Below are 109859 nucleotides of genomic sequence, written 5' to 3'. Positions count from 1 at the left end.
CCAACGGCACGAACTTCGCGCACATCGCCAACCCCGGGTACGACCAGGCGGCGCAGCGGGCGGCTTCGAAGCCCGGCGAAGCGAGCTGCCCGGACTGGAACGCGGCGGAGACCGCACTGGTCAAGCGAGTCGACGCGGTGCCCTACTTCGACTCCGTCGTGCCGGTCTACGCCAGCGGCGCGAAGTTCACGCTCAACCAGGGCAACATGGATCCGACCTCGATCCGGATGTACGCGAAATGACCACGGCGACGGCGACCGCCGGCCTGCGGGGCACCCCGTGGCCGGCGTTCGCCGCACGGCGGCTGGCGCGGTTCGCCGTCTCGCTGTGGGCGCTGCTCACCGCGGCGTTCCTGATGATCCACCTGGTCCCCGGCGACCCGGTGCGGGCCGCGCTCGGGATGACCGCGCCCGCCGACCTGGTGGCCGCCAAGCGGGCGGAGCTCGGCCTCGACGACCCGTTGTGGCTGCAGTACGGGCACTACCTGCGCGGCCTGGTCTCCGGTGACTTCGGGACGTCGATGGTGAGCGGGCAGCCGGTGGCGCAGGTGATCGGCGACCGGCTGCCGGCGACGCTGCAGCTGGCGGTGCTGGCCTTCGCCGTGGTGGTCGTCGTCGCGGTCCCGGCCGGCGTCTGCTTCGCGGTGCTGACCCGCGGCGGGCGGCGCCGGGGCGCGGAGCTCGGGTTCACGTCGGTGAGCGTGCTCCTCGCCGCCGTCCCGGAGTTCCTGATCGCGGTCGGGCTGGTTGCGTTGCTCGCCGTCGGCCTCGGCTGGTTCCCGGTGGCGGGCGGTGACGACGCGAGCGCGTACGTGCTGCCGGTGGCGGCGCTGGCGGTCGGGCCGGCGGCGGTGCTCGCCCGGATCATCCGGGTCGAGCTGCTTTCCGTGCTGGGCGCCGACTTCGTCCGCACCGCGCGGGCGAAGCGGCTGCCCGCGCGGCTCGTGTACGTCCGGCACGCGCTGCCGAACGCGCTGACCGCGTCGCTCACCCTGGGCGGGCTGATGCTCACCACGATGGTGGCGGGCACCGTGCTGGTGGAGAACGTGTTCGCCTGGCCCGGCCTCGGTTCGACGATCGTGCAGTCGATCCTGGAGAAGGACTACCCGCTGGTGCAGGGGATCGTGCTCGTCTACGGCGTCGGCGTACTGCTGGTGAACCTGCTGGTCGACGTCGTGCTCGGGCTGCTCGACCCCCGCTCGACGATTCGGGAGAGCTGACATGGCACGACGACGCGGTTCGGTCTGGGTGGCGGCCGTGCGCTCGCCGGTGGGCGCGTGCTCCGCGGTCCTGCTCGCGGGGGTCGTCGCGCTGGCGGTGCTCGCGCCGCTCCTGTGGGGCGACGCGGCCGCGGCGATCGACACCGACGCGATCGGCCAGGGCCCGTCCGGGGCGCACCCGTTCGGCACCGACTCCCTGGGCCGCGACCTCTTCTTCCGGACGCTGGTGGCGACCCGGCTCTCGATCGGCCTCGCCGTGCTCGCCACCGCGATCGGCGTCGCGGCCGGGGTGGTGCTCGGGACGCTGCCGTCGGTGCTGCCGCGGTGGGCGGCCCGGCTGCTCAAGGCCGTCGTCGACATCGCGGTGGCGTTCCCCGGGCTGCTGCTGGCCCTGTTCCTCGCGGTGATCTTCGGGGTGGGCACGCACGGCGCGGTGCTGGCGATCGCGTTCGCGATGGCGCCGGCGTTCGCCCGGCTCGTCCAGACGCTGTCCGCGTCGGTGGCCGGGCGCGACTTCGTCGCCGCCGCCCGGGTTTCCGGCGTCGGCCGGGTCCGGCTGCTGGCCCGGCACGTGCTGCCGAACATCGGCGAGCCGCTCGTCGTCAACGCGACGATCGGTGCGGGCTCGGCACTGCTCGCCTTCGCCGGGCTGTCCTTCCTCGGGATCGGCGTGCAGGCGCCGGACTACGACTGGGGGCGGCTGCTGCGCGAAGGCCTCGACGGCATCTACGTGAACCCGGTGGCGGCACTCGCGCCCGCCGCGGCCGTGGTGCTCGCCGGGCTGGCGTTCAACCTGGTGGGGGAGACGGTGGCCGCGGTGGTCGGCGTCCGCACCCGGGCGACGCGCCGGTCGGCGGCGCCGCCCCCGGCCGCGCGCCCCGCGGCGGCAGAGCTCCCTGCCGGGGACGCGGTGCTCGTCGTCGAGAACCTCCGGGTGGCCTTCCCCGGACCGGCCGGGTGGACCGTGCCGGTGCGCGGCGTGAGCTTCAGCGTCCGCGCGGGCGAAGCGATCGGCGTGGTCGGCGAGTCCGGCTCCGGCAAGAGCCTGACCGCGCTGGCGGTGTCGCGGCTGATCGAGGCGCCCGGCGTGGTCACCGCCGACCGGCTGGACTTCGCCGGCGAGCCGCTGGCGAGCGCGTCCGACCGGGCGCTCGGGACGTCGCTGGCCATGGTGTTCCAGGACCCGATGACGTCGTTCAACCCGGCGCGGCGCGTCGGCCGTCAGCTGGCGGAGGTGTCCGAACAGCACCACGGCCTGTCGCGGCGCCAGGCGTTCGCCCGCGCGGTCGACCGGCTGGCCGCCGTGCGCGTCCCGGCCCCGCTGCGGCGCGCCCGGCAGTACCCGCACGAGTTCTCCGGCGGCATGCGGCAGCGGGCCATGATCGGCATGGGCCTGATGGGCGAGCCGAAGCTCGTCATCGCCGACGAGCCGACGACCGCGCTCGACGTCACCGTGCAGCGGCGGGTGCTGCGGTTGCTGGCCCGCACGCGCGAAGCCGAGGGCGCCGCGATCCTGCTCATCAGCCACGACATCGCCGTCGTTTCCCAGACGTGCGAACGGATGCTGGTGATGTACGCCGGCCGCGTCGTCGAGGACCTCCCGACCGGGACTCCCGCACAGCACCCGTACACGCGTGCGCTGCTGGCCACGACGGTGGACCTCGAGACCGACCGCGACGAGCCCCTGGCGGTGATCCCCGGCCGCCCGCCGGAGCCCGGCCAGGTGCCGGCCGGCTGCGCGTTCGCGGCGCGCTGCCCGCTGGCGTCCGAGCGCTGCCACGCCGAGGACCCGGTGCTGGCGCAGGCCGCGCCCGGGCACCGGGTCGCGTGCTGGCACCCGCAGGTGAGCGTCCTTTCCGGACCGTCGCACGAGGAGGGAGCGGCATGAGTGAGCCCGCGAACGAACCATTCACCACCGCGCGTACCGCTCAGGTCGCGCCGAGCGTCCGCGAGGCGCGCGCATGAGCGCGCTGGAGTTCGACGCGGTGAGCGTCCGCTACGGCAGGCTGACCGCCGTCGACGGGGTGAGCCTGACCGTCCCTTCCGGACAGGTCGTCGGCCTGGTCGGCGAGTCCGGCTCGGGCAAGTCCACCCTCGCCAGGGCCGCGGTCGGGCTGGCGCCCGTCGGCTCGGGCCGGGTGCTGCTCGACGGCGCCGACGTGCGGAGCCTGCCCCGGCGCCGCCCGCTGCAGATGGTGTTCCAGGACCCGTATTCGTCGCTGGACCCGCGGATGGCGATCGGCGAGTCGATCACCGAGGCCATGCCGCGGGGGACGTCCCGCGGTGCCCGGCGCGCCGAGGTGGCCCGGCTGCTCGACCTGGTCAACCTCGACCCGGAGCGCGCCGCGATGCTGCCCGGGCAGCTTTCCGGCGGGCAACGCCAGCGCGTCGCCCTCGCCCGCGCGCTCGCCGGGCAGCCGAAGGTGCTGATCGCCGACGAGATCACCTCGGCGCTCGACGTCTCGGTGCAGGGCGCGGTGCTCAACCTCGTCCGCGACGTCCAGCGGCGGCTGGCGCTGTCGATGCTGTTCATCTCGCACAACCTCGCCGTGGTGCGCTACGTCAGCGACATCGTCGCGGTGATGTACCTCGGCCGGATCGTCGAAGCCGGGCCCGCCGAGCAGGTGCTCACGGATCCGCGGCACCCGTACACGCGGGACCTGCTGTCCGCCGCGCCGTCGGCGCACCGCGGCCTGCTCGACGACACCGGCGACGACCCCCTCGCGGACACCGAACCCGCCGACCCGCACCACCCGCCGGCCGGCTGCCGCTACCACCCGCGCTGCCCCGTCGGCCCGCTCGTGCACACCGACCGCACGCTCTGCACCACCGCCGACCCGGCCGACGGCGCCGCCGCCCGGCCGCACCGGGCGGCCTGCCACTTCGCCGCGTGAGACCGTTATCCCACAAGGAGATCCGCATGACCCGACGCCTCGGCCTCGACGACCTGTACGCCTTCGAATTCCCGGACCAGCCGGCGCTCTCGCCCGACGGCACCCGGATCGCGTACGTGCTGCGCACCGCCGACCGGGACCAGGACGAGGACACCCGTTCGCTCTGGCAGGTCGCCACCGCAGGCGGCGAAGCGCGCCGGCTGACGCGCGGCAAGGCCGACGTCGCCCCGGCGTGGTCGCCGGACGGCACGCGGATCGCGTTCCTGCGTGCCCAGGACGGCCCGGCGCAGCTGTGGCTCCTGCCCGCCGACGGAGGCGAGCCCGAGCAGGTCACCACCCTGCCGCTCGGCGCGGGCACGCCGGTCTGGCGCCCGGACGGTGCCGAGATCGCCTTCAGCGCGCCGGTCGACCTGAACGCCGAAGAAGGCGAAGACGACGGCGCGAAGAGCCGCCGGGCGCACGAGCCGGTGGTCGCCGACCGGCTCGACTTCAAGGCCGACGGCGCCGGCCTGCTGCGCACCCTGCGCAAGCACGTCCACGTCCTCGACGTCGCCACCGGCGAGGTCCGGCGGGTGACGTCGGGGGACTGGCACGCGGGTGACCCCGCCTGGTCGCCGGACGGCGGGCGGCTGGCCTTCCCCGCGTCGCGGGACGCCGACGCCGACCTGACCTTCCGGTCGGCCGCCTACGTCCTCGAGCCCGGCGACCGGACGGCGGAGCCTCGGCAGGTGGGCTCCGGGGACGGCTTCTGCGGCGCGGTGACCTGGACCGCCGACGGGGACGCGCTGCTCGTCGTCGGCCGCCGCGACACCTCGCCGGGGCACGCCGGGCTGCTGCGGGTCCCGCTGGACGGCGGCGAAACCGTCGACCTGGCCGCCCCGCTCGACCGCGCCGTGATGCCGGGCGGCCCGGGCTACCCCGGTGCCCTGCCGCGGCCGGCCGGCTCCACGGTCCTGTTCTGCGTCCGCGACCGCGGCTACACGCACCTCTACGCCGTCGACGTCGCGGGTGGCGAGCCGCGGCGGGTGCTCGGCGAGGCGGGCAGCGCCGTGTCGGGCCTGAGCGTCGCCGGCGACACGGCGGCGGTCGTGCTCGCCACCACGACGTCCTACGGCGAGATCGCGACGGTCGGCGTCGACGGGGGAGCGGCGGAGGTGCGCACGGCGCACAGCCCGGCCGATCTCGACCTCTTCGCCCACGAGGAGCGGGAGTTCACGATCTCCGACGGCACGGTCGTGCACGGCTGGCTGCTGCGCGACCCCGCCCGGACCGGCCCGCTGCCGCTGCTGCTGGACATCCACGGCGGCCCGCACAACGCGTGGAACGCCACCGCCGACGCCGCGCACCTCTACCACCAGCAGCTCGCCGCGCGGGGCTGGGCGGTGCTGCTGCTCAACCCGCGCGGCAGCGACGGCTACGGCGAGGCGTTCTACACGGCCGCGGTCGGCGCCTGGGGCCTGGCCGACGCCAAGGACTTCCTCGAGCCGCTGGACGCGCTCGTCGCCGAGGGCGTGGCCGACGCGCGCCGCCTCGCCGTCTCCGGCTACAGCTACGGCGGCTACATGACGTGCTACCTGACCAGCCGCGACGACCGGTTCGCCGCGGCCGTCGCGGGCGGGGTCGTCAGCGACGCGGTCAGCATGGCCGGCACCTCCGACAGCGCGCACTACCTCGGCGTCGCCGAACTCGGGTGCGTCCCGGCGGAGAACCGGGCGCACTACACGGCGCTTTCCCCGCTGGCGCAGGTGGAAAAGGTGCGCACGCCGACCCTGGTCGTGCACGCCGAGAACGACGACCGGTGCCCGATCGGCCAGGCCGAGCAGTGGTTCACCGCGCTGCGCGAACAGGGCGTGCCGACCCGGCTGGTGCGCTACCCGGGCGCGTCGCACGTGTTCATCCTCGACGGGCGCCCGTCGCACCGCGTGGACTTCAACCGCCGGGTCGTCGACTGGGTCGAGCAGTACGCGGGGGAGCCGGGCCGGGCGAAGCGGGTCCCGCTCGACGTCGCGCACTGGCGGCGCCGCCTGGCCGAACTGGCGCGCAAGCACCGCGTCCCCGGGGCGGCGCTGGGCATCGCGCGCGGCGACGACCAGGTGCTCACCAGCTTCGGCGTGCTCAACAAGACGACCGGCGTCGAGGTCACCGACGACTCGGTGTTCCAGATCGGCTCGATCACCAAGGTGTGGACGGCCACCGTCGCGATGCAGCTCGTCGACGAAGGCCTGCTGCGGCTGGACGCGCCGATCGCCGACGTGCTGCCCGAGCTGAAGCTGGCCGACGCCGACGTCACGAAGCAGGTGACGCTGCGGCACCTGCTGACCCACACCAGCGGCATCGACGGCGACGTCTTCACCGACACCGGCCGCGGCGACGACTGCGTCGAGAAGTACGTCGGGCTGCTCGACCAGGCCGCGCAGACCCATCCCCTCGGCGCGACCCTGTCGTACTGCAACTCGGGGTTCGTCCTCACCGGCCGCGTCATCGAGAAGCTGACCGGCAAGACGTGGGACGCGGCCCTGCGCGAGCGGCTGTTCACGCCGCTGGGCCTGACCCGCACCGGCACCCTGCCGGAGGAGGCGCTGCTGCACCGCGCCGCGGTCGGCCACGTGGCGCCCGGCGACGGCGAGCCGCAGCCGGCGCCCGTGTGGGGGCTGCCGCGCTCGGCGGGCCCGGCCGGGCTGATCACGGCGTCGACGGCGGACGTGCTGGCCTTCGCCCGCCTGCACCTGACCGGCGGCCTCGGCCCGGACGGCTCCCGGCTGCTCTCGGCCGAGTCGGCCGCGGCGATGACCGAAGCGCAGGCCGAGATGCCGGACAAGGACACCCTCGGCGACTCGTGGGGCCTCGGCTGGATCCGCTTCGCCTGGGACGGCCACCGCCTGATCGGCCACGACGGCAACACGATCGGGCAGTCGGCGTTCCTGCGGATCCTGCCGGAGCAGGACCTGGCCGTCACGCTGCTCACCAACGGCGGCAGCGCGCACGACCTGTACGAGGAGCTCTACTCGGAGATCTTCGCGGAGCTGGCGGGCGTCGCGATGCCGAGCCCGCTCGAGCCGCCGGTGCCCGCGCCCGCCGTCGACGCCACGGAGTTCCTCGGCGTCTACGAGCGGGAGTCCGTGCGGATCGAGGTCCTCGAGCGCGACGAAAAGCTGTGGCTGCGCACGACGGTCACCGGCGCGCTCGCCGAGCTCATGCCGGAGACCACGACCGAAGACGAGCTGGTGCCGATCGGCCCGAACCACTTCGCGCACAGCCCGGCGGGCATGCGCGGCTGGGTTTCGGTGACGTTCTACACGCTGCCGACGGGGGAGCGGTACCTGCACAGCGGCGTGCGGGCGACCCCGAAGGTCAAGGAGTGACGACGATCCGCTGAGCGCCGGTGTCCTTCCAGGCCCGCTGGACGTCCTGGAGGGACACCGTGCGCGCGTCGACGCCCAGGCGCGGTGGACCGGAACCTGCTGGGCCGCATGCTGTCATGACGCCCGTCACGTCGGGAACATCGGCGGGCGTGGAGCGTTGTAAGGGGTGTCGGTACGGAGGAGTCCCCGGGCCTCACCCCTTGCCTTCACGGAGTGCCAGTCCGGCTGGAGCCGTGTAGCGCCACTCGCCGCGAGGCGACCCCCGTACCGGCCCCAAAACTCCCGTTTCCGCTCGCAGGTCTCCCCCCAGCCTTCGCTGAGCGGAAGCGGGACTTCATCCGTCCTCAGTGGACCGCCGGCGGCGGATCAGCCAGGTGCACGCGAAGGCGACGACCCCGACGCACCCGGCCACCACGAACGCGGCCCGCAGCCCGGAAGCGTCCGGGCTCTCCGCGGTGGCGTCGGCACTCCCGAGCGTCGCCACGCTGACGAACACCGCCGTCCCGAGCGCCCCGGCCACCTGCTGCAGCGTCGACAGGATCGCGCTGCCGTGCGAGTACAGGTGGTCCGGCAACACCCCCAGCGACTCGGTGAACAACGGCGTCATCATCAGCCCGAGCCCGGCCATCAGCAGCACGTGGATCCCGATCACCGCGATCAGCGGCGACGCCGGGCCCAGCGTCGTGAACAGCCACAGCGACACCGCCATCGCCGCCGCACCCGGGATGACCAGCGGGCGCGCCCCGACCTTGTCGAACAGGGCACCCACCGGACGGCCCAGCAGGCCCAGCACCAGCCCGCCCGGCAGCACCGCCAGGCCGCTGACGAACGTGCTCGTGTGCAGCACCGTCTGCAGGTACAGCGGCAGCAGGATCGCCGCCGCGCCGATCAGGCACACGAACAGCAACGCCGTCAGCACCAGCGCCACCACGAAGCTCCGGTGCGTGAACGGCCGCAGGTCCAGCAGCGCCCGGTCGCGGCGCTGCAGCCGCAGCTGCCGCCACGTGAACACCACCAGCGCCACGACCCCGGCCACGATCGGCACCCACGGCGGCAGCGGGGGCCGGACGCCACCCTGCTCACCCGACGTCGACAGGCCGTACAGCACACCGCCGAACCCGATCGCCGACAACACCACCGAAGGCACGTCCAGCGGCACCCGCCGCTGCTCGCTCGCCAACCGCAGCCGCAGCGCACCGGTCACCAAAGCCGCCACCGACAACGGCAACACGATCCAGAACATCCAGCGCCAGCCCAGCGACGACAACACCGCGCCACCGATCGTCGGCCCGATCGCCGGCGCCACCGCGATCACGATCGTGATCGTCCCCATCGTCGCGCCCCGCCGCTCCGGCGGCACCAGCCGCATCACCGACGTCATCAGCAACGGCAGCATCACCGCCGTGCCGCACGCCTGCACCACCCGCCCCACCATCAACATCCCGAACCCCGGCGCGAGCGCGCACAACAACGTGCCGAGGCTGAACGCCGACAACGACACCAGGAACACCTGCCGCGGCGTGAACCGCTCCAGCAAGAACCCGGTCGTGGGAATCACGACGGCCATCGTCAGCAGGAACCCGCTGGTCAGCCACTGCACCGTCGTCGTCGGCACCTTCAGGTCGACGGTCAGGTCACGCAACGCGACACTCAGGATCGTCTCGTTGAGGATCATCACGAACGCGGACAGCACGAGGACCCCGATGAGGAGCCCCGGGCGCGCCGGAGCGCGGTCCAGGTCGGCGGGCGGGGTGGACACGGTGTCGGTCATCGAGGCGAGAGCTCTCCTGGTCGGGCGGCACAAGCCCGGCAACGGGCGTGCTGTCTCCCTGCAGTCTGCCCGTTTCGGCGCCTTCGTGTCACGGCGGTTTCCCCCGTGCCGCCGGTCACCAGGGACCCCCTGCCGACCCACCGAAGACGTCCGATATGCTTCTGCGAGTACGGAGTTCCGCAGCGCGCGATTAGCTCAGCGGGAGAGCGCTTCCCTGACACGGAAGAGGTCACTGGTTCAATCCCAGTATCGCGCACCACGAGTCCACCCCCGGATTTCGTGGAAGTTCGTACGAAGGGCGATTAGCTCAGGGGGAGAGCGCTTCGTTCACACCGAAGAGGTCACTGGTTCGATCCCAGTATCGCCCACTCGATCGCGGGAGAGCCTTGCTTGCGGAAAGCGCAAGCAAGGCTCTCTTCGTCGTGTCCTGTGGGGGCCGAGCCCCCACGCCCCCGCCGGGGGCGAGCCCCCGGACCCCGCGTGGGGTCGCCTTCCCCTTTCGGGTGGCCGTTTGTCCTTTGTGGACTTTTTTACAGCAGTCGGCGTTGTAGGGGGTCGGCTAGGATGGTTTCCACCAGTTCTTGCAGCTCTTCGGGGTCCGGGAGGGTGTGCTTTTCGCGGCCTGCGAAGAGCAGGTGGCTTGCTCCGATCAGGGACAAGGCCAGGGCGTCCACCGTTGCGTCCGCTGCGATACGGCCCTGGGCTCGTTCCGCGGCCAGGTAGGACGACAGCATCTCGCGCGCCTCTGCCAGGAACGGGAGGCCGTCACCTGGACGGCGCAGGCGGCTGCGGAGTTCGTCGCGGAAGAACACCAAGCTCGTCAACGCTATCGAGACCGGGTCGAACAGCTCCGTCAGCGCGTCCACCAGGTTGGCCGCCACCGTGCGGGTGCCCGCCGAGGCCACCAGGATCGCCGACTGGTCCGACAACCGGCTGATCCGGTCCCGGACCAGCTCGGCCAGGAAAGCGTCGAAGTCCGCGAAGTGGCGGTGCAGCACGCCCTTCGCCACGTCGGCCTCCGCCGTCACCGCACGGCTCGTCAGGCCGTTCGGGCCCTCGCGCAGCAGGACGCGTTCGGCCGCGTGGAACAGCTGCTGGCGCACGTCGCGCAAGTGGACCCCGGTCGGCATGGCCCCATTCTCCGTTACGCCCGCGGCGAACGCCCACGCGGTTGTCCTAGTGGGCGCGTGCCCATTAAAGTGGGCGAATGCCCACTCAACCTCATGAGGCCCGGCATTTCGCCGAGTCGTTCGGGAAGGACGCCGCGCGCTACGACCGGGCCCGGCCCGAGTATCCCGCCGAGCTGGTCGCCCGCGTCGTCGCCGCGAGTCCCGGTCCGGACTTCCTCGACGTCGGTTGCGGCACCGGGATCGAGGCCCGGCAGTTCCGGGCCGCCGGCCGGCGGGTGCTCGGCGTCGACCCCGATCCGCGGATGGCCGCCTTCGCCCGCGGTACCGGCATCGACGTCGAGGTCGCGAAGTTCGAGGACTGGGACCCCGCCGCGCGAACGTTCGACGCGGTCGTCGCCGGGCAGGCCTGGCACTGGGTCGATCCCGTCGCCGGCGCGGCCAAGGCGGCCGACGTCCTGCGTCCTGGCGGGCTGCTCGCCCTCTTCGCGCACGTATTCCAGCCGCCGGCCCCGGTGGCCGACGCCCTCGCGCGGGGCATCCGGCGGGTGCTGCCCGATTCCCCGTTCGCGGGGGAGTCGAGGACCGCCGCCGAGCTCTACGAAGTCATGTTCGCCCGCTTCGCCGACGGGATCCGGGATTCGGGCCGGTTCGGTGCGCCCGAGCGGTGGTCGTTCGCGTGGGAGCGGGTCTACACCCGCGACGAATGGCTGGACCTCCTGCCCACGACCGGCGGCCTGACCCGGCTCGCGCCGGACGCGCTGGCGGACGTGCTCGCCGGCGTCGGGACGGCCGTCGACGCGCTCGGCGGCGGCTTCACCCTGGCGTACACGACCCTCGCGGTGGTCGCCGGGAAGTCTTGACAAAAAAAGTTGTCGGTGAGACCTTGGTGGCAAGCAAGCCAGACCGAACAGGTGTCGGTCCGAACCCGGGAGTCACCGATGTCTTTCCAGGCCTACCTCGACAACGCCGAGAAGCAGACCGGCATCACCCCGCGCGGCTTCCTCGACCTCGCGCAGGAGAAGAAGCTCACGAAGCACGGCGAGATCGTCGCGTGGCTGAAGACCGAGCACGCTCTCGGGCACGGCCACGCGACGGCGATCGCGCGGCTCGTCACCAAGGGGCCCGAGTTCGTCGCCGCCCACCACACCGACGGCATGCTTCACCTCGACGGCATGGCCTCCCGGACCTGATCGGGCCGGCGCCCGGCGGCCGGGCCCGGCCGCCGGGGTAGGAACGCGGCGACGGCCAGCGCGATGAGCGCCGCGGCCGAGCCCATGCCCAGCACGAGCCGGAAGCCGTTCCGCGACGGCAGCTCCACCGGTCCGAAGTGGATGGTCAGCCGGGCGAGGACCAGCCCGGCCGTGGCGCTCGAGACCGACGTGCCGATCGAGCGCATGAGCGTGTTGAGGCTGTTCGCGGCGGCCGTCTCCGACACCGGCACGGCGCCCATCACCAGCGACGGCATCGCGCCGTAGGCGAGGCCGATGCCGCCGCCGATGACGCTCGAAACCAGCACCAGCTGCCAGGTCGCGCTCATCAGCACGATGCCGAGCGCGTACCCGGCGGCGACGACCACCGCGCCGAGCATCAATGTCGTCTTCGGGCCGCGCGTGGCCGTGATGCGCGCGGACACCGGCGCCAGCGCCATCATGACGAGCCCGGACGGGGCCATCACCAGGCCCACCACCAGCATCGACCTGCCCAGGCCGTAGCCGGTGGCGGCCGGCAGCTGCAGCAGCTGCGGCAGCACCAGGGACATCGCGAACATCGCGAAGCCGAAGACCGCCGACGCGATGTTCGTCAGCAGCACCTGGCGCCGCGCGCTCGTCCGCAGGTCGACCAGCGGCCGCGGGGTGCGCAGTTCCCACCGGCCCCACAGCAGCAGGACCACCACGGCGGCGGCGAACAGGCCGAGCGTGGCCGCGCTGCCCCAGCCCCAGTCGGCGCCCTTCGAAATGGCCAGCAGCAGGCAGACGAGGGCGATCGAGAGCCCGGCCGCGCCGAGGATGTCGAACCGCCCGCCGGTGCGCACCGGCGACTCCGGCACGAGCGCGACGACGAGCCCCGTGACGACCACGCCGAGCCCGGCCGCGGTCCAGAAAAGCACGTGCCAGTCGGCGTTTTCGGCCAGCAGGGCCGCCGCGGGCAGGCCCAGCGCGCCGCCGACGCCGAGCGACGCGCTCATCAGGGCCGTCGCCGAGCCGAGCCGTTCGGCGGGCAGCTCGTCGCGCATGATGCTGATCCCGAGCGGGATGACGCCGGCGGCCAGGCCCTGCAGCGTCCGGCCGGCGACCATCGGCACGAGGCTGTCGGACAGCGCGCCGATCGCCGAGCCCACGACGAGCGCGCCGAGGCCGGCGAGCAGCATCCGCCGCTTGCCGTACATGTCGCCGAGCCGGCCCATGGTCGGCGTCGCCACCGCGCCCGCGAGCAGCGTGGCCGTGATGGCCCAGGTGGCGTCGGCCGCGGAGGCGTGCAGCAGTCCGGGCAGGGCGGGGATCAGCGGGATGACCAGCGTCTGCATCAGCGAGACGGTGATGCCCGCGAAGGCGAGGACCGCGACGACGAGGTTCGCGCGGGGCGACGTCGTTCCGGCGGGCGTGGCGGGGTCGAGCACGGGCGGTCCTCCGGACGTCAGTATTAAATCAGTCGCTTGACTTAGCCTAGCAGTCTTCGGTTGACTGATCACGAACTGACGGCCACCGCGGAGGACCGATGACGAGCACCGCCGAGATCCCCGAGTTCCCGATGACGCGCGCGGCCGGCTGCCCGTTCGACCCGCCGCCCGCGGCACGCGCGATGCAGGGGGAGGCGCCGCTCGCACGGGTGCGGTTGTGGGACGGCAGCACGCCGTGGCTGGTCACGCGCTACGCCGAGCAGCGGGCGCTGCTGGCCGATCCGCGCGTCAGCGCCGACGTCACCCGGCCCGGCTACCCGAGCCCGGCGCCCCTGCCCAAGGGAGGCACCGGGATCAGCTTCATCCTGATGGACAACCCGGAGCACGCGCGGCTGCGCAAGATGGTGACCGCGCCGTTCACGATCCGCCGGGTCGCGGCGATGCGCCCGGCCGTGCAGAAGATCGTCGACGACCTCCTCGACGAGCTGCTGGCCGGCCCGAAGCCGGTCGACCTCGTCGAGGCGTTCGCGCTCCCGGTGCCGTCACTGGTGATCTGCGAGCTGCTCGGTGTCCCCTACGCCGACCACGGCTTCTTCCAGGAGAACAGCAAGCTCATCATCCGCCGCGACGCGCGGCCCGAGGAGCGGGCGGCCGGACACCGGGCGCTCGTCGGCTACCTCGACCGCCTGATGGGGGAGAAGCTCGAGCGGCCGGCCGGCGACCTGCTCTCCGGCCTCGCGACCCGGGTGCACGCGGGGGAGCTGTCCCGGACCGAGGCGGCCCAGATGGGCGTCCTGCTGCTCATCGCGGGCCACGAGACGACGGCGAACATGATCGCGCTCGGCACCCTGGCCTTGCTGGAGCACCCGGACCAGCTGGCCCTGCTGCGGGAGAGCGACGACCCGGCGCTGGTCGCGTCCGCCGTCGAAGAACTGTTGCGGTACCTCAACATCACGCACAACGGCCGCCGCCGCGTCGCGCTGGAGGACATCGAGGTGGGCGGTGAAACGATCCGCGCGGGCGAGGGCGTGATCCTCGCCAACGACGTCGGCAACCGCGACCCGGAGGTGTTCCCCGACGGCGACCGGCTCGACCTCACCCGCGACGCGCACCGGCACGTCGCCTTCGGCTTCGGCGTCCACCAGTGCCTCGGCCAGCCGCTGGCGCGGCTCGAGCTGCAGGTCGTCTACAGCACGCTGTACCGGCGCATCCCGACACTCGCGCTGGCGACCGACGTCGAGAAGATCCCGTTCAAGCACGACGGTTCGGTGTACGGCGTTTACGAACTGCCGGTCACCTGGTGAAGCGCGTCAGACGCTCCGCAGCACCGAAACGACCACGCCCAGGATCGCCGCCCGGTCGCCGTCGATGACGGCGTAGGCCGGGTTGCGCGGCTCGAGGTACACGTGGCCGTCGCGGCGGCGGTACACCTTGACCGTCGCCTCCTCGTCGATCATCGCCGCGACGATCTGGCCCGAGTGGGCCTCCGTCTGCTGCTTGACCACGACGATGTCGCCGTCGCAGATCGCGGCGTCGATCATCGAGTCGCCGCGGACCCGCAGCCCGAAGACGTTACCGCGGCCGGTGAGGTCGCGCGGCAGCTTGAGGACGTCGTCGACGTGCTCCACGGCCGAGATCGGCGTGCCGGCGGCGATGTCGCCGACGACCGGAACCGGGACGGAGTCGCCGTCCTCGCGGGCTTCGCCGCCCTGCAGGAACGCGCGCACGTCCATCGGGCGCGAGACGCCCGTGCCGCGCCGCAGGTACCCCTTGTCCTCCAGGCTCGCGAGGTGCTTGGAGACCGACGACGTCGACTGCAGGCCGACGGCCTCGCCGATCTCCCGGGTGCTGGGGGAGTAGCCGTGCCGGACCACCCAGTCGCGGATCACCACCAGGATCTTCTGCTGCCGCTCCGGCAGGAGGGAGGGATCGAGGTGCTCGAAGGTGTCGTCGTAGGTGGTCACCGGCGGAATCCTAGAGGGAGCCGCTCGGCGCGCCGCCACCCGGTCTTTCGGGTGAATCCCGCTGAGCGGAACACCGCCGGGTAGTTGGCGTCTTACCAACATCACCCGGGACTTCGCGATCTATTGACTCGCTGTCCGATTCGTCTTATGGTCTAGACCACAATTTCCTTCGCTCGAACGACTTCCCGCGACGCGGCGGGCTCGCCTGCCGCGGCTTCGCCGTACCCGGTGGCGGGAAGCGAGCCTGTCCCCGAAGGAGCTTTCGATGAACCGAAAACTGGTCGCGGTCGCGGCGGGTGCCCTCCTGGCCCCGGTCCTGGTGGTGGTGAACCCCGCCGGTATCGCGAGCGCGCACGGCTACGTCAACTCCCCGGCGAGCCGGCAGGCGCAATGCGCCCAGGGCACGGTGTCCTGCGGTGACATCAAGTACGAGCCCCAGAGCGTCGAGGGGCCGAAGGGCCTGAAGTCCTGCGACGGCGGCAATTCCCAGTTCGCCGAGCTCAACGACAACGGCAAGGGCTGGCAGGCCGGCGCGGTCGGCACGTCGGCGACGTTCACGTGGACCTTCACGGCCCGCCACCGCACGACCAACTACGAGTACTGGATCGGCGGCGACAAGGTCGCGGACATCAGCGGCAACAACGAGCAGCCGCCGGAAACCCTTTCGCACCAGGTGGACCTGTCCGGCCACACGGGACGCCAGACGGTACTGGCGATCTGGAACATCGCGGACACCGGCAACGCGTTCTACTCCTGCATCGACGTCCAGGTGGGCTGAGCCCCGTCCGCCCGGGAGCGCGCGGCTCCCGGGCGGACGGATCACGGACCGCAGCCGTCAGTCGCTCCGGGACCACACGCGACAGCTCACGGCGCCGACCGGTACGGCGCTCCGCCCGGACTCGGCGGCTGCCCTGCGCGGCACGGGCGAGACGGTGCACTGGCCCACGGCCCAGGAGGCGGGCCAGCCGGATCGGTGAGGGCGTCCGTCACCGGCTCCCCTCGGCGGCGCCCCCGAACATCGCCTGTTCGGTCATCGGCGAGACGTTCGCGAGCAGCTCGCGGATCCGGTTGGCCAAGTGCGCGTCGTAAGCCATGACCGAGCGCCCTCCCGTCCTTGAGCTGGATATCGCCAGGCTCGCCGAACCCCGGCGTTGCTCATCCCAGCCAGGTGCGCAGCATGGCGCCGGACAGCGGGGTGTAGTTCGGCAACGGGATCGGTGTGCCACCGGTGCCCGCGACGAGGAAGAGGGCCGTGGTGGTGTCGCGTTCTGCGGTGAAGGCAACTGTGCCGCCGTCGGGTGAGACGGCAGCGCTGGTGGGAATGTAGTCGGTCTCAGGGGTCAAGCCGCGGACGTCACCGGTCTTACGGCTCACCGAATAGAGGCGGTTGTCGGGCGAGCGAACGATCGCCGAACCGTCGGGGGCGACGCCGAGCACCGGCCCCGCCGGCACGTCGTGCCCGAACGTACTGCGGTTGGACTTCGAGAGAGTCACAGTGATCGTGCCGTCCGATTCACACACCTGGCCGCGAGTGACGGTGTCCGCCGCGCACGCCGGCCCGGCGTATCCGTCGTAGTCGACTGCGGCGGGATCGGTCCCGCCGGGGACCGGGTCACCTGTCGCGGCCCAAACCAATGCGGTGTTGTCGATGACGACCGCGAGCTGGTCGCCGATGAACAGAGCTCCCGTGTAAAGCCGGCGCTTCGAGTAGCTGTCTTGCGGCGGAGTGACCCGGTGGAATTCGCCGTCGAAAGTAATGTAGCCGGCTTCGTAGGACATCGCCGTGGCCTGGTAGGGCAGCGGGTCGCCGAGAGAGGCGATCTTGCTGTACGTGGGATCGAAGGACGCCTTGTCGAGATCCGTGATCGGCCGGCCGGAACCGGGGTACTCCCGGGCGGCGGCGACGCTTCCCCGCGGTGTGACGAACTGGAGTTGGGCATGGTTCGCCAGAACGAGTGCGGGACCGCGTGGCAGATCACCATCGGTGGACGTCGTCGCAGGTGCTCCCGGGTCGCCAGGCGATGCACTGGGTACCGATTGGGTGGTGCTGCTCGAGATCGGGCCGTTGCCGGAGCACGCGGCCGCCGCAGCGGCAACGAGCACGCAGGCAAGAATGCGAATTCCACGCAGGAGTGGCGAATGGCGAGACACGGTGCTGAGTCGGTCGGCCTCGGCCTCGTGTTACGAGGAAATCGAAGAGGGCGCCGCGGGTCAGGGGCAGACCTGCCGTGCCGGGATCGGAGCGGGCAGGCCGGCCTGTTCCTCGGGCGTGAAGTCGCGGTGGCCGATGATGCGGCACAGATCGCGGGTCCACGCGGCAGGGTCCAGCGCCAGTGCCCCGCCCAGCCCGTCCGAGCCGGCGTAGAGCACCGTCCGGCCGTCCTTCGCGACGTTGATGAACGTGTACTGGGTCTGCTGGCCGTCCGGGTGCCCGAACTCGTAGGAGTCCACCGGGGCTTGCTTCCCCACCTGATAGACGCGCACGGAGTTGTTGGCCGCGATCAGGTAGTGGCCGTCGCCGTCGAGGAAGCCGGCCGACCACCTCGCACTGCTGATGTCGGACAGGCTGGGCAACGGTCCGAGTTCCCGGACCGGCGGGTCGCGCTGCCACAGCTCGACGACGGAGCCTTGGCGCATCAGCGCGAAGTACCGGCCGCTGGGATCGAACTGCAGCCCGAGTGCGTCGTCGGTGACTTCGGTGGTGGCGGTTGTCTGCCCGGTGGTGAGGTCGACGGCGCGGACGACCGGATCGCCGTAGACGATCACCTGCACGTGGTTCGGCTCGGGGTAGGGCCCCACCGCCATCGTCGGGGTGCCGGCGTCGCCGTCGGGGTGCACGGTGCCGGTGTCGAACCGCGCGAGCTGACGTCCCGTCCGCGCGTCCCACTGCTGCACCTGCCGGCCCGAAACGGTGACCAGGTTCCCGGTCCAGTCGAAGAAGTAGCTGAAGTTGTTGTCCGGCTGCTGGTGTCCGGTGCGCAGGTAGTCGCCGGGCTTCATCGGTGGGCGGCTCGGTGGCTCGGCGGTGGTGATCCGGGTGGTCTGCCGCAGGGTGGCGGTTTCGTGCACCGACACAACGTTCGCGGTTTCCCGGTCCACGACCAGGCTGCCGTCGCGGTTGAGGTAGAGCTCGTTCTTCGGCTTGTCCTCCTGAGCGGGCGGGGCAGGGGCCTCGGCCAGCACCCGGTCGCTGTCCACACCGGACGGCCGTAGTTGCAGGGAACCGTCTTTCAGCAGGCTGACCGTCTTGCTGCCGTCGTCGGTGAGCACCTGGTCGGCGACGTCGAGGGTCCGTGAGCCGGGTGGGAGTTCGGTGTAGGTGATCTCCGAAGAGCCGTAAGTGGCGAGCAGCAGCTTCCCGTCGGCCGAGATCAGGTCCGGCGCGTACTCGCTCGCGCTGGGTGCTTCGTTGCCGGAGGAGACCTCGGTCCCGAGGTCCAGGTCCACGACCCGAACGGAGTCTTCGCTCACGACGACCCGGCGTCCGGTCACGTCCACGGCGTTGTGCGAGCACAAGAAGGACGTCGGTGAACTGTACGGCCGCCCCTCCGCGACCCCGTCCGAGACCCGCACCCGAGACAAGACCGAGCCGCCGCCACCCTCCGGGGTGCGGCACGCCACGACAGCCGTGCGATCACCCGAGACCACGAAGTACTGGTCCTTCTGCGGCGCCAGCACCGTCCGGGACCGTCCGGTGGCCATGTCCACGGCGGTGAGCCCGGACGGGTGGTCGGGATCGTCCAGGCCGTAGGTGTAAACCAGCAACGTCCGGTTGTCCTGGCTGATCCACAGCCCGTTGCTCGCGTCCGGCGGCGCGGGGACCGAGCCGGCGACGGTCGCGGTGTCCAGGTCCCACCAGACCAGGCGGTCGCCGGCCGGGACGGCCATCAGTTTGCCGTCCGGCGACATCGCCGCCGAGTTCCCCGGGCCGTTGTAGTAGGTGGTCAGCCCGGACACCTTGGGCAGGGTGTGCACCGGACCGGCCGGCAGGAGGGCGTCGGCATCCACCTCGAACCAGCCGGCGGTCCCGTCGTCGCCGACGAACCCCGCACGCTTGCCGTCCGGGGAGACCATCGTGTACAGCACGTGCCCGGCCTGTACCGGCACGCCGCGAGTCTTGCCGGTGGTGGCGTGGACGAAGAGCGTCAGCCGCCCCAGGTCGGTGCTGGCGAGCACCACATCACCGTTCCGGCTCGCGTGGAACCCGGCGATCGTCCCGAGGAGCCCGGACAGGACCCGTTCGGAGTTCGAGTGCGCCAGGTACTGCCGCAACAGCTGGTTGCGCGCTTCCTGGGTGGGCGACGTCTGGTAAGCCGCGAGCGCGGTCATCACCGAGAGCGCCGGGTTCCGGGCCGAGAGGTCCTGCGAATGCTGGGCCAAGGCTCGCGAATTGGCGAGTGCCTCGCGTTCGCCGCTTTGCGCTTGCGCGTAGATGAACAGCGACACGAACGTCAACGCGGCCACGACGACGACGGCCAGCCCGGCCTTGAGGGCCCGCCGGCGGCGGGTCTGGACGCGTCGATGAACGCGGCCGCGGTCCAGGTAGTCGCGTTCGGCGGCGGTGAGCTCGGTGGCGTGCCCGGGTAGCCATTGCCCCGCGACGGTCAGGGAAGTGGTGCTGGGCAACAGATCGCGAGGTTGTCCGCGACGCTGCCAGCGGTCCGTGTCGTGCCGCAGGGACTCCCGCCAGTCCAGAAAGGACCGATCGGCGGCGATCCGCCGGGCGAGCCTCGCCCATCCGGTGAGCAGCGCTTCGTGGGCGAGCTCGACGGTTTCGGGGCCTTCGCCGCCTTGCAGGACCAGCAGCCGGGTGGCGGCCAGCTGCTGGGCGATGTGCCATTCCGGTTCGCCGAGTTCCGCGCGTGACGCGATCCGCCGGACGGGTGCGGTGCTCCCGAGCGGGATCCGCACGAGCTGGGTGAGCAGGCGCTCGGCCGCCGGTTCGTCCGGCGCCGGAACGTTTTCGGCCCAGGCGCGCTCGGCGTATTCGCCCAGCGCGCCGGCGACGCCGCCGATCAGTTCGTAGGCGCCGTGCGTCAGCACGCCTTTGTCCTGCCGCTCCCACAGCAGGTCCAGGGTGAAACCGAGCAGGGGCAACGCACCGGGCTCGGAGCCGGTGTCGGCCAGGATGCGTTCGGCCAAGTGCGGCTCGTAGTGCACGCCCGGAACCTCGCCGACGGGCTTGGCGATGATCTCGCGCAGCTGCTCCGGCCGCATCGGCTCCACCGCGCAGACCCGCTTGCTCACGACCGGTCCGAGCAGGGGGTGCGCGAGGACCGGTTCGAGGAAGTCGGCCCGCAGCGTGCACAGGACCCGGACCGTGGCCGGGATGCGGTCGTCGAACAGCACCGCCGCCAGGGCTTCGAGCTGCCCGGCGGGAGGTCGAGCAGTTCCTCGGCCTGGTCGACCACGACGAGCAGCCGGTCACCGCGCTGCCGGTCGAGGATGCGCGGCACGATCCCGTGCAGTCCCTGCTCGGCCAGCACGTCGGCGAGCTCGGGCGTCTCGGACAGCCGCCGGGTTTCGGACAGGTCCGGCTCCAGCAACGGCAGCAACGCGGCCGCCAGCGCGTGCAGCGGACTGGCGTGGTGGCCGGGCCGCAGCACGACCGGGCAGTCGCCGTCCGCCCGGCGCAGCGGGCCGACCCCGGCCATGGCCAGCGACGACTTGCCGCAGCCGGAGGGCCCGACGAGGGTGGTCCAGCGCTCGCCGGCCACGATTCGCGCAACGTGCTCGCTCTCGGCCCGCCGGCCGTGGAAGAGGGCCGCGTCGGTCTCCTGGAAGGGCCGCAACCCGCGGAACGGCGAGGGCGGCAGCACGAGTTCGCGCAGGCCCGGCCAGGCCGCCAACAGGGCGGCGGCGGGGATCAGGTAGCAGGCGGGCGGGTGCCCGGATTCGGCCACGGCCACCATGCCGATGACCCCGGCCAGCTCGTCGTCCCACACCGGCCCGCCGCTGAAGCCGGGGGAGACCCGGTAGCCGTCCCCGGCCAGGTCGACCTGCATCCAGCCGTGGGCTTGGCGGTGCCGCAGCGTGCCGCTGTGCCACACGCCGCCGGGGCGCCCGTCCGGCAGGCCGTAGGCCCGGGCCGGGTGTCCCCACACCTCGTCCGCCTCGACCAGCCGGACCGGCCGGGCGTCGCGCATCGGCGCGTCGAGGCGCAGCACGGCCACGTCCCCGACGCCCGACGGCTGCTCAGGGATCCAGTGCGCGACGCTCGCCGCGGCCCCGGCGTCCGGCCGCTCCGGGCCGAGCAGTGGCAGATCCACCCGGAGCGTGGCTCCGGACGGCGGCGGGGCGTCGTCCCCGGTCCCGAGCGCGGCGGTGACGACGTGCGCGCAGGTGAGCGCGAGGGTGTCGGTGACCAGGAAGCCCAAGCCGACGGGGTGCCCCGAAGAGGTGAAGATCCGCAGTACGGCGGCGTCCAGCGAGCCGGGCCCGGTGCTCTCGGCGGGCGGCGGCGCCGTCATGACGCCGGGTCGCCGGCTTGCGGGCCCTCCTCGTCTTCCGCCGACGTCTTCCAGGTGAGCTTGACCTTGAAGTTGGCCTGGGCCGAGGCGCTGGAAATGATGACATCGGCCTTGGTGGACAGGGACAGCCCGAACTCGACCGCGATTTCGTCGGGTGCGTGGACCATGCCGCGGAACCCGGTGACGAAGTCCTCCGCGACCGGCCGGACCTTGGCCACCATTTCGCTCAATGACCGGGCGCCCCGGGCGACGATCTCCCCCGGCCGGGCGGCCTTGACCAGCCCTTCCTCGACCTGGTCGATCTCGACCCCCACCGTCTGCCGCCCCGCCGAACCGCCGACCGGCAGTTCCACCAGATAGGTCACGCGTTCCCCTCCGCCCCTCCCCGGCACGATCCGCCGGGCGAATTCCATTCTGTCGGTACGGGGATCACCGCACCCGGTCACCGGGCGATGCCACCAGAATGGAGCAATCGTATTCGGCGACAACCGTTTTACGGCCGGCTGAAGAACGCCAGGCCGAGCACATCGTGCCCGGGAACGGCGATGCGGACCGGGCCGCCGATGCGGGGCTCGCCGAGGACGCGCAGGCGGCTGGTCTGCTCGATGTGGTGGGTGAGTGCTTCGTCGGTGGCGGTCAGCTTGAACGCGAGTTCGGCGCCGTCCGGGGTGCGCGCCAGGCGCCATGGCTTGCTCGCCGCAGGGGCGACGACTTCGAGTTCCGTCCAGCGGCCGGGGAGCGGGGGACGGAACCGTGCCGCGTCGATCATCGCCGCGACGACGCCGTACCCGGAGAACAACGCCATGGCGATGAACGGGGTCCGCCAAGGACCCAGCGGCAGCAGGGCGATACCCGCCATCGTGAGGGCGAGGACGGCGGCGTAGAGCGCGGTTTGCCGGGAGCGCCGCACGCGGCGCCCGCTCGCCGCGACCAGGACCGGGTCCTGGTCCGGCGGGAGGACCGGCGCTCCCGGGTCCTCGGGCAGTGGCTCGGGCGGCCGCCACCGGTAGTGGCCGCGTCGCCGGATTTCCGACAGCCCGAAGGAAAGCCCGGCCGCGCACACGAACCAGCCGTAGGCCGCGACGGTGTGATCACTGGCGAGCCCGAGGGCCGCGGCGACGCCCACGCCGCCCAGCACCCCCAGGACGTTCTTGACCCGCATTTCCCGTCCCCCCGAACCGAGCCCAGCGCGGTGTGAATCTCCTGTGGTGGAGATGACAACGGCCGACGATACTCGGAGCGGGAACCGAGGAGCGCCATGGATCTGTCCACTCTCGCACTGGTCGTCGCCGCGGGGCTCGCGGGGCCGCTGCTCGCGGCGCCCCGGCGGACGCGGCTTCCCGTCGTGGTGGGCGAACTCCTGGCCGGCGTCGCCATCGGCCGCACCGGGGCGGGCTGGGTGCACGCGGACGAACCGATCCTGTCCTTCCTGGCCGCGGCCGGGTTCGCGCTGGTGATGCTGGAGGCCGGCAGCCACGTTCCGCTGCGCGACGCGGCATTGCGCGTGGCCCTGCGGCGCGGGGCACTGCTCGCGGCGGTCGTGGGCGTGCTCGCGGTGCCCGCCGGGCTCGGCGTGGCCGCGCTGACCGGGACCGGGCACGGGCTGCTCTACGCGGTGCTCCTGGCGTCCAGTTCCGCGGCCCTGATCATGCCGGTGCTCCACGAGGCCGGGCTCGACGGCCTGGCCGTGACCGCGACGATCGTGCAGGTCGCCATCGCGGACACGGTGTGCATCGTCGCCCTGCCGCTGGCGGAGGACCCGGGCCGGGCGGGCCGGGCCGCGCTCGGCGCGCTCGTGGTGATCGCGGCGGGCGCCTTGTGGTTCGCCGCACTGCGATGGCTGCACGCCCGCGGGCTCGTCACCCGTGCGCACGAGATCAGCAAGAGCCGGCACTTCGGCCTGGAGCTGCGGATCGCCCTGATCGTGGTGTTCGGCCTGGCCGGGCTCGCGCAGCTGGTCGGGGTCTCGGTGATGCTCGCCGGGTTCGCCGCCGGTCTCGCGCTGGCCGCGGTCGGCGAGCCGCGGCGGCTGGCCCGTCAGCTGTTCGCGGTCACGGACGGGTTCCTCGGGCCGGTGTTCTTCGTGTGGCTGGGCGCCTCGCTCGACCTGCGTGCGCTGGGCACCCAGCCACGGCTGATCGTGCTGGCCGGTCTTCTCGCGGCGGGGACCGTCCTGGTGCACGCGGCGACCCGGCTGCTGGGCCAGCCCCTCGCCCTGGCCCTGCTGGCCGGCGCCCAGCTCGGCGTCCCGGTCGCGGCCGTGACCATCGGGACCCGCGAGGGCCTGATGTCCGCCGGGGAAGGCGGTGCGATCCTCGCCGCCGCTGTCATCAGCGTCGCGGTGACCGCCGTCGCCGCCGCGCGCGCACCCGCACATTCACCCGAGGAGGCGGAATGAAGGAACACTGGAAGGACGAACCCGACGAGCACGACTACCCGGCGGCGTACGACTACCTCACCCTCGTCACCGACGAGGCCGCGGCCGGCCGGCTCGTCGACGCGCTCAAAGCGGCCACGCTGACCCACCGCAAGGCGAAGGACATCCTGCGTGCCAGCGGGCTGGCGTTGCTGCCGGCCGACAACCCGCACGTCGCGAAGGACCTCGGCAAGGTGAAGGACGGCCGGGCGCTGTCGCCGGTCCTGCTGGTGCGTGGGGACACCCACCAGGGCCTGATCGTCGCCGACGGCTACCACCGGGTGTGCGCCTCGTACCACCTCGACGAAAACGCCGACATCCCCTGCAAGCTCGTCTGACCCGCGGCCGTCACTTGAACAGGCTGACCGCCCGCGACACGACCACGGCGAGGGTCACCAGCGAGACCGCGGACTGGCTCAGCATCAGCATCTTCGCCCACCGCGACATCGGCATCACGTCGGTCGGGCTGAACGCGGTCGCGTTGGTGAAGGACACGTAGAAGTAGTCGACGAAATGCGGTTCCCAGTCGGGGTGCCCGGCCGGGTCCTCCATCTGCGGGAACCGGAAGTCGGGCCGCGGGCGCTCGCCGCGGGCCCGGGCCACCGGGCCGCCGCGGTCCCATTCCCAGTACCACAAGGCGAAGGCGATGACGTTCGTCAGCCAGATCGCGCCGCCGCTGCCCAGCAGCGGCGCCGGTTCCTCGCCCGCGCGTGCGGAGAGGAGGTCCAGCACCAGCAAGGCGGCCGACCAGCCGTTGGCCAGGCTGATCAGCGCGATCAACGCCACCGACAGCGGACGCAGCCACGGGTGCCCGCGCGTGATCCGCACCGGGTTCACCGCGATGAGCACCGCGACCAGGGCGACCTCCAGCACCGGCAGCAGCCAGTGCGGCCGGAACGCGAGCCGGTCGGGCAGCACCAGCTGGAGGGTCACCGCCAGCGCGATCGCCAGGGTGACCGCCCACCGCTGCTCGCCGCGGGTGACGCGCAGCCAGGCCGGCGCTTGCTTGGCGGTGTCCACGACGGTGTGCGCCGCGTCGGAGACCGGGTGCGCGCCGTGGCAGAGCAGTTCCTCGAGGTGGGTCAGCTCGGTGCGGATCGACCGCAGCCGCCGCAGGTGGTCGGGCGCCGGGGGATCTGCGGGTGCCCGGTCCATCGGAGTCCTCTCGCCGTGGTGCATCGGCCCGAATCTACTGAGCGGGCCCCTGTGGGGACGCTGAGAACGCGGTATCGCCCAGTCCCAGTGCGCGCGCGGCGAGCTGTTTTGCCTGGTCGGCGGCATGGGGGACCGTCCGGAGGGCGAGGGTGACCGTGACGCCTTCGAGCAGGATGACGAGCTCGTCGGCGACGCGCCCGGGTTCGGGCAGGTTCGCGTCGACGGCGAGCGAGGTCAGGTAGCCGCGGACCCAGTGCTTGTCCTCGGCGATGACCGTCCGGGCGGGGTGCGCGGGGTCGGCGAGTTCGGCGTGCGCGTTGACGAACGCGCAGCCGCGCGGCGAGTTGTGGCGCATCCACGCGGCGAGCGCGTCGAAGACCAGCAGCACCTTTTCCGCCGGCGTCGTGCCGTGTTCCTCGACGTAGTGGCGAAGCCAGTCACGCCAGCGCAGGTCGCGGTCGCGGAGGTAGGCGACGATCAGTGCGTCCTTGGAACCGAACCGGTCGTAGAGGGTCTTCTTGGTCACACCGGCGGCTTCGGCGACCGTGTCGACGCCGATCGCGTTGATGCCCCGCTCGTAGAACAGCTCGCCGGCCGTGGCGAGGACGCGTTTCGCCGCCGGGGTCAGCTCGCCCTCGGGGGTGCGTGGCCGTGGCATCCGTGACTCCTTCCGCAGGCGGCGTTTGACAGCGCCTTCGTGCGGTAACTATACCGGTATGTATACCCTACGTGAGGCGGTGGAGATGACGAAGCAGCAGCCAGGGGTGCCGGACCGCATGACGGCCGTCGTCCTGGCCCGGCACGGCGGGCCCGAAGCGCTGGAGGTCGTCACCGACTTCCCGGTCCCCGCGCCCGGCGACGGCGACGTGCTGGTCGCGGTCGCGGCGGCCGGCATGAACAACACCGACGTGTGGAGCCGCGAGGGCAGCTACGGCACCGCGGGCGATCCCGGTGCGGTGGGCGGCTGGCGCGGCGTGCCGCTGACGTTCCCGCGGATCCAGGGCGGCGACATCGCGGGCACGATCGTCGCGGTCGGCCGCGACGTCGACGAAACCCGCCTGGGCCAGCGAGTCCTCGTCGACAGCGCGCTTTACGACGGCGAGGGCCCGGGTGCGAACGCGATCGGGCTGCTGGGCAGTGAACGCGACGGCGGGTTCGCCCGGTTCGCCGTCGTCGAGGCCCGGCGCGCGCACGATGTGACGGCGAGCCCGTTGTCCGACCTCGAGCTCGCGGTCCTGCCGATCGCCTACGGGACCGCCGTGGGCATGCTGGAGCGTGCCGGGCTCGTGGCCGGAGAACGGATCCTGGTCACGGGCGCGTCCGGAGGCGTCGGGCTCGCCCTGGTGCAGCTCGCGGCCGCCCGCGGGTGTTCCGTCGTGGCGGTGTCCACTGAGGACAAACGGGATCGGCTGCTCGCCGCGGGCGCGTCGCAGGTGCTGCCGCGCGGAACCGTGCCGTCCCGGGAGCTCGGCGAACCGGTCGACGTCGTGGCGGACGTGGTCGGCGGCAGCGGGTTTCCCGGCCTGGTCGACGCGCTGGCGGAGGGCGGCCGGCTGGTGACCGCCGGTGCCATCGCCGGGCCGGAGGTCGAGCTCGACATCCGCCGCCTGTACCTGCACAGCCGGCGGCTCATCGGCTCGGCCATGTGGACGCCCGCCCAGTTCGAGCAGCTGGTGACGCACGCGCGCCGGGGCGACTTCAAGCCCGTCATCGCCCGGAGGTTCGCGCTCGAGGACATCGCCGCCGCTCAGCGGGAGTTCGAGCAGAAGACGTTCGTCGGGAAGTTCGTGCTGGGCTAAGCCGCGTTGTACCGGCGCACCGCGGGCGTCTCGTCGACGGTGACGCGGCCGAGGTGGGCCAGGACGTCGAGGTGGGCCTCGATCTCCATGACCGCGGACAGCTGGTGTTCGAGCTGGAGCGCGTCGAGCTGCCGGCGGTGGCGGGTCCACGGCAGCTGGCGCGCGACCTCGTAGGCCGTGGCGGCGCCGGTCGCCAGCAGCTCGTTGACTTCGTCGAGCCGCTCGCGGTGGTGGTCGAGCAGCTCCCGCACGCGGGCGTGGGTGCTCGGGCCGACCGCGCCGTGCGCCGGCAGCAGCACCGAGTCGGGGCGGCCGAGCAGGAGCTTCAGGGACGAAATGAACGAGCGCAACGGCGTCGCCTCGGGCGCGACTTCGAAGCCCAGCGAAGGGGTGATCCGCGGCAGCACGTGGTCGCCCGCGAAGAGCACGCCTGCCGTCGAGTGCGCGTAGACGACGTGCCCGCGGGTGTGGCCCGGGGTCGAAACCACCTCGAGTTCGCCCTCGTGCAGCGGGACGCGGTCGCCGTCGCGGAGCCAGCCGTCGGGTGGCCCGTAGGGCGTCTCGGCGCCGGAGGTGTCGATCGCGAGCACCCGTTCGGCCAGCTCGCCGGCCCCGCAGCGGGCCAGGAGCTCCGGGTGGTTGGGGAACGGGTTGGTGGTGTCGAAGCCCTCGATGCTGAGCCGCTCGTGCTCGCCGATCAGCAGCCGGGCGCCCAGCGGCTCGCGCCACGCGAAGGCCTGGGTGTAGTGGTCCCAGTGGTGGTGCGTGGCGAGGCAGGTCCGCACGTCGCCGAGCCGGTGCCCCAGCGCGGTCAGGGCCGCCACGACGGCGCTCTCGGTGGCCGGGCTCGCCCAGCCCGGGTCGATGAGCACCAGGCCGTCGGGGCCCTCGAGCACGTAGGCGTTCACCGTGGACAGGCCCGCGATCGGCAGCGGCAGGGGGATGCGGTGGACACCGGGCGCCACGGGGTGTGCTCCCGGCGTGGTCCAGTCGTCCGGCTGGTCGGTCGCGAGTTCGGGCATGCGCCTGTCCTGGTCGGTTGCAAAGCGTACGCAACGACTTTAGCGACCGGGTGGCCGGCCGGACCGCGCCGGTGAGATATCTCGCGGACGGGTCAGAGCAGGTCGAGACCGCGGAGCACGAAGAACGCCGCGGTCCCGAGCACGAGCACGGCGACGATGACCAGCGTGACGACGGCCGGCGTCCGCGACGGCATCGGCTGCGGGTGCGACAGGCCCGAGGTCTGGCCCGCGTCCGGCGGCGTGTCGCCGGGCGGAACCGAGCCGCCGGGTTCGAGGCCGGGGGCGTCCTCGGGCTCCGGACCGGGCGCGGTGGAACGCCTGGTCGTGTCGGCGGGTTCGGTGCGGATCGGCTCGTTGTCCATGGTCGGCGGGTACCCCCGCGGCCGCGGTCAACCGCTGATCGGCGGGTGAACGCGGTGTGGTGGGATCGGGGACGTGAGCCGGGCCGTCGAGGAGATGAACCGCCGCATGCTGCGTGCCCGCGACACCATGGACCGGGACTACGCGAAGCCGTTGGACGTGCCCGCGCTGGCCCGGATCGCGCACGTCTCGCCGGTGCACTTCATCCGGACCTTCCGTGCCACCTTCGGCGAGACGCCGCACCGGTACCTGCAGCGCCGGCGGGTGGAGCGGGCCATGTTCCTGCTGCGCTCGGGCGACCGGAGCGTCACCGAGATCTGCCTCGAGGTCGGTTTCGGCAGCCTCGGGACCTTCAGCCGGACGTTCCGGGAGATCGTCGGCGAACCTCCGACGGCCTACCGGCGCCACGGGCCGGTCGCGGACGTGCCGACCTGCTTCGCCATGGCGTGGCTGCGGCCGCGGAGCTGACGGGACGATCATTTCGGATAAGCACCCCGGTGCCTGCCTGAACTACCGTCGCCCCATGCTCAACGCCATCACGATTTCCCAGATCTTCGTGCTCGACCAGGACGAGGCGCTCGACTTCTACGTCGGCAAGCTCGGCCTCGAGGTCAACACCGACGCCGACCTCGGCTTCATGCGGTGGCTGACGATCAACGTGCCCGGCCACCCGGACCGCGAGATCCTGCTGGAGAAGCCCGGCCCGCCCCGGATGGACGAGGCGACGGCGGACCAGGTCCGCGACCTCCTGACCAAGGGCGCCATGGGCGGGTCGCTGTTCTTCAGCAGCGACGACTGCCGCAAGACCTACGAGACGCTGCTGGCCAAGGGCGTGGAGTTCACCGACGAGCCGACGGAGCGCCCGTACGGGATCGACTGCGGCCTTCGCGACCCCTTCGGCAACAGCATCCGGTTCAGCCAGCCGCTGTCCGGTTCCTGAGGCGGCGCGCCGGGCGTCACCGGTTCGGGCGGCACACCGGACCCATACCGAGCCGCTCCAGGACCGAACGTGGGGTATGGCCGCAACCACCGTGACGCCCGACCGCCCCGCCCCGCCGAAGCGGCTGCGGTTCTTCGCCGCCGCCTTCACCGGCGTCCTGGCCCTGGCCGCCGCGCTGGCCGCCGGGCACCTGGTCGCCGGGTTCATCGGCATCAACGCTTCGCCCTACCTCGCGGTCGGCAACGGCGCGATCGACCTCACCCCGGTCGAGCTGAAGGACTTCGCCGTCCGCACGTTCGGCACCCACGACAAGCTGGTGCTGCTGGGCAGCATGGCCGTGGTCATGGTGGGGGTCGCCGCGCTGGCGGGTGTCCTGTCGCGACGGTCGCCGGTGCCCGGCACGGTGCTCATCGCTGTGTTCGGGCTGGTCGGTGCGTTCGCGGTGGACCAGCGCCCGGACTTGACGGCGGTCGCGCTGCTGGCCCCGCTCGCCAGCCTGGTCGTCGGCCTCGCCGTGTTCCTGCTCCTGCACCGGATCGCGCCGCGCGTGTGGCGAGAGCCCGATTCAGCGAAGACCGGCACGTCCCGGCGGACGTTCCTGCTCGGCGGGGCCGGGGTAGTGGTGGGGGCCGGTGCGGCCGGCCTCGGTGGGCAGTTGATCAGCGCCACCCGCGACGCGACGGCGTCGCGCGAAGCGGTCGGCAAGCTCGTCCCGGCCCGGACCGCGCCCACGATCCCGGCCGACGCCGACTTCGCGAAGCTCGGCACCCCGCCGTTCCTGACGCCGAACGACAAGTTCTACCGCGTCGACACCGCGTTGTCGGTGCCACAGGTGCGCACCGAGGACTGGAGCCTGCGGCTGCACGGCATGGTCGACCGCGAAATCCGCTTCGGCTACCAGGACATCCGCAACCGGCCGCTGGTCGAGCGCACGGTGACGATGACGTGCGTGTCCAATGAGGTCGGTGGCGATTATGTGTCGACGTCGAACTTCGTCGGGGTCGACCTGGCCGACCTGCTCGCCGAGGCGGGGGTGAAACCCGGTGCCGAGCAGTTGTTCTGCACCAGCGTCGACGGGTGGACCTCGGGTACCCCGGTCGCGGCGGCGCAGGACCGCGCCCGTGGGGCGATGCTGGCGATCGGGATGAACGGCGAGCCGTTGCCCCTGGAGCACGGGTTTCCGGCGCGGCTGGTCACGCCGGGGTTGTACGGGTACGTGTCGGCGACGAAGTGGGTCGTGGACATCGAAGTGACGACGTGGGCGGCGCGGCAGGCCTACTGGCTCAAGCGCAGCTGGGCTCGCGAGGCGCCGATCAAGACCGAGTCGCGCATCGACTCCCACCGCGGGTTCGCGAACGTCCGAACGGGAAAGGTCCGGGTCGCGGGGGTCGCGTGGGCCCAGCACACCGGGATCGAGAAGGTGGAGGTCCGCGTCGACCAAGGGCCGTGGCAGGAGACCACGCTGTCACACGAGGTCAACCTCGACACCTGGCGGATGTGGTGGACCGAGATCGACCTGCCCGCCGGGGTGCACCAGGTGTTCTGCCGCGCCACCGACAAGTCCGGCTACACGCAGACCGACCAGCGCGCGGGCACCGTCCCCGACGGCGCGACCGGCTGGCACAACGTCACCTTCACCGCAGCGTGAAAGCGATCAGCCGGCGTGCGCCGAGTCCCCGGTCCACGCCGCGGCCACGTCGAGGCCGGCGGCGAAGGTGACGATCGCGTCGAGGACTGTCACCACCTCCTTGCGCGGCTCGGAGCGGGTGGTCCGGTGGCGGGCGACGAGGGTGCGGGTCCCGAGCCCGGGCAGGGACACCGCCTTCACCCCGTCCGGCACGGCTTCCCGCACCGCGAGCGCGGGCACGAGCGCGATGCCCAGGCCGCCCGCGACCATCGACAGCGCCACGTTGTAGTCGTAGTAGCTGTGCCCGGGCGCGGGTGCCGCCGGGAGCCCGCGGCGGGTGCGCTCGGTGGCCGCGTGCGCCGCCGTTTCGGAGTCGACGCCGAGCCAGGTGAGGTGCTCGAGGTCGGCCGTGCTCACCGGGTCGGCCGTGCCGGTGGGAAGGATCACCAGCCACGGCTCTTCGAGCACGGGGACGTCCCGGGTGCCCCGCGTCGGCTTCCCTTGGCCCGCCGGGCTTTCGTCTTCGAGGATGAGCAGGTCGACCGCGCCCGAGCGCAGGGACTGCAGCGCCTTCCGGGTCTCCATCTCGCGGATCACCACTTCCAGGGCGGGGAACTCCTCGCGCAGCCGGTGCAGGAGCGGGATCAGCAGGGTGCGGATGACGGACTGGAAGGCCGCGATGACGACGGTGCCGGTCACGTCTTCACGAAGCGCGGCAAGGGCTTTGCGTGCGTCGATCAGCTCGGCCTCGATGTGTTCGGCGGCCTCGGCCAGCACCCGCCCGGCGGGGGTCAGGACGGCACCGGTGGGCTGCCGGTCCAGCACCGCGACACCGATCGACTCTTCGAGGCGGGCGATCTGCTGGGACACCGCCGAGGGCGTCAGGTGCAGGAGATCGCCGGCGGCGAGCACGCCCCCGGCACGGTGCACGGCCAGCAGGACGGCGAGCCGGCGCGGATCGATCTGCATTCAGCAGAGCTTAACCCCCTGAGCAGAGAACTTCGATTGCGCTGCACCCCGCCCGCCGGTCACGATGGCGGCATGGAGGAAATGTTGTCCCTGGCCGCCACCGCGGCCGGGTGGGCGGGAGCCCTCGGTACGGCGGCCGCGTACGGCCTGGTTTCCCGTCGCGTGGTCGAACCGGATTCGGCCACGTTCCAGTCGCTCAACCTGTCGGGCGCCGCACTGCTGGGAGTTTCGGCCGCCGCCAACGGCGCGTGGCCCGCGGTCGCGGCCAACTTCGTGTGGGTCCTGATCAGCGTCCAGGCGATGATCAGCGCCCGCGGCGTCGTGGGCGCGGTCCGCGCCCGCCTGCGCCGAAGCCGCGACCCGGTGGCCGGCCGGCGTTCAACGGTGCTCGTATCGCCGGAGGCCTGCCCGTGACCTCGCCGAAGCCGCCGTCGAACGCGTAGGTCGGAAACCGTCCGGACCGGACCATCAGATCCGGCCGCCTTCCGTCCCGGCCTTTCATCGTTTATCGTCGATGGACGATGAAGGGAGTACCCGTGCTGGACCGGGAGACCGCGAAGACCTATGCCGGGTGGTTCCGGGTGCTCGCCGACCCGACGCGCGTGCAGATCCTCAACCTGCTCGCCGAGACCGGCGACCCGATGACGGTGGGGAAGATCGTCGAGCAGGTCAGCGTGGGGCAGTCGACCGTCTCCGCGCACCTCAAGGTCCTCGCCGCCGCCGGGTTCGTGCTGGTCGAGCCCAGGGGGACCGCTCGGCTCTACCGGGTCAACGAAGCGTGCGTGTCGTGCTTCCCGAGCGCCGCGGACGTCGTCATGGGCCGCGGTCTGCCGGACGCCTCCCGTCGACGTCGTCACCGCCATGACTGACACCCTCGCCCACGCCGCCAAGCCGGTCGAGGTCGTGACCATGACGGCCGGGCACGCCGGCCCAGTGCTGGCGATCTACCAGGCCGGGCTGGACACCGGCCAGGCGAGCTTCGAGCTCACCGCGCCCCCGTGGGAGACCTGGGACGCCGCGCACCTTCCGGAACATCGCCTGGTCGCGCTCGACCCGGCGGGGCGGGTCGTCGGCTGGGTCGCGGTCTCGGCGGTGTCCTCGCGGTGCGTGTACGCCGGGGTCGTCGAGCACAGCGTCTACGTCGATCCGCGGGCGCAGGGCCGCGGTGTCGGGCAGGCGCTGCTGGCCGCACTGGTCGCCTCGACCGAGAACGCGGGCATCTGGTCGATCCAGAGCGGCGTGTTCCCCGAGAACACCGCCAGCCGGGAGCTGCACGGCCGAGCCGGGTTCCGGGAGATCGGCGTCCGCGAACGCGTCGGCCGGCACCACGGCGTGTGGCGTGACGTCGTCATGATCGAACGCCGCAGCGCCCGCGTCGGCACCTAGGAATGCGCGCTCAGGAGCAGCAGCCCTCCGGCTTCGCCGTCACGCCGGTCTCGGCGTCCGGCGTGCAGCACGTCGCCGGGGCGACCAGCGCGGCGCTGTCGGTGCCGAACGTCGTCGAGTCGCCCTTCACCGTGTAGACCTCCCACGGCTCCTTGCCCGGCCCGTGCACCCACACCTTGTCCTGCACCGCGTAGCAGCAGGTGGTGTCGTCCTCGGTGAGCGTCTCGAGGCCTTCGCCGGTCAGCCGCTGGGTCGCGGCGTTGACCTGGTCGGTCGACTCGACCTCGACGCCGAGGTGGTCCAGCACCGTCTCCTGGCCCGGCTCGCCCTCCAACAGCACCAGCTTCAGCGCCGGTTCCTCGATCGCGAAGTTCGCGTAGCCCGGCCGGAGCTTCGCCGGCTCGGTCCCGAAAAGCTTCGAGTAGAAGTCGATCGATCCGGCCAGGTCTCCGACCCGCAGAGCCAGCTGTACCCGTGACATCCCTGCTACCTCCCTGCATAGATGTTTGTCTAAGCAGCATTGCCCACTGAATAGAAGCCTGTCAATATAGAGGTGTGTCGAAGGAACTGCCGCTTCTCGCGATGGACGCCTGCTGCGCGCCCCTGGCCCGGGAGCCGCTGACGCAGGACCAGGCGGTCGAGCTGTCACACCTGTTCAAGGCGATGGCCGACCCGGTCCGGCTGCGGCTGCTCTCGCTGATCGCGTCCCACGCCGGGGGCGAGGCGTGCGTGTGCGACCTGACGGATGCCTTCGACCTGACCGGCCCGACCATTTCTCATCACTTGAAGGTGTTGCGCGAGTCCGGGTTGATCACCGGCGACCGGCGCGGCACCTGGATCTACTACCGCGTGCACCCGGAGGTGCTGGCGCGGCTGTCGGCGGTGCTGACGACCACGAGCGAAGCGGTCACCGGTCGTGCTCAGCCGGTCTCCGTCGCCGGCCCGGGAGGCCTCAGGTAGTGGTCGGCTGGTGCGCCGCCGCGTAGTGCGCGGTGGCGATCGCGCCGGTGACGGCCAGGACGAACCCCGCGACCGCCGCGGCGGTGAAGCCGGCCCGGACGTGGTCGTCCAGCACCACCACGCCGATGAGCGAGGACACCGCCGTGTTGGTGGTGAACATGATGGCGGTGACCGCGGTGGCACGGCCGCGTTGCAGGGCCATCGCGAACGCGATCGCGGCGACCAGGCCGTTGGCGATCATCGCCCAGATCGCCGGCTCCAGGACGAGGCGCCAGACCGGACCGGACGCGTCGAGCGTGCGGGCGGAGACTCCGACGGCGCTGAACCCCAGCCCGGCGCAGAACCCCAGCACGATCGGCGACCATCGGCTGGTGCGGCGCTGAACGGCAAACGCGACGGCCGCGATCACGACCGCCACGCCGACCAGCAGCAGCTTCCAGCCGGTCGGCAGCGGCTGCGCCGGCCCCGGATCGGCGGACAGCCCGAGCAGGACCAGGCCGGTGGCGCCGACACCCAGAGCGGCCCACCCGGCACCGGCCAGCCGGACGCCGAGGATGGCGGAGATCGTCGCGGTGACGCCGACGCTGAAGGCGAGCACCGACTGGACGAGGAACAGCGGCAGGCGGTGCAGCGCGGCGGCGGCGAAGACGAACCCGAGCAGATCCACCCCGACGCCGAGGAAGTAGAGCGGCTGCCGCCGCAGCGCGACGAGGTCCTGGGGCGAGCCGCCGTAGGCACCGGCCCGGCGAACTCCGGCGGACTCGAGGATGGAGCCGCTGCCGGAGGCGACGGCAGCCAGCACGGCGAGGACGTATCCGAGGATCACGGCCTGAGTCTGTCAGCTCGCCTTCGGGACCCCACACGTCGGCGGCCACTTCGGGCCGCCCGAACAGGCCCGCGCCCCCGGCCGCTTCTGCCACCCCGCCGGAACCTGGGGTTTTCCGGCGGGGCGGCCGGGTAACCGGACAGCTCACGGACGAGGAGCGGCGCATGGCGACCACCGGAACCGCGGGCCTGTCCCGCACCATCGACCTGCGGGTCGACGGCACGGCGTACCGGCCTGACGTGGACCCGAGGCGGACCCTGCTGGACCTGCTCCGCGAACAGCTCGGGGTGACCAGCCCCAAGAAGGGCTGCGACCACGGGCAGTGCGGCGCCTGCACGGTGCTGCTCGACGGCCGCCGGGTGCTCGCCTGCCTGACCCTGGCGCTGACCTGCGACGGCGCCGACGTGACCACCGCGGCGGGCCTGTCCGGGGACGACGGCGTGCAGCAGGCGTTCGTCGACCACGACGGGTTCCAGTGCGGCTACTGCACGCCCGGCCAGGTCTGCTCCGCCGTGGGGCTGCTCGCCGAATTCGACGCCGGCGCGCCCAGCCACGTCACGCCGTCCGTTTCGGACACTCCGCAGTGGACCGATGAGGAGATCGCCGAGCGGATGAGCGGGAACCTCTGCCGCTGCGGCGCCTACGTCGGCATCGTCGCGGCGATCCGGCAGGCGGGGGAGAACCGGTGAAACCCTTCACGCTCGCCCGGCCGGGATCCGCGGCCGACGCCGTCCGGGCCGTCGCGGCCGACCCGTCGGCGACGTACCTGGCGGGCGGTACCAACCTGGTCGACCACCTCAAGCTCGGGATCACCGCGCCGGGCCTGCTCGTCGACGTCTCGAAGCTGACGTCGTCCGGCATCCGCGAGGACGACCGCGGCGGGCTCGTCGTCGGCGCGGGCGTCCGCAACAGCGACCTGGCCGCCGACCGGCGAGTGCGGGAGCGCTACCCCGTGCTGGCCGAAGCGCTCCTGTCGGGAGCGTCCGGGCAGCTGCGGAACATGGCGACCACCGGCGGGAACCCGTTGCAGCGCACCCGGTGCGTCTACTTCCAGGACGTCAGCACGCCGTGCAACAAGCGATCGCCGGGATCCGGCTGCTCGGCGCTGGGCGGCTACACCCGTTACCACGCGATCCTCGGTGCCTCCGGGCACTGCGTCGCCACCCACCCGTCGGACATGGCGGTGGCCTTGGCCGCACTCGACGCCGAGGTCCGCGTCCTCGACCCGGACGGGGAACGCGTCGTCGCCTTCACCGAGCTGCACCGCCTGCCGGGTGAGCACCCGGAGCGGGACACCGTGCTCGGCCACGGGGACCTGATCACGGAGATCACCCTGCCCGCGACGGCGTGCGCCCGGCGCTCGGCCTACCGCAAGGTCCGCGATCGCGCTTCCTACGCCTTCGCACTGATCTCCGTCGCGGCCGGGGTGTCCCTTGTGGACGGTGTGCTCGAGGACGTGCGGGTAGCGCTCGGCGGTGTCGCGCACAAGCCGTGGCGCGCGTACCGCGCCGAAGAGGTGCTGCGCGGCGAACGCCCGTCCCGGGAGGCGTTCCTGGCGGCGGCCGACGCGGAGCTCGCCGACGCCCGCCCGATCGACGGCGCCGATGGGGGGAACGCGTTCAAGGTTTCGCTCGCCATGCGAACGCTCGCCGCGGTGTTGCGCGATCTGACCACCGAGGAGGCGGACCGGTGACCGGGTTGCTCGAACCTTCGGCGATCGGCCAGGACCACGTGCGCCGGGACGCCGGCGCCAAGGTCACCGGCACCGCGCCCTACGCCTTCGAAGTGGACGTCGACCGGCCGGTCCACTGCCACCTGGTCCAGTCGACCATCGCCCTCGGGCGCTGCACCCGGGTCGGCACCGTCGAAGCCGAATCGCTCGACGGCGTCCTGCGGGTGGTGACGCCGTTCACCGCCGAGCGGCTCGCCGACACCGACGACGCCGAGCTGGCCGTGCTGCAGGACTGCGAAATCCCGTTCCGGGGCCGCGTGATCGGGCTCGTCGTCGCCGAAACCTCCGAAACCGCCCGGCACGCCGCCGACCTGGTCGAGGTCGAGTACGACACCGAGACCGCCGATGTCACGCTGTCCGCCGACCGCGACGACCTGTACAAACCGGACACGGTCAACCCGTCGTTCCCGACCGACAGCTCCGAAGGCGACGCGGACGCCGCCTTCCGCGACGCCGACGTCACCGTGGACCGGACGTACACCACGGCGATGTACCACAACAACCCGCTCGAACCGCACTCCACGACGGCGCTCTGGGACGGCGGAACGCTGACGCTGTGGGATTCCACGCAGGGCGTGCACCCCGCGCGCAAGAGCGTCGCGAAGGTGTTCGGGCTTCCGCTCGACCGGGTGCGGGTGATCAGCCCGTACGTCGGCGGCGGGTTCGGGTCCAAGGGCACCGTCCACGCCAACGTCGTGCTCGCGGCCTTGGCGGCGCGGGCGGTACCGGGCCGGCCGGTGCGGCTCGCCCTGACCCGGCAGCAGATGTTCGGCCTGGCCGGGTACCGCACGCCGACGATCCAGCGGATGCGGCTCGGCGCCGGCCGGGACGGGCGGCTGCGGTCGCTGCGGCTCGACGTCGTCGAGCAGACGTCGCGGATCAAGGAGTTCGCCGAGCAGACCGCGATGCCGGCGCGGATGATGTACGCCGCGCCCAACCGGAGCACCACGCACCGGCTCGCCGCGCTCAACGTGCCGGTGCCGTCGTGGATGCGGGCACCGGGGGAGTGCCCGGGCATGTTCGGCCCCGAGGTCGCGATGGACGAGCTCGCCACCGAACTCGGCCTCGACCCGATCGAGCTGCGCGTGCGCAACGAACCCGAGCGGGACCCCGACTCCGGAAACCCGTTCTCCAGCCGGGGCCTCGTCGAATGCCTGCGCACCGGCGCCGCGAACTTCGGCTGGGCGGAGCGCGACCCGCGTCCCGGGAGCCGCCGCGACGGGGCGTGGCTCGTCGGCACCGGCGTCGCCGCCTCGGTCTACCCGGCGAACCGGATGCCGGGCTCGACCGCGACCGTCCGGTTCGAGGAGGGTCACCACGTCGTCGAGATCGGCGCGGCCGACCTCGGCACCGGCACGTGGACGGTGCTGCCGCAGATCGCCGCCGACGCCCTCGGCGTGCCGGCCGCGCAGGTCGAAGTCCGGATCGGCGACACCGACCTGCCGCCCGCCACGGTCGCCGGCGGGTCCAGCGGGGTGGCGTCCTGGGGTTCGGCCGTGGTCGAGGCGGCCCGGGTGTTCCGCGAGAAGTACGGCCCGGACCCCGAAGACGGCGACGAAGCCCAAGGCGACACGCCGGAAAACCCGGCCGAGGAGCACTACGCGATGTACGCGTTCGGGGCCCAGTTCGCCGAGGCGCGCGTCAACGCCGACACCGGCGAGATCCGCGTCGCGCGGCTGCACGGCACGTTCGCGGCGGGCCGCATCGTCAACCCGCGCACGGCCCGGTCGCAGTTCCTGGGCGGCATGACGATGGGCCTGTCCATGGCCCTGCACGAAACCAGCGTCGTCGACCCGCGCTTCGGGCACGTCGTCAACCACGACTTCGCCGAGTACCACATCGCGGCCAACGCGGACGTCGCCGACCTCCGCGCGGACTGGCTCGACGAGCACGACCCGCACCTGAACCCGATGGGCACGAAGGGCGTCGGAGAGATCGGCATCGTCGGGACCGCGGCCGCGGTGGCCAACGCGGTGTTCCACGCGACCGGCGTCCGGGTGCGCGACCTGCCGATCACCTTGGACAAACTGCTGCCGGGCCTGCCCTGACGGACAAGACCGTTCGGACCAGCAGCCCCGGGCTTCGTCGGAGGCCGGCGCGGCTCCGCCCGGGCGCCTCGAGCGCGTCAGCGCAGCAAGTAGTGCAGGGCTCGTTCCGCGCGGTCGGGGTCCGGTGGCTCGCCCGTGATGGCGTCGGTGTAGACGAACGATTCGCCGACCCGGACGCACAGGTAGGCGAGGTCGTGCAGGCCGAGTTCCCCGGCGGTCAGCGCGCCTGCCTCGTGTTCGCGGGTCAGCAGTTCCTCGACCAGCGCGACGAGCCGAGGCTGGAAGGTCTGCTCGCCGCGGGTCAGCACGCGCAGCGCGGTTTCGGTTTCGGACGTGAGGAAGTGGCGCATCCCGGCGTGGGCCAGGGTTTGCCGGACGAACACGGACATCGTGTTCGCGATCCGCGTGCCGCCGGTTCCCTCCGCCGCGGCGTACGCCTCCCGGATGGTCCGTTCCCCGAGGCGCCAGATCACCTCGGCGAGCACGGCGTCCCGGTCGCCGAGCCACCGGTAGATCGTCACCCGGTTCACGTTGAGCGCCGCGGCGAGGTCGTTGACCTCGACCCGTTGCCGCGCGGTGAACATGCGCCGGGCCAGCTGGAGCGCGGCTTCGCGGTCGGGCTTCTTCCGGGTGCCGGGAGCGGTCATCGAGGGCAGCTCGCGGTGACGTAGCAGGCCAGGGGAGGTTCGGCGGGAACGCGGTGCGCCGCGACCGTCAGCTGGGCCGCGACCTGCACGGTCAACGTGGCGAACTCGAGCGGGCCGGCCACCGGGTCCGCCCCGGGCATCAGGAGCCGGCCGCAGGGCTTCGTGCCGACGCGGGCGGGATCGGCGGGCCCGGGGTGGGTCAGCGCGTCCACGGCGAGGGCCGAGGTGACCGGGTCCAGCGTGCCGATCAGCAGGTGCTCGGGCACGGCGAGCGGGCAGACGTCCTGCACGGCCACGTTCGTGATGGCGCCACCGCCGCCGTGCACCGACGAGGTGCCGTGGTCGTCGAGGTTGGGCTGCACGAACTCGTCGGTGCGGGAGTAGATCTCGGTGTAGCTGATGCCGGGAAAGGTTTCCTGGCCGGAGTTGAGGGCCTTCACGAAGTCCGAGTTCGCGCGTTGCTGCCACAGCGAGGCCGCGCAGTCCGGGACGCACAGCGCCGGCACGAGCACCGACCCGTGGTTGGTGCCCGCCATCCCGATCACGTCGTCCACCATGTCCCGGGTGTCCGGCCAGAACCGCAGCGACCAGCGCATGATCATGCCGCCCTGGCTGTGGCCCATGACCGCGATCCGGCGCCCGGCGAGCCGGTGCATCTCGCGGATGCCGTAGGTGACGTACTGCGCGCGGACCTGCATGTCGCCCATGTTGTAGCGGTCGGTCGCCGAATCCGAGGCGCAGTACGGAATCCCGAGTTTCCGGAAGAGCGGCTCGTAGGTGAAGCCGAAGTTCTGGTCGCTGTCGACGGTGGTGGCCGGAGTCAGCAGAACCGGCTCCCGGGTGGCGTCGCGGAGGTCCCCGGTGCACCGGAGGCTGTTCGCGAGATCGGCGGCGGAAACCGTGAGCGCCGGTCCCGGCTGGTCGACGGGCGCGTAGCCGGGCGTGCCCGCCACGGCGGCGTCAGCCGAACCGAGCACGCTGACCGCGGAGAGGAAGACCGTGGCGGTAAAGGCAAACAGGCGGCGTCGCCGTGGTGCGCGCATGCGGTTCCTCTCGACCGGCGCCGCCTCGTCGCGACGCTGAATGCAACTAGAACACGAAATGTTGCATCGGCGCAAACCCTGGCGGTCGGCGTGGAGCGGGAGAGGACTCGACGACGCGGGGGGAGTGGCACGCCCGGAGCGTTGGCGCACGAGAGCCCGGCCCCTCTGACGACTGAAGCCCGGCCCCTCCGAGGAGGGGCCGGGCTTCAGTCTTGCGTGCGCGATACTGGGATTGAACCAGTGACCTCTTCCGTGTCAGGGAAGCGCTCTCCCGCTGAGCTAATCGCGCGAGGTGGAGACGGGATTCGAACCCGTGTACACGGCTTTGCAGGCCGTTGCCTCGCCTCTCGGCCACTCCACCGTGCCAGGCTCGAGAGCCTACCGAGCGGATGACGGGATTCGAACCCGCGACCCTCACCTTGGCAAGGTGATGCGCTACCAGCTGCGCTACATCCGCATTCCGCGGTTCCGGGTGTCGGTGACCCCGTCGCCGTGGTGTGGGAAAACCATATCGGACCCCGAAAACGGCGGCGACACCGGGGTGTCACTCCGCCGTTGCAAGCCCGTCATCAGGCCAGATCGTGGGGGATGAGGTGGGTGAGCGCGTCGTCGACGTCGACCCACAGGTGCTCGTTGCCCGGCAGCACGACGTCGTAGGTCCGGTCGAGGAAGTCGGCCAGCTCCTGGGCGGACGCCTCGAACATGGCGTGCCCGGACGGCGAGTTCAGCTCGATCAGCACGGACTCGGGGTCTTCGACCGAAGGACGGATGCGGACGTCCCCGTCACCCGCGTCGGCCAGCAGGCCGTCCGCGAGGAGGTCGCGCGCGTACACCCATTCGACCCAGCCGGCGCGGCCGGTGCGGAAGGCGGCGACGACCGCGTACGGGTCGCGTGTGTCGTAGCGCAGCTCCACCTTGACCGGAACCGCGGGCGTCCGCGGCGCCAGCAGGTCGAAGACCGCCGTCGAGCGGAGCGTCACGTGATCGTTGCGCATCGTCCTACCCTTCGTCTCCCTTCCCGGCCCGGCCCGGCCGAGGGCGTCACCACTGGGACGCATCGGGAGGCCGAATCCGTCGCGGGTGCGCCGCACATCACCCGTCCGGGCTCATCAGCCCCCGTTGCGCCCGTGATCACCCCACGACGCGCGATCGACCGGCGCGCCCCGTGCGGACCCACTCCTCCATACTGCGCGGTTTAGCCGCCGGGCGATAGCACCGTCGCACGGGTGTCGAAAGTGCCGTCAGGCGGCCCCCTCCCGGTACAACCCCGGCTAGCTCGGGGTTGTTCGTTCCGTACTCGCCGGTAAGCGGAGTGTGGTCGGCCAGGACCACCCGTTTGCAGGCGCCCGGAAGTCGTACGCTAAAGTTTCCCCAACACCGCGAGCGGGCGATTAGCTCAGCGGGAGAGCGCTTCGTTCACACCGAAGAGGTCACTGGTTCGATCCCAGTATCGCCCACGCGAGAGCTGGTAGAGCCCTGTCTGCGGAGGTCGCAGACAGGGCTCTCGCTTTGTGTTCTGTGGGGGCCGAGCCCCCACGCCCCCGCCGGGGGGCGAGCCCCCCGGACCCCCCGCGTGTGGTCGGCCTGTGGGGTTCGTCACCACTTAAGCGGAGTGAACGGTCCGTTCGGATCTTCCGTATCTCCTGGTGAGGCCGTCGCACCCGGTGCCGTCGGGCGTTCATCGAACTGCCTCTGAAGGCTGTCGTTGCGGCGGGCTTCTGTCGAATCTTTGCCGTGGGAGGTTTGCCGTGGTGCTCGGGGTGTCCTGGCCGGGGGACTTGTGACGGAAACCCGCTCGTGTGACGAATTGGCGTCGTACGTCACTGCTTGATCGACAAGTGTCCGCGAAAACCCGGCCGCAGTGCGGTTGTGGTCCACTGTGGACCGGTGGTCCGCCGCAGTGTCCACAGTAGATTCGCCGGGCCCGTTCGGCCGTTCGGAAGAGCGTGGGTCCACCCGGGTGCGGGTATTGCTCCATTGGCTACATTCCGTAGTTTTTCCGGGGATACGCCCTATTACGCATCGTCATCATCTTGTTATGTTGCGGCCATTTTCTGGCGGGAAACACGCGCTGCATGTGGCTGGAAATCCTTGTAACGATGCTGAGAGGGTCGCCGATACCTTGCCGTGTGAAGCCTCTGCTGGCTCCGCGCGAGACCCGAGTCGTGATGACGCTCCGAAATCACTTTCGGTGACGCTGCGTGCCCGCAGATCCAAACCCGATCCCTGATCCGGGAGGTCAGATGGAAGAGTCGGTGCGGCCGTCTTACACGGTGAGCCAGCCACCGCCGCACATCGACCTCCAGGCCATTCCCCGACCCGCCCAGCGGGACGAGCAGCCGGCCGAAGCGGCCGACACGCCGTCCCCGAGAGCCCTGCCGGCGGCCTGGGAGGCCCGATACAGAGCCTGGGTGATCGTCAGCGACGTCTTCATCACCCTGCTGGTGATCGCGATCAGCGCGTTCGTCATCGATCGCGTTGCCCCGCACGACATGCACGCCTTCGGCACGATGCTCGCCATCTTCGTCTCCCTGCCCGTCAGCCGGGCGTGGAGCCCGCGCGTGCTCGGGGAGGGCGCGGAGGAGTACCGCACCCTCGGCCGCGGCTTCATCACCGCCGCCGTCCTGGTCGCGCTGGGCGGGCTGCTGTTCGGTGCGCTCGAGGTCCAGGTCTGGGTGTTCATCGTCGTCCCGGCGATCGCGCTCGTCGCCTTCCCGCAGCGCTACCTGCTGCGCCAGGTGCTGCACCGCAAGCGCGCCAAGGGACTCTGCCTGCTGCCGGTGCTGGCGGCGGGCAGCCCGGACACCGTTGCCGACCTGATCGCGCGCACCAAGTCCGAGGTGCACGTCGGGTGGCGCGTCGAGGCGGCCTGCACGTTCACCGGGCACGGCGCCGACCGCGACAGCGGCGAGATCGACGGTGTCCCGGTGGTCGGGAGGCTGGAGGAGCTTTCCCGGTACGTGCGCCGCGGCGGCTACCGCGTCGTCGCGATCACGGCCGACCAGTACTGGACGCCGAAGCGGCTGCAGCGGCTGGCCTGGGACATGGAGGGCACCGGCGCGGAGATGGTCGTGGCCCCCGTGCTGATGGAGGTCGCCGGGCCGCGGCTCAACGTCACCGGCGTGCTGGGGATGCCCCTGCTGCGCGTCACGGCACCGATGTTCACCGGCGGCCGCCGCGTGGTGAAGGAGATCGTGGACCGGGCGGGCTCGGCGCTGCTGCTGACCCTGATCTCCCCGCTGCTGCTGGTGATCGCGCTGGCGATCAAGCTGAACGACCGCGGCCCGGTGATCTACCGCCAGCGCCGCGTCGGCCGCGACGGCGCGACGTTCACGATGCTCAAGTTCCGCACGATGGTCACCAACGCCGACGAAATCCGGAAGACGCTCGAAGCGGACAACGAGGGTGCGGGCCCGTTGTTCAAGATGAAGCGCGATCCGCGGATCACCCGTGTGGGTGGTTTCCTGCGCCGGTATTCGCTCGACGAAGTGCCCCAGCTGTTCAACGTCGTCTCCGGGAAGATGTCGCTCGTCGGCCCGCGGCCGCCGCTGCCGGAGGAGACGGCCCAGTACGCGCCGGACGCCCGCCGCCGGCTCCTGGTGAAGCCGGGGCTGACGGGGCTGTGGCAGGTCAGCGGGCGCAGCGACCTGACGTGGGCCGAGAGCATCCGGCTCGACCTGCGCTACGTCGAGGACTGGTCGCTGGCCCTGGACCTGGTGATCCTCTGGAAGACCTTCCGCGCGGTCATGGGCGGGCAGGGCGCCTACTGACCCGTCCGGCCGCGCCGCGCACCACGGCCGCCGATCCCCACCGCGGGGGGTCGGCGGCCGTGTCCGTTCCGGGGCGGTGCCCGGTCGGGTGACGGTTCGTCGCGGCTCGTGCGCGCGTGTGATCCACGCAACTGATTGAACGCGAAATAGTTCAACGCTCAACCTGGTTGTGCGGGGTAACCGACCCAACGGAAGGAAGCCCAGCCCCATGACCACCTTTGCCGAGCAGACCGAAGGCCTCCAGGTCCCCGCGGACGTCCAGAACCTCCTCTTCCGCGAGGCGCGGACGGCCAACAGTTTCAGCTCCGAGCCGGTGACCGAGGAGCAGGTCCGCGCGATCTACGACCTCGTCAAGTGGGCCCCGACGTCGATGAACACCCAGCCGCTGCGCGCGCTGGTACTCCGCACCGCCGAGGCGAAGGCCCGCCTGCTGCCGCACATGGCCCCGGGCAACCGGGACAAGACCGAAGCCGCCCCGCTGACCGTCGTGCTCGCCGCGGACGTCGACTTCCACGAGAACATCCCGCAGGTCTTCCCGCACGCCCCGCAGGTGAAGGACAACTTCTCCGACGAGCAGGGCCGCGTCGAGTTCTCCAAGCTGAACTCGCTGCTGCAGGTCGGCTACTTCATCATCGGCGTCCGCGCCGCGGGCCTGGCCGCCGGCCCGATGACCGGCTTCGACGCCGCCGGTGTCGACGACGAGTTCTTCGCGGACAAGAAGTGGCGCTCGCTGGTCGTCGTCAACGTCGGCAAGCCGGGGGAGAACCCGTGGTTCGACCGCCTGCCGCGGCTGGACTTCGACCAGGTCGTCGAGACCCTCTGACGTGATCGGGCGGGCCGTCTCCGGAACCGGGGGCGGCCCGTTCGGCGTTCCCGGACGCGCGGTGAGGCGCGCGCGGGCCGCCGACTAGCATCGAGCACGTCATCTTTGTCACTCCAGTTTGAGGAGCCGATCGTGTCCCAGTCGCCCCCCGTTTCCCCCGTGGCCGCCTCCCGCGTGGTGGTACCGGCGGGCACTACGGCGGGCGCGGCCGTCCGTGAAGCCGGGCTGCCGACCAAGGGCGCGGACACGATCGTCGTCGTGCGCGACGCCGACGGCAAGCTGCGCGACCTCGCCTGGGCGCCGGAAACCGACGCCGAGGTCGAACCGGTCGCCGCGAACACCGAAGACGGGCGCAGCGTCATCCGCCATTCGGCGGCGCACGTGCTCGCCCAGGCCGTGCAACAGCAGTTCCCGGACGCCAAGCTCGGCATCGGCCCGCCGGTGAAGGACGGCTTCTACTACGACTTCGCCGTCGACACCCCGTTCACCCCGGAGGACCTGCAGGCGCTCGAAAAGCGCATGAAGCAGATCGTCAAGGGCGCCCAGCAGTTCTCCCGCCGCGTTTTCGACTCCGTCGACGAGGCCAAGAAGGAACTGGCGGACGAGCCGTTCAAGCTCGAGCTGGTCGACCTCAAGTCCGAAGTGGACACCTCGGAGGTCATGGAGGTGGGCGAGGGCGAGCTCACCATCTACGACAACCTCGACCCGCGCACCAAGGAACGTGTCTGGAGTGACCTCTGCCGCGGTCCGCACGTGCCGACCACGAAGTTCATCCCGGCGTTCAAGCTGACCCGCGTCGCCGCGGCGTACTGGCGCGGCAGCGAGAAGAACCCGCAGCTGCAGCGGATCTACGGCACCGCGTGGGAGTCGGCGGAGGCACAGGACGCGTACCTCGAGCGCATCGCCGAGGCCGAGCGCCGCGACCACCGCAAGCTCGGCGCCGAGCTGGACCTGTTCTCCTTCCCCGAAGAGATCGGTTCCGGCCTGCCGGTGTTCCACCCCAAGGGCGGCATCATCCGCCGCGAGCTGGAGAACTACTCGCGCCGCCGCCACGAGGAGGCCGGCTACGAGTTCGTGAACACCCCGCACATCAGCAAGGGCGAGCTGTTCCACACCTCCGGCCACCTGCCGTACTACGCGGACACGATGTTCCCGCCGGTGCAGTTCGACGAGGAGAACTACTACCTCAAGGCCATGAACTGCCCGATGCACAACCTGATCTTCCGCTCGCGCGGGCGGTCCTACCGTGAGCTGCCGCTGCGGCTGTTCGAGTTCGGCACCGTCTACCGCTACGAGAAGTCGGGTGTCGTGCACGGCCTCACCCGCGTCCGCGGGCTGACGATGGACGACTCGCACATCTACTGCACCAAGGAGCAGATGCCGGGCGAGCTGCGCTCGCTGCTGAAGTTCGTCCTCGACCTGCTCGCCGACTACGGCCTCTCCGACTTCTACCTCGAGCTGTCCACCCGCGGCGACTCCGACAAGTTCATCGGCGAGGACTGGGAGTGGGAGGAGGCCACCGAGACGCTGCGCCAGGCCGCCGTCGACTCCGGCCTCGAGCTGGTCCCGGACCCGGGCGGCGCGGCGTTCTACGGCCCGAAGATCTCGGTGCAGGCCAAGGACGCCATCGGCCGCACCTGGCAGATGTCGACCATCCAGCTGGACTTCAACCAGAACAAGCGGTTCGAGCTCGAGTACACCGCGCCCGACGGCTCGCGCCAGCGCCCGGTGATGATCCACCGCGCGCTGTTCGGCTCCATCGAGCGGTTCTTCGGCGTGCTGACCGAGCACTACGCGGGCGCGTTCCCGGCGTGGCTCTCGCCGGTGCAGGTGGTCGGCATCCCGATCACCGCCGACCAGGTCGAGTACCTGCAGGACGTCGAGAAGGCGTTGCGCGCCAAGGGGATCCGCGCGGAGGTCGACGCCAGCGACGACCGCATGCAGAAGAAGATCCGCACGCACACCACGCAGAAGGTGCCCTTCATGCTGCTGGCCGGCGCGAAGGACGTCGAGGCGGGCGCGGTGTCGTTCCGCTTCCGCGACGGCGGCCAGATCAACGGCGTGCCGGTGGCCGACGCCGTCGAGGCCATCGCCGGCTGGATCGAGCGCCGCGAGAACGCGTCTCCGTCGGCCGAGGCGCTGGAGACGGTCGTTCGGTGAGCGACGGTCCCGAGCTCGTCGAGCAGCAGGGGATCGGGGTCCAGGACGCGTTCCGGCGCCTCTGGACCCCGCACCGGATGGCCTACATCAAGGGCCAGGACAAGCCGGACGACGACGAGGACACCGGCTGCCCGTTCTGCCGCATCCCGTCGCTGGACGACAAGACGGGCCTGATCGTCGCGCGCGGCGAAGGCGTGTACGCGGTGCTGAACCTGTACCCGTACAACCCGGGGCACCTGATGGTCGTGCCCTACCGGCACGTCGCGGACTACACCGAGCTGACGGTCGAGGAGACGCGCGAGGTCGCGGAGTTCACCCAGCACGCGATGAAGGTGATCCGGGCGGTGTCCGGCGCGCACGGGTTCAACATCGGCCTGAACCAGGGCGTGATCGCGGGCGCGGGCATCGCGGCGCACCTGCACCAGCACCTGGTGCCGCGCTGGGGCGGCGACGCGAACTTCATGCCGGTCATCGGCCAGACGAAGGTTCTTCCCCAACTGCTCGGCGAGACGCGGGACCTGCTCGCCGACGCCTGGTGAAACCCTCGAACGCCGTAACCGTCAAACCGTAATTGAGTGTTCAACCGCGGGTATGATGGGGCTATGTCCGAAACCCGATGGCTCAGCGACGACGAGCAGCGCGTCTGGCGTGAGTTCAACGCGGCCACCCGCATGCTCAGCGCGCACCTCGAGGGCCAGCTGCAGCACGACTCGGGCATGCCGCACACGTACTACGAAGTCCTCGTGTCCCTTTCGGAGGCTCCCGGCCGCCGGCTGCGGATGAGCGAGCTCGCCGACGCGCGGCAGGCGTCGCGAAGCCGGCTCTCGCACGCCGTCGCACGGCTGGAGGCCAACGGCTGGGTGCGCCGCGAAGCCTGCCCGACCGACAAGCGCGGTGCCTGGGCCGTCCTCACGAAGGAAGGCTTCGCCGCGCTCGAGGCGGCCGCGCCGGGCCACGTCGAGGCCGTCCGGGAGAGCCTTTTCGACCCGCTGACGCCCGAGCAGGTCGCCGCGCTGGGTGAGATCAGCGCCGCGATCCGCGAGCGCCTTTCGCCGAAGTGCGCCGCCGCGCAGGCCGCCGAAGAGGCGCGGGAACACGAGGGCGAGCTCACCAAATCGGGCTGAGCCGGGGCGGCGCGTCGGGTTCGCCGAGGCGGGTGGATAGGCTGCATTCGCCCACCCGACCCTCGTAGCCAGGTGCCTCAGACGAACCGATGCTCAATATCTTCGCGCGTGCCTCCGTTTCCCGCGTCACCGATCCGATCGGCCAGGCGCTGGTCCGCGTCGGGCTGACCCCGAACGTGATGACCGTGCTCGGCACCGCCGGCGCCGTCGTCTGCGCCCTGGCCTTCTTCCCGAACGGCTACCTGCTCTGGGGCACCTTCACGGTGTGGGGCTTCGCCATGCTCGACCTCCTCGACGGCGCGATGGCCCGCGCCCGCGGCTACGGCACCCCGTTCGGCGCGGTGCTCGACGCGACCTGCGACCGCTTGGTCGACGGCGCGCTGTTCGCCGCCATCGCCTGGTGGTGCTTCGTCGTCGACGACAACCACCCGGCCGCCGCCGCGGCCCTGCTGTGCCTGGTGCTCGCCCAGGTCATCTCCTACGTCAAGGCCCGCGCCGACGCCTCCGGCCTGCCGGTGGACGGCGGGCTCGTCGAACGCGCCGAGCGGCTGATCATCGCCCTGGTCGGCACCGGCCTGCACGGCTTCGGCATCCCGTACACCGTCGACGTCACGCTCTGGCTCCTGGCCGTCCTGTCGGTCATCACGCTGCTGCAGCGCTTCGCGGCGGTGGCGAAGGCGGCTCGCGAGGCCGCCGCGGGGGAGCAGCCGGCATGAGCAGGCTGTCGGATCGGCTCAGCGTCTTCGGCTACACGGCCGGGTGGAAGCTGGCCGGCTGGCTGCCCGCCGGGTTCGGCAGCACGGTCTTCTCGCTCGGCGCGGACCTCGCCGTCAAGCGTGACGGCGGGGGCGTGCGGCAGCTGCGCGCCAACCTCGCCCGCGTCGTGCCGCAGGCGGACGAGGTCGAGATGGACGAGCTGACGCGGCGCGCGATGCGCTCGTACGCCCGCTACTGGCACGAGACGTTCCGGCTGCCCTCGATGGACCACAAGGAGGTCAGCGGCAGGGTCGCGGCGTCGATCACCGGCGTCGAGAACCTCGACGCGGCGCTCGCCGACGGCAACGGCGCGGTGATGGCGCTGCCGCACAGCGGCAACTGGGACATCGCCGGCGTGTGGCTGGCCGACTACCTCGGCGGCTTCACGACCGTCGCCGAGCGGCTCAAGCCCGAGTCGCTCTACCGCCGGTTCGTCGAGTACCGCGAGTCGCTCGGCTTCGAGATCGTGCCGCTGACCGGCGACAGCTCGGCGATGCGCGTGCTGCTGAAGCGGCTGCGCGAGAACAAGGCCGTCTGCCTGGTCGGCGACCGCGACCTGACCAACAGCGGCATCCCGGTGAAGTTCTTCGGCGAGCAGGCGCGCTTTCCCGGCGGCCCGGCCCGGCTGGCCGCCACGACCGGCGCGGCCCTGATCCCGGCCGGCTGCTGGTTCACCGAGGACGGCTGGCAGATCCGGCTGCACCCGCGCATCCGCGTCACCGCGCGCGCCGAGGTCGCGGCCGCGACCCAGGCCCTGGCCGACGTCTTCGCCGGCGACATCGCCGCGCACCCCGCCGACTGGCACATGCTGCAGAAGTTCTGGCCCGCCGACCTCGACGCGGGCGAACGGGTCAGCCTGGAAGAAGCGAGCTGAGCCGTGGCCACGCGTCCGCTGCGGGTCGGGATCGTCTGCCCCTACTCGTTCGACGTGCCCGGCGGGGTCCAGGGGCACGTCATCGACCTGACGAAGGCGTTGCTGGCGCGCGGGCACAAGGTGTCCGTACTGGCGCCCGCCGACGACGATGCGGACCTGCCCGAGTTCGTCCACCCGGCGGGCAAGGCGCTCGGCATCCCGTACAACGGCTCGGTCGCGCGGCTGCAGTTCGGTCCCGTGTCCTACGCGCGGGTGCGCCGCTGGATCCGCGACGGCGACTTCGACGTCCTGCACCTGCACGAGCCCGCCGCGCCGAGCCTTTCGCTGCTGGCGCTGCTCATCGCGGACGGCCCGATCGTGGCGACGTTCCACACCGCGACCACGCGCTCGCGCACGCTGTCGGCGTTCCAGCCGGTGCTGCGGCCGCTGCTGGAGAAGATCACCGCGCGGATCGCCGTGTCCGCGCTGGCCCGCCGGGTCCAGGTGGAGCACGCGGGCGGCGACGCCGTGGAGATCCCGAACGGCGTCGACGTCGAGTTCTTCTCGTCCGCGACGCCGCTGCCGGGCTACCCGCGGGCGGGCGGGACGGTCGGGTTCGTCGGCCGGTTCGGCGAGCCGCGCAAGGGCATGGGTGTCCTGCTGGAGGCGCTGCGGCGGATCCTGCCGGAGTTCGAGGACCTGCGGCTCGTCGTGGTCGGCCGGGGCGACGAAGACCAGCTGCGCCGCGACGCCGGTCCCGGGCTGGCGCCGCACCTGGAGCTGCTGGGCCAGGCCGACGACGGCGTCAAAGCCCAGGCGCTGCGCAGCGTCGACGTCTACTGCGCGCCCAACACCGGCGGCGAGAGCTTCGGGATGATCCTCACCGAAGCGATGGCGGCGGGCACCCCGGTGCTGGCCAGCGACCTCGACTCCTTCCGGCGGGTCCTCGACGACGGCCGCGCCGGGCTGCTCGTCGAAACCGGTGACCCGGCGGCACTGGCGGGCGGCCTGCGCGAGCTGCTCGGCGACCCGGCGCGCCGGGCGTCGCTGGCCGCCGCGGCGGGGGAGCGCGTCACGATGTTCGACTGGACGGTGGTGGCCACCCAGGTGCTGCGGGTCTACGAGACGGCGATCGCCGCCGACCCCCGGCGCGTCGCGGCGCCGGAGCGGGAGCTCGCCCGGTGAGCGTGCTCGGCTGGCTGCTGCCCCTGGTGGCGCTGATCGTGGTGCTGGGCGGGCTGTTCCTGGTGGCGACGGCGAACCGGCTGGACCGGCTGCACGTCCGGATGGACGCGGGCTGGGCGGCCCTCGACGCGGCCCTGGCGCGCCGGGCGGTCGTGGCCCGGGCGGTCGCGGCGGTTCTCGGCGACACGGCGTTGCGGACGTCGGCCGAGCAGGCCGAAGCGGCACCGCGGGCGGACCGCGAGTCCGCGGAGAACGAGCTGACGCTGCAGCTGAGCCGCGCCGACCGGGCGGGCCTGCCGGCCGAGCTGGCCGAGGAGCTGACCGACGCCGAGCACCGGGTGGTGATCGCCCGCCGCGTCCACAACGACGCCGTCCGCGACACCCTGCGCCTGCGCCGGCGGCGCAAGGTGCGCTACTTCAGGCTGGCGGGCACGGCGCCGCTGCCGGAGTACTTCGAGTTCGCCGAGCCGGAGGTCTGAGATGTGGTGGGTGGTGCTCGAGGAGCAGCGCGGCACGGGGAACAGCCGGAGCTGGTCGCTGTCGGAGACGTCCTCCCACGACGACCGGGCGACGGCCGAGGCCGAGGCGCTGCGGCTGGCCCGCGAGTACGAGCCCTTCCACCCTGGTCGCCGAAGTCGCGGAAGGTCCTGCGGGGCGTGGGCGGGTACCTCGTGATCGTCGAGGGACAGACGTCGGCGTTCCACTTCCGGTTGAGCGTGCTCGAAGAAGTCTGAACCCGTTCGCCCGGCGGTGACGTCGTACCGGCGTGAGCGTGTGGTGGGTGATCGTCGAAGAGCAGGGCGGCGCGCACCTGCCGGCCAAGCAGCACCGGCCGCCGCGGCCGTCGTCGCCGCAGGAGCGGCTCGTGGTGCGCGTGACCGACGGGTACCTGGTGCTGGTCAAGGGCAAGACCGATCTGTGGCCGTTTCGCGTGACGGTCGGCGAACAGGCCTGACAGACTGGGCGCATGAGTGAGACCTGCGACGTCGCCCACGGCACGGCGGCAGCCGACCCGGACACGCGGACCCTGGTGGCGGTGTTCGCGTCGCCGGTTTCGCGGCACCTGCTGACGTTCGCGCGGGAGCTGGGCTACCACGTCGCGCTGTACGAGCCCGATCCCGCGCGGGCCACCGACGGGCCCGACGGCGTCGAGGCGGACACCGCGATGCCGGCCCTGGACGGCTCGGCGGACGTCGTCGTCACCGACCACCACCGGCCCGAGCTCGGGGAGGTGCTCAAGGCCGCGCTGGCGGAGGAGCCGCGGTGGATCGGGGTGCTCGGCAACCCGCGTCACCCCGGGCCGCACGAGGCCGCGCTGCGGGGACTCGGCGTGGCGGAAGCGGACATCGCCCGGGTGCACCGGCCGGTCGGGCTCAACATCGGCTCGCGCACGCCGCCGGAGATCGCGGTGGCGACGCTGGCGGGCCTGCTGGCCGACCGCAACGGCCGTCCGGGCGGCTTCGACTTCTGACGCCGGTCGTGAGGGGGAACAGGGCCGGCACGCTGTCTCCCCTCACGAGCCCGGCGTCAGTGCACCGCCATCCCTTCCGGCATCGGCTCGAACCGCGCGTGGCGGCGCGTGAAGGTCGCCGTGCCCGACGTCATCGAGCGCAGGTCGATCAGGTAGCGGACCAGCTCCGTCGCCGGGACCTCCGCCCGGATCACCGTCCGGCCGCCGTCGCCGGCTTCGGTGCCCAGCACCCGGCCGCGGCGTGAGGAAAGGTCGCCGAGCACCGTGCCGAGGTGCTCGTCGGGCAGCCGGATCGCCACCTCTTCCAGGGGTTCCAGCATCGTGATGTGCCCGCTCGCCGCGGCTTCCCGCAGCGCCAGCGCCCCGGCCGTCTGGAACGCCGCGTCCGACGAGTCCACGCTGTGCGCCTTGCCGTCGACCAGCGTCACCTTGACGTCGACCACCGGGTGCCCGTCGGCCAGCCCGCGCGCCAGCTGGGCCCGCACGCCCTTCTCGACGCTCGGGATGAACTGGTGCGGCACCGCACCGCCGACCACCTTGTCCACGAACTCGAACCCGCCGCCGCGCGGCAGCGGCTCGACCTCGATGTCGCACACGGCGAACTGGCCGTGCCCGCCGGACTGCTTGACGTGCCGGCCGTGGCCCTTGGCCGGCTTGGCGAACGTCGAGCGCAGGCTGATCTTCACCGGCTCGGTCTCGACGTCCGCCCCACCCGCGCGCAGCCGCGAGAGCACGACGTCGGCGTGGGCCTCACCCATGCACCACAGCACCAGCTGGCTGGTCTCGGCGTTGCGGTCGAGCCGCAGCGTCGGGTCGCCGGCGACCAGCCGGGACAGGTTGCGCGCCAACGTGTCTTCGTCGCTGCGGGTCTTCGCGACCACCGCCACCGGCAGCAGCGGCTCCGGCATCGCCCACGGCTCCATCAGCAACGGCTCGTCCGGCGACGAGACCGTGTCGCCGGTTTCCGCCGAGCCGACCTTCGTGAGCGCGCAGAGGTCACCCGCGACGCAGTACGGCACCTCCCGCAGGTTCGCGCCGAGCGGGGAGTAGAGGTGCGCGACGCGCTCGTCGGCGTCGTGGTCCTCGTGCCCGCGTTCGGCGAGGCCGTGCCCGGACACGTGCACCGGCCGCTCCGGGCGCAACGTCCCGGAGAACACCCGGACGAGGGACACCCGGCCGACGTAGGAGTCGACGGCCGTCCGGACGACCTCCGCGGCGAGGGGTCCCGCGGGGTCGGCGGTGATGGCGGTGTGCGTCCCGCCGTCCGGCGTCGTGACGTCGGGCGGCTTGTGCTCGAGCGGCGACGGGAACGCGCGGACGATCCCGTCGAGCACCTCGGCCAGGCCGATCCCGCTGGTCGCGCACACCGGGATGACCGGGTGGAACGACCCGCGCGCGACGGCGGTCTCGAGGTCGGAGATGAGGGTGTCCTCGTTGATCTCCTCGCCGGCGAGGTACCGGTCCATCAGGGACTCGTCCTCGCTCTCGGCGATGATGCCTTCGATCAGCTCGTTGCGGGCCTCGGCCATCCGCTCGAGGTCGGCCGGGTCCGGCGCGCCGACCTTCGGCGGGTGCCCGGCGGAGTAGTCGAAGTACCGCTGGGTGATGAGCCCGACCAGGCCGTCGCCCGCGGGCAGGTACAGCGGCAGCACGCCGGCGCCGAACGCGGCCTGGCAGGCGGCGATCTCGGCCATGGCGTCGGCCCGGTGGTGGTCGAGCCGGGAGACGACGACCGCGCGCGGCATGCCCACCGCGGCGCACTCCTCCCACACCGCGACCGTCGCCGCGTCCACGCCCTCGGCGGCGCAGACGACGAACAACGCCGCGTCGGCCGCGCGGAGCCCGGCGCGCAGCTCCCCGACGAAGTCCGCGTACCCGGGGGTGTCGATCAGGTTGATCTTGTGGCCCTGGTGCAGCACCGGTGCCACCGAGAGGCCGACCGAACGCTGCTGGCGGACCGCCGCGGGGTCGTGGTCGCACACCGTCGTGCCCTCGACGACCGAGCCCGCGCGCGGCACCGTGCCGGACGCGGCGAGCAGGGCCTCGGTGAGGGTCGTCTTCCCGGAGCCGGACGGGCCGACGAGCACGACGTTGCGGACCTTCGCGGGGTCGTCCACAGCGACGGCGGCCCCGGTGTCGGCGTTCTTGGCTTGTTTGTCTGCCATGACGACTCCTCGGCGAACGGCTGGTGTACGGGATGTGTCCTCGATCACACACCCGCTACCCTGGTCACGGCAAGGCAGGGCTCCCGGGACCAGCCGAATGCCCGGGCGGGGGGAGCGGCATGGACGGGCGGGCGTTCTCCCGGGGGCCGGGAACGGTTCCGGCGCCGTGGCCGCCGCCCGCGGACTGGGCGCGGCTGCGCCGCCGGCTCAGCGGGCCGGTGGTCCGGCCGGGCGACGCCGGCTACCCCGAAGCCAAGCGGGGCTTCTTCACGATGTACGACGACCGGGAGCCGGCGGCCGTGGTCGGCGCCGCGTGCGTCGAAGACGTCCGGGAAGCCGTCGGTTTCGCCGCCCGCCACGGGCTGCCGGTCGCCGCCCGCGGCGGCGGGCACGGCTACCCCGGTTACTCCACAGTGGACGGCGGGATCGTGGTGGACCTGAGCCGGTTTTCGGGTGCCGTCCTGCGCGCGGACGGCCGTGCCGTGGTCGGGGCGGGTGCCCGGCTGGGGCCGGTCGCGACGACGCTGGCCGCGGCGGGCCGGGTGCTCCCGGCGGGTGTCTGCGGCGCCGTCGGGATCGCCGGGCTCACCCTCGGCGGCGGGATCGGCGTGCTCGACCGCAAGTACGGGCTGACGTGCGACCTGCTCGAATCGGCACGGATCGTCACCGCCGACGGCGAGGTGCGCACGGTGTCCGAGGCGGCCGGGGCCGACCTGTTCTGGGCGCTGCGCGGCGGCGGTGGCGGGAACTTCGGGATCGTCACCGGGTTCACCTTCCGGACGGTGCGGGCCGCCGACGTCGTCACCTACTTCCTGGCGTTCCCGGTGGCCGCGCAGGCGGCGCTGCTCGGCGCTTGGCAGGAGTGGCTGCCCGGGATGCCCGACGAGTTGTGGTCGGCGATCGACCTCGCGGCCGGCCACGCCTGGGTCAACGGCACCTTCCTCGGTCCCGAGACCAGGCTGGACGCCCTGCTCGACGACCTCGTCCGGCGGGTCGGCACCGCACCGGCCGAGCGGCGCCGGCGGGTGCGGGACCACCTGAGCGCGATGCGGTCCTTCGACGTCCGGGCCTCCCGGCCGCCCGCCCGGGAGGCCTACGCCGGGACTTCGCGGATGCTGACGCGGCCGGTCGCCGACCCGGCCGCGGTGGTGGCGGTGCTGACCCGCGACCCGGCGGTCACCACGCTCGTCGACTCCGGCGGCGGGGCCATCGCGCGCGTCGGCGCCCGCGACACGGCGTTCCCGCACCGGCGGGCGCTGGCGAGCTTCCAGTTCTTACGCGACGCGGGCCCGGCGGACGGCGGCGAAGCCGGAGCACGGCGTTCGCTGGCGGCCGTGCGGGACGGGCTCGGGCCGGAATTCGGCACGACCGGGTACGTCAACTACCTCGATCCCGAAATGCCGGATTGGGCCGAAGCTTATTACGGAGAGAATCTGCCGCGGCTGCGCGATGTCGCCCGGAAGTATGACGATCGAGGAATTTTCGCCTTCCCGCAAGGACTTTCCGTACCCCCCTCGACTGTCCACATCGGAAAGACTTAGACTGCGCGGAATTTCCGGCAGAGAGGCAGCGCGTGCTCGATCTGGCATTCTCCACAGAGGACCTGGCGCACACCCGCTTCGCGTTCTCCCCGGCGTGGGAGATCGTGGCGAGCGTCCGCGTCCTCAACCAGCCCGGGGAACACGCCCTGCACCTGCCGTGGGTCAAGCGCGCCACCGCGGCGCTCGACGAGGCCGGGCTGGACATCGGCCTGCTGCGCGAGCTCGTCCCGCTGCGGCACCTGCCCGGCTTCCTCGCCGGCACGCCGAAGACCCCCTTGCCCGTCCTGGCCGAAGAGCTCGCCGACCTGCGGGACGTGCCCGCCCGCGTCGTGCGGCGCGAGCTGGACGCGATGGCCGGGCCGCGCACACCGGCGCTGAACCGCTTCCACCGCGACCCCGAAGCCGGGCTCGACCGGCTCGCGGCGCTGATGGAGCGGTACTGGGACCTCGTGCTGGCGCCCGACTGGCCGCGGATCCGCGCGCTGCTCGAGGCCGACGTGCTGCACCGGTCGCGGCTGCTGGCCGAGGGCGGGGCCGCCGAGCTGTTCAACGACCTCACGCCGCTGGTCCGCTGGCAGGGCGGCACGCTCACGGTGGCGCACCGGCACCTGCACGCGGCCGTGCCGCTCGACGGGCGCGGCCTGGTCCTGGTGCCCTCGGCGTTCGTCTGGCCGCGGGTGTTCTCCAAGACCGACCCGCGCTGGCAGCCGGTCCTGCGCTACCCGCCGCGCGGGATCGCGACGCTGTGGGAGACCGGCACGGCCACCGCGCCCGGCGCACTGGCCGCCGTGGTGGGCCGCGGCCGGGCGATGCTGCTGACCGAGCTGACCGCGCCGGCGTCGACCGCCGAGCTGGCGCGCCGGACCCGGCTGAGCGCCGGCGCGGTGTCCCAGCACCTCGGGGCGCTGAAGGCCGCGGGCCTGGTCAGCGGGCACCGTGCCGGACGTCACGTGCTCTACGCGCGCACCAGGGCCGCGGAAGTCCTGGTCGCGGGCGTGCCGGAAGTGGACTCCTGAGATAGCCGCGTACTGGCCTGCTTGAAGGGTCCACCGTCGACCTACGCTCGGAGACGTACCCCCGATTTCGTGTCGAAAGGCCTCGTCGTGTCCGAGCAGCAGTCCACTCCCAGTGGCACCGTCCAGTCCGTCACCGGCACCGCCAAGGTGAAGCGCGGCATGGCCGAGATGCTCAAGGGCGGCGTGATCATGGACGTGGTCACCGCCGAGCAGGCCAAGATCGCCGAAGACGCCGGCGCGGTCGCGGTCATGGCGCTGGAGCGCGTGCCCGCGGACATCCGCGCCCAGGGCGGCGTCGCGCGGATGAGCGACCCCGACCTGATCGACGGCATCATCGAGACCGTCTCGATCCCGGTGATGGCGAAGGCCCGCATCGGCCACTTCGTCGAGGCGCAGGTCCTGCAGTCCCTCGGCGTCGACTACATCGACGAGTCCGAGGTGCTCACCCCGGCCGACTACGCCAACCACATCGACAAGTGGGCGTTCACGGTGCCCTTCGTCTGCGGCGCGACCAACCTCGGCGAGGCCCTGCGCCGGATCACCGAGGGCGCGGCGATGATCCGCTCCAAGGGCGAGGCCGGCACCGGCGACGTCTCCAACGCCACCACGCACATGCGGCAGATCCGCGCCGAAATCCGGAAGCTGTCCTCGCTGCCGGAGGACGAGCTGTTCGTCGCCGCCAAGGAGCTGCAGGCGCCGTACGAGCTCGTGAAGGAGGTGGCGCAGAACGGCAAGCTGCCGGTGGTGCTGTTCACCGCGGGCGGCATCGCCACCCCGGCCGACGCGGCGATGATGATGCAGCTCGGCGCCGAAGGCGTGTTCGTCGGCTCCGGCATCTTCAAGTCCGGCAACCCGGCCCAGCGCGCCGAGGCGATCGTCAAGGCCACGACGTTCTACGACGACCCGGACGTGCTGGCCAAGGTCTCGCGCGGCCTGGGCGAGGCCATGGTCGGCATCAACGTCGAGGAGCTCCCGGAGCCGCACCGCCTCGCGGAGCGCGGCTGGTGACTTCCTAGACGTACTCGGAGATCTCGACACCGTAGGTACCCGGTTCGAGGGCTTCGAAGATGTGCGCGACATCCCCGGGGTAGCAGATGTAGTCGCCGGGGAAGAGCTCTTCCGGGTCGTCCATGACGCCCACGCGCGCCCGGCCCGCACACAGCACGATGTGCTCGACCACTCCGGTCATGTGCGGGTCGGAGCGCCGCGGCGTGCCCGGCTCGCCGCGCACCACGTAGATGTCGCGGCGGGCGCCGGTCGGGCACGCCGACAGCAGCGTGCAGGCGTAGTCGGCGTGTTCGGCGAACACCGTCGGGCCCTTGCCCGCGCGAACGACGCGGACCTTCGGCCGTTCCGGCTCGACCAGCCGCGAGAACGGCACGTCGAGGGCGACGCCGAGCGCCCACAGGGTCTCGACGCTCGGGTTGCCGGTGCCCGACTCGAGCTGGGACAGCGTCGACTTGGCCAGGCCGGCGCGGCGCGCGACCTCGGTCAGGGACAAGCCCGCGCGCGTGCGTTCGCGGCGCAGCGAAGCCGCGATGATCTCCAGCGGTGCGCCCGTCGGTTCCTGCGCCATGCCGTTCGCTCCATCAGTCGTTCTGTTCGCCTTGACGAACGCGGGGCCTTGTGTTCACCATAGAACACATGCGTTCGATATGGCGAACACTCGATCGGGGTCTCGCCCGCGACATCGGCCTGGTCTGCCTCGCCGATTGTCTCGTGGGGGTGTCCTACGGTGCCATCGCGGTGAGCTCGGGCTTCCCGCTGTGGCTGCCGATGCTGATGTCGGTGCTGGTCTTCGCCGGCGCCTCGCAGTTCATGTTTATCGGGATCGTCGCCGCGGGCGGCAACCCGTTCGCGGCCGTCCTGGCCGGCCTGCTGGCCAACGCGCGGCACCTGCCTTTCGGCTTCGCCATCGGCGACGTCCTGGGCAAGCGGTGGCCCGCGCGGCTGGCCGGCAGCCACCTGATGATCGACGAGTCGGTCGCGTTCGCGCTGGCCCAGCGCGAGGCGCACCACCGGCGCGCGGCGTACTGGGCCTGCGGGATCGGCCTGTTCGTCTGCTGGAACCTCGGCGTCGTCGCGGGCGCGTTCGCCGGGACGGCCATCAGCGACACCGACGTGTTCGGCCTGGACGCCGCCTTCCCGGCGGTGCTGCTGGCGCTGGTGCTGCCCTCGCTGCGCGACCGCGCGGCGCGGCTGCCGGTGCTGGCCGGCGTGGTGGTCGCCCTGGCGACGACGCCGTTCCTGCCGGCCGGGCTGCCCGTGTTGCTCGCGCTGGCGGGCGTGGTGGCCGGCGTCGCGGCGAAGGAGCCCGAAATGCAGGAGGCGAGCTGATGGACGGCGTGGACCTGCTGGTCGGCACGGCGGTGCTGGCCCTGGGGACGTTCGCGTTCCGGTTCGCCGGGCCGGTGCTGCGCAGCCGGGTGAAACTGTCGCCCCGCGCGGAGCGGTTGATGGCCCTGGCCGCGGTGGTGCTGCTGGCCGCGCTGGTGGCGGTCAGCGCGTTGACGGAGGGGCACGGGTTCGCGGGCTTCGCGCGGCCGGCGGGGGTGCTGGTCGCGGGGGTGCTGGCGTGGCGGAAGGCGCCGTTCGTGCTGGTGGTCGTGGCGGCCGCGGCCACGGCGGCGCTGCTGAGGCTGGCCGGGATCCCCTGAGCCGCGCGGCTGACCTGCCGTTAAGGCCGGGAGTGCGGGCGTCTAGGCTGGTGGGAAGGTCTTTCGGGAGGTCGGGTGTCGTCGGAGCCGGTCGTCGGTGTGCTCGCCATGCAGGGTGCCGTGCGCGAACACGTCGCGATGCTGGCCGAAGCGGGCGCGCGGGCGGTGCCGGTCCGCCGCGCCGCGGAGCTGTCCGAAGTGGACGGTCTGGTGCTGCCCGGCGGCGAGTCGACCACCATGTCGCGGCTGCTGGAGAGCTTCGAGCTGCTGGAGCCGCTGCGCGCGCGGATCGCCGAGGGCATGCCCGCCTTCGGCTCGTGCGCCGGGATGATCCTGCTGGCCCGGCAGACCCTCGACGGGCGGCCGGACCAGCAGCAGCTCGGCGGGCTCGACGTCGTCGTGCGGCGCAACGCCTTCGGCAGGCAGGTCGATTCCTTCGAGGCGGACCTCGACTTCGCCGAGGTGGACGGCGGGCCGGTGCGCGCGGTGTTCATCCGGGCCCCGTGGGTCGAGAAGGCCGGTGCCGGGGTCGAGGTGCTGGCCTCGGTCAGCGGCGTGCCCGGCGTGGACGACGACACCGCTAGGATCGTCGCGGTCCGGCAGGGGGCGGTGCTGGCGACCGCGTTCCACCCGGAACTGACGCCCGACGTGCGGGTGCACCGGCTGTTCGTCGACCTCGTGCGGAAGGCAGCCTGAGACGCGGTGCCCGGCCGGGGTACGGAACAGATGGAGGAGAGATGAGCGGCCACTCCAAGTGGGCCACCACGAAGCACAAGAAGGCCAACCTCGACGCGAAGCGCGGCAAGCTCTTCGCGCGGTTGATCAAGAACATCGAGGTGGCCGCCCGCACGGGCACCGGTGGTGGCGACCCGGACGGCAACCCGACGCTCTACGACGCCATCCAGAAGGCCAAGAAGAACTCGGTCCCGCAGGACAACATCGAGCGCGCCCGCAAGCGCGGCGCCGGTGAAGAGGCGGGCGGCGCCGACTGGCAGAACATCACGTACGAGGGCTACGGCCCCAACGGCGTGGCGGTGCTGATCGAGTGCCTGACCGACAACAAGAACCGCGCCGCGATGGAGGTCCGCACCGCGCTCACCCGCAACGGCGGCTCCCTCGCCGACCCGGGCTCGGTCGCGTACATGTTCACCCGCAAGGGCGTCGTGATCATGCCGAAGGGCGACGCGACGGAGGACGACGTCCTCATGGCGGTCCTCGACGCGGGCGCGGAAGAGGTCAACGACCTCGACGAGAGCTTCGAGATCGTCTCCGAGGGCGGCGACCTGGTCCCGGTGCGCAAGGCACTGCAGGAGGCGGGCTTCGAGTACGAGTCGGCCGAGCTGACGTTCCTCCCGTCGGTGAGCGTCCCCCTCGACGCGGACGGCGCGAAGAAGGTCTTCAAGCTGATCGACGCCCTCGAGGACTGCGACGACGTGCAGAACGTCTACGCCAACTTCGACGTTTCGGACGAGGTGCTCGCCGAGGTCGGCTGAGGTCGGGCTTTGTGCGTTGGAGGCCGCCAGGGGACTCTGTGTCCTTGGGCGGCCTTCGCGCTGTCGGGCGGCGGGGAACGTCTACGCACAGTGTGGCACTCCACGTTCCGGACGAGGTGCTCGCCGAGGTCGGCTGAGGTCGGCTGAGTTTTTCCTTGCCCCGCACGGAATCGCGGCCCGGGTCGGAAACTTTCCGGCCCGGGCCCTGTGTTCTCCCCGGATCGTCAGGCAGAATGTGCGCCGTGACCTCGACGACCCCCGCCGCCTCCGCCGATCTCGCCGCCGAACTGACGCCCGACGAACAGCGTCTGGTCGAATGGATCGAGGGGCAGGCGAAGGAACGCGGCAACGCGGTCATCACCGTCGCACCCGACGACGAGGGCGCCGGCTACTGCTTCACCGCGTGCGCGTGGGCGCTGCACAACGTGCCCGAGGCGGTCGTCGTCGGGCTGCCCGACCAGATGGGCCAGGTGCTGCTCGACGCGTACGTCGACCGCGCGGCCAACGGTGAGATCTTCGAGGTCGGAAAGCGCTACGACGACTTCTTCGACGGGGTCCCGGTCGTCCTCGAGCGCGTCAACAAGGGGCACTACCCCGAGTACTTCGGCTCGGCGTTCCTCATCTACCCGGACGGCGACTTCCCGGCGCTGCAGCTGATCGTCGCGACGCCGGAGGGCAAGTTCCCGTGGCACCCGGACGCGCCCGAGGGCTTCGCGCAGTGGCAGCCCGTGCTGACCGGCAGCGGTGACCCGGAGAGCTGGACGCCGGGCGTCGACGGCCCCTAGAACGCCCGCAGGTCGGCCGCCGCCTCCGGGTAACGCGCAGCCAGCTCCGAAGCCGGGGCGAACTCGATGCAGTCGTCCGTGTAGGGCGGCACCACGACGGTCCCCAGCAGGCTCCACGCACCGCGCGTGACCGTCGCCTGCCAGGTCCCGGCCGGCACGACGACCTGCGGCCGCTGGCCGGCGGCGACGTCGGTGCCGAGCACGGGCCGCTCGACCGAACCGTCCGGGTGCAGCAGGAGCATCGCCGCGGGCGCGCCCGCGTGGTGGACCCAGACCTCGACGCGGTCCAGCCGGTGCGGCGCGGAGAACTCCGGCGCGACGAGCAGGTAGTAGATCGCGGACCCGGCGGGGGAGCGCCAGCTCTGCGCCCACCGCCCGCCTTCGACGGGCAGGGGCTCGAGCCCCAGGTGGGTGACGAAATCGGCGGGCTCCGGCATGTCACCCATCCTGCCGCAGACGCGCCCAGTAGCCTCGTAGCTCGAACTGATGTTCGCGGCGAAAGGGAGAACGGGTGCGGGTGCTCGGGGTCGACCCCGGTCTGACCAGGTGCGGCCTGGGGGTGGTCGACGGCGGCAAGGGCCGCGCCGTCCGCTGCGTCGCCGTCGACGTGGTGCGCACGCCCGCCGACGCCGACCTGGCGCACCGGCTGCTCGGCATCTCCGACGAGGTCGAGCGCTGGATGGACAAGTACCAGCCGCAGGCCGTCGCGGTCGAACGCGTCTTCGCCCAGCACAACGTCCGGACCGCGATGGGCACCGCGCAGGCCGGTGGCGTCGTCGCACTGGCCGCCGCCCGGCGGGGCCTGCCGGTCGTCTTCCACACGCCCAGTGAGGTGAAGGCCGCGGTCAGCGGGTCGGGCCGGGCGGACAAGGCGCAGGTCACCGCCATGGTGATGCGCCTGCTCAACCTCGAGGTCGCGCCGCACCCCGCCGACGCCGCGGACGCCCTCGCCCTGGCCATCTGCCACCTCTGGCGCGAGCCGATGCGGGCCCGGCTCGCCGAGGCCGAAGCCCGCGCGGCCGAGATGGCCCGCACCCACAAAGCCCGCCTCGCCGCCGCGGCGAAACAGGCGAAGAAACCAGGAGCAGCGCGATGATCTCGTCGGTACGCGGAGAAGTCCTTTCGGTCGGCCTGGACCACGTCGTGGTCGAGGTCGGCGGGGTCGGCTTCGCCGTGCAGGCCACCCCGGCGACGCTGGCCACCCTGCGCCGCGGCGAGGAAACCCGGCTGCACACCGCGCTCGTCGTCCGCGAAGACTCGCTGACCCTCTTCGGGTTCGCCGACGTCGACGCGCGCGAGCTGTTCGGGTTGCTGCAGACGGTGTCCGGCATCGGGCCGCGGCTCGCGCTGGCCACCCTCGCCGTGCTGGACCCCGACAAGCTGCGGGCCGCCCTGGTCGAAGGCAACATCACCGTGCTCACCTCGGTGCCCGGCATCGGCCGCAAGGGCGCCGAGCGGCTCACCCTCGAACTGCGGGACAAGGTCACCGCCCTCGGCGGCACGGGCGACGTCCCCGCCGTCACCGCGCCGGGCGCGCTGCGCGCCGAAGTCGTCGAGGCGCTGGCCGGGCTCGGGTTCCCGGCCAAGCAGGCCGAGCAGGCCGTGGACAAGGTCCTCGCCGACGGTGACGGCCACACGACGTCCAGTGTGCTGCGTGCCGCGCTGGCCACCCTCGGCCGGAAGCGGTAGGGCGCGGCATGGAGTATGACGCCGTGAGCGAGGACGAGGACGAAGCCCTCTCGGCGTGGGCCCAGAGCGGCGACCGCGACGTCGAGGGCACGCTGCGGCCCCGCAAGCTCGACGAGTTCGTCGGCCAGCCGCGCGTGCGGGAGCAGCTCGAGCTGGTGCTGGAGAGCGCGCGCCGCCGCGGCGTGCCACCTGACCACGTGCTGCTGTCCGGCCCGCCCGGGCTGGGCAAGACGTCGATGGCGATGATCGTGGCGGCCGAGCTGGGCGCGGCCATCCGGATCACCTCCGGTCCCGCGCTGGAACGGGCGGGTGACCTCGCCGCGATGCTGTCCAACCTGGCCCCCGGCGACGTCCTGTTCATCGACGAGATCCACCGCATCGCGCGCCCCGCCGAGGAGATGCTGTACCTCGCGATGGAGGACTTCCGGGTCGACGTCGTGGTCGGCAAGGGCCCGGGCGCCACCAGCATCCCGCTGGAGATCGCGCCGTTCACGCTGGTCGGGGCCACCACGCGGTCCGGCTCGCTGACCGGCCCGCTGCGCGACCGGTTCGGCTTCACCGGCCAGATGGAGTTCTACACCGACGCCGAGCTCGAACTGGTCGTCCGCCGCGCGGCCACGATCCTCGACATCCCGATCGACCGCGACGGCTGCCAGGAGATCGCCGGCCGGTCGCGGGGGACACCCCGGATCGCGAACCGGCTGCTGCGCCGCGTCCGCGACTACGCCGAGGTCCGCGCCGACGGCAAGGTGACCCTCGAGGTCGCGCGCGCCGCGCTGGCCGTCTACGACGTCGACGAGCTGGGGCTGGACCGGCTCGACCGGGCCGTGCTCACCGCGCTGACCAGGTCATTCGGTGGCGGACCGGTCGGCATCTCGACGCTGGCGGTCGCCGTGGGGGAGGAGGCGACCACCGTGGAAGAGGTGTGTGAGCCCTACCTCGTCCGCGCCGGTATGCTCGCCCGCACCCCGCGCGGGCGCGTCGCTACCGCGGCCGCGTGGGAACACCTCGGCTTGGTGCCGCCCGCGGACCTCCCGGGGCGCCCGGACCAGGGCGGGCCGTCGCTGTTCGACGAGGACTGAGCGGCTCGTACCGGCGGGTGGGTGCTGGCGTCCGCGCTGGTACCTGGCACACTTGACAGGAGCACATACCCAAGAACCGGGCATTTCGGCATGGTGCCGTGTCCGTCGAACGGAGAATCATGCAAAGTCTATTGCTGCCCCTGCTCCTCGTGCTCGTCCTCGCCGTCCCGCTGGTGATGAGTACGCGCAAGCAGAAGAAGCAGCAGGCGGCGCAGCAGGACCTGCAGAACAGCCTGGCGGCCGGTGACCGCGTCATGACCACCTCGGGCCTCTACGGCACCGTGGCCGACGCCTCCGGCGACACCACGATCGACATCGAGATCGCGCCGGGCGTCGTCACCACCTGGCTGCGGCTCGCGGTCCGCGAGAAGGTCGAGCCGGTCGTCGAGACCGACGAGGACGCCGCCGACGAGGTGGAGGCCCCCGCCGAGGAGTCGATCATCGAGTCGGGCGCCGGCATCAAGGACGACGAGCCGCAGACCACCGCTCAGGTGGCGCCGCCGCTGGAGCACGGCAAGAAGTAGCCCGCGGATCCTCCCGGGCGCGCGCGAAAGCCCCGACGAAAGTCGGTGTGGCCTGCAACGCCGGGCTCACGCAGCACCGAGTAGTGTCTCGGTGCTGCGTGCGTGTCCGCCGTCATACCCGTGCCCGGGAGTGAATCGCACACAGACCTGGCCCCGGTAACCCTCCGGGGCGGGCACCGCATCGTTGGGGCAACCCAGTCCGAGGAGACCGAAGCACCGTGGCATCATCGGCCGGGCATCTCCGCCCGGGACGCTATCTCGCCTTCTTCGCCCTGATCGTGATCGCGCTGTACGCGCTGGTGTTCCTCACCGGCAACCACAAGCCGACCCCGAAGCTGGGCATCGACCTGCAGGGCGGCACCCGGGTCACGCTCACCGCCCGCACCCCCGACGGCGGTCAGCCGACCCGTGACTCCCTGAACCAGGCGCGCCAGATCATCGAGCGGCGCGTGAACGGGATCGGCGTCGGCGGCACCGAGGTCCTCCTCGACGGCAACAACGTCGTCATCACCGTCCCCGGCGAGCAGGGCGACCAGGCGAAGAACCTCGGCAAGACCGCGAAGCTGGGCTTCCGGAAGGTCGTCGCCAACGCGACGCAGCCGGTCGTGCCGCCGCAGCCGTCGGCGCCCCCCGCCACGAACACGCCGACGTCCGGTGCCCCGAGCAAGCCGGCCACGCCGTCCTCCGGCGCGCCCTCGGCGACGTCCGGCGCCCCGACGGCCACCAAGAGCGGTGGCGGCGGCGCTCCGGGCGCCGCGCCCGCACAGCAGCAGAGCACCTCGCCGGCCCCGCCGAGCTCCAGCACGCCGCCGCCGGCGTCGAGCCAGGCCCCCGCGCCCGCGGACGGTTCCGTCGACGCGGACACGGCGAAGGAGATCCAGGCCGCGAAGGCGCTCCGCCAGAACAAGGCCCTCATCGGCGCCGACGGCCAGCCGAACCAGGAGCTCGTCGCCAAGGCGATGGCCGCGCTCACCTGCGCGCCGAACGCCAAGGACCCGCTGGAAGGCAACGACGACCCGAAGCTGCCGCTGGTCGCCTGCGGTGACCACGACACGTACAAGTACCTGCTGGAGCCGGAGTTCCTGCCGGGCACCGAGATCGCCGACTCGACCTCGGGCTACGACCAGCAGCGCGGCCAGTGGGTGGTGAACCTCAGCTTCAAGAGCGAGGGCACCAAGATCTGGGCGGACTTCACCTCGAAGAACACCGGCCAGCAGGCCGCGTTCGTGCTCGACACGCAGGTCGTGTCCGCGCCGAACATCCAGGTCGCGATCCTGGACGGCAACACCCAGATCACCGGCAAGTTCACGCAGTCCGAGGCGAAGGACCTCTCGGACATCCTCAAGTACGGCTCGCTGCCGCTGTCGTTCGCGTCTTCGGACGCGACCACGGTGTCGGCCACGCTCGGCCTCGCCTCGCTGCAGGCCGGCCTCATCGCCGGCGGCATCGGCCTGCTGGTGGTGTTCATCTACTGCCTGTTCTACTACCGCCTGCTCGGCGTGCTCACCATCCTGTCGCTGGCCCTGTCCGGCGCACTGGTGTTCGCGGTGCTCGTCCTGCTCGGCCGCTGGATCGGCTACACGCTCGACCTGGCGGGCATCGCCGGCCTGATCATCGCCATCGGCATCACGGCGGACTCGTTCGTCATCTACTTCGAACGACTGAAGGACGAGATCCGGGAAGGGCGGACCTTCCGGTCCGCGGTGCCCCGGGGCTGGGTCCGCGCCCGGCGGACGATCCTGGCGTCGGACGGGGTCAGCTTCCTGGCCGCCGCGATCCTGTACGTCATCGCGGTCGGCGACGTCCAGGGCTTCGCGTTCACCCTCGGCATGTCCACGGTGCTCGACCTCGTCGTCGTGTACCTGGTGACGCACCCGCTGGTGGCCATGGTGTCCACGTCGAAGTCGAAGTTCCTGTCCAACCCGAGGAACCTGGGCCTCGGCGCCGTGCAGCAAGTGGGTTCGCAGCGTAAGAAGTCGACCTCGGTCGGCCGCGCGAACGTGAAGGAGGCCTGACGTGGGGGTCGAAGAACTGGGCACGGACGCCGACGGCGACAGCAAGGTCGCGGCGAAGCCCGGCAAGAAGGAAAGCATCTTCCACCGGCTCTACGTCGGCACCGGCGCGTTCGACGTCGTCGGCAAGCGCAAGCGCTGGTACATCTTCTTCGCCGCGCTGGTGCTCGTGTGCCTCGCGTCGATGGTCTTCCGCGGCTTCAACATCGGCATCGAGTTCGAGGGCGGCACGCAGATCCAGATGCCGGCCAACGGCATCCACGGCGTGATCACCGAGGACCAGGCGAAGGAGTCGTTCCAGAAGGCGCTCGGCCGCCCGGCGGCCGAGACGCAGAAGGTCGGCACCGGCAACGCGTCGACCATCCAGATCCGGACCGACACCCTGGACGCGGCCGAGGTCGCGAAGGTCAAGCAGGGCCTGTTCACCGACCTGGGCCCCAAGGGCAGCAACGGCCAGCCGAGCGTGCAGGCGATCTCCGACAGCGCGGTGAGCGCGTCGTGGGGTGGCGAGATCTCGCAGAAGGCGCTGATCGCGCTGGCGGTGTTCCTCGTCGCGGTGGTCATCTTCCTGGCGATCTACTTCGACCCGCGGATGGCCGTGGCGGCGCTGATCTCGCTGCTGCACGACATCCTGGTCACGGCCGGGGTGTACTCGCTGGTCGGCTTCGAGGTCACCCCGGCGACCGTGATCGGCCTGCTGACGATCCTCGGCTTCTCGCTGTACGACACGGTGGTGGTGTTCGACAAGGTCCGCGAGAACACGCGCGGCCTGCTCGGCCTGACCCGCCGCACGTACGCCGAAGCGGCGAACCTGGCGCTGAACCAGACCCTGATGCGGTCGTTCAACACCGCGTTCATCGCGCTGCTGCCGATCCTCGGCCTGCTGATCGTCGGGTACCTCCTGCTCGGCTCCGGCACGCTGCAGGACCTGGCGCTGGTGCAGCTGACCGGCACCCTGGTCGGCGTGCTCTCGTCGGTCGCGCTGGCGACGCCGCTGCTGGTCGACTTCAAGATGCGCGACCCGAAGTACAAGCAGCAGGCCGAGCGCGTCCGCCAGCGTCGCCTCAATCAGGAGCGCAAGGCGGCCGGCGGTGAGGACTTCGACGCCTCGGACGACGACGCCCTGGCCAAGGAACTGCGCAAGGAACGGGCGTACGCGGCCGCGGCCAGCGTCCCGGCCCGGATCCAGAAGCAGCGTCCGCAAGGCAAGCCGTCGACCAAGCGGAAGCGCTGACGTGCAGCTGGACGACGCCCTCGGCCTGATCGCCGAGGTGCCGGACTTTCCGGAGCCCGGCGTGCTGTTCCGCGACCTGAGCCCGCTGTTCGCGGACGCGGGCGCGTTCAAAGCGGTGACCGACGCGCTGGCGGGCACCCTCGGCGAAGACGTCGAGGCGCTCGCCGGCGTGGAGGCCCGCGGGTTCCTCCTCGCCGCGGCCGTCGGGTACGCCCGCGGCCTCGGCGTGGTGCTGGTCCGCAAGCCCGGCAAGCTCCCGCAGGTGGCGGGCCGGGTGGACTACGCGCTGGAGTACGGCACGGCGACCGTCGAGCTCCCGGCGGGCGTGGTCCGGCCGGGCCAGCGCATCGCCGTTCTCGACGACGTCCTCGCCACGGGCGGCACGGTCGCGGCCACGGGCAAGCTCCTGGAAGACGCGGGAGCCGTGGTCGACAGCGTGTCGGTGGTCCTGGAACTGGCCGCCCTGCGCGGCCGCGAGGTACTGGCGAACCGCAAGGTCCACGCCCTCCAGTCCTGCTGACCCGGCTCTCGTGAGTGGTCAGGGCGGTTGGAACCGCCCTGACCACTCGCGACATGCCGCGGGAGGGCAAAGCCGCTGGTCGGAGGCTTGGCATCCCCCTGAACGGGCGCACCCGGCGGGGCCGCGAGGCGCAGCGGCTACCCTGGTGGTTCGAAGGCCGCACGAGCAGCAGGAGGTGCGGGTGAGCCAGGAGCTCGACGCCGCGGTGCCCGCGAAAGAGGGCGCCCAGCAGAACGGGCAGGCGGCGGCCCAGCCGCCGAGGCCGAACGGTGCGGCGCCGAACCCGTCCGCGACCCGGCGGGTCCGGGCGCGTCTGGCCCGGCGGATCACCGCGCAGCGCGCCGCCCCGGTCAAGCAGGTCCTCGAACCCCTGGCCGTCATCCACCGCGAGCTGCACCCCAACGCCGACCTCGGGTTGCTGCAGCGCGCCTACGACGTCGCCGAGGAACTGCACCGCAACCAGCGGCGCAAGTCCGGTGACCCCTACATCACGCACCCGCTGGCCGTCGCCACCATCCTCGCCGAGCTGGGGATGGACACGACCACGCTGGTCGCGGCGCTGCTGCACGACACGGTCGAGGACACCGGGTACGCCGTCGAGAGCCTGAAGGCCGACTTCGGCGAGAAGGTCGCCGAGCTGGTCGACGGCGTCACGAAGCTGGACAAGGTCAAGCTCGGCACGTCCGCCGAGGCCGAAACCATCCGCAAGATGGTCATCGCGATGGCCAAGGACCCGCGCGTCCTGGTCATCAAGCTCGCCGACCGGCTGCACAACATGCGCACCATGCGGTTCCTGCCGCCGGAGAAGCAGGCCCGCAAGGCCCGCGAGACGCTCGAAGTCCTCGCGCCGCTGGCCCACCGGCTCGGCATGGCCACGGTCAAGTGGGAGCTGGAGGACCTCGCGTTCGCGATCCTGCAGCCGAAGAAGTACGACGAGATCGTGCGCCTGGTCGCCGACCGCGCGCCCTCGCGCGACATCTACCTGCGCTCGGTCATCACCGACCTGACCAGCAACCTCGTGTCGTCTCGGATCACCGCGAAGGTCGAGGGCCGGCCCAAGCACTACTACTCGATCCACCAGAAGATGATCGTCCGCGGCCGCGACCTGGACGACATCCACGACCTGGTCGGCGTGCGGATCCTGGTCGAGGACGTCCGGGACTGCTACGCGGCGATGGGTGTCGTCCACGCGCTGTGGCAGCCGGTCCCCGGCCGCTTCAAGGACTACATCGCGCAGCCGCGGTTCGGCGTCTACCAGTCCCTGCACACGACGGTGATCGGCCCGGACGGCAAACCCCTCGAGGTGCAGATCCGCACCTACGAGATGCACCGCACCGCCGAGTACGGCATCGCCGCGCACTGGCGGTACAAGGAAACCAAGGGCACGCACAACGGCAACGCGATGGACGTCGACGAGATGGCGTGGATGCGCCAGCTCCTCGACTGGCAGCGCGAGGCGGCGGATCCGGGCGACTTCCTCGAGTCCCTGCGCTACGAGCTGGCCTCGCGCGAGATCTTCGTGTTCACGCCCAAGGGCGACGTCATCACGCTGCCCGTGGAGTCCACGCCGGTCGACTTCGCCTACGCCGTGCACACCGAGGTCGGCCACCGCTGCATCGGCGCCCGCGTCAACGGCCGCCTGGTCGCGCTCGAGCGCAAGCTGGAGAACGGCGAAGTCGTCGAGATCTTCACGTCGAAGGCGGAGAACGCCGGGCCGTCGCGCGACTGGCTGCAGTTCGCGGGCTCGCCGAAGGCGCGCGCGAAGATCCGGCAGTGGTTCGCCAAGGAACGCCGCGACGAGGCGATCGAAGGCGGCAAGGAAGCCATCACCAAGGAGATCCGCAAGGTCGGCCTGCCGATCCAGCGGCTCGTCTCCGCGGAGTCGATGGGCGCGGTCGCCACCGAGCTGCGCCACGCCGACATCTCGTCGCTCTACGCGGCGGTCGGTGAGGGCCACACCAGCGCGAAGCACGTCGTGCAGCGGCTGGTCGCGCTCATCGGCGGCGTCGACGCGGCGGAAGAGGAGCTTGCCGAGCGCGCGACGCCCTCGACCGTCACGCGGCGCCGCGGGTCCAACGACGTCGGCGTGGTGGTCAAGGGCGCCAGCGACGTCTGGGCCAAGCTCGCCCGCTGCTGCACGCCGGTGCCGGGCGACGAGATCCTCGGCTTCGTCACCCGTGGCGGCGGCGTCTCGGTGCACCGCACCGACTGCACCAACGCCGGCGACCTGCAGTCCCAGCCCGAGCGGCTGGTCGAGGTCGAATGGGCGCCTTCGGCGTCTTCGGTGTTCCTGGTGGCCATCCAGGTCGAGGCGCTCGACCGGCACCGCCTGCTCTCGGACGTGACGAAGGTGCTGGCCGACGAGAAGGTCAACATCCTCTCGGCGTCGGTGACCACGTCCCGCGACCGGGTCGCGGTCAGCCGCTTCTCGTTCGAGATGGGCGACCCGAAGCACCTCGGCCACGTCCTCAAGGTGGTCCGCGGTGTGGAGGGCGTCTACGACGTCTATCGCGTGACCTCGGCTTCCTAGGGCGTCCACGACCCGTCGACGGCGATGCCCGCGGCCGCGGCGACGCGGTCGCGGGACTCCCGCAGCCGGTCGCGCACAGCGGGCAGGTCGACGTCGAGCAGCTTCCCGTCGCGCTTGACCGCCTTCCCGGCGACGAAGACGCTGTCCACCAGGCCGGGGTGGCCGGCCGCCACGATCGTGCCGACAGCATCGCTGACGGGAAAGACGCTGGGGTCCTCGGCATCGAGCAGGATGAGGTCGGCGTCCTTGCCGACGGTGAGGGAGCCGGTGTTGCGCCCGACCGCCCGGGCGCCCTCCACGGTGGCGAACCCGAGCACGTCCCGGGTCGTGACGCTGCCGCGCTCGGCGGCCAAGGCCGTGCGCATGGCGCCGAACAGGTCACCGCCTGCGGACGGGCAGTCGTCGATCGACAGCGAGGGCCGGAGCCCGGCGGCCAGTGCCCGGCCGGTCACCAGCGGCTCGAAGCCCATCTTCAGTTCGACGTCCGGGCTGATCGACAGCGAGCAGCCTGCGTCGGCCAGCATCGCGAGCTGGTCGTCGGAGAGGCCGTTGCCGTGCACCACGGTCAGCTGGTCGTCGAGCAGGCCGCGCTCACGCATCCCGTCGATCGGCCGGTCGCCGTGCGGCCAGCCGCCGGTCCCGTGGATGTGGGTGCTCGTCCGGAGCCCGAGTTCCCGCGCCAGCGCGACCTCGGCGCCCGTGTCGTCCATTGTGGACATCACGGGCCCCCGCAGGCCGAGGGCCAGGTCGTCGCCGGGGAGCAGGGACCGCACCCGCCGGATCTCCGGGGCGATGTCCGGACCCGCGGCGCCGTAGCAGAAGATCGAGTGGCCGGGCGCGTCGCGCAGCCCGGCGATCGCGGCGTCGGCGTTCTCCGGGCGGTCGGCGCAGTGGAACCAGTCGAGCATCGTCGTGACGCCCGAGGAAAGGGCCTCGAGCCGGCCGAAGAGATTGCCCAGGTACACGTCTTCGGGCCGGTAGTGCGGCCTGAGCGTGCCGTGCATGGCGGTGCGGTACTGGTCGAACGTCCAGTTCGCGCCGAGGCCGCGGAACGCCGTCTGCCAGGTGTGCCGGTGGGTGTCCACGAACCCCGGCAGGACGATCTTGCCCGCGGCGTCGACGACGTCGGCGTCGGCCACGTCGAGTGCGGGGGCGACCGCGGCGATCCGGCCGTTCTCGATGAACACGTCACCGCGGGGCAGGTCGCCGACGGCCGGGTCCATGGTGACCACCAGGCCGCCGCGCACCAGTGTCTTCATCGTGTCCTCCCTAGGAGTTGATGCGTCAACTCTAGCGTAGACTGACGGCCATGAGCCCTGAGGACTGGGAGTTCTGGGACACCTGGATGCGCGCGCAGCGGTTGCTCGCCCACGAGCTCGACCGCGGCCTGCAACGCGACTGCGGCATCTCGAAGGCCGAGTTCAGCGTGCTGCGGACGCTGGCCCGGCCGATGCGCGTCGGCGAGCTCGCCGACGCGCTCGACTGGGAGAAGAGCCGCGTCGCGCACCTGTTGACGCGGATGGAGAACCGCGGCCTGGTGGCGCGGACCGAGGACGGCGCCACCGGCCGCCGGACCGGGATCGAGCTGACCGGCGAAGGCCGCCGAGCGGCGGAGAACGCCACCCGGGCCCACGGCGCCACCATCCGCCGGCTCGTCCTCGACCGGCTCACGCCCGGCCAGGCCGCGGCCATCCGCGCCTGGAGCGAGCAGCTCATCGGGTCCTAGAAGAGGGCCGCGACCAGGGCGGCGAGCGGCGGCAGGGTCTGGGCGAGCGCGCCGGCGCGCCCGGCACCGCGCGGCCGGCTGAGGGCCAGCAGGTCGGACACCCCGAGCGCGATCCCGGCCAGGGCCATGTACCCGCAGGTGTAGAGCACCAGCGCGCGGCCCGCTTCGACGTTCCCGGTGTTCAGCAGGACGATCCCGACGACCGGGCCGGCGGCGAGGAACAGGTTGTAGAAGCCGACGTTGAACGACCACAGCCGGGTGGCGGGCAGGTGCTCGGTCGGGACGCTGAAGATGTCCCGGTGCACGCCCGGCCGTTCGAACAGCACGACCTCCCAGGTGAAGGCCAGCAGGTGCACCAGCGCGGCGATCCCGGCGAAGACCTGGACGGCGGCGTTCACGGCTCCACCAGCTCGACGCCGTGCCGCCCGGCGACGTCGGGAACCTGCTCCGGCGCGGCCTGGTCGACGTCGCGGAAGAACCGGCCCATCGCGCCGGTCAGGCTCACCGCGAGGAACTGCGCCGAGGGCGTGTGCACGGTGAAGGTGTTGACCGCGCTCGCCGGGATGCTGATCGACGCGCCCGGACCGAGGTCGTGGAGCTCGCCGTCGACGTAGACCGTGATGCGCCCGTGCAGCACGTAGAAGCTCTTCGCCCACGGCTCGGCGTGCGGCGGGACCGACGGCCCGCGGGGCGCGTCGACCTCGAACAGCTCGTAGGCGCCGCCGGTGTGCTCGGCGCCGACCTTGACGGTGATCCGCGCGTCCTTCGAGTCGAGTTCCGGGCCTTCGCCCGGGGCGCTGAAGTGGGTCATACCGCCGACGCTAAGCAGCAGGCGGGCGGCCGGACATCCCGGAAACGTGGGATACCGGCGGCCCGGCGCGCGGCGCATACTGCGTCCATGTGGGAGGGCCGGGCGCGGGGAGTGCGGCGCGAGGTCGCCGCACTCGCGACGGCGGGCGTCGGCGTCGCCGAACTGCACGCCGCCGCCATCGAGCTGGTCGACCGCGTGGTCCCGGCGGAGCTCACGTGCTGGGCGTCGCTGGACCCGGACACCGCGGTAATCAGCTCGATGACCAGCGGGCGCACCCGGATCCCCGGCGAGTACGAGCCGCTGCTGGCGACGTACGAGTACGACGGCTCCCAGCCCCACACCTTCGCCGAGCTGGCCCGCCGTCCGGTGCCGGTGGCCCGGCTCTGGGACCTCCCGCGCCGCGACGCCGAACGCAGCGGCCGGTTCGCCGAGGTCTGGCGGCCGCTGGGCCTCGGCCACGAGCTGCGCGCCGTGTTCCGCGTCGACGGGACGTCGTGGGGCGCGGCCGGCCTGGTCCGCCGCGGCGAGTTCAGCGACCGCGAGGTCGAGTTCCTGACGTCGGTCGCGCCGGCCCTGGCCGCGGCGACGCGGGTGGCCGCCCGCACGCGCGACGCGGGGGAGCGGGCGGCACCGGCGATCGTCGTGGTCGGCCCGGACGGCCGTCAGCGTGCCGCGACGGCGGCGGCCGCGGCCTGGCAGACCGAACTGGACGAGATCGCGCCCGGCCGGTTCGCGGTGTTGTTGCGGGCGGTCGTGGCCGGCGCCCGGGCGTCGGGGTCGTTCCGCGCCCGCGTCCGCGACGCCCACGGCGGCTGGATCCTGCTGCAGGCCAGCCGGTTGCTGGGGGAGGACGACGACGAAACCGCGGTGACGGTCGGGCGCGCGTCGGGTGCCGAGCTGCTGGGTGTCCTGCTGGCGGCTTACGGCCTGACCGCGCGGGAGCGTGACGTCTGCCGCGAGGTCCTGGCCGGCCGGTCCACATCGGACATCTCCGCGCGGCTCGGCATTTCGGCGCACACCGTGCAGGACCACCTCAAGTCCGTGTTCGCCAAGGTGGACGTCCGCAGCCGGGGTGAGCTGACGGCGAAGCTGTTGTCCTAGAGGACCTTCCGCAGCAGGGCGTTGACCTCGTCGGGGCGTTCCATCGCCGGGAGGTGGCCGGTGTCGGCGAGCTCGACGAGCTCGGCGTTCGGCAGCGACTCCGCGAGGTGGTGGGACAGCTCGACCAGGCCGAGCGCGTCGGACGTGCCGATCACGACCTGCGCGGGAGTCGTGATCTCGGCCAGCCGGTGCCGCGTGTCCGGGATCTTCTCCGTCCACTGTGGACCGTTCCGCTCGCGCCGGTACACCTGCTCACACATGTCCCGGACCAGCGCGAGCATGCCGGCCGGCAGCACCGAGACGTCCCGCTCCGGGCCGGCGACGAGGTAGCGGATGTTGGCGTCCGCCATCGCCCGTGCGTCCGCGGTGTCGATCCCGGCGGACAGCCGGGCGATGTCCTGCTGCATGTGCTCCGGCCAGGTGTGCCCGGTCAGGCCCGAACCGAGCAGCACGAGCCGGGTGACCCGCTCCGGCGCGGCGAGGGCGGCGTCCAGCGCGCACGCCCCGCCCATCGACGCCCCGACCAGCGCCGCTCGCTCGATCCCCCGGGCATCGAGCAGGGCCAGCAGGTCCTCGTAGTGGGCGTGCTGGCCGGACCCGTCGCCGGTTTCCCCGAAGCCGCGGCGGTCGTAGCGGATCACCCGGTGTGCGGCGGCGAGCGAGGCGAACTGGGCGTCCCACATCCGGCGGTCGCCGATCGCGGCGTGCAGCAGCACGACCGCGGGCCCCTCTCCCGCTTCGTCGTAGCCGAACGCCGTCCCGCCCACCTCGATCGTCGCCATGGTGCCCAAGCTAGCCACCCGACCGTGTCACACACCGCAGTTTTCGCTCAGGGCGAGCGGTTAGGGTGCCAACCATGACCGACGGATTCGACCTGACGCGCGACGGTGAAGTCGCCCGGCTCACGCTGACCCGGCCGGAGAAGATGAACGCCATCACCTACGGCATGTGGTCGGCGATCCCGGACGTCGTCGCCGAGGTGGAGGCCGACCCGGCGCTGAAGGCGCTGGTGATCGCGGGCGCGGGCCGGCACTTCTCGGCGGGCGCGGACATCAGCGAGTTCGGCGAGCTGCGGACGACGGCCGAGGGCGCGGCGAGCTACGACAAGGCGGTCGAGGGCGCGGTCGCGGCCCTGACGGCGATGCGCAAGCCGTCGGTGGCGATGATCCAGGGCAACTGCATCGGCGGCGGCTGCCAGGTGTCGGTCGCGTGCGACTTCCGGTTCGCGGCCGAGGGGTCCCGGTTCGGCATCACGCCGGCGAAGCTCGGCATCGTCTACCACTTCGACTCGACGCGCCAGCTGGTGTCCCTGGTCGGCCCGGCGCACGCGAAGTACTTCCTGCTGTCGGGCGAGCTGATCACGGCGGCCCGGGCCCGCGAGATCGGGCTGCTCAACGACGTCTTCCCGGCCGCGGAGCTGGAGTCTTCGACGCTGGAGTTCGTCTCGACGCTGTGCTCCCGCTCGCAGGCCTCGATCCGCGGGATGAACCGGATCATCGAGAAGATCGTCGCCGGCCAGGAGACGTCCGACGCCGAGGTCGAGGAGATCCGCTCGGAGGCTCTGCACGGCGTGGACTACGCCGAAGGTGTCGCGGCGTTCCTGGCCCGGCGCCCGCCTCGGTTCACCCACCGCTGACCAGGATCGTCACGAACCCGCCGTTCGCGGCCACCGGCACGCTCAGCCGGCCGTCCGCCGAGACCTCCGACCGCTCCCGCAACAGCCCCGACGGACCGTCGCGGAGGGTGTCGGCGAGCCAGCGCCCGTGGTCCAGGAAGCCGAGCGGCACGTCGACGGTCTTCGCCGGGCCCGCCGAGAGGGCGCCGACGAACCACCGGTCCCCTGAGCGCCGCGCGAACACGGCCTCCCGGCCGGGGCGTCCGGACAGCAGCCGGGTCTCTTCCCAGACCGTCGGCAGCCGGTCGAGCGTGCGCAGCGCTTCGGGCCGGGCTTCGTAGTTCTCCGGCTTGTCCGCGCCGTGCTGCCAGCCCGACTCGAACACCAGGAACGCCGCCACCTCGTGCGCGTCGGTCGTGTCGCGATCGGACACCACGAACGCGGTCGGCGTGTAGTCCATGCTGCCGACGACGTTGCGGGTGAACGGGAACATCGTGTTCGTCGCGGCCCGCGTCCGGTACTGCTCCGCGCCCCGGACGGCCTCGAAGCTCATCACGTGCGGCCAGGTGCGCTGGAAGCCGCGGGGGATGGTCGCGCCGTGGAAGTTGATCATCAGGCGGTGCCGCGCGGTGGCCCGCGCGATGTCGTCGTAGAACCCGAAGCGCGCCTGCGTGTCGGAGTCCATGAAGTCGACCTTGATCCCGGCCGCGCCCCAGGACTTGACCAGGGGCAGCCACTTCGCGCGCTCGGCCGCCGTGTCGAGGGAGGTCCACCGGAACCACAGGATCACCTCGACGCCGCGCTCACGCGCGTAGCGGATGACGTCCGGCACCCAGGACGCGTCCCAGCCCTCGTCGACGAGCAGGTACGGCCAGCCGTGGCGGGCGGCGAAGTCCGCGAACTGCTTCTGCCGCACGGGATCGCGCGGACTGTCGTGTTCGGACAGCCACGACCACGCCACCTTCCCCGGCCGCACCCACGACGTGTCGGCCAGCTTCGACGGCGGGGCGAGGTCGTCGACCAAAGTGGACTCCGTGACGGTCGCGAGGTCGCCGGTGATCGCCACCCGCCAGGGCGTGACGAACGGCCCGTCCCCGGTGACGGCGGCGTCGGCCAGCTTGATCCCGTAGCCGGCCGTCCCGGCCGCGTGCGTCAAGCGGGCGCCCGAATACCGGCCGTCCACATCGGACTCGGTGAGCAGCGTATAGCTGCCGTCTCCGGTGCCGAACAGGGACGGGAAGCCGTAGTCGCCCGGCTTCGCGCCACCCGCGGTCGTTTCGGTGCGGACGCCTTCGTAGTTGGGGGAGTAGGGCAGCAGCCAGGCCGGCGCCGACGCGGGCAGCGTGAACGACGACGCCTCGCCGGTGATCGTCCCGCCGGCGGGCAGCACGTAGCGGTAGGCGACGCCGTCCGCCGCCGCGCGCACGACGACGTCCAGCCGGGTTTCGCCCCGACCGGCGAACGACAGCGTCGTCTCCGCCGCCCGCGCGTGCCGCCGAAGCCGCTTGCCCGTCGTCATCGTGTAGTGCTCGTCGACGACCCGGTCGGCGCGGCGCAGGAACCGCAGGTCACGCGTCAGGTCGGCGGCCTCGGTCCGCAGGCCCAGCGGGGCGGGTGCGAGCACGGTCGTGGCGCCCCGGGAGACCCCGAAGGTCAGGCCGCCGTCACCGGTGCGGGCGACCTCGGCGGTCACCGCGCCGGTCAGGCTCACGGTCCAGCGCTCGGCTGCGTCGGCGGGCATGGTGGTCAAGAGGGTAGTGGTCAGGGCGAGCCCCGCGGCGACGAGCTTCACCGGCCGCTTCAGGCGTCCAGGTAGGCGTGGAAGTGCTCGGCGACGACGTCGGTGACGCCGGCCGGATCGAGCCTGCCGTCGATCTCGATGACGCGGATGCCGAGCTCCCGCGCCGAGCGCACGGCCTGCGCGGCGAGCATCCGGTCGCGGGTCAGCCGGGTGCGCTGGCGCGGGATCGCCGGCGCGTCCGGCCGGTGGCGCAGCTGGTGCTGCCGGAACAGCTCGGTCGGCACCAGCACGACCATCCGGCCCGGCGCGTCGACGAGCGGCGCCACCAGCTCCGGCCGCAGCCCCCAGCCCTCGGCGACGATCGGCCGCGGCGACGTCAGCGCGCGCAGGTCGTCCAGCGCGCACTCGAAGCGTTGCCGGAGCTCGGCCACCAACGCGGTCAGCTGGTCGCCGGCCGGGACGTCCTCGGCCGGTGCGGTGCCGGGCCGGGTCCGGTCGTCGTGGTGGTAGGTGGTCAGGCCGTGGCGTTCGGCCAGCAGCCGGGCGACCGTGGACTTGCCGGTCCACGGGGCGCCGCCGATCCACAAGGCCTTCCGCAGGGTGCCGAACGGATCCGAGGTCATCGTTCGACTATTGCGGCACCGGCGGGCCGAAGCCAGCGTTCGGGCGCCGGTTGAGCCGTTCAGCGCAGGGTGACCCCACGCGTACGGGCGGCCACCACCGGATCGGTCACGTTCTGTCGCCTTCGTCGTCGACCACCAGGACAGTGGCGCTGTCGGCGAAGCCCGGCTCCTTGTCGAACCGGAACCGGAACTGCCCGCCCGGCCGGATCGCGGCGATCACCTGCGTCTCGGCCGTGTCGAGCACGATGATCGAGTGCTCGGCGGTGATGGGTTCCGGGCTCAGCACGACGTCCGGCCGCGGTTCGGGCACGACGACCGGGATCGGCAGGGTGCCGCTGACCGAGCCCGAGCCGTCTTCGTCCTCGTGGTGGTCCACCGGCTCGAACGGGGCCGGCGGCAGCACCTGCGGACGGCGCCGCCACCAGAGCCCGGCGAGCAGCCCCGTCAGCAGCCCGCCGGTGCCGCTGACGGCCGAGGCGAGCCCGACGCCCAGCCCGGAGGCCTCGGGGACGGGCTTCGCCTGCTGCGTCCGAGGTGCGGCCGACGGCACGGGCGGCAGCGGGCCGAACCGCACCGCGGGGTCCTGGGCGTCGTCGGGCAGCTGCAGCACCTGGCCGGGCTCGATCTGCGTGGCGTCGGTGAACGGAGTCCCGTCCGGCCGCGGCCGGCCCTGGTTCAACTTGAAGATCTCGGGGAAGCGCCGCCCGTCGCCGAGCGCGCGTTCGGCGATCTTGAACAGCGTGATGTCGTCCGGGTTGTCCGCGTGCGGGACGATGAAGTACTTGACCGACGGCGGAGGTGGTGGCGCGGACTGCGCGAGCGCGGGGCCGCCGGCGAGGACGGCGAAGAGGACCCCGGCGGCGCCGGCCTGCCCGGCCCGCCCGAGGACGCGGCGCACCGCGGGAACCCGGTTTCCGACCATGGTCGACACCCTCTCCCCGGTGACCCCGGCGGGTCCCGGTGTTGCCCCACTAACACGGGGCCGGAGCGGGCGTGGTTCAGATCTTGTCCCAGGGCACGGTTTCGTACGCGCCCGCGAGCAGCTCCACCGCGCGGTCCGCGGGCGGCAGCACGAGGTCGTCGACGGCGGCGACCGCGCGTCCCGGCGTCTCGGAGTTCGTCAGGAACATCGCGTCGAACCCGGGGAGGTCGGCGGGCCGGACTTCGCGCGTCTCCTGCGGAACACCCCGGCGGCGCAAGGCTTCCTGCTGCACCAGCATCGTGATCCCCGGCAGCACCGCGGCTTCCGGCCAGACGACCGTGTCGCCGGCCAGGAACCCCGCGTTCCAGATCGACGCCTCGCTGATCCGGCCCGCCGGGTCGACGAACAGCGCGTCGTCGAAGCCGGCGAGCTGCGCCTGGCGGGAGTGGTGGATCAGGCCGAACGTGCCCAGGTGCTTCACCTGCGGCAGATCCCGTTGGTACGGCACGGTCTTCAGGCGCAGTGGCGCCGGGTCAGGCTCTTGCGGCGGGTGCGTGCGGACCAGGATCTCCGGCGTCATCGGCTCGTCGAACGAGCGCGTGAGCACGACCACCCGCACCGAAAGCGCGGGTTCACCGGCGACGGCCTGCCGGACGTGGGCCAGGACCCGGTCGACGTCGAGGTCGGCGCCGAACAGCAGCCGGGTGCTCACCGTGAGCCGTTCGAGGTGGTGGGCGAGCCCGCGGACCCGCCCGTCCCGGACCTGCATCGCGGTGAAATGCCCGTAGGAGGTCATTCCCGCGACGAAGGCACCCGGGTCGAGCGGCTCCCCGTTCAGCTCGATGCGACCCGGCACTACTGGACGGTGACGCCCGTGAACTTCACCTGCTTCGTCGGCGCACCCGTGCCGTCCTGCGGGTTCGGGTTCGCGATGCCCGCCTTGGCGACCGCGTCGAGCACCTTCAGGCCCTCGTCGCTGATGCTGCCGAACACCGAGTAGTCCGCCGGGAGGCCGTCGGCGGTGCCGTAGACCATGAAGAACTGGCTGCCGCCGGAGTTCGGCTGCGACGTCTTCGCCATGGCGAGGATGCCGCGGCCGTACTTGATCTCCGGGAACGCCTCGTCCGGCATCGTGTAGCCGGGACCGCCCTGGCCGTCCTGGGTCGGGTCACCGGTGGCCGACGGGTCACCGCACTGCAGCATCTGCAGGCCTTCGGTGCCGAGCCGGTGGCACATGGTGTCGTTGTAGAAGTTCTGCTTGGCGAGGCTGACGAAGCTCTGCACCGCACAGGGCGCGAGCGCCCGGTCGAGCGTCAGCGGGATGTCGCCCGCCGTGCTCTTCAGCGTCACGTTGACCGTGCCCGTCGACGCGACGTTCTTGCCGTCGGGCAGGTTGACCTTCTTCGGCGCCTTGCCCGTCGTGTCGGCCTTGAAGTCGCACGTCGTGGGGTTCGGCAGCGCCTTGGTCCGCTTCGGCATCGCCGCGCGCTGCGTCGGGATCTGGACCTCGGTGGGCGACGGCGTCGCCGACGGGGAGGCCGCGGTGTCGGTGGTGTCCGCGCCGTTGGCGCTCACGATCCAAACCACGATGCCGGCGATGACGAGCACCGACACGGCCGTCACGCCGATGCCGATCTGCTGGCGCCGCTTCCGCTGCTCCTTGCGACGGTCGAGCTGACGCTCGAGTTTGCGCTTCGCAGCTTCGCGGCGCTGCTGGTTGGTCGCCACCCCGTACCCTCCAGGATTCCGCTTGAGTCACACGTCTGAGGTAGCGGCAGTGTATGGGCACAGCCTGTGAGGACCATGTACAGGGCCCGCTAGTCTCAACCTGATCGTGATCGGCGCCATCCGGCGCGGATGTCCGGGAGGCGTTCGGTGCTCGTCGTCGGGTTCGTCAGCGGCCCGCTGCAGGCCAACTGCTACCTGCTGGCGGAGGCCGCCGGCGGGCCGTGCGTGGTCGTCGATCCGGGGCAGGAGGTGGCCGCGCCGCTGGCAGCCGCACTCGCCGAGCACCGGCTGGTCCCGGCGGCGCTGGTGGCCACCCACGGGCACCCCGACCACGTCGCTTCGGCCGCGGAGCTGTCGGCCGAACACGGCGTCCCCCTGCACCTGCACCCCGCGGACGCGGAACTGCACGACGGCGCCAGCGTCCCGCTCGAGCGGGGCACCTTCGCCGGTCTGGACATCGACGTCCGGCACGTGCCCGGGCACACTCCGGGCTCGGTGGTGCTGGGCCTCGAGACGCCCGAGGGCGGGCGGCTCGCGCTGACCGGCGACACGCTCTTCGCGGGGTCGATCGGCCGCGGGGACGTCGAGGCGGTCGTGCGGGAGCTGGTGGCGGGCCTGCCGGACGACACGGTGGTGCTGCCGGGCCACGGCCCGGCGACGACGATCGGGCGGGAACGCGCGGGCAACCCGTTCCTCGCCGGGACGGGGGCGTGAGCGTGGCCGAGGAGAAGACCGAGCGGCTGGCGCTGTTCGAGGAGGACCCGCGCGGCCGCCGTCGCCGCGGGATCTCGGGGCTGATCGGCGTGGTGCTCGTCGCCGCGGCGTTCGGCGGGGTCGCCGGCCTGATCGGCGGCACCCTGACCGGGCTGGTCGTCGCCGTCGTGATCGCGCTGCCGCTCCTGTACGTCATGGCGGTCAGCATCCGGCGCCGCGTCTGGCTGGAAGGCTCGACGCTCATCGTGCGGACGTGGGGACTGCGCCACGTCGACCTGGTCACCGCGACCCGGCTCGACCTGGTGATCGGCGACGTCCGCGGCTCCCGCACGGTGAGCCTGCTGGTCAACGCGGGCCAGCGGGGCAAGGTGGCGAAGGTCGACCTGGCGGTGTTCTCCGGGACCGGCGGGCGCGAGCTGGGCATCCTGCAGCTGCGGAAGCTGGCGAACGCGCTGATGAACAACGTCGATGCGAACGGCCTGGTGTTCGGCGAGCTGCTGGTCTCCGAGCTCAAGGCCGAGGCGCGCGGCGCCGGCGTGGCCGAACGGCCGCTCTACCGCCTGGCGTCGGTGGCGCCGTCCGGAAAGTACGTGCAGCGGTTCACCATGGAGGCCGTCAGCCGGTTCGTGGCGACTCTCGACTGAGCTGCTCGTCTTCGGCCGCACGCAGCTGCTCGAGCTGGTAGACGAGCTCCGGGACCTCCTGCGCGACGTACGCCGTGAGCCGCTCGACGTGGTGCAGCGTGGCGCGGATGTCGTCGAGGGCGATCGCGATGCGCGGCAGCGATTCGACGGCCTGGACGGCGGCGGTGACCACCCGCAGCGCGCCCCTGACGACCTGCCGCGGCCCGATCAGCACGAACATGGCGTCTCCCCGGGTCGGCTGCCGCCTTCCTACCGCGTCCGTCCGCGCTGGTCGCGGCCGGGGTTCGCGGGTGTTACGGGTGTGACGGAACGGCTTTCGTGGTGCTGCTGAGGTAGGTCGCGGGCTCGCGGGAGGCGATCAGGGCGGCGAGGATCGTCGTCACCGGGACGGCCGCCACGATGCCGACGCTGCCGGCGAGCGTGCGGACGATCTCCTGCGCGATCTCCTCGCTGCCGAGCAGCGAGCCCAGCCCGACGCCGGAGATCGACGAGTACAGCAGCACCGGCAGCGCGGCCCCGGCGTAGGCCATCACGAGCGTGTTGACCGCCGAGCCGACGTGGTCCCGGCCGATCCGCAGGCCCGAGTGGTACAGCTCGCGCCAGGTCAGCTCCGGGTTCGCGCGGCGCAGCTCCCAGACCGCGCTCGTCTGGGTGACGGTGACGTCGTCGAGCACACCGAGCGCGCCGATCACCACGCCGGCCAGCAGCAGCCCGCGCGAGTCGATGCCGTGGCCGAGCGACCCGATGAGCGTCGACGTGCTGTCGTCGAGCCCGGTCAGCGAGGCCGCGGCGGAGAAGATCGCCGAAAGGACGCCGATGAGGGCGAGGCTGACCAGCGTGCCGAGCACGGCCGCGGACGTTCTCGCGGACAGCCCGTGGGTCATGTACAGGGCGATGAACATGATCGCGCCGGACCCCGCGATGGCCACCACCAGGGGGTTCTCGCCGGCCAGGATGGCCGGGAGGATGAACAGGGCGATCACGACGAACGACAGGCCGAGCGCGACGAGCGCGGCGACGCCCTGCCAGCGGCCGAGCACGAGCACGGCGACGGCGAAGAGCGCGGCGAGCACCAGCAGGGGAGTGCCGCGCTGGAAGTCGACCAGCTGGAAGCTCGCCGGGTCGCCCGCGTTGCCGCCGTTGTAGGCGAGCACGACGGCGTCTCCCGCGGAGAAGCGCGGGGTGCTCGGCTCGATCGGCACGGTCAGCTTCAGCGGCTTCCCGGCGGCCGGGCCGTCGGTCATCGTGAGGTCGACGGTCAGGCACGGCTTCGCGTTCGGGTCCTGCTGGTCGCCGACCTGGACCTGGCCCTGCGCGAGGCAGGGGCCGGTGTTCGTGGTCTTGATGTCGGCGGCGACCGGGGTGCCCTGCGGGACGACGCTCGTCGGCGACGCCTTGCCCCACGGGTACAGCACGATCATGCCGACGACGGTCGCGACGGCCAGCGGCGCGAGCAGCCAGATCAGGAGGAGCCGGACGCGGCGGGAGGCCGGGGCAGCGGGGCCGTGCCCGTGTCCATGGCCGTGCCCGTGGCCGGTTTCCGGTTCGGGCTTCTTCGCGGGCCGCTTGACGCCGTTGGCGGGCACGCGCTGCCGCTGGGGTCCGGTGTCGGTCCGCTTGTCCCCGGGGACGCGCTGGGCGCCCGGGACCCGCTGGGGCCCGGTGCCGTCGCGGCGGCGGGCGGGGTCGGCGGCGCGCCGGGCGCCGTCGGCGGGCGGCCGGCGGACGGGCTTGCGGGGCGATCCCGGCGATCCCGGCGCGCCCGGCGTTACGGGCGTTCCGCGGGCCGGAGAAGGGGACACCTCGTCCGTGACCCGGCGAATCGGTCCGGTTTCGTCGTCGGCGAGGTCGGGGCGGTCCACCCGCACATCCTGACAGCGGGTTTTCCCTGGCCGCACGAGGGGCCGCCGACGGCCCGGTTCGTCCGGATGCCCCGTGTCGTCCCTTCGATCACGCGTGTCGACCCTTAACGCCCGGTGGTCGTGTGATCGGGGGGTCGACACGGTGTCAGCCGTAGGCCTGGCGGACGTGGACGCGTCGGTAGGCCGACGGCGGGGTGTCGAAGTGGTCGAGGAAGGCTTGGCGCAACGTCTCGGTCGAGCCGAAGCCGCAGCGGCGGGCGATCGTGGCCAGGGGGAGGTCCGTGCCGGAGAGCAGGCGGGCCGCGTGCTCGGTGCGGACCGTCCGGACGTACTTGCCCGGTGTCGTGCCGAGGTGGGCGTCGAACAGGCGCGTGAGCTGGCGGGTGCTGATGCCCGCCCGCGCGGCGAGGGCCGGGGTGCCGAGGTCGTCGTCGAGGTGCTCGGCGATGTACGCGGTGAGGTCGCGGACCTCGCGGTGTTCCGGCGGCGGGCCGGCCAGGAACAGGCTGACCTGGGCCTGGTTCCCGGGCCGCTGCAGGTAGGTGACCAGCGCCCGGGCGGCCTCGCGGGCCAGTGACGGGCCGTGGTCGGCCTCCACCAGCGACAGGGTCAGGTCGAGCCCGCTCGTCACGCCCGCCGCGGTGTAGACGTTGCCGTGCCGGACGTACAGCGGGACCGGGTCCACCGTCACCGACGGGTAGTCGCGGGCCAGCCGGGCCGCGTAGCGCCAGTGCGTGGTCGCGCGACGGCCGTTGAGCAGCCCGGCGGCGGCGAGCACCTCGGCGCCGGTGCACACCGACGCGACGCGCCGGGCCGACCGGGCGAGCCGCCGGACGTGGGCCAGGACGCGCTCGTCGGCCGCGGCGGCCGTGCTGCCCCAGCCGCCCGCGACGACCAGCGTGTCCAGGTCCCCGGCGACCTGGTCGAGCCGCAGGTGCGGCTGGAGCGTCAGGCCCGAGCCGGTGCGGATGCCGTGGCCGTCGACCGACGCCAGCTGGAGGTCGTACGGCGGCCGCGCGCCGAGCCGGTTGGCGGCGTCGAACACGTCGGCGGGGCAGGCGATGTCCAGCAGCTCGGCGTCGGCGTATCCGACGATCGTGACCCGTCTGGGTGAGCCTGGCATGATCGCACGCTAACACCCGGCCCGGCGCTCGGACGCGGTTCGCAGGATTTCGGACATCCGGGTCTTCGCCGCGCGCGGCTCCCGCCAGGGTGAGGGCCATGACCGATGAGCAGAAGACGATCGCCTTCGTCGTTTACCCGGGACTGACGCCGCTCGACCTGGTCGGTCCGCTCCAGGTCCTGAGCGGGCTGGCCCAGATGGTGCCGGGCTACCGGACCGTCGTGGTGGGCGCCTCGAAGGACACCGTGGGTACCGACACGCCGCTGAGCGTCGCGCCGAGCCACACGTTCGACGAGGTGCCGTCGCCCTTCGCGGTGCTGGTGCCCGGCGGGACCGTGCCGACGCTGCGGGCGATGTCCGACGAGCGCCTGCTGGCCTGGCTGCGCAGCGCGGCCGCCGGCGCCGAGCTCGTGACGTCCGTCTGCACCGGTTCGATGATCCTCGGGGCCGCCGGGCTGCTCGAGGGCAAGCGCGCGACGACGCACTGGATGTTCCGGGACCTGCTGCCCGGGCTGGGCGCGACGCCGGTGGCCGAGCGCTGGGTCGAGGACGGCCGGGTGATCACCGCGGCGGGCGTCTCGGCCGGCATCGACCTGGCGCTGCACCTGGTGGAACGGCTGGCCGGGCGGCAGGTCGCGACGAACGTCCAGTTCGCCATCGAGTACGACCCGGAACCGCCGCAGGGCGGCCTGGACTGGGCGAACCAGCCGTACGGCGACCTCACGCCGCTGCGGGAGCACACGCTGCGGGCAGGGCTGGCCGCGAACCCGGAGCTCTTGGCGCAGCTGCTCGCGCACGCCTGAACCAACGGCGTCGGCCATCCGGGTGATCGAGGGAAAAGCCCAGCGCGCGGCGGCTAGATTCACCTCGCTCGATCAGGTGATCTCCCGGGTGGGTGAAGCCGTGCGTTTCGATGTCCTCGGTCCGCTGACGGCGTCGGTCCCGCTGCCGTCGGCGGCCCAGCCGCGGCGGCTGCTCGCCGTGCTGCTCGCGCGGGCGGGCCAGTTCGTCGGCCGCGACACGCTGGTCGACGAGCTGTGGCCGGACGGCGCGCCGTCCAGTGCCGCGGCGATCGTGCAGGTCACCGTGTCCAAGCTGCGCAAGACGCTCTCGCCCGGCCTCGGGGCCGCCGAGGCCGGGCAGCGCCTGCGCTCCGGGCCGCGCGGCTACGCGCTGGCCCTCGAACCGGGTGAGCTGGACGCCGACGAGTTCCTGACGCTGCTGTCGTCGGGCGCCGACGACCGCGCGCAACGCCGGCGCGCGCTGGAACGGGCCCTGGCGTGCTGGCGCGGCGACGCGTTCGACGACGTCGCGGGCGCGCCGCTGCTCGAGGCGCACAAGTTGTGGCTGGAGGACCGGCGGTCGGCGGCGCTGCTGCAGCTCGTCGAGCTGGAGCTGGCCGACCGCGATGGCCGCGCCGTCGTCGAGCGGCTCGACCCGGTGGTCGCCGCCCGCCCCGCCGACGAGCGCTTCGCGGCGCGGCTGGCGTCCGCGCTCGGCGCCGTCGGCCACCGCGAGTCGGCCCTGGAGGTGCTTCGCCGGACGCGGCGGGCGCTCTGGGAGGAGGCCGGCGTGTGGCCGGGGGACGACCTCGTCGAGGTGTACCGCCGGATCGCGGGCACCGAGTGGACGACGCCGGGGCCGCCGGCCCAGCTCCCGCCCGCGGTGCCCGACTTCACCGGGCGCGCGGCCGAGCTCGCCGACCTCGGCCGCGCCTTGCGCGGCCCGGCACCGATCGTCCTGCACGGGGCCGCCGGAGCCGGGAAGTCCGCGCTGGCCGTCCAAGCGGCCTGGCGGGCCCGCCGCCGGTTCCCCGACGGCCAGCTGAGCGCTTCCCTGCGGGCGCCGGACGGCGCGCCCGCCGACCCGGCGACCGTGCTGACCGGGTTCCTGCGCCTGCTCGGCGCGACGCCCGCGGAGCTGGCCGACCGCGCCGGCCTGACCGGGCTTTGGCGCAGCTACACCGCCGACCGGCGGCTGCTCGTGCTGCTGGAGGACGTCACGGGCGAGGCGCAGGTGCGGGCACTGCTGCCGAGCGGGCCCGGGTGCGTCACGCTGGTCACCGCGCGGCGGGAGCTGCCCGGCCTGTGCGGGGCGCGGCCGGTCCCCGTCGCCGCACTGTCCACAAAGGACGCCGAAGCGCTGCTCGCGGCGATCGCGGGGGAGTCGCGGCTGCGAGCGGAACCCGAAGCCACGCACGGGCTTCTCGGCCACTGCGCCGGGCTCGCGCTCGCGGTGCGGATCGCCGGGGCGAAGCTCGCCGCGCGGCCGAACCTGCGGGTCGCCGAGCTCGCCGTGCGGCTGGCCGACGACCGCCGCCGGCTCGACGAGCTGACCACCGGCGACCTCGGCGTCCGGGCCGTCGTGACGTCGGCCCTGCGCGAGCGGCCGGCGGCCGACCGGTCCCTGCTGCGGCTGCTGGCCGCGTTCGCCGGCCCGGTCCCGGACTGGGGTGCCGCCGCCCTGCTGGACCGGCCCCTCGACGAGACCCGCGACCGGCTCGACGCGCTGGCCGGGACCCACCTGCTGGAGCCGGCCGGGCCGCAGTGGGTGGTGCCGCCGTTCACCCGGCTCGTGCTGACCGAGGGCCCGGAGCCGGACGCGGTCGCGCTGCGCCGGGCGTGCGAGGTCACCCTCGCCGTCGCCGACCACGCGCGGGGGTGCCGGGCCGAAGGGGCACCCGGACCGGATCCCGCTGTCCTGCGCCGGATCGCGGCCGACCCGGTCGCCTGGGCGGCCGAGGAGACCGGCCACCTCGCCGCGACGGTCCGGCTGGCCGGGGCGCACGGCTGGCACGAGCTCACCGAACGCCTCGCCGACGCCTGCACCGAACTGGCCGGCACGCCGTGGCTCGGCCACACGGCCCGCGCCGTCTCGGTGCTCGGGCTGGCCGCGGCCCGGCGCCGCCAGGACCCGCGCGCGGAGGCCGAAAAGCTCTACAACCTCGGTTCGGTGCACTGGCAGCACGGCCGCGCGCGGCAGGCGCGGAACTACTTCGTCATGGCGGAGAACCGCTTCCGCCGGCTCGACGACCCGCACGGGACCGGCGCGGCGCTGGCCGCGCTCGCCGACGTCCACCTCGACGGCGGCGACCCGCGGGCCGCCGAGGCCGAGCTGCGGGAAGCCCTCGGCCTGCTGCGCGACTGCGGGGACCGGCGCGGGCAGGCGGCCGCGGCGGCGCAGCTGGGTTCCCTGGCCGAAGACGTCGGCGACGTGCGGCGCGCGGTCGAGAGCTTCGAGGTCAGCATGCTGCTCGCCCAGGAGTGCGACGACGGCCGCTGGCACGACCAGGCCGCGAAGCGCTACGCCGACGTCCTGCGCCGCCACGGCGGGAGCGACCAGGCGGCCGACCTGCTCACCGGCGCGCTCGGCGGCGCCGTCCGCACCCGCGAGCGGCACTGGGAGGCGCACGTCCTGCGCAGCCTCGGCGACCTGCACACCGAGGCCGGGGAGCTCGCCGACGGCGAACGCTGCCTGCTCCGGTCGCTGGCGCTGTTCGAGCAGATCGGGCACCGGCACGCCGCCGCCTACACCCACCGCTCGCTCGCCGAGGCCCGCCGCCGCGCGGGCGACCCGGCCGGCGCGCGGTGGCACCTGCGCGCCGCGATGGGCGTGTTCCGGGAGCTGCGCGACCGCCGCGGCGCGGGATACGCCCTGCTCAGCCTGGGGCGGACGCAGGCGGAGGACGGCGCCGGGCCGGAGGCCGCGCGGGTGCTGCGGACGTCGGCCGACCTGTTCCGCGAGCTCGGGTTCCCGCTGTGGGAGCTGCGCGCGCTGCGGGAGCTCAACGCGGTCAGCAGCACGTCGCCCGAGCGCGACCGGACTCGTGAAGTCTTGACGAAGATCAGGACCTGACCCCGGCTCCGGCGCGTCCCGCGGCCGCGGCGTTTGGCGAAGTTATGGCCGTCCCGATTTGGCTGCCGCCGTTCGGATCGTCGCAGGACAAGGAGTCAAGGCATGCCGGGACAACGAATGCTCGCGCGCGTGGCGCTGGGGCTGACGGCTGCGGCCGCGACGGTGGTCTTCGCGACCATCGGCACGGCGTCGGCGAGCGTCGAGGTCACCAAGCTCAGCCAGTCGGCCGCCGCGTCGCAGCTGTCGGCCGCCGGGGTCACGCACTCGTCGAGCGGGAACTGCACCACGCGGTCGAACTCGACCTGCACGTCCTACGAGCAGATCAACCAGAGCACGGTCAGCGGCGTGATCACCCTCAAGCGCGCGAGCGGCTGCGCCATCAACATCACCGGCGGCACCGAGGTCGGCCACGCGTCGGGCACCTACAGCCACTACAACGGCTACAAGGTGGACATCTCGCACAACAGCTGCATCGACGCCTACATCAAGAACAACTTCAGCTACATCGGCCTCCGCGGGGACGGCTACCCGCAGTGGAAAGCCGGCTCCGGCAACCTCTACTGCGACGAAGGCAACCACTGGGACATCACGTACTACACCTGCGGCTGCTGAGGTTCCCGGTCCGAGGCCTGCCCGTCTCGAGGGCTGCGGGCAGGCCCCGGTTACCGGCTGCGACAGCCGGGTACCCCTCCGCTCGGAGGTGACGAGATGACTTCGCACAGCACCCCGGCCGGGCAGCGGACAGCGGTGATCGGCGTCGCCGCCGGACTCGTCCTGCTGGCCGGCCTCTACCTCGTGCTCGCCCCGTGGATCGCCGGCTTCGGCGGGGCGGGCGTGCTCGCGCTGAGCAACACCGTCGTCGGCCTGGTCCTGGTCGCGCTGGCGATCGCCCGCGCCGCCACCCGGCGGATCCGGCTGCTCGGCTGGGTCGTGCCCGTGCTGGGCACGTGGGCCGCGGTGTCGCCGTGGCTGCTGCGGACCGCGGGGGAGACGCAGCCGTCGACGGCCGCCCTGGTGGGCAACGTCGTCGCCGGCGTGCTGGTCGCCGTCGCGGGTGTCGCCGTGGCGTCCCGGGGCTGAGCACCCTCCGAGTGGACACCCCGGGGCCGGCGCGGGAGGCTGCTCTTCGAGGCCGAAGCGGCCCGGCGAGGGAGGCCCGGTGGACCCCGACGAGATCAAGACGTCCAACCCGGACAAGATCTACTACCCCGAGGCCGGGCTGACCAAGGGCGACGTCGTGGGGCACTACCGGACCGTCGCCGACGTGATGGTGCCGCACCTGCGCGGCCGGCCGCTGACCCTGCGCCGCTACCCCAACGGCATCGCCGGCCAGACCTGGTACCAGAAGGAAGCCAGCCCGAAGCTGCCGTCGTGGATCCGCGTCCAGGCCATCCCGCAGCGCACGACGAGCGACGTGCGGCACGTGCTCTGCGACGACGCCGCGACGCTGGTGTACCTGGCCAACCAGGCGGCCATCGAGTACCACATCTGGTCGTCCACTGTGGACGACCTGGAGCACCCGGACATGGTGCTGATCGACATCGACCCACCCGACCACGTCACCGTCGCGGACCTGCGCGACATCGCGCGGCTGGTGCGGAAGGTCTACGAAGCCGCCGGGCTCACCGCCTACCTGCAGGCCACCGGCGGGCGCGGCTTCCACGTCGTCGCCCCGATCGAGCCCGCCTACGACTACGAACAGGTCCGCGACCTGGCGAAGGCCGCGGCGGAGGTACTGGCCCGGCTCGACCCCGACCGGCTGACCACCGCCGTCCGCAAGGCCCAGCGCGGCGACCGCGTCTACCTCGACATCCTCCGCAACGGGTACACCTCGACGTTCGTGGCGCCCTATTCACTGCGGGCCCGGCCGTCGGCGGGGGTCGCCACGCCGATCGACTGGCACGAGCTCGGCAAGGCCGAGCCGGACGGCTGGACGCCCAAGCGCATCAAGGACCGCTTGGCGCGCAAGGGGGATCCGTGGGCGGACATGGCCGACCACGCGGCCTCCCCCGCGAAGGCGATGAAGCTGCTCGAGACGCTCTGATCACGAACCGGCAGGCAGCGCTCCGTATCCGGTCCCGAGCTGCGCGTGTCCGGGTTCCCGCCGATCCCCAGGATCGCATTCGGGAAGAAATCCCTGTGCAATCCGGAGGAAGGAAGCGGCCCCTCCTTCTTCGTACGGTCGACGCAGACCCACGGACCGCGGAGGATCGCCCGGCACCCCCCGGCCGGCTCCGCTCGAAGGAGAGAGCTGTGAACCTCGCCCAAGCAGTCCCCACCTCGGTGGCGTCGGGCCTGGACCCGCGCCGCTGGAAGGCACTGATCCTGTTGTGCACGGCCAACTTCATGGTGATCCTCGACGCCCAGATCGTCATCATGGGGCTGCCGTCGATCTCGGCCGACCTCAAGCTGTCGCCGGTCGCGGCGCAGTGGGCCCTCTCGGCCAACCTGCTGACCTTCGGCGGGCTGCTGCTGCTCGGCGGCCGCTTGGCGGACCTGCTCGGCCGGCGGAAGGTGTTCATCGCCGGCACCGCGTTGTTCCTGGCGGTTTCGCTGCTGTCGGGGCTCGCCTGGAACGCCGAGGTCCTGCTGGTCGCGCGGGCGCTGCACGGCGTCTCGGCCGCGCTGATGGCCCCGACCGCGCTGTCCATCCTGACCAACACCTTCCCCGAAGGCCGTGAGCGCAACAAGGCGTTCGCCGCGTGGTCGGGGATCGCGTCCATCGGTGCCACCGTCGGCCTGCTGCTCGGCGGCACGCTCATCGACTGGCTGGGCTGGCAGTCGATCTTCTTCGTCAACGTGCCGGTCGCGATCGTCATGCTGGCGCTGAGCCCGGTCCTGCTCCGCGAGAGCAAGGACGCGGTCAAGCAGCGGACGTTCGACTTCGCGGGTGCCGTCGTCAGCACGGCCGCGCTGGGCCTGCTCGTCTACGTCCTGGTCGAGGCGCCGACCCGCGGCTGGGTCAGCTTCCACACGATCGGCCTCGGCGTCGTGTTCCTCGCGCTCGTCGCGCTGACGCTGGTGATCGAGAAGCGCTCGGCCGCGCCCCTGGTGCCGCTGCGCCTGTTCCGCTCGCCCGCGCTGGTCGGCGGCAACCTCGTGACGGCGATCGTCGCGATGCTCGCGTTCGGCATGTCGGTCGCGATTTCCCAGTACGCGCTGGGAGTCCTGCACTACACGGCGCTCGAGTTCGGGCTCAGCCAGTCGGCGATGCCGATCGCCGCGGTGTTCAGCGCGTACCTCGCCCAAGCGGTGCTGAACCGGCTCGGCATCCGGGTCGTCGCGGTCACCGGCGTGCTCCTGCTCGGCGCCGGCGTCTTCTTCCTGACCGGCATCTCGGCGACGGCGAACTACTGGGGCGACGTGTTCCCGGGCCTGATCCTGTTCGGCCTGGGCCTCGGCGGCGGCCCGGTCGCCCTCGCGGCGGCGGCCCTCAACGGCATCGCCAAGCGCGACGCGGGCATCGCGTCCGGCTTCAACACGGCGGCGTTCCAGGTCGGCGGCGCGATCGGCGTGGCGATCGTCTCGACGATCATCGCGTCCCACATGGCCCAGGCCGCGACGAACCCGGCCGCGGTGATGGACGGCTTCACGCAGGGCTTCCTGGCGTGCGTGATCTTCGCGGCGGTCGGCCTCGTCCTGGCGGTGGCCTTGCTGCGCAAGCGCGGCGGCGGGCAGCTGCAGGTGGTTCCGGAGCAGCGGACGCCTTCGGCGCACTGACGTCCGGTTCCGCGACGAGCGGCCTTCCCGGTCCGGGGAGGCCGCTTCGTCGTCGTCAGACCGGGATCCGGAGCCAGTCGCCGTCGGCCTTCCCCGGCCGGTAGCCGCTGTCGGCCCGCTTGGCGTAGACGCCGCCGAAGCCGTGCTCCCGCGCCGCCGCCAGCACGGCCTCCCCGTTGCCCCGGAAGTACTGCGGCGCCTGCCAGTTGCCGCCCGAGAGGCCGAGGTCGGTGAGCATGTCGCGGCGCTCGACGTAGGGGAGGTCCAGTGTCGGCCGGCCCTCGAAGTGCAGCAGGTCGTAGGCGAAGAAGAACGCCGGGCAGTGCCGCATCATCCGCTTCGCGTCGTACCCGTCCAGCCGCAGGCGCTGCTCGAGCCCGGCCGGGTCCGGGCGGCCGTCGCGGACCACGACCATCTCGCCGTCCAGCAGGACCTCCGTGGACCCCAGCGTCTCGCCCACCTTGTGCAGCTCCGGCCAGCGGCCGAAGACGTCTGCGCCGGTGCCGTCGTGGGCCGTGACGCGGCCGCCCGACACGCACAACATCGTCCGGTCGCCGCCCCAGTCGAACTCGTACGCCCAGTCCTCGTCGCGGGTGGCCGGCGGCAGCTCGCCGGGGACCGCCGTCATCGGCTCGAGGAACTCGGGGGCCTCCTCGTGACCTTCGGGGGCCGCGTCGAGGCGCCGGAGCGTCCAGTCGCCTTCGTCCTCCGGGTTGTGGCGGTTGAGGAACAGGTACTTGCCGCTCGCCCGGGCGCCGTGGAAGACCACCTCGACCTTGTGGTTGTTCCAGTGCAGCGTCTCGTAGCGGCCGGTGTCCCAGATCGCCATCCACCCGCCGCCGTACTCGCCGGCCGGGATCTCGCCCTCGAAGTCGAGGTACTCCATGGGGTGGTCTTCGGTGTGCACGGCCAAGCGCGTGACGCCGGGGGAGAGCGGGAGCCCCTTCGGGACCGCCCACGACACCAGCACGCCGTCGCGCTCCAGCCGGAAGTCCCAGTGCAGCCGGCTCGCGTGGTGCTCCTGGATGACGAACAGGTCGTCGTTGCCCGGCTCCGGCGCGCCTTCCGGCCACGGCTCGGGCGTCCGGGAACGGTCACGCTTGCGCCGGTACTCGTCCAGTCGGTCGGCCATCGCGGGACCGGCACCCCCACTTCACGTCGAGACGCACCAGCCTACCCGGGGCCCGGTGCGGCCGGACCTCCCGGCGTGCCAAGCCGAAACGGCCCCGGCGCGTGCCGCGCCGGGGCCGTTTCGGGCGGGGATGTCAGTCCGTTTCCGCCATCGCTTCGGCGAACTGCGCCGCGTACAGCCGCGCGTAGGCGCCGCCGCTGCCCAGGAGCGTCTCGTGGTCGCCCTGCTCGACGATCTGCCCGTGCTCCATCACCAGGATCACGTCCGCGTCGCGGATCGTCGACAGCCGGTGCGCGATGACGAAGCTCGTGCGGCCGGTGCGCAGCGAGTTCATCGCCCGCTGGATCAGCACCTCCGTGCGGGTGTCGACCGAGCTGGTCGCCTCGTCGAGGATGAGGATGACCGGCTTGGCGAGGAACGCCCGCGCCACCGTGATCAGCTGCTTCTCGCCCGCGCTGACCGTGCCGCCTTCGTCGTCCAGCACGGTTTCGTAGCCGTCCGGCAACGTCCGCACGAAGCGGTCCACGTGCGTCGCCTTCGCCGCTTCGACGATCTCTTCGCGGGTCGGGTTGTCGGCGCCGTAGGCGATGTTCTCCGCGATCGTGCCGCCGAACAGCCACGCGTCCTGCAGCACCATGCCGGTCTGGTCGCGCAGCTCTTCGCGGTTCATCTTCGCGATGTCGACGCCGTCGAGCGTGATCCGGCCGCCGTCCAGCTCGTAGAACCGCATGAGCAGGTTGACCAGCGTCGTCTTGCCGGCGCCGGTCGGGCCCACGATCGCCACCGTCTGACCGGGTTCCACCGTCAGCGACAGGTCGTCGATGAGCGGCTTGTCCGGCAGGTAGCGGAACGAGACGTCCTGGAACTCGACGCGGCCGCGGATCACCGACGGCCGCTCCGGGTGCTCCGGCTCCGGCGCCTGCTCCTCGGCGTCGAGCAGCGCGAACACCCGCTCGGCCGAGGCGACACCGGACTGCAGCAGGTTCGCCATGCTGGCGATCTGCGTGACCGGCTGGCTGAACTGGCGCGAGTACTGGATGAACGCCTGCACCTCGCCCAGCGTCAGGCTGCCCGACGCGACGCGCAGCGCGCCGATGACCGCCACCAGCACGTAGCTCAGGTTGCCGATGAACATCATCGCCGGCTGGATCATCCCGGAGATGAACTGGGCCCGGAAGCTCGCCTGGTACAGCGTTTCGTTCTGCTTGTCGAAGATCGCCGCGGACTCCTCGCGGCGGCCGAACACCTTGACCAGCGAGTGGCCGGTGTACATCTCCTCGACGTGCGCGTTGAGCTTCCCCGTCGTCGACCACTGCTTGATGAAGTTCGGCTGCGCCCGCTTGCCGATCTTCGCCGCCACCACCGCGGAAAGCGGCACGGTGAGCAGCGCGATCACCGCGAGCAGCGGCGAGATCAGGAACATCATGATCAGCACGCCGATCACCGTCAGCAGCGACGAGACGATCTGCGACAGCGTCTGCTGCAGCGACTGCGCCAGGTTGTCGATGTCGTTGGTGACGCGGGAAAGCACCTCACCGCGCGGCTGGCGGTCGAAGTACTTCAGCGGCAGCCGCGCGAACTTGTCCTCGACGTCCTGGCGCAGCCGGTAGACCGCGTGCTGCACCAGCGTCGTCGTCAACCGGGCCTGGACGAGCCCGAAGAACGAGGCGATGACGAACAGCGCCAGCACGACGAGCAGGATCTGCCCGACCTTGTCGAAGTCGATGCCCACGCCGGGCACGAGGTCGACGCGGCTGTAGATGTCGGCGAGCGTGCCGTCGCCGCGGGCGCGCAGCCCGGCGACGATCTGCTCCTTGGTGACGCCCGGCGGCACCTGCTTGCCGAGCACGCCCGCGAGGATCGCGTCGGTGGCCTGGCCCAGGATCTTCGGCCCGATCACGGTCAGCGCGACGCTCGCCGCGCTGAGCACGAGCACGCCGATCAGGATGGCCCGCTGGGGCGCCAGCAGCCGCAGCAGCCGCTTGAGCGAGCCCTTGAAGTCGAGGGCCTTCTCCGGCGGCGCGCCGGCGCCCATCCACCGGCCGGGCCCGGCGGTCGCCGCCCCGGTGTTCTTGTGCCGCTCGGCGGTGGGCCGTTCCCCCGCGTCGGTGACGGCGGCCTTCGGCGATTCCGTCGTACTCACGCCGCCTCCTGCTCGGTGAGCTGGGACAGCACGATCTCCCGGTAGGTTTCGTTGCCGTCCATGAGTTCGTGGTGGGTGCCGGTGCCGACGACGCGGCCCTCGTCGAGGACGATGATGCGGTCGGCGTTGCGGATCGTGCTGACGCGCTGCGCGACGATGACGACCGTCGCCTCGGCGGTTTCGGACACCAGCGCGCGGCGCAGGGCCGCGTCGGTCGCGTAGTCCAGCGCCGAGAACGAGTCGTCGAACAGGTAGATCTCCGGTTTGTGCACCAGCATCCGCGCGATCGCGATGCGCTGGCGCTGGCCGCCCGAGACGTTCGTGCCGCCCTGGGCGATCGGCGCGTCGAGACCCTCCGGCATCGCCTGGACGAAGTCCTTGCCCTGCGCCACCTCCAGCGCGTGCCACAGCTCTTCGTCGGTCGCGTCCGGGTTGCCGTAGCGCAGGTTGCTCGCCACCGTGCCGGCGAACAGGTACGGCTTCTGCGGCACCAGCCCGACCGCCCGGGCGAGCACCGCCGGGTCGAGGTCGCGCACGTCGACGCCGTCGACCTTCACCGTGCCCTGCGTGGCGTCCATCAGCCGCGGGATCAGGTTCAGCAGCGTCGTCTTGCCGGTACCCGTCGACCCGATCACGGCGGTGGTCTCACCCGGCCGCCCGATCAGCGAGATGTCGCACAGCACCGGCTTTTCCGCGCCGGGGTAGCGGAACTCGACGCCGGAAAGCTCCAGGTGGCCGTGCACCGCGCCGGGCCGGACCGGCGACACCGGCGGGCGGACGCTCGACTCGGTGTCGAGCACCTCGCTGATCCGCTCGGCGCTGACCTCCGCGCGCGGCACCATCATGAACATGAACGTGGCCATCATGACGGCCATCAGGATCTGCAGCAGGTAGGACAGGAACGCCGTCATGGCCCCGATCTGCATGCTGCCGGAGTCGATGCGCTGCCCGCCGAACCACAGCACCGCGACGCTCGAGGCGTTCATCACCAGCATGACGATCGGGAACATCAGCGCCATCAGCCGGCCGACGCGCAGCGACACGGTCAGCAGCTGGTCGTTGGCGGCGTCGAAGCGCTCCCGCTCGCGGGAGTCGCGGACGAACGCGCGGATGACCCGGATGCCCATGATCTGCTCGCGCAGCACCTGGTTGATCCGGTCGAGCCGCTCCTGCATCAGCCGGAACGCGGGGCGCATCTTGGCGATGATCGTGCCGACCGCGACCGCCAGCACCGGCACGATCACCAGCAGCAGCGAGGACAGCGGCACGTCGAGGTTCAGCGCCAGGATGATCCCGCCGACGCACATGATCGGCGCGGACACCATCAGCGTCAGCGTCATCACGACGAGCATCTGGATCTGCTGGACGTCGTTGGTGGTGCGGGTGATCAGCGACGGCGTGCCGAACTGGCCGACCTCGCGGGCCGAGAAGTCCTGCACGCGGTGGAAGACGCCGGCGCGGATGTCGCGGCCGACGGCCATCGCCGTGCGGGCGCCGTAGTACACCGCGCCGATCGAGCCGGCGATCTGGGCGAGCGTCACGGCGAGCATCACCGCGCCGACGCGCAGGATGTAGCCCATGTCGCCCTTGATGAGCCCGTTGTCGACGATGTCGGCGTTGAGGGTCGGCAGGTAGAGCATGGCGATCGTCTGCACGAGCTGGAGCAGCACGATCACCCACAGCGTGCTCCGGTACGGGCGCAGGTGGCTGCGCAGGAGCTTGACTAGCACAACGGTTCCCCCAGTGGTGTGGACGTGGTGGTGGTCGGTTCGGGTTTCGGTGCGGTGCCGCCGGTCAGCGTCGGCATGCCGGTGGCCAGCTCGTCCAGCAGCCGCTCCAGCGTCGGCAGGAACGGTTCGCCCTCGGTCATGAACCAGTTGACGAAGGCGACGCGGACAGCGCTTTCCACCGTGGAGGCCATCAGCCGGCACAGCAGGTGGTCGGCACCGCCCGCCCGCTTCGCGATGGTCTCGGCGAGGACGCGCTCGACCGCCGCGTGGGCGTTGAGGAACTCGCCGCGCAGCATGAGCTGCCCCATGAGGTCCCGGATACGCGCAACATACGCGCGATCCGGCTCGCCCTCACGCGAATATTGGTGGATCACGGCCTGCTTGACCGACTCCCAGAGCGGCTCGCCCTCGGGCCGGGCGAGCAGGGCTTCGCGCATCCCCTCGTGGCGGTCGACGACGACCGAGCAGACCGCCTGCTCCTTGCTGGAGAAGTAGTTGTTGAATGTGCGGGGCGAGACGCCCACCTCGGTGGCGATGTCCTCGACCCGCACGTTCTCCAGCCCGCGCTCCAGCGTCAGCCGCAATGCGGCCTGCGCGAGGGCGCGGCGTGCCTCGCGCTTCTTGCGTTCGCGCAGCGTGAGCTTCGGGGGCGGTTCCGGCGGCATGAACAGAGTGTAGCGAAAAACTTGCGTGCCCCGCAAAAATTTGCGTGGCACGCAATATCGGGGCGAACCGGACAGGGCTCCGGTTTTCGGCGTGCGAACCTTCGCTGCCTGCGGTATCGGCGACCGTGCGCGCTCCGTCGCGGGAGGCAAATTGCAAAATTGAGCCGAATGGCCTAGTGCACTGCGCTCACCAGGAGCGACGCTCCGCGTACGCACTCACGAACCGCGCTCGCGCGGGGACGGGTTGTGGACACATAACGAGCCTTTCTGCTTGCATGTCCGTCGTCGCCGCCCGGGGGTCGTCGGCACGTCGCACCGAATCCGCACCTGCGCAAGGAAGAAGAGGGGCCACATGGCGAGCCGGGCCCGGGAACTCCTGGATCGATCACGCGTCCTGCTGGACCGCTCGCGGGTCGCCGCCGCGCAGTTCCTGACGGCGCCGCCGAAGCACCCGGGGTACGCGCCCCCGCCCGGCCCGGCGCTCGCGGAGCTGACCCCGCCCGTCGAACCCGCGGCCGCGCCGCCGGCCGGCGACCCGGTGCTGGCCGAGATCTGCGCCAGCGTCGCCCTGCGCGACCTCAACCTGCTCGACCAGCTCCTGTCCCGGCTGGAAGAGCTGGAGGCGGAGGAGGAGGACCACCACCGCCTCGCCGAGCTGTACCAGCTCGACCACCTCGCGACCCGGCTGCGGCGCAACGCCGAGAACCTGCGCGTCCTGGCCGGTCAGGAGACCGCCGACGACGCGGCCCGCGCGACCTCGGTGCTCGACGTCATGCGCGCGGCGATGTCCTCGATCGACCACTACGCCCGGATCACCATCGGCCGCGTGGTGAACCTCGGCGTCGTCGGCTTCGCCGCGGAGGACCTGGGCCGGGTGCTGGCCGAGCTGTTCGACAACGCCGCCAACCAGTCGTCGCCGAGCTCGCCGGTGAACGTCAGCGCCCACCTGACCGAGCAGGGCAGCGTGCTCGTCCGGATCGAGGACGAGGGCATCGGCATCCCGGCCGACCGCGTCGACGGCCTCAACGCACGGCTGGCCGCCGGCGGCGACCTCGACGACGCGGCCGCGCGCCACATGGGCCTCGCGGTCGTCTCCCGGCTCGCCGCCCGCCACGACGTCACCGTGCGCCTGGACCGGCGCAGCCCGCACGGCACGGTCGCCACCGTGCTGCTGCCCACCGGCATCGTCACCGAGCTGGCCGAGAACGCCTGGTCGGGCACCCGCACGGTGACCGTCGAGCCGGTCAAGGCGGCGGCCGGCGAACCGGTCGGCGTCGGCGGGCTCCCGCGCCGCCGCCCGGGCGCCTTCCCACGGGAGGAGCCGCTCACGCCGGTGCCGCGCAAGCCCAGCCCCCGCCCGCGGCCGATCGAGCAGACCGGCGGCACCACGGCGAACGGCCTGCCGCGCCGGGTGCCCGGCAGCATCCGCGGCGCCGCCCCGGAACCACCCCCGCCGCCGGCGAGCGACGGCGGCTCCGGGCACGACCGGCTGCTGGCCGACCTCGGCGCGTTCGCCGACGGCGAACGGGCCGCGCGCGCCGAGAACAACCACTCCCAGCAGGACGAGACGTCCGGAGGAACCGCCTCGTGAGCGCCCCCCACTCCGCACCGGCGAACTTCGCCTGGCTGCTCGACGACTTCGTCCGCAAGGTCCACGGCGTCAGCCACGCGCTGATCATGAGCGTGGACGGCTTTCCCCTCACCGCGTCCGACTCGGTCGCCGAGGCCGAAGCCGAGCAGCTCGCGGCGATCGCCAGCGGCCTGCTCTCGCTGGCGGGCAACAGCGCGGCGCTGTTCGGGAAGGGCACCTGCGAGCAGATCATCATCCGGCTCACGCACGGGTACTTCCTCTTCATGGGCATCGGTTCCGGTGCCGGGCTCGCGGTGCTGACCTCGGGCGAGGCGGACATGAAGGTGGTCGCCTACGAGATGACCCAGTTCATCACCAACGCCGGCCACGCGCTCACCCCCGAGGTGCGCGCCGAACTGCGCCAGGTGCTCACCGCGCGCCGCCCCCGGGTGTGATCGGCGTGCCCGACCAATCTTTCGGGGGTCTGGGTGGCGGGGCCCCCAGCCCGGGGCGAAGCGCCGGAACGCAGGACGAGGATGTGATCCCCGTGTCCACAACGGACACCCCCTTGCCGCGGCGCAGCCGCCGCATCCGGGCGTACGCGCTCACCGGCGGCCGCACCAGCACCCGCCACCAGCTGCTCGTGGAGACGCTGGTTTCGGTGCCCCAGTACGACCCGGCGCTGAGCGACGCGCTCATGCCGGAGTCGCGCTCGCTCTACGAACGCGCCCGCGTGCGGAGTTCGATCGCCGAGCTGTCGGTCGGGCTGGACCTGCCGCTGGGCGTGGTGCGGGTGCTCATCGGCGACCTCGCGTCCCAGGGCGCGGTGTTCGTCCACCCCACGGCGCACGCCTACCACCACGACACCAACGTCCTCGAGAGGATCCTTGATGGGCTCAAGCGGCTCCCCGCCTGAGGGCGAACTGCTGACGATCTCCGCGAAGATCGTCGTCGCCGGGGGCTTCGGTGTCGGCAAGACCACGTTCGTCGGGGCGGTGTCCGAGGTGCCGCCGATGAGCAACGAGGCGTGGATGACCGAAGCCGGCGAAGGCGTGGACGACATCCCGCCCGGCGGCAAGTCGACCACGACCGTCGCGATGGACTTCGGCCGCATCACGCTGCGCCCGGACCTGCTGCTGTACCTGTTCGGCACGCCGGGGCAGGCGCGGTTCTGGTTCCTCTGGGACGATCTGAGCCGCGGTGCGCTCGGCGCGGTCGTGCTGGTCGACACCAGCCGCATCGACGAGTCGTTCGCCGCGATCAACTACTTCGAGAACGACTCGGAGCTGCCGTTCGTGGTGGCGGTCAACCAGTTCGAGGGCAAGCCGGTGCACGACCTCGAGGAGGTGCGCGACGCGCTCGCGCTCGACCCGAGCGTCCCGCTGGTCACCTGCGACGCGCGTGACCGCGCCTCGACGATCGCCACGCTGACCGAGCTGGTCGGCCACACGCTGTCACTGGCGGTGCTGTCGGGTCCGCGCGAGCTGGCCGGCAGCGTCCCGAACGCCTGAGAAGGAGAACGAGCTTCATGCGCAGGGTTCTGATCGTCGGCGCCGGGCAGTCCGGCCTGCAGCTGGCCCTCGGGCTGCAGGGCAAGGGCTACGACGTCACGGTGATGTCCGCGCGGACGCCGGACGAGATCCGCGGCGGGCGTGTGATGTCGACGCAGTGCATGTTCCACAACGCCCTGCAGCACGAGCGGGACCTCGGCCTGAACCTCTGGGAAGACGAGACGGTCCGGGTCGGCGGGCTCGGCGTGTCGGTGGCCGGGCCGGACGGCGGCCGTGTCATCGACTGGGTGGGTGAGCTGGACGACTACGCCCAGTCGGTCGACCAGCGCGTGAAGATGGCGGGCTGGCTGGAGCTGTTCGAGGACCGCGGCGGCAAGCTCGTCATCCACGGCGTGATGACGTCCGAACTGGACGCGCTGGCCCGGCTCTACGACCTGGTGATCATCTCGGCCGGCAAGGGCGAGCTGGTCCAGCTGTTCGACCGGGTCCCGGAGCGGTCGCCGTTCACGAAGCCGATGCGCGCGCTTTCGCTGGCTTACGCCCACGGCGTCGGGCCGCGGCCGGAGCACCCGGACATGGCGGCGGTGCGGTTCAACATCGTCCCCGGCGTCGGCGAGCTGTTCATGATCCCGGCCTACACGACCAGCGGGAACTGCGACATCCTGTTCTTCGAGGGCGTCCCCGGCGGGCCGCTGGACTGCTTCGACGACCGCCCGGCCCCGGCCGAGCACTTCGTGCGCATCCTCGACCTGATGCGGCAGTTCGTGCCGTGGGAGTACGAGCGCTGCCGCGACGCCGAGCTGACCGACGGCAAGGCGACGCTGGCCGGCGGGTACACGCCCGTGGTGCGCAACCCGGTCGGGACCTTGCCCGGCGGGGCGACCGTGCTGGGCATGGCCGACGTCGTCGTGGCGAACGACCCGATCACCGGCCAGGGCTCCAACAACGCGAGCCACTGCGCCGCGACCTACCTGGACGCGATCGTCGAGCGCGGTGACCGGCCGTTCGACGCGGAGTGGATGGACGCCACGTTCGAGCGCTACTGGGAGTACGCCCGGCACGTCACCGACTGGACCAACGCGCTGCTCCAGCCGCCGCCCCCGCACGTGCTCCAGTTCCTCGGGGTCGCGGGTGAGAAACCGGCGGTCGCGCGGCGGTTCGTCAACGGTTTCTCGGATCCGACGGACTTCCGGCACTGGTTCATGGATCCGGCACTTTGGGAGAAGTACCTGGCAGAGGTGTAGATCGCACTGTCGCCGGGGGACGATTCGGGCTACGGTGGTCACGTAGCGTGAAGGCGACCTCGGAGGTGCGTGGCATGCGGGCGATGTGGAAGGGCTCCGTGTCGTTCGGGTTGGTCAGCATCCCGATCCAGCTGTACGCGGCCACCGAGAACAAGAACGTCTCCCTGCGCCAGGTGCACGAGGCCGACGGCGGCCGCATCCAGTACAAGCGGTTCTGCACGATCGACGGCGCCGAGGTGCCTTACGCCGAGATCGCGAAGGGCTACGAGCTGCCCGACGGCGAGATGGTCGTCATCACCGACGCGGAGATGGCCGAGCTGCCGCTGCCGACGCAGCGCACGATCGACGTGCTGGAGTTCGTCCCGCTCGAGTCGATCGACCCGATCCAGTACGACCGGACGTACTACCTGGAGCCGCAGAAGAACGCGGTGAAGCCGTACCTCGTGCTGCGGGACGCGCTGCACAAGTCGAGCCAGGTGGCGATCGCCAAGGTCGCCGTGCGGCAGCGGGAGAGCATGGCGGTGCTGCGCGTGCACTCCGATGTCCTGGTGATGACGACGATGCTGTGGCCGGACGAGGTCCGCGAGCCGGACTTCCCGTTCCTGCGCGACGACCCGCCGCAGATCCGCCCCCAGGAACTGACGATGGCCGGCTCGCTGATCGACTCGCTCGCCGAGCCGGTGTTCGAGCCGGAGAAGTACAAGGACCACTACCGCGAGGCCCTCGAGGAGATGATCGAGGCCAAGGTGGCGGGCGACGAGACGACCAAGCCGGCGGCGGTGACGGCCAAGGCCGACGTGGTCGACCTGATGGCGGCCCTGCAGGCGAGCGTGGACGCGGCGAAGAAGTCCCGCGGCGCGGCGAAGTCCGCTTCGGACGACTCCGAAGAGGACGAGAAGCCGGCGGCGAAGAAGAAGCCCGCGACCCGGAAGCGCGCACCGAAGTCCGCCTGAAGCGCGCCTTGCGTGGTCCGCCACGACCTCGGATGGGTGGTCGTGCCGACACGCCGTCGTGCCGGTCCCGCGTTCGCGTGCTTCGCGGTGGTACCAAGGGGTGCGAGCACACCGGACACGATCGCGGAAAGGCGGGCCGGTCATGGAGTGCGCCTCCTGTGACGCGGGAATCGACCACTGCCACGGCACGCTGGTGGTGCACCCGGAAGGCGGGTTCACGGAATGCACGGACGCGGCCTGCGCGGACGGTGACCGCGTCCGGCACGCATTGATCGTCGACTGCCAGGCGCTCGGCAGCGGGTGCGGGTGCGCCGCCGCGGCCGCGAAATCCCTGCTGCGCCAAGCTTCCTGAGCCTCCCGCCAGGACCCGTGAAGGCCTTTCCGGCCGGCGTCACCGTCGGCGGGGGAGGCCTTCCCGGGTTAGGAAGAGGTAAGGAGATAACCCGATCGTGTATGCAGCTGTGTACACGGGCAGGGCGATGTGCTAACACTAACGGGGTCCTTCGGCTCTCCCTCCCCCTCGGAGCCGGAGGACCCTTTACGTCCGGTCCGTTGTGGATCGGCCGAACGGCCTGGCGCGAGCGGCATCGCCGTCGCGCCAGGCCGTTCGAGGGTCACGGATCAGTACCAGTGCGCACGCCCGCCGATCCGGCGGCCGGTGCCGCCCAGGATGGCCAGTGCCACGCCGGCCACCGCGAGAATGATGCCGATGGTGTAAAGCACCGGGATTCCGACGATGAACCCGATGATGAGGAGAATTACACCGAGAACGATCACTTTGCACACACTCCTTCGCATGGGACCCGTCCGGCGTGCCGGCCGGGCGGATGCGCTGTCACCCGGAGGATGGCCAGTTTCCCGGGGCTCCAAACTGCGTCAAATGGAGCAACCCTGCGTCAGTACCGGTAGTGATCGAGCTTGTACGGACCTTCGACGTCGACGCCGATGTAGTCCGCCTGGGCCTTCGTCAGCTTCGTGAGCTTCACCCCGAGCGCGGCCAGGTGCAGCCGGGCCACCTTCTCGTCGAGGTGCTTCGGCAGGCGGTGGACGTCGGTGGCGTACTCGCCGGGCTTGGCGAACAGCTCGATCTGGGCGATGGCCTGGTTGGTGAACGAGTTCGACATCACGAACGACGGGTGGCCGGTCGCGTTGCCGAGGTTCATCAGGCGGCCTTCGGAAAGCACGATGATCGCGTGGCCGTCCGGGAACGTCCATTCGTGCACCTGCGGCTTGATTTCCTTCTTCACGATTCCGGGCAGTTTCGCGAGACCGGCCATGTCGATCTCGTTGTCGAAGTGCCCGACGTTCGCGACGATCGCGTTGTGCTTCATCCGGCTCATCTGGTCCGCGGAAATGATCCCGAAGTTCCCGGTCGTGGTGATGAAGATGTCGCCGTGGCCCACGACGTCGTCCAGTTCGACGACGTCCAGGCCGTCCATGGCCGCCTGCAGCGCGCAGATCGGGTCGATCTCGGTGACCGCGACCCGGGCGCCCTGGCCGCGCAGCGCCTCCACCGCGCCCTTGCCGACGTCGCCGTAGCCGCAGACGACCACGCGCTTGCCGCCGATCATCACGTCGGTGGCCCGGTTGAGACCGTCCACAAGGGAGTGCCGGATGCCGTACTTGTTGTCGAACTTGGACTTCGTGACGGAGTCGTTGACGTTCATCGCGGGGAAGAGCAGCTCGCCGTCGCGGGCCAGCTTGTAGAGCCGCTTGACGCCGTTGGTCGTCTCTTCGGTGACGCCGCGGATTTCCTTGGCCATGCGGGTGAAGCGGTCACCGTCGGCCGCGAGGCTCGCGCGCAGCGTGTCGAGGATGATCCGGTACTCCTCGGGGTCCTCTTCGGACGGTTGCGGCACCGCGCCGGCCGCCTCGAACTCGGCTCCCTTGTGGACGAGCAGGGTCGCGTCGCCGCCGTCGTCGAGGATCATGTTCGGCGCCTTGCCGCCTGGGAAAGCGAAGAGCTGGTCGGTGCACCACCAGTACTCCTCGAGCGTCTCGCCCTTCCAGGCGAACACGGAGGTACCGGCCGGGGCGTCGACCGTGCCGCCGGGGCCGACGACGACCGCGGCGGCGGCCTCGTCCTGGGTGGAAAAGATGTTGCAGGACACCCAGCGCACTTCGGCGCCGAGCGCGACGAGCGTCTCGATGAGCACGGCGGTCTGCACGGTCATGTGCAGCGATCCGGCGACGCGCGCGCCCTTGAGCGGCTGCGCGGCGGCGTACTCCTCGCGGATCGCCATCAGGCCGGGCATCTCGTGCTCGGCCAGCCGCAGCTGGGTGCGGCCGGCCTCGGCCAGGGACAGGTCGGCGACGGCGAAGTCCAGACCGTTGCGGGTCTGCAGTTTGTCACTCATTCCTCGAGCTCTTTCCTGACTGCTGGGTTGCGGAACGCTCGGGAGGTGTCGCACGAACCAAAAAGGGCACCTCCCTCGCGGGAGGCGCCCTTGGAGTCGTGGTCCGGGCCGAGCGTGGCGGAATCGAATTCCGTCGCAGCGCCTCTCGGCCCGGAACCAGAATGGCAAAGCCGCCGGGAAGCTGTCAAGCGAGCGAGCGGGCCATGAGAACGTCGTCGACGTCCTCGCCGTCGACGTGGAATTCCCCGCGCAGCACGCCTTCCACTACGAACCCGCAGCGCTCGTAGACGCGGCGCGCCGCGGTGTTGTGACCGAGCACGCGCAGCGTCAGCTTGCGGGCACCGCGCCGCCGCGCCTCGGTCACCGCGGCGTCCACGAGCCGGCGGCCGAGGCCGAGCCCGCGCCGGTCCGGGGCGACGGCGAGCCCGCCGACCACGCGGACGTGCCGGTGCGCCGGGATGCCGAACCCCTCCTCGAGCCAGACGTAGCCGGCGACCACGCCGTCGTGCTCGGCGACGAGGACGTCTTCGGGCCGGGTGCCCTCGTCGAAGAACGGGGTGCCGGGCCGGGGCGGGGGAGCGGGCGAGGACACCGAGGTCCAGGTGCGCTCGTCGAGCTTGGCGAGCGCGGCTTCGTCGTCGGCGCGGGCCGGGCGGACGGCCGTCATGCGAGCTCCTGCGGGGCGCGGTTGCCTTCGGTACCCATGCTCCGCACCGTAACGGTCAGGCCGGGTCCGCTGCGCCGGTGACGACCGGGCGCGAGCAGCGGCGGGCGCGCGGGAGTGAAGTCCTGCGGGAAGCCGTCGGTCACGGGGGAATCGTGGCGCAGCCCGGAACGTCGCGGGAAGGGATTCAGGCCGTCAGCGGCTCAGAGGAGGTGCGCGCGCCGCCAGATGCCTTCGGAGCGTCCGCCGATCAGTCCCGCTTCGCGCAGGAACGGCACGATCTTCTCGGCCATCCAGCGCCGGGTCTCGTGGAAGTGCGGGTTGGCCAGCGCCGCGGCCCGGCCTTCGCGCGGGTCGATCCCGACGCTGCGGTACACCCGCGGGTCGACCATGCTGTCGATGACGCCGAACGCGACGAGCGCGGTCCGCACCCGGTGCCGCTGCAGGGCCGCCTTCGACAGCTTCGGCGTCTCCCGCAGCACCTCCTCCTTGGCGAACCGGACGTGCCGGGCCTCCTCGACCACGTGGATGCGGTTGACCGAGCGGATCAGCGGCTGGATGCCGTCGTCGTCCATCATCGAACGCTGCAGCCGGTCGGTGGTCTCCTCGGCGACCAGCACGCTGGCGAACATCGACGGCCCGGCGGCCGTCGCGCCGAACACCTTCGCGGCGCGGTGCACGACCTTCGGGACGCCGTAGCGCGGCACGCCGAGGCGTTCGGCGGTGCGGGCGAACATCACGGAGTGGCGCGTCTCGTCGCCGATCTCCGTCATGGCGTACTGGGCGTGCTCGGTGCGCGCGTCGAGGTCGAAGACGTAGCGGGCGAGCAGCTGCATCAGGACGATCTCGAACCACAGGCCGACGCTCATGATGCTGGCGATCTCGTGCTTGGACAGCTCGATCCGCTGCTCGGGCGTCAGCCGCGCCCAGAGGTCGGTGCCGTAGAGGGAGACGCGCTCCAGCGGCATGTACGCCTTGCCGTCGGCGAGCGGCGCGGCCCAGTCGATGTCGACGTACGGGTCGTAGGAGTTCTTCGCGGAGCTCTTGAGCAGGCGAGCCGCGGTGACGTCCCGGTCCTGGGCTTCGACGCCCATGGCGACCTCCGAAAGTAGGGGGTACGCGGTGTACTAGTTACTTGTGGCGAGCGTACACCCGCGCACGGGTCTTGAGTAGGCTTCCGGGGTGACCAAGGTCGACGGACGGGCGACGCGCTGGGCGGGCCAGCAGGAACGGCGCCGCGCGGAGTTCGTCGACGCGGCGCTGGCGGCGATCGCCGAGCACGGCCCGGACGTCTCGACCGAGCAGATCGCCGAACGCGCCGGCGTCGCGCGCACCCGTCTCTACAAGCACTTCGACGACGCGGCCGACCTCCAGCGGGCGATCGCCGGGCGCGCGGCCGAGCTGGTCACCGCCGAGCTCCAGCCGCTCTGGCACCCCTCGGGCTCGCCGAACGAGATGATCTCGACCGTGATCTCGACCCACCTGCGCTGGCTGACCGAGCACGTCCACCTGCACCGCTACCTGACCCGCGCGGCGCCGGGCCCGACGGACGTCCGCGGCACGATCGCCCGCCACCTGAGCCGGCTGTTCTCGGGCTACCTGACGGCGTTCGGGCTCGACCCGGCCCCGGCCGACACCGTCGCGTTCGGCCTGGTCGGCTACGTCGAATCGGCGACGACCCGCTGGCTCGACCACCCGGGCACGCTCAGCCTCGAGCAGCTGACCGCGCAGCTCAGCGGGTCGATCTGGGCGATGCTGGACCACACGCTGCGCGCGGGCGGGGTGGAGCTGGACCCCGACCGGCCGTTGCCGCTGCCCGACGGGCTCTAGTTGTGATGTCCGGGGACGTTGTCCCGACTTGAGGTGACCGGTGACGGCCTGTCGTGCAGACAGGTGAAGGCCTCCGGTTGTGAAGTGGAGCTGTCGAGGAACCGCTTCACCCACCGGAGGCCTTCGTG

Annotated in this window: 112 protein-coding genes, 6 tRNA genes and 1 riboswitch (1 of these 119 running past the window's edge); of the genes, 72 read left to right on the top strand and 46 right to left on the bottom strand. The window is 72.0% G+C overall.

Translation table 11 applies throughout. The annotated features are described in order from the left end of the window. From ACYVLJ_RS33765 to ACYVLJ_RS33745, 5 genes are all read left to right on the top strand, one after another. A protein-coding gene (locus tag ACYVLJ_RS33765) for a periplasmic substrate-binding domain-containing protein (protein ID WP_460441704.1) crosses the window boundary here: on the top strand, nt 1-242 show its end. It extends 1351 nt beyond the left edge of the window; 242 of the gene's 1593 nt are visible here — the last part of the coding sequence; the start codon falls outside the window, past its left edge; the stop codon is at nt 240-242. Then, nucleotides 239-1219, top strand: a complete 981-nt coding sequence (locus ACYVLJ_RS33760) for an ABC transporter permease (RefSeq protein ID WP_451985367.1) — start codon at nt 239-241, stop codon at nt 1217-1219. The genes ACYVLJ_RS33765 and ACYVLJ_RS33760 overlap by 4 nt, the downstream gene beginning before the upstream one ends. Nucleotide 1220: 1 nt before the next feature. After that, nucleotides 1221-3107, top strand: coding sequence for a dipeptide/oligopeptide/nickel ABC transporter permease/ATP-binding protein (locus tag ACYVLJ_RS33755; protein WP_460441703.1), 1887 nt, complete (start codon nt 1221-1223; stop codon nt 3105-3107). Between the two features lie 73 nt (nt 3108-3180). Beyond that, the gene (locus tag ACYVLJ_RS33750; RefSeq protein ID WP_451985371.1) at nt 3181-4113 is read left to right on the top strand and encodes an ABC transporter ATP-binding protein; all 933 of its coding nucleotides are present in this window, start codon (nt 3181-3183) and stop codon (nt 4111-4113) included. Nucleotides 4114-4139: 26 nt separating this feature from the next. Continuing rightward, entirely contained in the window at nt 4140-7475 is a 3336-nt protein-coding gene (locus ACYVLJ_RS33745) for a serine hydrolase (protein WP_460441702.1), read from the top strand. Nucleotides 7476-7809: 334 nt separating this feature from the next. Here the strand turns inward: ACYVLJ_RS33745 and ACYVLJ_RS33740 are convergent, their stop codons facing one another. Then, the gene (locus ACYVLJ_RS33740; protein WP_460441701.1) at nt 7810-9246 is read right to left on the bottom strand and encodes an MFS transporter; all 1437 of its coding nucleotides are present in this window, start codon (nt 9244-9246) and stop codon (nt 7810-7812) included. 184 nt (nt 9247-9430) lie between these two features. Between ACYVLJ_RS33740 and ACYVLJ_RS33735 the strand changes: the two genes are divergently transcribed. After that, nucleotides 9431-9505: transfer RNA gene (locus ACYVLJ_RS33735), tRNA-Val, on the top strand. A 37-nt stretch (nt 9506-9542) separates the two neighbouring features. Next, a tRNA-Val gene (locus ACYVLJ_RS33730) sits at nt 9543-9614 on the top strand. Nucleotides 9615-9776: 162 nt separating this feature from the next. Here ACYVLJ_RS33730 and ACYVLJ_RS33725 read toward each other — a convergent pair. Continuing rightward, a complete protein-coding gene (locus tag ACYVLJ_RS33725) occupies nt 9777-10376 on the bottom strand; it encodes a TetR/AcrR family transcriptional regulator (RefSeq protein WP_460441700.1) in 600 nt (199 codons plus the stop codon). A gap of 77 nt (nt 10377-10453) precedes the next feature. Here ACYVLJ_RS33725 and ACYVLJ_RS33720 point away from each other — a divergent pair, with 77 nt between their 5' ends. Together ACYVLJ_RS33720 and ACYVLJ_RS33715 are read left to right on the top strand one after the other, a co-directional pair. Beyond that, on the top strand, nt 10454-11236 hold the full coding sequence (locus ACYVLJ_RS33720; protein ID WP_460441699.1) for a class I SAM-dependent methyltransferase: 783 nt from the start codon (nt 10454-10456) through the stop codon (nt 11234-11236). 78 nt (nt 11237-11314) lie between these two features. Continuing rightward, on the top strand, nt 11315-11566 hold the full coding sequence (locus tag ACYVLJ_RS33715) for a DUF4287 domain-containing protein (protein WP_460441698.1): 252 nt from the start codon (nt 11315-11317) through the stop codon (nt 11564-11566). Here the strand turns inward: ACYVLJ_RS33715 and ACYVLJ_RS33710 are convergent. After that, a complete protein-coding gene (locus tag ACYVLJ_RS33710; protein ID WP_460441697.1) occupies nt 11536-12993 on the bottom strand; it encodes an MFS transporter in 1458 nt (485 codons plus the stop codon). The two genes, ACYVLJ_RS33715 and ACYVLJ_RS33710, sit on opposite strands and share 31 nt — an antisense overlap. Before the next feature lie 98 nt (nt 12994-13091). Between ACYVLJ_RS33710 and ACYVLJ_RS33705 the strand changes: the two genes are divergently transcribed. After that, nucleotides 13092-14297, top strand: a complete 1206-nt coding sequence (locus ACYVLJ_RS33705; protein WP_460441696.1) for a cytochrome P450 — start codon at nt 13092-13094, stop codon at nt 14295-14297. A gap of 6 nt (nt 14298-14303) precedes the next feature. On the opposite strand, the gene lexA is transcribed toward ACYVLJ_RS33705, so the two are convergent. Continuing rightward, nucleotides 14304-14957 carry a transcriptional repressor LexA gene (gene lexA / locus ACYVLJ_RS33700; RefSeq protein ID WP_451988686.1) on the bottom strand — a complete coding sequence of 218 codons (654 nt, stop codon included), beginning with the start codon at nt 14955-14957 and terminating at the stop codon, nt 14304-14306. 265 nt (nt 14958-15222) lie between these two features. On the opposite strand from lexA, the gene ACYVLJ_RS33695 reads away from it, so the two are divergent. Further along, a complete protein-coding gene (locus ACYVLJ_RS33695) occupies nt 15223-15735 on the top strand; it encodes a lytic polysaccharide monooxygenase auxiliary activity family 9 protein (RefSeq protein WP_451988687.1) in 513 nt (170 codons plus the stop codon). A gap of 377 nt (nt 15736-16112) precedes the next feature. Here ACYVLJ_RS33695 and ACYVLJ_RS33690 read toward each other — a convergent pair whose 3' ends face one another. The 5 genes from ACYVLJ_RS33690 to ACYVLJ_RS33670 all read right to left on the bottom strand — a co-directional run bounded on the left by ACYVLJ_RS33690 (nt 16113) and on the right by ACYVLJ_RS33670 (nt 22589). Next, nucleotides 16113-17060: a TolB family protein gene (locus tag ACYVLJ_RS33690; RefSeq protein ID WP_460441695.1), complete on the bottom strand. Its 948-nt coding sequence runs from the start codon at nt 17058-17060 to the stop codon at nt 16113-16115. 108 nt (nt 17061-17168) lie between these two features. Further along, a complete protein-coding gene (locus ACYVLJ_RS33685) occupies nt 17169-20306 on the bottom strand; it encodes a WD40 repeat domain-containing protein (RefSeq protein ID WP_460441694.1) in 3138 nt (1045 codons plus the stop codon). Further along, a complete protein-coding gene (locus ACYVLJ_RS33680) occupies nt 20201-21427 on the bottom strand; it encodes a S1 family peptidase (protein WP_460441693.1) in 1227 nt (408 codons plus the stop codon). The genes ACYVLJ_RS33685 and ACYVLJ_RS33680 overlap by 106 nt, the downstream gene beginning before the upstream one ends. Then, complete coding sequence (locus tag ACYVLJ_RS33675; RefSeq protein ID WP_460441692.1) at nt 21424-21792, bottom strand: CU044_2847 family protein; 369 nt, start codon at nt 21790-21792, stop codon at nt 21424-21426. Before ACYVLJ_RS33675 ends, ACYVLJ_RS33680 begins: the two co-directional genes overlap by 4 nt. A gap of 128 nt (nt 21793-21920) precedes the next feature. Then, complete coding sequence (locus ACYVLJ_RS33670) at nt 21921-22589, bottom strand: hypothetical protein (RefSeq protein ID WP_460441691.1); 669 nt, start codon at nt 22587-22589, stop codon at nt 21921-21923. Between the two features lie 96 nt (nt 22590-22685). On the opposite strand from ACYVLJ_RS33670, the gene ACYVLJ_RS33665 reads away from it, so the two are divergent. Together ACYVLJ_RS33665 and ACYVLJ_RS33660 are read left to right on the top strand one after the other, a co-directional pair. Continuing rightward, entirely contained in the window at nt 22686-23825 is a 1140-nt protein-coding gene (locus ACYVLJ_RS33665; RefSeq protein ID WP_460441690.1) for a cation:proton antiporter, read from the top strand. Then, a complete protein-coding gene (locus ACYVLJ_RS33660) occupies nt 23822-24181 on the top strand; it encodes a hypothetical protein (protein ID WP_460441689.1) in 360 nt (119 codons plus the stop codon). The genes ACYVLJ_RS33665 and ACYVLJ_RS33660 overlap by 4 nt, the downstream gene beginning before the upstream one ends. A 10-nt stretch (nt 24182-24191) precedes the next feature. Here ACYVLJ_RS33660 and ACYVLJ_RS33655 read toward each other — a convergent pair whose 3' ends face one another. Then, complete coding sequence (locus tag ACYVLJ_RS33655) at nt 24192-24998, bottom strand: hypothetical protein (protein ID WP_451988694.1); 807 nt, start codon at nt 24996-24998, stop codon at nt 24192-24194. A gap of 34 nt (nt 24999-25032) precedes the next feature. Next, nucleotides 25033-25656: a TetR/AcrR family transcriptional regulator gene (locus tag ACYVLJ_RS33650; protein WP_460441688.1), complete on the bottom strand. Its 624-nt coding sequence runs from the start codon at nt 25654-25656 to the stop codon at nt 25033-25035. Between the two features lie 85 nt (nt 25657-25741). Here ACYVLJ_RS33650 and ACYVLJ_RS33645 point away from each other — a divergent pair, with 85 nt between their 5' ends. Then, a complete protein-coding gene (locus ACYVLJ_RS33645) occupies nt 25742-26797 on the top strand; it encodes a zinc-binding dehydrogenase (protein ID WP_460441687.1) in 1056 nt (351 codons plus the stop codon). Here ACYVLJ_RS33645 and ACYVLJ_RS33640 read toward each other — a convergent pair. Next, nucleotides 26794-27819: an MBL fold metallo-hydrolase gene (locus ACYVLJ_RS33640; protein ID WP_460441686.1), complete on the bottom strand. Its 1026-nt coding sequence runs from the start codon at nt 27817-27819 to the stop codon at nt 26794-26796. The genes ACYVLJ_RS33645 and ACYVLJ_RS33640 overlap by 4 nt on opposite strands. Nucleotides 27820-27911: 92 nt before the next feature. Further along, entirely contained in the window at nt 27912-28181 is a 270-nt protein-coding gene (locus ACYVLJ_RS33635) for a DUF6480 family protein (RefSeq protein WP_460441685.1), read from the bottom strand. Between the two features lie 106 nt (nt 28182-28287). Between ACYVLJ_RS33635 and ACYVLJ_RS33630 the strand changes: the two genes are divergently transcribed. From ACYVLJ_RS33630 to ACYVLJ_RS33620, 3 genes are all read left to right on the top strand, one after another. Further along, on the top strand, nt 28288-28647 hold the full coding sequence (locus ACYVLJ_RS33630) for a helix-turn-helix domain-containing protein (protein ID WP_460441846.1): 360 nt from the start codon (nt 28288-28290) through the stop codon (nt 28645-28647). 55 nt (nt 28648-28702) lie between these two features. Then, nucleotides 28703-29119, top strand: coding sequence for a VOC family protein (locus ACYVLJ_RS33625; protein WP_451988699.1), 417 nt, complete (start codon nt 28703-28705; stop codon nt 29117-29119). A 76-nt stretch (nt 29120-29195) separates the two neighbouring features. Continuing rightward, entirely contained in the window at nt 29196-30767 is a 1572-nt protein-coding gene (locus ACYVLJ_RS33620; protein ID WP_460441684.1) for a molybdopterin-binding protein, read from the top strand. A 6-nt stretch (nt 30768-30773) separates the two neighbouring features. On the opposite strand, the gene ACYVLJ_RS33615 is transcribed toward ACYVLJ_RS33620, so the two are convergent. Next, nucleotides 30774-31715: a LysR family transcriptional regulator gene (locus ACYVLJ_RS33615; protein WP_460441683.1), complete on the bottom strand. Its 942-nt coding sequence runs from the start codon at nt 31713-31715 to the stop codon at nt 30774-30776. Nucleotides 31716-31787: 72 nt separating this feature from the next. Here ACYVLJ_RS33615 and ACYVLJ_RS33610 point away from each other — a divergent pair, with 72 nt between their 5' ends. The 3 genes from ACYVLJ_RS33610 to ACYVLJ_RS33600 all read left to right on the top strand — a co-directional run bounded on the left by ACYVLJ_RS33610 (nt 31788) and on the right by ACYVLJ_RS33600 (nt 33101). After that, entirely contained in the window at nt 31788-32129 is a 342-nt protein-coding gene (locus tag ACYVLJ_RS33610) for a CBU_0592 family membrane protein (protein ID WP_460441682.1), read from the top strand. A 107-nt stretch (nt 32130-32236) separates the two neighbouring features. Beyond that, nucleotides 32237-32584: an ArsR/SmtB family transcription factor gene (locus ACYVLJ_RS33605; RefSeq protein ID WP_460441681.1), complete on the top strand. Its 348-nt coding sequence runs from the start codon at nt 32237-32239 to the stop codon at nt 32582-32584. Then, complete coding sequence (locus ACYVLJ_RS33600; RefSeq protein WP_460441680.1) at nt 32577-33101, top strand: GNAT family N-acetyltransferase; 525 nt, start codon at nt 32577-32579, stop codon at nt 33099-33101. The genes ACYVLJ_RS33605 and ACYVLJ_RS33600 overlap by 8 nt, the downstream gene beginning before the upstream one ends. Nucleotides 33102-33111: 10 nt before the next feature. On the opposite strand, the gene ACYVLJ_RS33595 is transcribed toward ACYVLJ_RS33600, so the two are convergent. Then, complete coding sequence (locus ACYVLJ_RS33595) at nt 33112-33582, bottom strand: ArsI/CadI family heavy metal resistance metalloenzyme (RefSeq protein ID WP_460441679.1); 471 nt, start codon at nt 33580-33582, stop codon at nt 33112-33114. A gap of 74 nt (nt 33583-33656) precedes the next feature. Here ACYVLJ_RS33595 and ACYVLJ_RS33590 point away from each other — a divergent pair, with 74 nt between their 5' ends. Continuing rightward, complete coding sequence (locus ACYVLJ_RS33590) at nt 33657-34061, top strand: metalloregulator ArsR/SmtB family transcription factor (protein ID WP_451988777.1); 405 nt, start codon at nt 33657-33659, stop codon at nt 34059-34061. Here ACYVLJ_RS33590 and ACYVLJ_RS33585 read toward each other — a convergent pair. Next, nucleotides 34054-34887 (bottom strand): hypothetical protein, encoded by an 834-nt coding sequence (locus tag ACYVLJ_RS33585; RefSeq protein ID WP_460441678.1) that lies wholly within the window; start codon nt 34885-34887, stop codon nt 34054-34056. The two genes, ACYVLJ_RS33590 and ACYVLJ_RS33585, sit on opposite strands and share 8 nt — an antisense overlap. Nucleotides 34888-35075: 188 nt before the next feature. Here ACYVLJ_RS33585 and ACYVLJ_RS33580 point away from each other — a divergent pair, with 188 nt between their 5' ends. From ACYVLJ_RS33580 to ACYVLJ_RS33570, 3 genes are read left to right on the top strand one after another with little or no spacing between them, the layout of a single operon-like run. Beyond that, entirely contained in the window at nt 35076-35576 is a 501-nt protein-coding gene (locus tag ACYVLJ_RS33580) for a (2Fe-2S)-binding protein (RefSeq protein ID WP_460441845.1), read from the top strand. Beyond that, complete coding sequence (locus tag ACYVLJ_RS33575; protein WP_460441677.1) at nt 35573-36580, top strand: FAD binding domain-containing protein; 1008 nt, start codon at nt 35573-35575, stop codon at nt 36578-36580. The genes ACYVLJ_RS33580 and ACYVLJ_RS33575 overlap by 4 nt, the downstream gene beginning before the upstream one ends. Then, nucleotides 36577-38667 (top strand): xanthine dehydrogenase family protein molybdopterin-binding subunit, encoded by a 2091-nt coding sequence (locus ACYVLJ_RS33570; RefSeq protein WP_460441676.1) that lies wholly within the window; start codon nt 36577-36579, stop codon nt 38665-38667. Before ACYVLJ_RS33575 ends, ACYVLJ_RS33570 begins: the two co-directional genes overlap by 4 nt. A 77-nt stretch (nt 38668-38744) precedes the next feature. Here the strand turns inward: ACYVLJ_RS33570 and ACYVLJ_RS33565 are convergent, their stop codons facing one another. From ACYVLJ_RS33565 to ACYVLJ_RS33540, 6 genes are all read right to left on the bottom strand, one after another. Then, nucleotides 38745-39314: a QsdR family transcriptional regulator gene (locus ACYVLJ_RS33565; protein WP_460441675.1), complete on the bottom strand. Its 570-nt coding sequence runs from the start codon at nt 39312-39314 to the stop codon at nt 38745-38747. Continuing rightward, nucleotides 39311-40357 (bottom strand): lipase family alpha/beta hydrolase, encoded by a 1047-nt coding sequence (locus ACYVLJ_RS33560; protein WP_460441674.1) that lies wholly within the window; start codon nt 40355-40357, stop codon nt 39311-39313. The genes ACYVLJ_RS33565 and ACYVLJ_RS33560 overlap by 4 nt, the downstream gene beginning before the upstream one ends. A gap of 217 nt (nt 40358-40574) precedes the next feature. Then, nucleotides 40575-40646 (bottom strand) — tRNA-Val (locus ACYVLJ_RS33555). Nucleotide 40647: 1 nt separating this feature from the next. Continuing rightward, a tRNA-Cys gene (locus ACYVLJ_RS33550) sits at nt 40648-40718 on the bottom strand. Between the two features lie 23 nt (nt 40719-40741). Then, a tRNA-Gly gene (locus ACYVLJ_RS33545) sits at nt 40742-40814 on the bottom strand. 112 nt (nt 40815-40926) lie between these two features. Further along, the gene (locus ACYVLJ_RS33540) at nt 40927-41352 is read right to left on the bottom strand and encodes an SsgA family sporulation/cell division regulator (RefSeq protein ID WP_033293569.1); all 426 of its coding nucleotides are present in this window, start codon (nt 41350-41352) and stop codon (nt 40927-40929) included. A 390-nt stretch (nt 41353-41742) separates the two neighbouring features. Here ACYVLJ_RS33540 and ACYVLJ_RS33535 point away from each other — a divergent pair. The 13 genes from ACYVLJ_RS33535 (at nt 41743) to ACYVLJ_RS33475 (ending at nt 52499) form a co-directional block, all read left to right on the top strand. After that, nucleotides 41743-41814, top strand: a tRNA-Val gene (locus tag ACYVLJ_RS33535). Nucleotides 41815-42600: 786 nt separating this feature from the next. Next, nucleotides 42601-44127 carry a sugar transferase gene (locus ACYVLJ_RS33530; RefSeq protein WP_460441673.1) on the top strand — a complete coding sequence of 509 codons (1527 nt, stop codon included), beginning with the start codon at nt 42601-42603 and terminating at the stop codon, nt 44125-44127. 208 nt (nt 44128-44335) lie between these two features. Beyond that, nucleotides 44336-44950, top strand: a complete 615-nt coding sequence (locus ACYVLJ_RS33525) for a malonic semialdehyde reductase (RefSeq protein WP_451988610.1) — start codon at nt 44336-44338, stop codon at nt 44948-44950. A 132-nt stretch (nt 44951-45082) separates the two neighbouring features. Further along, a complete protein-coding gene (gene thrS, locus ACYVLJ_RS33520; RefSeq protein ID WP_460441672.1) occupies nt 45083-47110 on the top strand; it encodes a threonine--tRNA ligase in 2028 nt (675 codons plus the stop codon). Continuing rightward, nucleotides 47107-47649: an HIT family protein gene (locus ACYVLJ_RS33515; protein ID WP_460441671.1), complete on the top strand. Its 543-nt coding sequence runs from the start codon at nt 47107-47109 to the stop codon at nt 47647-47649. The genes thrS and ACYVLJ_RS33515 overlap by 4 nt, the downstream gene beginning before the upstream one ends. 63 nt (nt 47650-47712) lie before the next feature. Continuing rightward, complete coding sequence (locus ACYVLJ_RS33510) at nt 47713-48234, top strand: MarR family winged helix-turn-helix transcriptional regulator (RefSeq protein ID WP_451988607.1); 522 nt, start codon at nt 47713-47715, stop codon at nt 48232-48234. 89 nt (nt 48235-48323) lie between these two features. Beyond that, a complete protein-coding gene (pgsA, locus tag ACYVLJ_RS33505; protein ID WP_451988606.1) occupies nt 48324-48950 on the top strand; it encodes a phosphatidylinositol phosphate synthase in 627 nt (208 codons plus the stop codon). Beyond that, complete coding sequence (locus tag ACYVLJ_RS33500; protein WP_460441670.1) at nt 48947-49864, top strand: phosphatidylinositol mannoside acyltransferase; 918 nt, start codon at nt 48947-48949, stop codon at nt 49862-49864. Before pgsA ends, ACYVLJ_RS33500 begins: the two co-directional genes overlap by 4 nt. An 18-nt stretch (nt 49865-49882) precedes the next feature. Continuing rightward, nucleotides 49883-51028 carry a glycosyltransferase family 4 protein gene (locus tag ACYVLJ_RS33495; protein WP_460441844.1) on the top strand — a complete coding sequence of 382 codons (1146 nt, stop codon included), beginning with the start codon at nt 49883-49885 and terminating at the stop codon, nt 51026-51028. Then, nucleotides 51025-51507 carry a LemA family protein gene (locus ACYVLJ_RS33490; RefSeq protein ID WP_460441669.1) on the top strand — a complete coding sequence of 161 codons (483 nt, stop codon included), beginning with the start codon at nt 51025-51027 and terminating at the stop codon, nt 51505-51507. Before ACYVLJ_RS33495 ends, ACYVLJ_RS33490 begins: the two co-directional genes overlap by 4 nt. A 1-nt stretch (nt 51508) precedes the next feature. Further along, a complete protein-coding gene (locus ACYVLJ_RS33485) occupies nt 51509-51703 on the top strand; it encodes a hypothetical protein (protein WP_460441668.1) in 195 nt (64 codons plus the stop codon). 91 nt (nt 51704-51794) lie between these two features. After that, nucleotides 51795-51983 carry a hypothetical protein gene (locus ACYVLJ_RS33480; RefSeq protein WP_460441667.1) on the top strand — a complete coding sequence of 63 codons (189 nt, stop codon included), beginning with the start codon at nt 51795-51797 and terminating at the stop codon, nt 51981-51983. A 12-nt stretch (nt 51984-51995) separates the two neighbouring features. Further along, nucleotides 51996-52499, top strand: coding sequence for an XdhC family protein (locus ACYVLJ_RS33475; RefSeq protein WP_460441666.1), 504 nt, complete (start codon nt 51996-51998; stop codon nt 52497-52499). A 56-nt stretch (nt 52500-52555) separates the two neighbouring features. On the opposite strand, the gene ACYVLJ_RS33470 is transcribed toward ACYVLJ_RS33475, so the two are convergent. Beyond that, nucleotides 52556-54664 (bottom strand): elongation factor G-like protein EF-G2, encoded by a 2109-nt coding sequence (locus ACYVLJ_RS33470; RefSeq protein WP_451988600.1) that lies wholly within the window; start codon nt 54662-54664, stop codon nt 52556-52558. 119 nt (nt 54665-54783) lie between these two features. Between ACYVLJ_RS33470 and ACYVLJ_RS33465 the strand changes: the two genes are divergently transcribed. The 3 genes from ACYVLJ_RS33465 to pdxS all read left to right on the top strand — a co-directional run bounded on the left by ACYVLJ_RS33465 (nt 54784) and on the right by pdxS (nt 58229). Continuing rightward, nucleotides 54784-56205, top strand: a complete 1422-nt coding sequence (locus ACYVLJ_RS33465; RefSeq protein ID WP_460441665.1) for an FAD-binding oxidoreductase — start codon at nt 54784-54786, stop codon at nt 56203-56205. A gap of 32 nt (nt 56206-56237) precedes the next feature. Beyond that, nucleotides 56238-57221: a DUF5937 family protein gene (locus tag ACYVLJ_RS33460; protein WP_451988598.1), complete on the top strand. Its 984-nt coding sequence runs from the start codon at nt 56238-56240 to the stop codon at nt 57219-57221. Between the two features lie 69 nt (nt 57222-57290). Next, the gene (gene pdxS / locus ACYVLJ_RS33455) at nt 57291-58229 is read left to right on the top strand and encodes a pyridoxal 5'-phosphate synthase lyase subunit PdxS (RefSeq protein WP_460441664.1); all 939 of its coding nucleotides are present in this window, start codon (nt 57291-57293) and stop codon (nt 58227-58229) included. A gap of 4 nt (nt 58230-58233) precedes the next feature. On the opposite strand, the gene ACYVLJ_RS33450 is transcribed toward pdxS, so the two are convergent. After that, the gene (locus ACYVLJ_RS33450) at nt 58234-58797 is read right to left on the bottom strand and encodes a helix-turn-helix domain-containing protein (RefSeq protein ID WP_451988597.1); all 564 of its coding nucleotides are present in this window, start codon (nt 58795-58797) and stop codon (nt 58234-58236) included. Between the two features lie 68 nt (nt 58798-58865). Between ACYVLJ_RS33450 and ACYVLJ_RS33445 the strand changes: the two genes are divergently transcribed. From ACYVLJ_RS33445 to ACYVLJ_RS33425, 5 genes are all read left to right on the top strand, one after another. After that, nucleotides 58866-59558: an AzlC family ABC transporter permease gene (locus ACYVLJ_RS33445; RefSeq protein WP_460441663.1), complete on the top strand. Its 693-nt coding sequence runs from the start codon at nt 58866-58868 to the stop codon at nt 59556-59558. Then, the gene (locus ACYVLJ_RS33440; protein ID WP_451988595.1) at nt 59558-59878 is read left to right on the top strand and encodes an AzlD domain-containing protein; all 321 of its coding nucleotides are present in this window, start codon (nt 59558-59560) and stop codon (nt 59876-59878) included. The genes ACYVLJ_RS33445 and ACYVLJ_RS33440 overlap by 1 nt, the downstream gene beginning before the upstream one ends. Before the next feature lie 75 nt (nt 59879-59953). Next, on the top strand, nt 59954-60574 hold the full coding sequence (gene pdxT, locus ACYVLJ_RS33435; protein WP_451988594.1) for a pyridoxal 5'-phosphate synthase glutaminase subunit PdxT: 621 nt from the start codon (nt 59954-59956) through the stop codon (nt 60572-60574). Nucleotides 60575-60615: 41 nt separating this feature from the next. Next, nucleotides 60616-61371 (top strand): YebC/PmpR family DNA-binding transcriptional regulator, encoded by a 756-nt coding sequence (locus ACYVLJ_RS33430; RefSeq protein ID WP_451988593.1) that lies wholly within the window; start codon nt 60616-60618, stop codon nt 61369-61371. 233 nt (nt 61372-61604) lie between these two features. Next, nucleotides 61605-62156 (top strand): DUF4262 domain-containing protein, encoded by a 552-nt coding sequence (locus ACYVLJ_RS33425; protein WP_451988592.1) that lies wholly within the window; start codon nt 61605-61607, stop codon nt 62154-62156. On the opposite strand, the gene ACYVLJ_RS33420 is transcribed toward ACYVLJ_RS33425, so the two are convergent. Beyond that, nucleotides 62153-62593, bottom strand: coding sequence for a cupin domain-containing protein (locus ACYVLJ_RS33420; protein ID WP_451988591.1), 441 nt, complete (start codon nt 62591-62593; stop codon nt 62153-62155). The genes ACYVLJ_RS33425 and ACYVLJ_RS33420 overlap by 4 nt on opposite strands. 74 nt (nt 62594-62667) lie before the next feature. Here ACYVLJ_RS33420 and ruvC point away from each other — a divergent pair, with 74 nt between their 5' ends. The 8 genes from ruvC (at nt 62668) to ACYVLJ_RS33380 (ending at nt 71747) form a co-directional block, all read left to right on the top strand. Then, nucleotides 62668-63252 carry a crossover junction endodeoxyribonuclease RuvC gene (gene ruvC, locus ACYVLJ_RS33415; protein ID WP_460441662.1) on the top strand — a complete coding sequence of 195 codons (585 nt, stop codon included), beginning with the start codon at nt 62668-62670 and terminating at the stop codon, nt 63250-63252. Next, complete coding sequence (gene ruvA, locus ACYVLJ_RS33410; RefSeq protein WP_460441661.1) at nt 63249-63845, top strand: Holliday junction branch migration protein RuvA; 597 nt, start codon at nt 63249-63251, stop codon at nt 63843-63845. The genes ruvC and ruvA overlap by 4 nt, the downstream gene beginning before the upstream one ends. 8 nt (nt 63846-63853) lie before the next feature. Then, entirely contained in the window at nt 63854-64927 is a 1074-nt protein-coding gene (gene ruvB, locus ACYVLJ_RS33405; RefSeq protein WP_451988588.1) for a Holliday junction branch migration DNA helicase RuvB, read from the top strand. A 119-nt stretch (nt 64928-65046) separates the two neighbouring features. Further along, the gene (gene yajC, locus ACYVLJ_RS33400) at nt 65047-65451 is read left to right on the top strand and encodes a preprotein translocase subunit YajC (RefSeq protein WP_451988587.1); all 405 of its coding nucleotides are present in this window, start codon (nt 65047-65049) and stop codon (nt 65449-65451) included. A gap of 218 nt (nt 65452-65669) precedes the next feature. After that, entirely contained in the window at nt 65670-67466 is a 1797-nt protein-coding gene (gene secD / locus ACYVLJ_RS33395; protein WP_451988586.1) for a protein translocase subunit SecD, read from the top strand. Between the two features lies 1 nt (nt 67467). Next, nucleotides 67468-68697 carry a protein translocase subunit SecF gene (secF, locus tag ACYVLJ_RS33390; protein WP_460441660.1) on the top strand — a complete coding sequence of 410 codons (1230 nt, stop codon included), beginning with the start codon at nt 67468-67470 and terminating at the stop codon, nt 68695-68697. A 1-nt stretch (nt 68698) separates the two neighbouring features. Then, nucleotides 68699-69217: a purine phosphoribosyltransferase family protein gene (locus ACYVLJ_RS33385; RefSeq protein ID WP_460441659.1), complete on the top strand. Its 519-nt coding sequence runs from the start codon at nt 68699-68701 to the stop codon at nt 69215-69217. A gap of 181 nt (nt 69218-69398) precedes the next feature. After that, nucleotides 69399-71747 carry a RelA/SpoT family protein gene (locus tag ACYVLJ_RS33380; RefSeq protein ID WP_460441658.1) on the top strand — a complete coding sequence of 783 codons (2349 nt, stop codon included), beginning with the start codon at nt 69399-69401 and terminating at the stop codon, nt 71745-71747. Here the strand turns inward: ACYVLJ_RS33380 and ACYVLJ_RS33375 are convergent. Further along, nucleotides 71744-73006 carry an amidohydrolase family protein gene (locus ACYVLJ_RS33375; RefSeq protein WP_460441657.1) on the bottom strand — a complete coding sequence of 421 codons (1263 nt, stop codon included), beginning with the start codon at nt 73004-73006 and terminating at the stop codon, nt 71744-71746. The two genes, ACYVLJ_RS33380 and ACYVLJ_RS33375, sit on opposite strands and share 4 nt — an antisense overlap. Nucleotides 73007-73056: 50 nt before the next feature. Here ACYVLJ_RS33375 and ACYVLJ_RS33370 point away from each other — a divergent pair, with 50 nt between their 5' ends. Continuing rightward, nucleotides 73057-73473: a MarR family winged helix-turn-helix transcriptional regulator gene (locus ACYVLJ_RS33370; RefSeq protein WP_460441656.1), complete on the top strand. Its 417-nt coding sequence runs from the start codon at nt 73057-73059 to the stop codon at nt 73471-73473. On the opposite strand, the gene ACYVLJ_RS33365 is transcribed toward ACYVLJ_RS33370, so the two are convergent. Next, nucleotides 73470-73871, bottom strand: coding sequence for a DUF1304 domain-containing protein (locus tag ACYVLJ_RS33365; protein ID WP_460441655.1), 402 nt, complete (start codon nt 73869-73871; stop codon nt 73470-73472). The genes ACYVLJ_RS33370 and ACYVLJ_RS33365 overlap by 4 nt on opposite strands. After that, a complete protein-coding gene (locus ACYVLJ_RS33360; RefSeq protein WP_460441654.1) occupies nt 73868-74284 on the bottom strand; it encodes a cupin domain-containing protein in 417 nt (138 codons plus the stop codon). Before ACYVLJ_RS33360 ends, ACYVLJ_RS33365 begins: the two co-directional genes overlap by 4 nt. A gap of 87 nt (nt 74285-74371) precedes the next feature. Between ACYVLJ_RS33360 and ACYVLJ_RS33355 the strand changes: the two genes are divergently transcribed. Continuing rightward, the gene (locus tag ACYVLJ_RS33355) at nt 74372-75385 is read left to right on the top strand and encodes a helix-turn-helix transcriptional regulator (RefSeq protein WP_460441653.1); all 1014 of its coding nucleotides are present in this window, start codon (nt 74372-74374) and stop codon (nt 75383-75385) included. On the opposite strand, the gene ACYVLJ_RS33350 is transcribed toward ACYVLJ_RS33355, so the two are convergent. Continuing rightward, complete coding sequence (locus ACYVLJ_RS33350) at nt 75382-76167, bottom strand: alpha/beta fold hydrolase (RefSeq protein ID WP_460441652.1); 786 nt, start codon at nt 76165-76167, stop codon at nt 75382-75384. The two genes, ACYVLJ_RS33355 and ACYVLJ_RS33350, sit on opposite strands and share 4 nt — an antisense overlap. A 74-nt stretch (nt 76168-76241) precedes the next feature. On the opposite strand from ACYVLJ_RS33350, the gene ACYVLJ_RS33345 reads away from it, so the two are divergent. Next, entirely contained in the window at nt 76242-77021 is a 780-nt protein-coding gene (locus tag ACYVLJ_RS33345; protein ID WP_460441651.1) for an enoyl-CoA hydratase/isomerase family protein, read from the top strand. Here the strand turns inward: ACYVLJ_RS33345 and ACYVLJ_RS33340 are convergent. The 5 genes from ACYVLJ_RS33340 to ACYVLJ_RS33320 all read right to left on the bottom strand — a co-directional run bounded on the left by ACYVLJ_RS33340 (nt 77008) and on the right by ACYVLJ_RS33320 (nt 82014). Further along, nucleotides 77008-78741 (bottom strand): glycoside hydrolase family 97 protein, encoded by a 1734-nt coding sequence (locus tag ACYVLJ_RS33340; RefSeq protein ID WP_460441650.1) that lies wholly within the window; start codon nt 78739-78741, stop codon nt 77008-77010. The two genes, ACYVLJ_RS33345 and ACYVLJ_RS33340, sit on opposite strands and share 14 nt — an antisense overlap. A gap of 59 nt (nt 78742-78800) precedes the next feature. Continuing rightward, nucleotides 78801-79364: a hypothetical protein gene (locus ACYVLJ_RS33335; RefSeq protein ID WP_460441649.1), complete on the bottom strand. Its 564-nt coding sequence runs from the start codon at nt 79362-79364 to the stop codon at nt 78801-78803. 106 nt (nt 79365-79470) lie between these two features. Continuing rightward, nucleotides 79471-80286 carry a LysM peptidoglycan-binding domain-containing protein gene (locus tag ACYVLJ_RS33330; RefSeq protein ID WP_460441648.1) on the bottom strand — a complete coding sequence of 272 codons (816 nt, stop codon included), beginning with the start codon at nt 80284-80286 and terminating at the stop codon, nt 79471-79473. Nucleotides 80287-80362: 76 nt separating this feature from the next. Then, a complete protein-coding gene (locus ACYVLJ_RS33325) occupies nt 80363-81142 on the bottom strand; it encodes an aminotransferase class IV family protein (protein ID WP_460441647.1) in 780 nt (259 codons plus the stop codon). Continuing rightward, the gene (locus ACYVLJ_RS33320; protein ID WP_460441646.1) at nt 81142-82014 is read right to left on the bottom strand and encodes a peptidylprolyl isomerase; all 873 of its coding nucleotides are present in this window, start codon (nt 82012-82014) and stop codon (nt 81142-81144) included. The genes ACYVLJ_RS33325 and ACYVLJ_RS33320 overlap by 1 nt, the downstream gene beginning before the upstream one ends. 147 nt (nt 82015-82161) lie before the next feature. Here ACYVLJ_RS33320 and ACYVLJ_RS33315 point away from each other — a divergent pair, with 147 nt between their 5' ends. Together ACYVLJ_RS33315 and ACYVLJ_RS33310 are read left to right on the top strand one after the other, a co-directional pair. After that, nucleotides 82162-82728, top strand: coding sequence for an MBL fold metallo-hydrolase (locus ACYVLJ_RS33315; protein ID WP_451988082.1), 567 nt, complete (start codon nt 82162-82164; stop codon nt 82726-82728). Then, nucleotides 82725-83372 (top strand): hypothetical protein, encoded by a 648-nt coding sequence (locus tag ACYVLJ_RS33310; RefSeq protein WP_460441645.1) that lies wholly within the window; start codon nt 82725-82727, stop codon nt 83370-83372. The genes ACYVLJ_RS33315 and ACYVLJ_RS33310 overlap by 4 nt, the downstream gene beginning before the upstream one ends. Here ACYVLJ_RS33310 and ACYVLJ_RS33305 read toward each other — a convergent pair. The 3 genes from ACYVLJ_RS33305 to ACYVLJ_RS33295 all read right to left on the bottom strand — a co-directional run bounded on the left by ACYVLJ_RS33305 (nt 83344) and on the right by ACYVLJ_RS33295 (nt 86357). Continuing rightward, a complete protein-coding gene (locus ACYVLJ_RS33305; protein ID WP_460441644.1) occupies nt 83344-83592 on the bottom strand; it encodes a hypothetical protein in 249 nt (82 codons plus the stop codon). The genes ACYVLJ_RS33310 and ACYVLJ_RS33305 overlap by 29 nt on opposite strands. Before the next feature lie 73 nt (nt 83593-83665). Further along, nucleotides 83666-85234: a YibE/F family protein gene (locus ACYVLJ_RS33300; RefSeq protein ID WP_460441643.1), complete on the bottom strand. Its 1569-nt coding sequence runs from the start codon at nt 85232-85234 to the stop codon at nt 83666-83668. Between the two features lie 145 nt (nt 85235-85379). Beyond that, nucleotides 85380-86357: a GlxA family transcriptional regulator gene (locus ACYVLJ_RS33295; RefSeq protein WP_460441642.1), complete on the bottom strand. Its 978-nt coding sequence runs from the start codon at nt 86355-86357 to the stop codon at nt 85380-85382. Between the two features lie 98 nt (nt 86358-86455). Here ACYVLJ_RS33295 and ACYVLJ_RS33290 point away from each other — a divergent pair, with 98 nt between their 5' ends. The 6 genes from ACYVLJ_RS33290 (at nt 86456) to ACYVLJ_RS33265 (ending at nt 93932) form a co-directional block, all read left to right on the top strand. Further along, on the top strand, nt 86456-87160 hold the full coding sequence (locus ACYVLJ_RS33290; RefSeq protein ID WP_460441641.1) for a DJ-1/PfpI family protein: 705 nt from the start codon (nt 86456-86458) through the stop codon (nt 87158-87160). A gap of 100 nt (nt 87161-87260) precedes the next feature. Next, nucleotides 87261-90212, top strand: coding sequence for an AfsR/SARP family transcriptional regulator (locus ACYVLJ_RS33285; RefSeq protein ID WP_460441640.1), 2952 nt, complete (start codon nt 87261-87263; stop codon nt 90210-90212). A gap of 102 nt (nt 90213-90314) precedes the next feature. Then, entirely contained in the window at nt 90315-90824 is a 510-nt protein-coding gene (locus tag ACYVLJ_RS33280; RefSeq protein ID WP_451988044.1) for a hypothetical protein, read from the top strand. A 96-nt stretch (nt 90825-90920) separates the two neighbouring features. After that, nucleotides 90921-91292, top strand: coding sequence for an SPW repeat protein (locus ACYVLJ_RS33275; protein ID WP_460441639.1), 372 nt, complete (start codon nt 90921-90923; stop codon nt 91290-91292). Between the two features lie 79 nt (nt 91293-91371). Continuing rightward, nucleotides 91372-92256: a DNA polymerase domain-containing protein gene (gene ligD / locus ACYVLJ_RS33270; RefSeq protein WP_460441638.1), complete on the top strand. Its 885-nt coding sequence runs from the start codon at nt 91372-91374 to the stop codon at nt 92254-92256. A gap of 209 nt (nt 92257-92465) precedes the next feature. After that, nucleotides 92466-93932 (top strand): MFS transporter, encoded by a 1467-nt coding sequence (locus ACYVLJ_RS33265; protein WP_460441637.1) that lies wholly within the window; start codon nt 92466-92468, stop codon nt 93930-93932. Between the two features lie 55 nt (nt 93933-93987). On the opposite strand, the gene ACYVLJ_RS33260 is transcribed toward ACYVLJ_RS33265, so the two are convergent. The 4 genes from ACYVLJ_RS33260 to ACYVLJ_RS33245 all read right to left on the bottom strand — a co-directional run bounded on the left by ACYVLJ_RS33260 (nt 93988) and on the right by ACYVLJ_RS33245 (nt 99602). Beyond that, entirely contained in the window at nt 93988-95064 is a 1077-nt protein-coding gene (locus ACYVLJ_RS33260; RefSeq protein WP_460441636.1) for a DNA polymerase ligase N-terminal domain-containing protein, read from the bottom strand. A 133-nt stretch (nt 95065-95197) separates the two neighbouring features. Continuing rightward, complete coding sequence (locus ACYVLJ_RS33255) at nt 95198-97207, bottom strand: ABC transporter ATP-binding protein (RefSeq protein ID WP_460441635.1); 2010 nt, start codon at nt 97205-97207, stop codon at nt 95198-95200. Beyond that, nucleotides 97204-98937, bottom strand: a complete 1734-nt coding sequence (locus ACYVLJ_RS33250) for an ABC transporter ATP-binding protein (RefSeq protein ID WP_451988032.1) — start codon at nt 98935-98937, stop codon at nt 97204-97206. The genes ACYVLJ_RS33255 and ACYVLJ_RS33250 overlap by 4 nt, the downstream gene beginning before the upstream one ends. After that, a complete protein-coding gene (locus ACYVLJ_RS33245; RefSeq protein WP_451988030.1) occupies nt 98931-99602 on the bottom strand; it encodes a TetR/AcrR family transcriptional regulator in 672 nt (223 codons plus the stop codon). Before ACYVLJ_RS33245 ends, ACYVLJ_RS33250 begins: the two co-directional genes overlap by 7 nt. A gap of 352 nt (nt 99603-99954) precedes the next feature. On the opposite strand from ACYVLJ_RS33245, the gene ACYVLJ_RS33240 reads away from it, so the two are divergent. The 7 genes from ACYVLJ_RS33240 (at nt 99955) to ACYVLJ_RS33210 (ending at nt 105232) form a co-directional block, all read left to right on the top strand. Continuing rightward, complete coding sequence (locus ACYVLJ_RS33240; RefSeq protein ID WP_460441634.1) at nt 99955-101193, top strand: sensor histidine kinase; 1239 nt, start codon at nt 99955-99957, stop codon at nt 101191-101193. After that, nucleotides 101190-101627: a roadblock/LC7 domain-containing protein gene (locus ACYVLJ_RS33235; RefSeq protein ID WP_460441633.1), complete on the top strand. Its 438-nt coding sequence runs from the start codon at nt 101190-101192 to the stop codon at nt 101625-101627. The genes ACYVLJ_RS33240 and ACYVLJ_RS33235 overlap by 4 nt, the downstream gene beginning before the upstream one ends. A 92-nt stretch (nt 101628-101719) precedes the next feature. Further along, nucleotides 101720-102088: a DUF742 domain-containing protein gene (locus tag ACYVLJ_RS33230; RefSeq protein ID WP_451988024.1), complete on the top strand. Its 369-nt coding sequence runs from the start codon at nt 101720-101722 to the stop codon at nt 102086-102088. Next, complete coding sequence (locus ACYVLJ_RS33225; RefSeq protein ID WP_460441632.1) at nt 102063-102683, top strand: GTP-binding protein; 621 nt, start codon at nt 102063-102065, stop codon at nt 102681-102683. Before ACYVLJ_RS33230 ends, ACYVLJ_RS33225 begins: the two co-directional genes overlap by 26 nt. A 17-nt stretch (nt 102684-102700) precedes the next feature. Beyond that, nucleotides 102701-103927: a styrene monooxygenase/indole monooxygenase family protein gene (locus ACYVLJ_RS33220; protein ID WP_451988020.1), complete on the top strand. Its 1227-nt coding sequence runs from the start codon at nt 102701-102703 to the stop codon at nt 103925-103927. A gap of 74 nt (nt 103928-104001) precedes the next feature. Further along, complete coding sequence (gene ku / locus ACYVLJ_RS33215; protein WP_451988018.1) at nt 104002-104880, top strand: non-homologous end joining protein Ku; 879 nt, start codon at nt 104002-104004, stop codon at nt 104878-104880. 142 nt (nt 104881-105022) lie between these two features. After that, nucleotides 105023-105232, top strand: a complete 210-nt coding sequence (locus tag ACYVLJ_RS33210; protein ID WP_451988016.1) for a hypothetical protein — start codon at nt 105023-105025, stop codon at nt 105230-105232. A gap of 269 nt (nt 105233-105501) precedes the next feature. Here the strand turns inward: ACYVLJ_RS33210 and ACYVLJ_RS33205 are convergent, their stop codons facing one another. The 5 genes from ACYVLJ_RS33205 to ACYVLJ_RS33185 form a co-directional block, all read right to left on the bottom strand. After that, nucleotides 105502-105657, bottom strand: a complete 156-nt coding sequence (locus ACYVLJ_RS33205) for a hypothetical protein (RefSeq protein WP_086678182.1) — start codon at nt 105655-105657, stop codon at nt 105502-105504. A gap of 119 nt (nt 105658-105776) precedes the next feature. Then, entirely contained in the window at nt 105777-107237 is a 1461-nt protein-coding gene (gene ahcY / locus ACYVLJ_RS33200) for an adenosylhomocysteinase (RefSeq protein WP_460441631.1), read from the bottom strand. Nucleotides 107238-107312: 75 nt separating this feature from the next. Beyond that, nucleotides 107313-107390, bottom strand: a riboswitch (S-adenosyl-L-homocysteine riboswitch). 31 nt (nt 107391-107421) lie between these two features. Next, entirely contained in the window at nt 107422-107904 is a 483-nt protein-coding gene (locus tag ACYVLJ_RS33195) for a GNAT family N-acetyltransferase (protein WP_460441630.1), read from the bottom strand. Further along, entirely contained in the window at nt 107901-108047 is a 147-nt protein-coding gene (locus tag ACYVLJ_RS33190; protein ID WP_460441629.1) for a hypothetical protein, read from the bottom strand. The genes ACYVLJ_RS33195 and ACYVLJ_RS33190 overlap by 4 nt, the downstream gene beginning before the upstream one ends. 57 nt (nt 108048-108104) lie before the next feature. Continuing rightward, on the bottom strand, nt 108105-108995 hold the full coding sequence (locus ACYVLJ_RS33185; RefSeq protein WP_460441628.1) for an AurF N-oxygenase family protein: 891 nt from the start codon (nt 108993-108995) through the stop codon (nt 108105-108107). An 88-nt stretch (nt 108996-109083) separates the two neighbouring features. On the opposite strand from ACYVLJ_RS33185, the gene ACYVLJ_RS33180 reads away from it, so the two are divergent. Further along, nucleotides 109084-109731 carry a TetR/AcrR family transcriptional regulator gene (locus ACYVLJ_RS33180; protein WP_460441627.1) on the top strand — a complete coding sequence of 216 codons (648 nt, stop codon included), beginning with the start codon at nt 109084-109086 and terminating at the stop codon, nt 109729-109731. Nucleotides 109732-109859: the final 128 nt, after the last annotated feature.

The organism is Amycolatopsis stemonae (assembly GCF_054781455.1).
This window is presented reverse-complemented; position numbering and strand designations above follow the sequence as displayed.

What these genes read in the sequence shown, in the direction of transcription:
- ACYVLJ_RS33615 (WP_460441683.1), bottom strand. Translation starts at nt 31,715, where the DNA reads ATGCAGATCGATCCGCGCCGGCTCGCCGTCCTGCTGGCCGTGCACCGT.
- ACYVLJ_RS33565 (WP_460441675.1), bottom strand. Translation starts at nt 39,314, where the DNA reads ATGACCGCTCCCGGCACCCGGAAGAAGCCCGACCGCGAAGCCGCGCTC.
- ACYVLJ_RS33275 (WP_460441639.1), top strand. Translation starts at nt 90,921, where the DNA reads ATGACTTCGCACAGCACCCCGGCCGGGCAGCGGACAGCGGTGATCGGC.
- ACYVLJ_RS33220 (WP_451988020.1), top strand. Translation starts at nt 102,701, where the DNA reads ATGCGCAGGGTTCTGATCGTCGGCGCCGGGCAGTCCGGCCTGCAGCTG.
- yajC (WP_451988587.1), top strand. Translation starts at nt 65,047, where the DNA reads ATGCAAAGTCTATTGCTGCCCCTGCTCCTCGTGCTCGTCCTCGCCGTC.
- ACYVLJ_RS33350 (WP_460441652.1), bottom strand. Translation starts at nt 76,167, where the DNA reads ATGGCGACGATCGAGGTGGGCGGGACGGCGTTCGGCTACGACGAAGCG.
- ACYVLJ_RS33750 (WP_451985371.1), top strand. Translation starts at nt 3,181, where the DNA reads ATGAGCGCGCTGGAGTTCGACGCGGTGAGCGTCCGCTACGGCAGGCTG.
- ACYVLJ_RS33195 (WP_460441630.1), bottom strand. Translation starts at nt 107,904, where the DNA reads ATGACGGCCGTCCGCCCGGCCCGCGCCGACGACGAAGCCGCGCTCGCC.
- ACYVLJ_RS33720 (WP_460441699.1), top strand. Translation starts at nt 10,454, where the DNA reads ATGCCCACTCAACCTCATGAGGCCCGGCATTTCGCCGAGTCGTTCGGG.
- ACYVLJ_RS33360 (WP_460441654.1), bottom strand. Translation starts at nt 74,284, where the DNA reads ATGACCCACTTCAGCGCCCCGGGCGAAGGCCCGGAACTCGACTCGAAG.
- ACYVLJ_RS33330 (WP_460441648.1), bottom strand. Translation starts at nt 80,286, where the DNA reads ATGGTCGGAAACCGGGTTCCCGCGGTGCGCCGCGTCCTCGGGCGGGCC.
- ACYVLJ_RS33745 (WP_460441702.1), top strand. Translation starts at nt 4,140, where the DNA reads ATGACCCGACGCCTCGGCCTCGACGACCTGTACGCCTTCGAATTCCCG.
- ACYVLJ_RS33660 (WP_460441689.1), top strand. Translation starts at nt 23,822, where the DNA reads ATGAAGGAACACTGGAAGGACGAACCCGACGAGCACGACTACCCGGCG.
- ACYVLJ_RS33355 (WP_460441653.1), top strand. Translation starts at nt 74,372, where the DNA reads ATGTGGGAGGGCCGGGCGCGGGGAGTGCGGCGCGAGGTCGCCGCACTC.
- ACYVLJ_RS33225 (WP_460441632.1), top strand. Translation starts at nt 102,063, where the DNA reads ATGGGCTCAAGCGGCTCCCCGCCTGAGGGCGAACTGCTGACGATCTCC.
- ACYVLJ_RS33470 (WP_451988600.1), bottom strand. Translation starts at nt 54,664, where the DNA reads ATGGCAGACAAACAAGCCAAGAACGCCGACACCGGGGCCGCCGTCGCT.
- ACYVLJ_RS33240 (WP_460441634.1), top strand. Translation starts at nt 99,955, where the DNA reads ATGGCGAGCCGGGCCCGGGAACTCCTGGATCGATCACGCGTCCTGCTG.
- ACYVLJ_RS33280 (WP_451988044.1), top strand. Translation starts at nt 90,315, where the DNA reads ATGCCGGGACAACGAATGCTCGCGCGCGTGGCGCTGGGGCTGACGGCT.
- ACYVLJ_RS33430 (WP_451988593.1), top strand. Translation starts at nt 60,616, where the DNA reads ATGAGCGGCCACTCCAAGTGGGCCACCACGAAGCACAAGAAGGCCAAC.
- ruvA (WP_460441661.1), top strand. Translation starts at nt 63,249, where the DNA reads ATGATCTCGTCGGTACGCGGAGAAGTCCTTTCGGTCGGCCTGGACCAC.
- ACYVLJ_RS33705 (WP_460441696.1), top strand. Translation starts at nt 13,092, where the DNA reads ATGACGAGCACCGCCGAGATCCCCGAGTTCCCGATGACGCGCGCGGCC.
- ACYVLJ_RS33440 (WP_451988595.1), top strand. Translation starts at nt 59,558, where the DNA reads ATGGACGGCGTGGACCTGCTGGTCGGCACGGCGGTGCTGGCCCTGGGG.
- ACYVLJ_RS33650 (WP_460441688.1), bottom strand. Translation starts at nt 25,656, where the DNA reads ATGCCACGGCCACGCACCCCCGAGGGCGAGCTGACCCCGGCGGCGAAA.
- ACYVLJ_RS33210 (WP_451988016.1), top strand. Translation starts at nt 105,023, where the DNA reads ATGGAGTGCGCCTCCTGTGACGCGGGAATCGACCACTGCCACGGCACG.
- ACYVLJ_RS33450 (WP_451988597.1), bottom strand. Translation starts at nt 58,797, where the DNA reads ATGGCGCAGGAACCGACGGGCGCACCGCTGGAGATCATCGCGGCTTCG.
- ACYVLJ_RS33635 (WP_460441685.1), bottom strand. Translation starts at nt 28,181, where the DNA reads ATGGACAACGAGCCGATCCGCACCGAACCCGCCGACACGACCAGGCGT.
- ACYVLJ_RS33185 (WP_460441628.1), bottom strand. Translation starts at nt 108,995, where the DNA reads ATGGGCGTCGAAGCCCAGGACCGGGACGTCACCGCGGCTCGCCTGCTC.
- ACYVLJ_RS33295 (WP_460441642.1), bottom strand. Translation starts at nt 86,357, where the DNA reads ATGCCAGGCTCACCCAGACGGGTCACGATCGTCGGATACGCCGACGCC.
- ACYVLJ_RS33755 (WP_460441703.1), top strand. Translation starts at nt 1,221, where the DNA reads ATGGCACGACGACGCGGTTCGGTCTGGGTGGCGGCCGTGCGCTCGCCG.
- ACYVLJ_RS33600 (WP_460441680.1), top strand. Translation starts at nt 32,577, where the DNA reads ATGACTGACACCCTCGCCCACGCCGCCAAGCCGGTCGAGGTCGTGACC.
- ACYVLJ_RS33475 (WP_460441666.1), top strand. Translation starts at nt 51,996, where the DNA reads ATGAGTGAGACCTGCGACGTCGCCCACGGCACGGCGGCAGCCGACCCG.
- ACYVLJ_RS33335 (WP_460441649.1), bottom strand. Translation starts at nt 79,364, where the DNA reads ATGACCTCGGATCCGTTCGGCACCCTGCGGAAGGCCTTGTGGATCGGC.
- ACYVLJ_RS33670 (WP_460441691.1), bottom strand. Translation starts at nt 22,589, where the DNA reads ATGCGGGTCAAGAACGTCCTGGGGGTGCTGGGCGGCGTGGGCGTCGCC.
- ACYVLJ_RS33595 (WP_460441679.1), bottom strand. Translation starts at nt 33,582, where the DNA reads ATGTCACGGGTACAGCTGGCTCTGCGGGTCGGAGACCTGGCCGGATCG.
- ACYVLJ_RS33740 (WP_460441701.1), bottom strand. Translation starts at nt 9,246, where the DNA reads ATGACCGACACCGTGTCCACCCCGCCCGCCGACCTGGACCGCGCTCCG.
- ahcY (WP_460441631.1), bottom strand. Translation starts at nt 107,237, where the DNA reads ATGAGTGACAAACTGCAGACCCGCAACGGTCTGGACTTCGCCGTCGCC.
- ACYVLJ_RS33625 (WP_451988699.1), top strand. Translation starts at nt 28,703, where the DNA reads ATGCTCAACGCCATCACGATTTCCCAGATCTTCGTGCTCGACCAGGAC.
- ACYVLJ_RS33655 (WP_451988694.1), bottom strand. Translation starts at nt 24,998, where the DNA reads ATGGACCGGGCACCCGCAGATCCCCCGGCGCCCGACCACCTGCGGCGG.
- ACYVLJ_RS33305 (WP_460441644.1), bottom strand. Translation starts at nt 83,592, where the DNA reads ATGTTCGTGCTGATCGGGCCGCGGCAGGTCGTCAGGGGCGCGCTGCGG.
- ACYVLJ_RS33510 (WP_451988607.1), top strand. Translation starts at nt 47,713, where the DNA reads ATGTCCGAAACCCGATGGCTCAGCGACGACGAGCAGCGCGTCTGGCGT.
- ACYVLJ_RS33525 (WP_451988610.1), top strand. Translation starts at nt 44,336, where the DNA reads ATGACCACCTTTGCCGAGCAGACCGAAGGCCTCCAGGTCCCCGCGGAC.
- ACYVLJ_RS33725 (WP_460441700.1), bottom strand. Translation starts at nt 10,376, where the DNA reads ATGCCGACCGGGGTCCACTTGCGCGACGTGCGCCAGCAGCTGTTCCAC.
- ACYVLJ_RS33500 (WP_460441670.1), top strand. Translation starts at nt 48,947, where the DNA reads ATGAGCAGGCTGTCGGATCGGCTCAGCGTCTTCGGCTACACGGCCGGG.
- ku (WP_451988018.1), top strand. Translation starts at nt 104,002, where the DNA reads ATGCGGGCGATGTGGAAGGGCTCCGTGTCGTTCGGGTTGGTCAGCATC.
- ACYVLJ_RS33370 (WP_460441656.1), top strand. Translation starts at nt 73,057, where the DNA reads ATGAGCCCTGAGGACTGGGAGTTCTGGGACACCTGGATGCGCGCGCAG.
- ACYVLJ_RS33485 (WP_460441668.1), top strand. Translation starts at nt 51,509, where the DNA reads ATGTGGTGGGTGGTGCTCGAGGAGCAGCGCGGCACGGGGAACAGCCGG.
- ACYVLJ_RS33680 (WP_460441693.1), bottom strand. Translation starts at nt 21,427, where the DNA reads ATGACGGCGCCGCCGCCCGCCGAGAGCACCGGGCCCGGCTCGCTGGAC.
- ruvB (WP_451988588.1), top strand. Translation starts at nt 63,854, where the DNA reads ATGGAGTATGACGCCGTGAGCGAGGACGAGGACGAAGCCCTCTCGGCG.
- ACYVLJ_RS33530 (WP_460441673.1), top strand. Translation starts at nt 42,601, where the DNA reads ATGGAAGAGTCGGTGCGGCCGTCTTACACGGTGAGCCAGCCACCGCCG.
- ACYVLJ_RS33425 (WP_451988592.1), top strand. Translation starts at nt 61,605, where the DNA reads ATGTGCGCCGTGACCTCGACGACCCCCGCCGCCTCCGCCGATCTCGCC.
- ACYVLJ_RS33760 (WP_451985367.1), top strand. Translation starts at nt 239, where the DNA reads ATGACCACGGCGACGGCGACCGCCGGCCTGCGGGGCACCCCGTGGCCG.
- ACYVLJ_RS33695 (WP_451988687.1), top strand. Translation starts at nt 15,223, where the DNA reads ATGAACCGAAAACTGGTCGCGGTCGCGGCGGGTGCCCTCCTGGCCCCG.
- ACYVLJ_RS33645 (WP_460441687.1), top strand. Translation starts at nt 25,742, where the DNA reads ATGACGAAGCAGCAGCCAGGGGTGCCGGACCGCATGACGGCCGTCGTC.
- ACYVLJ_RS33640 (WP_460441686.1), bottom strand. Translation starts at nt 27,819, where the DNA reads ATGCCCGAACTCGCGACCGACCAGCCGGACGACTGGACCACGCCGGGA.
- ACYVLJ_RS33715 (WP_460441698.1), top strand. Translation starts at nt 11,315, where the DNA reads ATGTCTTTCCAGGCCTACCTCGACAACGCCGAGAAGCAGACCGGCATC.
- ACYVLJ_RS33445 (WP_460441663.1), top strand. Translation starts at nt 58,866, where the DNA reads ATGCGTTCGATATGGCGAACACTCGATCGGGGTCTCGCCCGCGACATC.
- ACYVLJ_RS33620 (WP_460441684.1), top strand. Translation starts at nt 29,196, where the DNA reads ATGGCCGCAACCACCGTGACGCCCGACCGCCCCGCCCCGCCGAAGCGG.
- ACYVLJ_RS33340 (WP_460441650.1), bottom strand. Translation starts at nt 78,741, where the DNA reads ATGCCCGCCGACGCAGCCGAGCGCTGGACCGTGAGCCTGACCGGCGCG.
- ACYVLJ_RS33290 (WP_460441641.1), top strand. Translation starts at nt 86,456, where the DNA reads ATGACCGATGAGCAGAAGACGATCGCCTTCGTCGTTTACCCGGGACTG.
- ACYVLJ_RS33260 (WP_460441636.1), bottom strand. Translation starts at nt 95,064, where the DNA reads ATGGCCGACCGACTGGACGAGTACCGGCGCAAGCGTGACCGTTCCCGG.
- ACYVLJ_RS33560 (WP_460441674.1), bottom strand. Translation starts at nt 40,357, where the DNA reads ATGCGCGCACCACGGCGACGCCGCCTGTTTGCCTTTACCGCCACGGTC.
- ACYVLJ_RS33375 (WP_460441657.1), bottom strand. Translation starts at nt 73,006, where the DNA reads ATGAAGACACTGGTGCGCGGCGGCCTGGTGGTCACCATGGACCCGGCC.
- pgsA (WP_451988606.1), top strand. Translation starts at nt 48,324, where the DNA reads ATGCTCAATATCTTCGCGCGTGCCTCCGTTTCCCGCGTCACCGATCCG.
- ACYVLJ_RS33245 (WP_451988030.1), bottom strand. Translation starts at nt 99,602, where the DNA reads ATGCCGCCGGAACCGCCCCCGAAGCTCACGCTGCGCGAACGCAAGAAG.
- ACYVLJ_RS33420 (WP_451988591.1), bottom strand. Translation starts at nt 62,593, where the DNA reads ATGCCGGAGCCCGCCGATTTCGTCACCCACCTGGGGCTCGAGCCCCTG.
- ACYVLJ_RS33345 (WP_460441651.1), top strand. Translation starts at nt 76,242, where the DNA reads ATGACCGACGGATTCGACCTGACGCGCGACGGTGAAGTCGCCCGGCTC.
- ACYVLJ_RS33605 (WP_460441681.1), top strand. Translation starts at nt 32,237, where the DNA reads ATGAAGGGAGTACCCGTGCTGGACCGGGAGACCGCGAAGACCTATGCC.
- ACYVLJ_RS33665 (WP_460441690.1), top strand. Translation starts at nt 22,686, where the DNA reads ATGGATCTGTCCACTCTCGCACTGGTCGTCGCCGCGGGGCTCGCGGGG.
- ACYVLJ_RS33540 (WP_033293569.1), bottom strand. Translation starts at nt 41,352, where the DNA reads ATGCGCAACGATCACGTGACGCTCCGCTCGACGGCGGTCTTCGACCTG.
- ACYVLJ_RS33630 (WP_460441846.1), top strand. Translation starts at nt 28,288, where the DNA reads ATGCTGCGTGCCCGCGACACCATGGACCGGGACTACGCGAAGCCGTTG.
- ACYVLJ_RS33465 (WP_460441665.1), top strand. Translation starts at nt 54,784, where the DNA reads ATGGACGGGCGGGCGTTCTCCCGGGGGCCGGGAACGGTTCCGGCGCCG.
- ACYVLJ_RS33610 (WP_460441682.1), top strand. Translation starts at nt 31,788, where the DNA reads ATGGAGGAAATGTTGTCCCTGGCCGCCACCGCGGCCGGGTGGGCGGGA.